77 protein-coding genes, 1 tRNA gene and 2 pseudogenes (1 of these 80 only partly in view) are annotated in these 83459 nt (G+C 46.3%); 43 read left to right on the forward strand and 37 right to left on the reverse strand.

Going from position 1 to position 83459, the window contains the following annotated elements; translation table 11 throughout:
- From RIG27_RS10845 to RIG27_RS10855, 3 genes are all read right to left on the reverse strand, one after another.
- A protein-coding gene (locus RIG27_RS10845) for a glycoside hydrolase family 9 protein (RefSeq protein WP_446345036.1) crosses the window boundary here: on the reverse strand, positions 1-768 show its 5' end (the start). 1122 nt of this gene lie to the left of the window's left edge; the window shows 768 of its 1890 coding nt (coding positions 1-768); its start codon is at positions 766-768; its stop codon lies beyond the left edge, outside the window.
- 240 nt (positions 769-1008) lie between these two features.
- Entirely contained in the window at positions 1009-1143 is a 135-nt protein-coding gene (locus RIG27_RS10850; RefSeq protein WP_446345038.1) for a hypothetical protein, read from the reverse strand.
- 141 nt (positions 1144-1284) lie between these two features.
- A complete protein-coding gene (locus RIG27_RS10855) occupies positions 1285-1551 on the reverse strand; it encodes a hypothetical protein (RefSeq protein ID WP_446345040.1) in 267 nt (88 codons plus the stop codon).
- A 156-nt stretch (positions 1552-1707) separates the two neighbouring features.
- On the opposite strand from RIG27_RS10855, the gene RIG27_RS10860 reads away from it, so the two are divergent.
- Together RIG27_RS10860 and RIG27_RS10865 are read left to right on the forward strand one after the other, a co-directional pair.
- Positions 1708-3831, forward strand: a complete 2124-nt coding sequence (locus tag RIG27_RS10860; protein ID WP_446345145.1) for a flavin-dependent dehydrogenase — start codon at positions 1708-1710, stop codon at positions 3829-3831.
- Between the two features lie 125 nt (positions 3832-3956).
- Positions 3957-4109: a hypothetical protein gene (locus RIG27_RS10865; protein ID WP_446345041.1), complete on the forward strand. Its 153-nt coding sequence runs from the start codon at positions 3957-3959 to the stop codon at positions 4107-4109.
- 165 nt (positions 4110-4274) lie between these two features.
- Here RIG27_RS10865 and ntcA read toward each other — a convergent pair whose 3' ends face one another.
- Entirely contained in the window at positions 4275-4946 is a 672-nt protein-coding gene (gene ntcA, locus RIG27_RS10870; protein WP_044210879.1) for a global nitrogen regulator NtcA, read from the reverse strand.
- Positions 4947-5226: 280 nt separating this feature from the next.
- Here ntcA and fabI point away from each other — a divergent pair, with 280 nt between their 5' ends.
- The 3 genes from fabI to RIG27_RS10885 all read left to right on the forward strand — a co-directional run bounded on the left by fabI (position 5227) and on the right by RIG27_RS10885 (position 7336).
- Positions 5227-6003 carry an enoyl-ACP reductase FabI gene (gene fabI / locus RIG27_RS10875; protein WP_446345043.1) on the forward strand — a complete coding sequence of 259 codons (777 nt, stop codon included), beginning with the start codon at positions 5227-5229 and terminating at the stop codon, positions 6001-6003.
- A 252-nt stretch (positions 6004-6255) separates the two neighbouring features.
- On the forward strand, positions 6256-6735 hold the full coding sequence (locus RIG27_RS10880) for a type II toxin-antitoxin system antitoxin SocA domain-containing protein (protein WP_446345147.1): 480 nt from the start codon (positions 6256-6258) through the stop codon (positions 6733-6735).
- 1 nt (position 6736) lies between these two features.
- The gene (locus RIG27_RS10885) at positions 6737-7336 is read left to right on the forward strand and encodes a type II toxin-antitoxin system PemK/MazF family toxin (RefSeq protein ID WP_446345045.1); all 600 of its coding nucleotides are present in this window, start codon (positions 6737-6739) and stop codon (positions 7334-7336) included.
- A gap of 46 nt (positions 7337-7382) precedes the next feature.
- Here the strand turns inward: RIG27_RS10885 and RIG27_RS10890 are convergent, their stop codons facing one another.
- The 13 genes from RIG27_RS10890 to RIG27_RS10950 all read right to left on the reverse strand — a co-directional run bounded on the left by RIG27_RS10890 (position 7383) and on the right by RIG27_RS10950 (position 24711).
- Entirely contained in the window at positions 7383-8090 is a 708-nt protein-coding gene (locus RIG27_RS10890; protein WP_446345047.1) for a M48 family metallopeptidase, read from the reverse strand.
- Positions 8087-11347, reverse strand: coding sequence for a type I restriction endonuclease subunit R (locus RIG27_RS10895; protein ID WP_446345049.1), 3261 nt, complete (start codon positions 11345-11347; stop codon positions 8087-8089). Before RIG27_RS10895 ends, RIG27_RS10890 begins: the two co-directional genes overlap by 4 nt.
- 32 nt (positions 11348-11379) lie before the next feature.
- A complete protein-coding gene (locus RIG27_RS10900; RefSeq protein WP_446345051.1) occupies positions 11380-11574 on the reverse strand; it encodes a type II toxin-antitoxin system VapB family antitoxin in 195 nt (64 codons plus the stop codon).
- Entirely contained in the window at positions 11558-11809 is a 252-nt protein-coding gene (locus RIG27_RS10905; protein ID WP_446345053.1) for a FitA-like ribbon-helix-helix domain-containing protein, read from the reverse strand. The genes RIG27_RS10900 and RIG27_RS10905 overlap by 17 nt, the downstream gene beginning before the upstream one ends.
- A gap of 66 nt (positions 11810-11875) precedes the next feature.
- On the reverse strand, positions 11876-13153 hold the full coding sequence (locus tag RIG27_RS10910; protein ID WP_446345055.1) for a restriction endonuclease subunit S: 1278 nt from the start codon (positions 13151-13153) through the stop codon (positions 11876-11878).
- Positions 13146-15875: an N-6 DNA methylase gene (locus RIG27_RS10915; RefSeq protein ID WP_446345057.1), complete on the reverse strand. Its 2730-nt coding sequence runs from the start codon at positions 15873-15875 to the stop codon at positions 13146-13148. Before RIG27_RS10915 ends, RIG27_RS10910 begins: the two co-directional genes overlap by 8 nt.
- 447 nt (positions 15876-16322) lie before the next feature.
- Positions 16323-16395 (reverse strand) — tRNA-Arg (locus RIG27_RS10920).
- Between the two features lie 185 nt (positions 16396-16580).
- Positions 16581-18737 carry a TIGR03986 family type III CRISPR-associated RAMP protein gene (locus RIG27_RS10925; RefSeq protein ID WP_446345059.1) on the reverse strand — a complete coding sequence of 719 codons (2157 nt, stop codon included), beginning with the start codon at positions 18735-18737 and terminating at the stop codon, positions 16581-16583.
- Positions 18738-19043: 306 nt separating this feature from the next.
- The gene (csx19, locus tag RIG27_RS10930; protein WP_446345061.1) at positions 19044-19598 is read right to left on the reverse strand and encodes a type III-D CRISPR-associated protein Csx19; all 555 of its coding nucleotides are present in this window, start codon (positions 19596-19598) and stop codon (positions 19044-19046) included.
- Positions 19573-20349 (reverse strand): RAMP superfamily CRISPR-associated protein, encoded by a 777-nt coding sequence (locus RIG27_RS10935; RefSeq protein ID WP_446345063.1) that lies wholly within the window; start codon positions 20347-20349, stop codon positions 19573-19575. Before RIG27_RS10935 ends, csx19 begins: the two co-directional genes overlap by 26 nt.
- Positions 20349-21920, reverse strand: coding sequence for an RAMP superfamily CRISPR-associated protein (locus RIG27_RS10940; RefSeq protein WP_446345065.1), 1572 nt, complete (start codon positions 21918-21920; stop codon positions 20349-20351). The genes RIG27_RS10935 and RIG27_RS10940 overlap by 1 nt, the downstream gene beginning before the upstream one ends.
- The gene (locus tag RIG27_RS10945) at positions 21917-23434 is read right to left on the reverse strand and encodes an RAMP superfamily CRISPR-associated protein (protein ID WP_446345066.1); all 1518 of its coding nucleotides are present in this window, start codon (positions 23432-23434) and stop codon (positions 21917-21919) included. Before RIG27_RS10945 ends, RIG27_RS10940 begins: the two co-directional genes overlap by 4 nt.
- Entirely contained in the window at positions 23431-24711 is a 1281-nt protein-coding gene (locus tag RIG27_RS10950; protein ID WP_446345068.1) for a Card1-like endonuclease domain-containing protein, read from the reverse strand. Before RIG27_RS10950 ends, RIG27_RS10945 begins: the two co-directional genes overlap by 4 nt.
- A 209-nt stretch (positions 24712-24920) precedes the next feature.
- Here RIG27_RS10950 and RIG27_RS10955 point away from each other — a divergent pair, with 209 nt between their 5' ends.
- Positions 24921-26357, forward strand: coding sequence for a TIGR03985 family CRISPR-associated protein (locus RIG27_RS10955; protein ID WP_446345070.1), 1437 nt, complete (start codon positions 24921-24923; stop codon positions 26355-26357).
- Between the two features lie 7 nt (positions 26358-26364).
- Here the strand turns inward: RIG27_RS10955 and RIG27_RS10960 are convergent, their stop codons facing one another.
- The 3 genes from RIG27_RS10960 to infC all read right to left on the reverse strand — a co-directional run bounded on the left by RIG27_RS10960 (position 26365) and on the right by infC (position 30522).
- A complete protein-coding gene (locus tag RIG27_RS10960; protein WP_006098974.1) occupies positions 26365-26847 on the reverse strand; it encodes a Crp/Fnr family transcriptional regulator in 483 nt (160 codons plus the stop codon).
- A 124-nt stretch (positions 26848-26971) separates the two neighbouring features.
- Positions 26972-29986, reverse strand: a complete 3015-nt coding sequence (locus RIG27_RS10965) for a HEAT repeat domain-containing protein (RefSeq protein WP_446345072.1) — start codon at positions 29984-29986, stop codon at positions 26972-26974.
- Positions 29987-29994: 8 nt separating this feature from the next.
- Positions 29995-30522: a translation initiation factor IF-3 gene (gene infC / locus RIG27_RS10970; protein ID WP_446345074.1), complete on the reverse strand. Its 528-nt coding sequence runs from the start codon at positions 30520-30522 to the stop codon at positions 29995-29997.
- 280 nt (positions 30523-30802) lie between these two features.
- On the opposite strand from infC, the gene RIG27_RS10975 reads away from it, so the two are divergent.
- From RIG27_RS10975 to RIG27_RS11000, 6 genes and pseudogenes are all read left to right on the forward strand, one after another.
- Positions 30803-31708: an alpha/beta fold hydrolase gene (locus RIG27_RS10975; RefSeq protein WP_446345149.1), complete on the forward strand. Its 906-nt coding sequence runs from the start codon at positions 30803-30805 to the stop codon at positions 31706-31708.
- 27 nt (positions 31709-31735) lie between these two features.
- On the forward strand, positions 31736-31885 hold the full coding sequence (locus RIG27_RS10980) for a hypothetical protein (protein ID WP_446345076.1): 150 nt from the start codon (positions 31736-31738) through the stop codon (positions 31883-31885).
- A gap of 42 nt (positions 31886-31927) precedes the next feature.
- Positions 31928-32113: a PCP reductase family protein gene (locus RIG27_RS10985; protein ID WP_006099000.1), complete on the forward strand. Its 186-nt coding sequence runs from the start codon at positions 31928-31930 to the stop codon at positions 32111-32113.
- Between the two features lie 48 nt (positions 32114-32161).
- Positions 32162-32338, forward strand: a pseudogene (gene tnpA / locus RIG27_RS10990) (IS200/IS605 family transposase); the annotation flags it as partial.
- Between the two features lie 52 nt (positions 32339-32390).
- The gene (locus RIG27_RS10995) at positions 32391-33092 is read left to right on the forward strand and encodes a response regulator transcription factor (RefSeq protein ID WP_446341456.1); all 702 of its coding nucleotides are present in this window, start codon (positions 32391-32393) and stop codon (positions 33090-33092) included.
- A gap of 221 nt (positions 33093-33313) precedes the next feature.
- Positions 33314-33565, forward strand: coding sequence for a DUF6761 family protein (locus tag RIG27_RS11000; protein ID WP_446341458.1), 252 nt, complete (start codon positions 33314-33316; stop codon positions 33563-33565).
- Positions 33566-33863: 298 nt separating this feature from the next.
- Here RIG27_RS11000 and grxD read toward each other — a convergent pair whose 3' ends face one another.
- The 4 genes from grxD to RIG27_RS11020 form a co-directional block, all read right to left on the reverse strand.
- Complete coding sequence (grxD, locus tag RIG27_RS11005) at positions 33864-34187, reverse strand: Grx4 family monothiol glutaredoxin (protein WP_446345079.1); 324 nt, start codon at positions 34185-34187, stop codon at positions 33864-33866.
- Positions 34188-34240: 53 nt separating this feature from the next.
- Positions 34241-34501 (reverse strand): BolA family protein, encoded by a 261-nt coding sequence (locus RIG27_RS11010; protein ID WP_044205138.1) that lies wholly within the window; start codon positions 34499-34501, stop codon positions 34241-34243.
- Between the two features lie 47 nt (positions 34502-34548).
- Positions 34549-35787, reverse strand: a complete 1239-nt coding sequence (locus RIG27_RS11015) for an RNA-guided endonuclease InsQ/TnpB family protein (protein WP_446345081.1) — start codon at positions 35785-35787, stop codon at positions 34549-34551.
- A 161-nt stretch (positions 35788-35948) separates the two neighbouring features.
- Positions 35949-36575, reverse strand: a complete 627-nt coding sequence (locus RIG27_RS11020) for a hypothetical protein (RefSeq protein WP_446341462.1) — start codon at positions 36573-36575, stop codon at positions 35949-35951.
- A gap of 289 nt (positions 36576-36864) precedes the next feature.
- Between RIG27_RS11020 and RIG27_RS11025 the strand changes: the two genes are divergently transcribed.
- From RIG27_RS11025 to RIG27_RS11120, 20 genes are all read left to right on the forward strand, one after another.
- Positions 36865-38973 carry a S8 family serine peptidase gene (locus tag RIG27_RS11025; protein ID WP_446345083.1) on the forward strand — a complete coding sequence of 703 codons (2109 nt, stop codon included), beginning with the start codon at positions 36865-36867 and terminating at the stop codon, positions 38971-38973.
- Between the two features lie 145 nt (positions 38974-39118).
- Positions 39119-40498 (forward strand): mannosyltransferase family protein, encoded by a 1380-nt coding sequence (locus RIG27_RS11030; RefSeq protein WP_446345085.1) that lies wholly within the window; start codon positions 39119-39121, stop codon positions 40496-40498.
- A 153-nt stretch (positions 40499-40651) separates the two neighbouring features.
- The gene (locus RIG27_RS11035) at positions 40652-40963 is read left to right on the forward strand and encodes an RNA recognition motif domain-containing protein (protein WP_006098827.1); all 312 of its coding nucleotides are present in this window, start codon (positions 40652-40654) and stop codon (positions 40961-40963) included.
- A 464-nt stretch (positions 40964-41427) separates the two neighbouring features.
- Entirely contained in the window at positions 41428-41631 is a 204-nt protein-coding gene (rpsU, locus tag RIG27_RS11040) for a 30S ribosomal protein S21 (protein ID WP_006099092.1), read from the forward strand.
- Positions 41632-42369: 738 nt separating this feature from the next.
- Positions 42370-42753, forward strand: a complete 384-nt coding sequence (locus RIG27_RS11045; protein WP_446345087.1) for a hypothetical protein — start codon at positions 42370-42372, stop codon at positions 42751-42753.
- Positions 42754-42839: 86 nt separating this feature from the next.
- Complete coding sequence (locus tag RIG27_RS11050) at positions 42840-43073, forward strand: hypothetical protein (RefSeq protein WP_446345089.1); 234 nt, start codon at positions 42840-42842, stop codon at positions 43071-43073.
- Positions 43074-43151: 78 nt separating this feature from the next.
- Positions 43152-43670 carry a DUF2518 family protein gene (locus tag RIG27_RS11055; RefSeq protein ID WP_446345091.1) on the forward strand — a complete coding sequence of 173 codons (519 nt, stop codon included), beginning with the start codon at positions 43152-43154 and terminating at the stop codon, positions 43668-43670.
- 92 nt (positions 43671-43762) lie between these two features.
- Positions 43763-43942, forward strand: a complete 180-nt coding sequence (locus tag RIG27_RS11060) for a hypothetical protein (protein ID WP_446345093.1) — start codon at positions 43763-43765, stop codon at positions 43940-43942.
- A gap of 815 nt (positions 43943-44757) precedes the next feature.
- The gene (locus RIG27_RS11065; protein WP_446345095.1) at positions 44758-46758 is read left to right on the forward strand and encodes a S8 family peptidase; all 2001 of its coding nucleotides are present in this window, start codon (positions 44758-44760) and stop codon (positions 46756-46758) included.
- A 128-nt stretch (positions 46759-46886) separates the two neighbouring features.
- Positions 46887-47123, forward strand: coding sequence for a cyanobactin biosynthesis system PatB/AcyB/McaB family protein (locus tag RIG27_RS11070; RefSeq protein ID WP_446345097.1), 237 nt, complete (start codon positions 46887-46889; stop codon positions 47121-47123).
- A 358-nt stretch (positions 47124-47481) separates the two neighbouring features.
- Positions 47482-47589: a cyanobactin biosynthesis PatC/TenC/TruC family protein gene (locus tag RIG27_RS11075; protein ID WP_446345151.1), complete on the forward strand. Its 108-nt coding sequence runs from the start codon at positions 47482-47484 to the stop codon at positions 47587-47589.
- A 224-nt stretch (positions 47590-47813) separates the two neighbouring features.
- Positions 47814-50144: a TOMM precursor leader peptide-binding protein gene (locus tag RIG27_RS11080; protein WP_446345099.1), complete on the forward strand. Its 2331-nt coding sequence runs from the start codon at positions 47814-47816 to the stop codon at positions 50142-50144.
- A 44-nt stretch (positions 50145-50188) separates the two neighbouring features.
- Entirely contained in the window at positions 50189-50671 is a 483-nt protein-coding gene (locus RIG27_RS11085; RefSeq protein WP_446345101.1) for a hypothetical protein, read from the forward strand.
- Positions 50672-50800: 129 nt separating this feature from the next.
- Entirely contained in the window at positions 50801-51007 is a 207-nt protein-coding gene (locus tag RIG27_RS11090) for a DUF5837 family cyanobactin class RiPP (RefSeq protein WP_446345103.1), read from the forward strand.
- Between the two features lie 206 nt (positions 51008-51213).
- Positions 51214-52155, forward strand: coding sequence for a LynF/TruF/PatF family peptide O-prenyltransferase (locus tag RIG27_RS11095; protein WP_446341484.1), 942 nt, complete (start codon positions 51214-51216; stop codon positions 52153-52155).
- Between the two features lie 57 nt (positions 52156-52212).
- Positions 52213-56160, forward strand: a complete 3948-nt coding sequence (locus RIG27_RS11100; RefSeq protein ID WP_446345105.1) for a PatA/PatG family cyanobactin maturation protease — start codon at positions 52213-52215, stop codon at positions 56158-56160.
- Between the two features lie 498 nt (positions 56161-56658).
- The gene (locus tag RIG27_RS11105; protein WP_446345107.1) at positions 56659-57156 is read left to right on the forward strand and encodes a DNA-binding protein; all 498 of its coding nucleotides are present in this window, start codon (positions 56659-56661) and stop codon (positions 57154-57156) included.
- Positions 57157-57210: 54 nt separating this feature from the next.
- Positions 57211-58011 carry a DUF5829 family protein gene (locus RIG27_RS11110; RefSeq protein WP_446345153.1) on the forward strand — a complete coding sequence of 267 codons (801 nt, stop codon included), beginning with the start codon at positions 57211-57213 and terminating at the stop codon, positions 58009-58011.
- A 255-nt stretch (positions 58012-58266) separates the two neighbouring features.
- Entirely contained in the window at positions 58267-58899 is a 633-nt protein-coding gene (locus RIG27_RS11115) for a Uma2 family endonuclease (protein ID WP_446345109.1), read from the forward strand.
- 116 nt (positions 58900-59015) lie between these two features.
- On the forward strand, positions 59016-60173 hold the full coding sequence (locus tag RIG27_RS11120; RefSeq protein ID WP_446345111.1) for an iron-containing alcohol dehydrogenase: 1158 nt from the start codon (positions 59016-59018) through the stop codon (positions 60171-60173).
- A gap of 292 nt (positions 60174-60465) precedes the next feature.
- Here RIG27_RS11120 and RIG27_RS11125 read toward each other — a convergent pair whose 3' ends face one another.
- Entirely contained in the window at positions 60466-60708 is a 243-nt protein-coding gene (locus RIG27_RS11125; protein ID WP_446345113.1) for a hypothetical protein, read from the reverse strand.
- A gap of 64 nt (positions 60709-60772) precedes the next feature.
- On the opposite strand from RIG27_RS11125, the gene RIG27_RS11130 reads away from it, so the two are divergent.
- Complete coding sequence (locus RIG27_RS11130; protein WP_446345115.1) at positions 60773-61981, forward strand: aspartate aminotransferase; 1209 nt, start codon at positions 60773-60775, stop codon at positions 61979-61981.
- 116 nt (positions 61982-62097) lie between these two features.
- Here the strand turns inward: RIG27_RS11130 and RIG27_RS11135 are convergent, their stop codons facing one another.
- The 4 genes from RIG27_RS11135 to RIG27_RS11150 all read right to left on the reverse strand — a co-directional run bounded on the left by RIG27_RS11135 (position 62098) and on the right by RIG27_RS11150 (position 67557).
- Positions 62098-62325 carry a LapA family protein gene (locus RIG27_RS11135; protein WP_446341496.1) on the reverse strand — a complete coding sequence of 76 codons (228 nt, stop codon included), beginning with the start codon at positions 62323-62325 and terminating at the stop codon, positions 62098-62100.
- 184 nt (positions 62326-62509) lie between these two features.
- Positions 62510-63949 carry a phosphoglucomutase/phosphomannomutase family protein gene (locus tag RIG27_RS11140; protein WP_446345117.1) on the reverse strand — a complete coding sequence of 480 codons (1440 nt, stop codon included), beginning with the start codon at positions 63947-63949 and terminating at the stop codon, positions 62510-62512.
- Between the two features lie 309 nt (positions 63950-64258).
- Positions 64259-66742 carry an ATP-dependent Clp protease ATP-binding subunit gene (locus tag RIG27_RS11145; protein ID WP_446345119.1) on the reverse strand — a complete coding sequence of 828 codons (2484 nt, stop codon included), beginning with the start codon at positions 66740-66742 and terminating at the stop codon, positions 64259-64261.
- Between the two features lie 293 nt (positions 66743-67035).
- Positions 67036-67557, reverse strand: coding sequence for a hypothetical protein (locus tag RIG27_RS11150; RefSeq protein ID WP_446341502.1), 522 nt, complete (start codon positions 67555-67557; stop codon positions 67036-67038).
- A 113-nt stretch (positions 67558-67670) separates the two neighbouring features.
- Here RIG27_RS11150 and RIG27_RS11155 point away from each other — a divergent pair, with 113 nt between their 5' ends.
- The 6 genes and pseudogenes from RIG27_RS11155 (at position 67671) to RIG27_RS11180 (ending at position 73164) form a co-directional block, all read left to right on the forward strand.
- Positions 67671-69518, forward strand: a complete 1848-nt coding sequence (locus RIG27_RS11155) for an N-6 DNA methylase (protein ID WP_446345122.1) — start codon at positions 67671-67673, stop codon at positions 69516-69518.
- Positions 69519-69529: 11 nt separating this feature from the next.
- On the forward strand, positions 69530-69733 hold the full coding sequence (locus RIG27_RS11160) for a type II toxin-antitoxin system HicB family antitoxin (protein WP_446341504.1): 204 nt from the start codon (positions 69530-69532) through the stop codon (positions 69731-69733).
- The gene (locus RIG27_RS11165) at positions 69730-69954 is read left to right on the forward strand and encodes a type II toxin-antitoxin system HicA family toxin (protein WP_446341506.1); all 225 of its coding nucleotides are present in this window, start codon (positions 69730-69732) and stop codon (positions 69952-69954) included. Before RIG27_RS11160 ends, RIG27_RS11165 begins: the two co-directional genes overlap by 4 nt.
- A gap of 8 nt (positions 69955-69962) precedes the next feature.
- Positions 69963-71201 (forward strand): type ISP restriction/modification enzyme, encoded by a 1239-nt coding sequence (locus RIG27_RS11170; protein ID WP_446345124.1) that lies wholly within the window; start codon positions 69963-69965, stop codon positions 71199-71201.
- A gap of 549 nt (positions 71202-71750) precedes the next feature.
- Positions 71751-72518 (forward strand): annotated as a pseudogene (locus RIG27_RS11175) (Rpn family recombination-promoting nuclease/putative transposase); the annotation flags it as partial.
- Positions 72519-72582: 64 nt separating this feature from the next.
- Positions 72583-73164 carry a Uma2 family endonuclease gene (locus RIG27_RS11180; RefSeq protein WP_446345126.1) on the forward strand — a complete coding sequence of 194 codons (582 nt, stop codon included), beginning with the start codon at positions 72583-72585 and terminating at the stop codon, positions 73162-73164.
- Between the two features lie 44 nt (positions 73165-73208).
- Here RIG27_RS11180 and RIG27_RS11185 read toward each other — a convergent pair whose 3' ends face one another.
- The 5 genes from RIG27_RS11185 to RIG27_RS11205 form a co-directional block, all read right to left on the reverse strand.
- Complete coding sequence (locus RIG27_RS11185; RefSeq protein WP_446345128.1) at positions 73209-73787, reverse strand: Npun_F5749 family FMN-dependent PPOX-type flavoprotein; 579 nt, start codon at positions 73785-73787, stop codon at positions 73209-73211.
- 227 nt (positions 73788-74014) lie between these two features.
- The gene (locus RIG27_RS11190) at positions 74015-74827 is read right to left on the reverse strand and encodes an alpha/beta fold hydrolase (protein WP_446341512.1); all 813 of its coding nucleotides are present in this window, start codon (positions 74825-74827) and stop codon (positions 74015-74017) included.
- 188 nt (positions 74828-75015) lie between these two features.
- A complete protein-coding gene (locus RIG27_RS11195; protein ID WP_446341514.1) occupies positions 75016-75471 on the reverse strand; it encodes an NUDIX hydrolase in 456 nt (151 codons plus the stop codon).
- A 252-nt stretch (positions 75472-75723) separates the two neighbouring features.
- On the reverse strand, positions 75724-76548 hold the full coding sequence (locus RIG27_RS11200) for a hypothetical protein (protein WP_446341516.1): 825 nt from the start codon (positions 76546-76548) through the stop codon (positions 75724-75726).
- Between the two features lie 335 nt (positions 76549-76883).
- Entirely contained in the window at positions 76884-77129 is a 246-nt protein-coding gene (locus tag RIG27_RS11205; protein ID WP_446345131.1) for a hypothetical protein, read from the reverse strand.
- 63 nt (positions 77130-77192) lie between these two features.
- Between RIG27_RS11205 and RIG27_RS11210 the strand changes: the two genes are divergently transcribed.
- The gene (locus tag RIG27_RS11210) at positions 77193-78074 is read left to right on the forward strand and encodes an OmpA family protein (protein ID WP_446345133.1); all 882 of its coding nucleotides are present in this window, start codon (positions 77193-77195) and stop codon (positions 78072-78074) included.
- 78 nt (positions 78075-78152) lie between these two features.
- Positions 78153-79163, forward strand: a complete 1011-nt coding sequence (gene fmt, locus RIG27_RS11215; RefSeq protein ID WP_446345135.1) for a methionyl-tRNA formyltransferase — start codon at positions 78153-78155, stop codon at positions 79161-79163.
- Between the two features lie 454 nt (positions 79164-79617).
- Here the strand turns inward: fmt and RIG27_RS11220 are convergent, their stop codons facing one another.
- Positions 79618-80079 (reverse strand): pentapeptide repeat-containing protein, encoded by a 462-nt coding sequence (locus tag RIG27_RS11220; RefSeq protein ID WP_044205815.1) that lies wholly within the window; start codon positions 80077-80079, stop codon positions 79618-79620.
- A gap of 291 nt (positions 80080-80370) precedes the next feature.
- On the reverse strand, positions 80371-80826 hold the full coding sequence (locus RIG27_RS11225; RefSeq protein WP_446345137.1) for a hypothetical protein: 456 nt from the start codon (positions 80824-80826) through the stop codon (positions 80371-80373).
- Between the two features lie 135 nt (positions 80827-80961).
- On the opposite strand from RIG27_RS11225, the gene RIG27_RS11230 reads away from it, so the two are divergent.
- Together RIG27_RS11230 and RIG27_RS11235 are read left to right on the forward strand one after the other, a co-directional pair.
- Positions 80962-81900 (forward strand): YihY/virulence factor BrkB family protein, encoded by a 939-nt coding sequence (locus RIG27_RS11230; RefSeq protein ID WP_446345139.1) that lies wholly within the window; start codon positions 80962-80964, stop codon positions 81898-81900.
- Positions 81897-82370 carry a DUF4112 domain-containing protein gene (locus tag RIG27_RS11235; protein WP_446345141.1) on the forward strand — a complete coding sequence of 158 codons (474 nt, stop codon included), beginning with the start codon at positions 81897-81899 and terminating at the stop codon, positions 82368-82370. The genes RIG27_RS11230 and RIG27_RS11235 overlap by 4 nt, the downstream gene beginning before the upstream one ends.
- Here RIG27_RS11235 and RIG27_RS11240 read toward each other — a convergent pair.
- Entirely contained in the window at positions 82367-83170 is an 804-nt protein-coding gene (locus RIG27_RS11240; protein ID WP_446341528.1) for a cobyrinic acid a,c-diamide synthase, read from the reverse strand. The genes RIG27_RS11235 and RIG27_RS11240 overlap by 4 nt on opposite strands.
- Positions 83171-83459: the final 289 nt, after the last annotated feature.

Below are 83459 nucleotides of genomic sequence, written 5' to 3' on the forward strand. Positions count from 1 at the left end.
CTGCTCATAATAGGCTTCAGCTTTTTGTAAATACTCCGGTATTTGTGTAGCTCGATAAAGCCATGCTGCACCCCAAACCAGTTCATCGGTATACCCACTGGATTGATAATACTCCGCCGCCTCGGTAATACAATCGGAATAATTGCCCGGATATTGCTCAGCAAAGTCGTAGAGTTCCTGGGCATGTTTGAGCAGAGTTTGGGCATAATTCGCATCGGCTGCTTGAAAAACCATAGCTGAAGCTGCCATCGCGGCGGCGGTTTCTCCAGCTAAATCTGAACCCGGACAAGTGGCATCAATTTTATAGGAAGGGCGCTCCATTGGCATCACCTCCGCCGCCCCCCACCACCCATGATCTAAACTCCCTTTACCCACCTGACCCCACAACACTGTTGGCGCAGGATGGGCTTTAATAAAATAGTCATTAACCCAGCGTAAATTATCCAGCATGGCGTTATATTGACCACTTTCTTTATAAGCGTCTTCGTATTCAATGACGCCCCAAGCCAGCAGTGTGGTTGAAGCTGCCATGGGAAAGCCAAATTTTAGATGATCCCCGGCATCATACCAGCCTCCAGTTAAGTCAATCCCATTATCCGCGCCATCGGTTAAAGCCGAATCCCCTCGCCATTCCACTCGATTATTGGCAGGCAGTTTTCCGGAGCGCTGCACATCATAAAAATAAACCGCTTTCTGCAATACCTCACCGTAATTGTACTGATTGCCTGCCAGGGAGTTTTGACCCAAAACATTGAAGACATCGAACATCCAATAATGAAGGCAATTAAAGGTTAAAATAAAGACCGTCAGTAAAAAAATAATCAGGAATTTAATCAGAGTACGGGCTTTAAACATAACGTTGGGGTTATCCAGATTAATCTCATCCTAGCTTAGTCAGTTCCTGAAGCCATCAGAGAATTCACTCAATTGCTAATGTTTCATTAAATCTTTAATTAAGATATATTTTACTGGACAAAGAAAAATCCCGTGGCAAAAGCTTTAGCTTACCTAGCGCAGCGCGGCTTCAACTATCCACGTATGGTTATCGGGATCTATTATGGGTAAACGACGGGAATAGTCCGGGTAGATACGGATAGTATTGGCATCAATAGAAAATTTCCAGGGTTGAGGTATGAAAGCCAACAAAGTCTAGGTTAAAGTCCTGACTACGAACCGTGACAAAATAGGCGGCAAATACCCACTAACCAACCGTCAACACTAGAATTACAATAATGACGCGATCGCAACCTGAGGTCAAGCGATGATTGACACCGCTTGACATCCTCAAGACACCGAGATACTCCCCACCGCCTCTATGGATGGCATAATATTCCAGGCTTGGGCGACAATATCACTAAGCCAGCGTCGTTGTGCCTGATCTAAGACACTATCTTCCGCTAGCACTTCGGCGGTAAGCTCGTCTAAGGACTGTCCTTGAGAACGGGCAATCTGAATGACACCGGCAATTGCCGCAGCCACTAATTCTTCGTTCACTGGTTTTTGACGGAGAGCCGCCATTTCTTGGGGACTAACTGGGATGGGATAATTCATGGCGAGTTAACAAAAGCACCCTAATTTACCGAAAATGAGAAGAATGTAAACTTTTTTTACTAATATTAAACCAATCAGTATCAGGAAGTGTAGCGTATTTTGCTTCAAGTCACCTCCGTCATCTTGCCTAATTCCTCAGCGAAACAGATCACTCCGATGAAAGAACTGCTCTACGTAGAAATACCGAACCCCGATACCGACGCTGTTCGCACCTGGTTGCAGCAGGACTGGCACTTTGAGCTGGGGAAGAAAACGATAACCCTGGATGGTATCCTGGTACAAATTGAACATGCGCCTTCAGCCAATTCATCTACACCGATTTGCGTCCCGATTCCGGAAATCTCCATTTTTGTTTGGTCGGTGCAGCGAACCACCTACTTGAAAGCCTTTCGCTCTTGCGATCGCGCGATCGCTCTCGAACGGCAATTACTCCAGAAGCTGACCGGGGACTTACGCCGTCAGTTTCCCTATCGCTATCCTGAACCCCCAGAGGTCGATTTATCCCAACAGTCTATCTTTGAGGCGCTGGCGCCCTATTATCCCCAGACAGTTCATTTCTTCCAAAAAATGCCCAAAGGGGAATATGACCTCAACCGCGTCTATTGGTGGGAAAAACGATGGCGCGAAGGGGTACGGAATCCACAGCAGCCTAAACAAGTGGTGTTTAAGACAACCGAGGAACCGACACAGCTTCGAGGAAGCAGCTACTCCAATTCCACTTATGACCTGATTTACATCGGTGGCGCCCTGGGAGTCATTCACGCCGCTGTGATGGCACAACGGGGGTATCGAGTTCTACTGGTAGAACGATTACCCTTTGGGCGCATGAACCGAGAATGGAATATTTCCCGGTCTGAGTTTCAGAGTCTCATCGATTTGGGGTTATTTAAGCCCGATGAGTTTGAAGCCATGATCGCCAGAGAATATATCGATGGCTTCAACAAATTCTTTGATGGCAACAATCCTCCTCATCTAAAAGCACCTGTATTAAATACACCAACAGTACTCAATGTGGCAATTGATTCAGAGAAATTGTTACAATTATGTGGAGAAAAGTTACAAAAAGCCGGCGGCGACATCTGGGATGAGACGGAGTTTATCCGGGCAGAGATCACGCCAGAGGAAGTTGTCGTCAGTCTACAGCATCTGCCCAGCCAAACCCCCCGACAAGCCAGAGGACGGCTTTTAGTCGATGCCATGGGTACCGCTTCCCCCATCGCTTGGCAACTGAATGGAGGCAGGGCGTTTGATAGCGTCTGCCCCACCGTCGGTGCGGTGATTGCCAGTGGATTCGAGCCAGGGGTGTGGGATTCTAACTATGGAGACGTTCTCAATAGCCACGGCGACATTTCCCGGGGACGGCAGTTGATTTGGGAACTGTTTCCGGGAGCAGGGCAGGAACTGACGATTTATTTGTTCCACTACCATCAGATGCATCCTGAGAATCCTGGCTCTTTATTAGAAATGTATGAAGACTTTTTTACAATTCTGCCAGAGTACCGCCGCTGCGACGTAGAAAAATTGGTGTGGAAGAAACCCACATTCGGCTATATTCCTGGACACTTTAGCATCAGCAGTCGCGATCGCACGGTGGCGTTTGATCGGCTGGTTACCATTGGGGATGCGGCTTCCCTACAATCGCCTCTGGTGTTTACCGGATTTGGTTCCCTGGTGCGTAACCTGTATCGGTTAACCGACTTACTCGATACCGCCCTGCGGCATAATCTCCTAACTGCCAAAGATTTAAACCAAATTCGCGCTCATCAAAGCAATATTGCAGTCACCTGGCTCTTTTCCAAAGGCATGATGGTGCCAACCGGGCGTCATTTGCCTCCCCAACGGGTTAATGCCATGCTAAATACCTTCTTTGGGCTTTTAGCTGATGAACCGCCAGAGGTTGCTGATACCTTTATTAAAGACCGTTTTGATTGGTTAACCTTCAACCGACTAGCATTAAAAGCAGCTAGACGTAATCCTGCCCTGATTTTTTGGATTTGGGACATGGCAGGGACAAAGGATTTCTTACGCTGGCTGGGGAGCTACTTCACGTTTACTGGAAATGCTATAGTGAGTGGATTCCTTAAGGGGTGGTTCCCGAATCTGATTCGCCGCTTACAACCCTGGATTGAAAAGCATTATCCCGCCCTATGGTTGCGACTGTTAGCCCAACATTATGCGATAACAACGGGTATGGGAAGTCCGGAACAGGTGCAGCGTGAAGCATCAAATCAGGATGAATTAGTGACCCATGGGGGTCAAAAGAAAGCCTTTGATTCTTGAGGGTTTAACCCATGCAACTTCACCCTGGTACAGCGCCACTATCCCACTAACCAACCGCCTCAACTCCTGGCAGGACATACTGAGACTATCAATGGGGTTGAGATTTCATCCGACGGAAGCTTAAAGTGTGGAATCTACAAACAGCGGAGCTAGAAGCTACATTAGAGCATGAAAAAATGAGTGATTTGGTGGTTAGTTCAGATGACAAACTCTTAGCTGGAATAACCGAGAGTTCAGAGAATCAAGAGTCCAAAATTCAAGTCTTGCGGCGTCCCTAAACCTGATATCTCCAGTTCTCGGCTTAGTTGGGGAGTTTGTCCTACTGGCAATCGCCCAAACGATTGTCAACGCAATGCAGCTTAAAGTTCATCAATTGAATCAAGGTGAAGCCTCTCGCATTCAAAATTGATGAACCTGAACAATACGTAAATTGTCTACAACGCCTACGTGAACTGCTGACTCAGCACTACAGGGTTGTGAACCGTGATTTTTTTCTTTTGAATAGAAATCATTTGATCCGTTCGCAAATCCCCCAGTAGACGAGTGACGGTTACTCGGGTGGAGCCAATCGCTTCCGCGATCGCTTGATGGGATAGCTTCAAGTCAATGGTAATCCCATCCTTGCCAGGAACCCCAAAGTCACGGCAGAGAATCAATAAAAAACTGACCAAGCGAGATCCCATATCCCGGTGAGCCAATGTCTCGATCATCATTTCCGTCTGTAAAATCCGCGAGGACAGTCCCTGGAGCATCAACATAGATAGCTCTGGGTTGTCCTTGAGCGCTTGCTCTACCTGGTCAATCGGAGCTGAAAGCAGTTCAACCGGGGTAAACGCTACCGCATGGTAAAACCGATCAGAGCGGTGACCGGTAATCAATGACAATACCCCAAATACACTATTTTCCCGCAACAAAGCAACTGTAATTTCTTCCCCCGCCTCATATACCCGGGAAAGCTTCACAGCGCCTTTCATTAGAAAGTAGACCCGTTCAGCGGGATCTCCTGGGAAAAAAATAGTTTTGCCCCGCTCAAAGGTTTCAACAACGGGAGGAAATGAGCTTCCGCCGATTTGACGGAACACAGCTGCTAACGGTCTATCTTGCATTACGACCATACCTATTACCCTTGCGCCAAAGCCTTACTGACTTCTAAGTGATCGCCGATGAAGCTTGAGACTCCAAAATCGGCTCAATGAACGATCTCTATATTGTATTCAAGAATACTTAATCTGAGTCCCAATAGGTTTTTTGTACCAATTGTTACATAATGAGGTGAGATGTCAACGGACACCTGACGAATTGAGTTGATAGCTAACGGTTTGGCGTTATCATACAACGAACATCGCCCAAACACGGTTATTCTTTGTTTTATTGTCTTGAAGAATTAAGATACCTATGCTGAATTTGACTGGAAAGAATGCCCTAGTGACTGGGATTGCCAACAATCGATCAATCGCCTGGGGCATTGCCCAACAGTTGCACCAAGCGGGTGCGGAGTTGGGAGTCACCTATTTACCCGATGAGAAGGGACGCTATGAGAAGAAAGTCAGAGACTTGGTAGAACCGCTACAACCAAGTGTCTTCTTACCCTGTAACGTCCAGGATGATGCTCAAATTGACGCCACTTTTGAGTCGATTGGGAAGCAGTGGGGTAAACTGGATATCCTCATCCATTGCCTTGCCTTTGCCAATAAAGAGGACTTATCGGGAGAATTTAGCCAAACCTCGCGACAAGGGTTTACCACAGCCTTAGAAATTAGTACCTATTCCCTCACCCGACTAGCCGATGCTGCTAAACCCCTAATGAAAGAGGGGGGAAGTATCGTTACCTTGACTTATCTTGGCGGCGTGAAGGTGATCCCCAATTATAATGTCATGGGGATTGCCAAGTCGGGATTGGAGATGAGCGTCCGTTATCTCGCCGCCGAATTGGGACCGAGTAATATTCGGGTCAATGCGATTTCCGCTGGTCCAATCCGCACCCTAGCGTCTTCAGCGGTGGGCGGCATCTTGGATATGATTCATCATGTGGAACAGGTAGCACCCCTACGACGAACCGTTACCCAGCTAGAAGTTGGCAATACCGCCACCTTCTTATCGAGTGATCTCGCCAGTGGGATCACGGGTCAGGTTTTATATGTCGATGCTGGATATGAAATCATGGGTATGTAATTGGATGCCTCGGTCAAGAAACTGGGTTTCTTTGGGTGAAAGCTTGATAAGCTGTCATGCATTTAAATTGGGAATAGGTAGCGAGCAAGATGCAAAGCCTGCGGCATGGCTTCGCTTAACGCACTACAAGGATTTTGCCATTATTGACATTAAGGTTTAAATGCCGAACAGCTTATTTCTGTCATCTTCGCGAGAAACCCGGTTTCTCATAATACTTGACTGACGATCTAGGTATCAGCATTAAAAGGAATGATGTTGAAGCAACTCATCAAATATTTTGTCTATAAGACAAAAGGACATATCACAAAAACACAGCTCATTAATTTTTTATATTTGGCTGATCTTTATACGGTTAAATGGACAGGAAAGCAGCTTACTGAATTAAACTGGTGTTACTACCACCATAGTCCCTGGCATGAAGATATAGACGCAGCTCTCAGTCAAATGGACGAGAAAGAGATTGCCCAGGAAGCTGAAGGCAGGATTACCTTTATTAGACTAGGCATAGAAGCAGATATCACAACTGATATAAATTTACCTTTGGGTCTAAAACTAATGCTTGATAACATTAGAAGAGAGTGGGCTAGTGCCGCAAAATTTGAACAGTTATTAGATTATGTACATAATACGGCTCCAATGCTGGAAATGAGGCAAATTCATCAAGCTGAAGAAACAGTTAAGCTTAATTTAAACGCCGAACGAGAAAAATTGGTGAGTGAGTTAGGTTTGTAAAATGGCTGGACAAAAACCTCGGCAAGGATGGATCTACTTGATTAATCCTGATCGTGTTTCTTTGCGCTGTAAGCAGGGTCATGTTCATATTTATGATTTAAAAGAACCCAGTCAGATCGAGTGTAATCATAAAGATTGTACAGAAAAGCTTAATGCTAGTCGAGTTTTGAGAGGCAGTCATCCTCACCTTGTTTGGACAAGTGAGCAATTTAGAAATAACTCGGATGACATGCAGACATTTGCAATTATCCCATTGAGTTCACGAGAGATATACAAGGGTTTACCAACGGTTTACCCGATTAATCCAACTCAAAGGAATAATCTTGATACTGAATATTATGCTTTAATACATCAAATATACACCGTTGATGGTAACTGTTTTAAAGATTCTAACCATCATTGGTTGAAGCGCATAGGACAGTTAGACAAATCAGACAAAGAGGCGATAGAGAAACGATTACACTATTTTTTGGTAATACAAGATAATCCTGATGGGGACTGGTTTTCAAAAAATGCCTCTCCAGAGTTGACTAAAAAGGTATTTTATCAGTTATCTGAAGATGAGCGAAACAACCTCATCGATGAATTTCTAGGTTTTTGATAAAACAACAGTATTCTCAAATTGTCGATGCGATGGTCTAAGTTGCCTATACGGTCAAACTGGCACCATTTTTTCTAAGCCACTCTTTTCTCTCCCGGTAGTCGGGCATCACCTTATCTACTTCGTTCCAGAAGAGATCGCTATGATTACGGTGGTGGAAATGGCATAGCTCATGAACCACAATGTAATCAATAATTCTGGGTGATGCCATCATGCCTTTCCAATGAAAATTAAGCCAGCCACTTTTGCCACAACTAGCCCAGCGGTAGCCCATGTCTTTGACTTTGACTCCCCCAGGCTGAACGCCGACTTTAGGAGCAAAATATTTGACGCGATCGCGAAAACGTTGCTGACCCTTCTCGATGAAATACGATATAAATGCTTGTTTTGCTGCTGCATTACCGCCTTGCTCAACGACTTGACGATCTAAGCGAAAGTAGCCTTCTTTGAGCTTGAGGGCACGGTCTTGATTTGATACTAATGCCAAACGATAAGTACGACCCAGGTACAGAAAAGTTTCACCGTTGACCCACTCGCGCACTACGGCACTGGCATTGAGGTCTTTCCATTCAGCTAAGTTGCGGTAGATCCATAGACGCTTGCTTTCTACTACTGCATCGGCTTGTTCCGGGGTGTAATCAATCGGTGGGCGCAAGGTTACTCTGCCATCACGCTCAATCACAATATCGGTGGTTTTACGCGGGCTACCAGGTAGTAACTGGTATTCTATATCTCTGACACAGCGGATATTCATGGGTTGTCAGTTGTACCTTTCAATAGTTCGTTGTGTCGGTTTTTGGCGAGTTTCATAATTTCAACGGCGATCCGTTCACGATTTACTTTCAACTCGACAATGCCAGTAAGGGTAAGTGCAGTCTTGATTTCACTGCGGGTTCGCTTTTGCTTATCGCTATTATTCCAGAAATCGATGCTGCCAATACTATCTTGTAAGGTTTCGACAACTGCTTCCATCAGCACCTTGATCTTGGGTTTGGCATCTGGGGGTATCTCTCCATTTTCAAAGACCTGGTTGGCGATGTGTTCGTAGAAGGTTGTTGCTTCTTTACTCATGCCCTCTTCACCCTGCTGACGACCCGCGATCGCCTCTTCGCGGATTTTCTCTAACTCTTTGGCGAGCTTGTCCCAGCGGTCGTGATATTCTTCGATCAGGTACTCGACTTTCTCTGATAGGCTTTGATAAAAGGCTGGGTCTTCATCGTGGTGGACAGTGCAATGCTTGCGGATGGCGTGCTCCATTTCACTAGCCTTGGCTTCGTCGTTGTTGCCTGCGTGCTGGTTAAGTTGCGCCATAAAGTCTGGCGATAGCAGCTCTACGGGAGGCACTTTGGGGTTGATGCCCAGACTAATCAAATGCTCGTTGATTAGATCCCGGACTTTTTTGCCAGCGTCGCCCAGGTTGAGGCTAGTGTCTTTGTAACGCTCTTTGGTGACTTGGAGGATATAGCCCAACCGTTTGGCAGGCACTCGGTATTTTTGAGCAATGGGGTTGGGCAGGATAATATCCAGACTTGCCAGGAATTTTTTCAGATAGACCTCAAAGTCAGCCCGGATTTTCTCGTTTTTGAGTAGCTTAACCGCCTCATGAACCACAGCAGCATCTGCTTGGATGGTCTCTAGGTTCCCTTCGGCATAGTCCCGTACTTTGGCGACCTTATGCTCTGCAAATAGCTGTAGCAGGCGTTGGTATCGCTCCTCTAACACGGGCATCTCAGAGGCAATGCTTTTTAAGCCCTGAGCCAATTCCTGTTGTTCATTAGTGGCTGCATACAGAGTCAGAGCCTCTGTCAAATTTTCGGTGAGACCGATGTAATCGACGATGTAGCCCCGCTGTTTGCCTTTCTTGACTCGGTTGGTGCGGGCGATCGCTTGTAGCAATGTATGCTCTTTCATTTTTTTATCGATATACATCACCTGCTCAATGGGGGCATCAAAGCCCGTGAGTAGCATGTCACACACAACCAAAAAGGCAATGCCAGTATGAGGCTTATCGGGATCGTCAAAGTCGAAGGGACGGCAAAAGTTATCGACGGCATTCCAAGCTCGGACTTGCTGGCGGGCTTCGGTGACGTAGGTAGGCTCATTAGTGCCACTGCCGGAGATTACCACTGCTGCCTTGAGGAAGCGTACTTTGCGGATCAGTTCGAGGTCGGGGTTAGGTTGCGCTTTTAAGCGGGCTACGGTGTCGGCTAAGGCTTGATGGATTGCTTTTTGATAACGCACAGCAGCGAGTTTAGAATGGCACACCACTTGGGCTTTAAAGCCGTTAGGAAAAATATTTTCTAGGTAGTGTTTCACCAGGTCTTGGGCGATCGCGCTAATCCGTTGCTCGGCTTCTAACAAGTCGCCTGTCGCCCCGTATTTCTTCTTGATTGCTAGTAACTCTTCGTCACTGCGATCGCGAAAGAGATTTTCAAAGCGGGTTTCAAAGCCGTGTTTATCGTTGAGGGCATCGTCGGAGGTACGACCTTCGTACAAAATTTGTAGCGTAGTGCCGTCGGGTACGGCATCCATAAGCCGATAGGTGTCGATGTAGCTGCCAAAGCGTTTATGGGTTTTCTTTTCACCGTGTCGCTCGGTAATGAGGGGGGTGCCAGTGAAGGCAAGACGGGCAGCGTTGGGAAAGGCTTCAAAGACGTTATCGCCCAGGTCGGAGCTTTGGGTGCGGTGAGCCTCGTCAATCATCAGCACGATGCGGGAGGAGTGATTGACTACGCCAAAAGTCTGGTTGCTAGGAATAGGGCGATAAGTGCCTAGGGCTTCGGCAACTTTCAGAGGCATGACCCGATCGCGCTGCTGAAACTTATGCACCATCACCATATTGATATCGGAGGCATCCGTTGATAGGTGGTCTCGGAGGGCTTGGGTGCTTTCAATCGGATAAACCCGCCCGCCAATCAGGGTGGCGGTTTTAGACAACTGCTTTTCGAGATCGACGCGATCGTTAATCAGCACGATTTTGTAGTCGCTCAGGTCTGACGATGCTCGCAGCATCCGCGCCACAAATACCATAGTTAGGCTTTTGCCCGATCCTTGGGTGTGCCAGACAACACCACTTTTTTCGGCTGCGGTTTGACCTTGGCGTAGACGTTCGATAATTTTGTTGGCTGCTCGAAACTGTTGGTAACGGCACACCACCTTAATGCGGGGACCGCTATCGCTGTCCATAAAGACGCTAGAAGTCCGCAAGATGCTCAGTAGGTTGGTTTTATTGAGCATACCGTTGATGAGTTGCTGTTGTTGGTTCAGCCCTGCGGCGGTACTCTCTGGTTGAGGATACTGGGTTTTCCAGGGATAGAAATGCTCTGCTTCGGAGGTGATCGTACCATAGTCAGCTTCAACGCCTGTGCTGCGAACAATGAACAGATTGGGATGAAACAGGCGCGGTTCTCCTTCCCGTAAACCATGCCGGGTGGTCTCTTCTCGCTGGTTCATGTAACGCTGGAGCTGCTCAAAGGCTGCGGACATGGGGTTAGCGCAGGTGGCACTGCCTTTTTTACACTCAACCACCACCAGGGGGATGCCGTTCACGAATAGCACAATGTCGGGAATGATGTATTGCTTAACGCAGCCCGGTGTATCGATGCGGAACTGGTTGATGGCGTGAAACTGGTTGTTTTGGGGATTTGCAAAGTCGATCAGTTTTACTACAGGGTCTTCTTCCCCGGTTTGTTCGTTGACATCGACTTGGGACTTGAACAGCAGTTTTTGAATGGCTTCGTTAGCTTCGAGGAGGGTGCGGTTGGGCTGGCGCAGGATTTGGTCTTGCAGGTCTTGGAGTTGTTTGGGAGTGAGCCAGGAAGTGCCGTCGGCGTTAGTGTTGAGGGCTGCGACGGATTGGTTAAAGACCTGGGGTAGTAGCCACTGGCGAAAGTTAGCCCGTAGGCTTTTGGTGGGGTCACTGGGGATTTGTGCGCCCTGGTCGATAATTTGCCAACTGAGGGTTTGTAATTGCTGTAGAAATGGCTGTTCGACTTCGGTGTATTCAGACATAAGCTACCTGATAAGGCTGGAATCGACTAAAATCATGTATCTGTCCTCATCAGGTCGAGGTCGCCCTCCCAGGACAACTTGCCTCGAAAAGCTTTGATTTTTTCTTGGTGCTTGAGCTGTAATAGCGTTTTTAGAGCCAACTCGATTACTTGATCGGTGGTGGTTAGCCCAGTGGTTTGCAGGGCATCGGCAATTAAGGCTTCGTCTATTTCAATATTGGTTTTCATGATTTGGGGGATTTGGGGGGTATGAGACTGTCAAAGATCGTTCAAAGTCGGTATCTTTGCCAACATTGGGAATGAGGCGAAGCACTTCAGCAAAGGATTTTTGGGGCGGATGCAATAGAACTTGCTCCAAGATTTTGCGATGCTCGGCTTCGGCACTGATGCCGTGGCGACTAGCCCGTTGTTTCAGTGCTTTGACAATGGCATCGTCGATGTTACGAACAATTAGATTAGCCATAGCGATGGGGTTTTGAAGAGATTGCTTATGCTGATGATAGCATTGCTATCAGGACAGGCGATAGGGCTAGTTTGAAATATAATCCACTTCATCAGATGCAACTTTGACTGGGACTTTGCCAGTGAGTAAATCGTGCATCAAGCCAGACTTTTGTTTGTGTAGCTTAGTTCGATGTTCTCTCTCTTGCTCAATTTTCTGATTTATGGAGAGCAGAAAGTTTGTAATTCTTTCTTGCTCATCCTGATTTCTAGGAAAAGCAATGCTCATATTTTTCAAGAGTGTTGCACTTAAGTTTTTTTGACTGCCATCATTGCTCATGTCTCTTAAAACGCAATATTTCTGCTCAAACAAAAAATACATGAATTGACTTTGAACTAAATTATTAAACTCAAAGCCAACGCAAGCTTGATTTGAAGCACAATCAATCCCAAGTATTGCAACTCTCCCCCTTGTGTTGCCTTCACCGTATATAGCCATAACAACTGTGCCTTCACGGAAAAGCTTTGCTGATGATGAATTAAGACCTTCCTTTGTTATGTATTCTTCAGAATCTTCTATTCGGTTATATTTGATTTCGCCAGTTTTAATCCACGGGATATTACCTCCCCAAAACTTACTTTTACTTCTATTTGGTGTTCCCCCTGAAGTAATATTGCAAAGCTCTCCTAGTAGCTTGATCTCCCAGTCTTTTGGAATCCAACCGATCGCACTCTCCTGATACAACTCCGGCGCTTCGTCACGGGGAGGGCGCAGCTTGCCATCCGCACCAATGCCACGGGTAAACAAGTCGTGCATCAGCCCTGCCTTAATCTGCTGGTATTTCTCGATCAGGGCTTCTGTATGTGCGATCGCGCGATCGATACTACCAAGTATGTTCCTGATATGTATCTGCCGCTCAAGGCGATAGTTAGGTATAAGTAAATTCCCAACAATATTTTGGTTAACAGAAGGCAAAGCTCCCGGCTGAGTAAATATAGATAAATCTACATTGAGTAGTAAATAATATAGAAAAAAATAATCAATATGGTGTGGTACTACCCCCATCATATTGTTATCTATTATCGTATCTTCAGAGAGAATTCTCCTTTTATTCAAATAAACTGCTGCACCAACTTTCGCAAAAACAATCGTGTTTTCCGGAAAAACGGTTAAGCCCAAAGACTTGACAAGATTGTCATCCACATAGTTGTTAGCTTTAGTAATCGTCTGTCGATTTTCTGGTAAGTTCATGTCACTTACCTTTATAAAGGGATATTTTCCCGCTTTTTTGCCTTGGTATTTTTCAGGAAAGCCACTACCTCCTTTAATCTTACAAACTTCTGAAAGCTTTATTCCTTCACTCATATCCCAACTCCACCAAAAACGCCTGTAACTCCTGCGCTACTGTATCCCGTTGCGCTTCAATCTCCTTCGCTGTCACCGCATACTTCTCCCACAAATTCTCAACCGCCCGCACACAAGCCCGCTGATCCGCCCGTAAATAGGTTTCGTAGATCTCCATCAGCGTCTTCCGCAGACGCTCAATAATCACCGTGCGAGCTTCATCCGTAGAAATCTTTTCACGGGCACTTTGCACCAGTTCATCGCGATTATGCTCAATACTCCTAATATTAGCCCGGAGCGTTCTCACTTCATCTTCTAAAGCCTTGTGACGCTCCAAGCTGGCGGTAATCCTTGCTGCCTGATTATAGGCGTGTTGTCCCCGTTCCATTGCCTCTTTCAAAGGAATAGCATACTCACTGATATGACCCACATCAGCAGCAAGCTCCAGAATACGATTACCGTTAGTAAACAGCACCTCTTTTTGGGTAAATCCTTCAGTGCAATAAAAGCCTTTCTTAGCACCTGGGGGTAACAAATTCGCCCCCTTAATTTCAGTGAAGATATTGCCAGCCAAAGCTTTAACCTGTTTGATCTGCGCCTTCCACTCCGTCGTCCAAGTCTTCAACTCCTCTTTTTGACTTTTCACCTCCTCACTAGGCAATACTCCCGTGTCGTCGGTATCCTCAAAATCTTCCGCATCGGCAGCAGCAAATAGTGCCTGTAACTCCGCCAGCCGAGTCTGCGCTTGCTCCAATTCCTCTAAAACTTCCGGGAACTGGCTCTGCAAAATATCCTCATCGGGAATCAGTTCTGCCCCCCAACCACTGGCTGCAATGGACTTAAAATCTGCCTTCAATATATCCACATAGTTGGCAAATGCCCCCCGCACCTGAAAAGACGTGAGTAACTGCTGGTTGGCTAATTTCTCTTCAATGCTCCTGAGCAAACGATTCCGCATAATATAGACATTCCGGGGGCGAGCTTCCTGATTCGCTGCATCGGGGGCTAGAGCCTCCACAACGGGTAGATTTGCCTCCCACCACTCCTCTAGCCTTTCCATAAACTGTTCATGCCGCGTCGTCACACTTTGGTGAGTCGCCACAAAGTCGGCAATGTCGCGCTTACTCGTCAGCACTGGGGCAAAGTCAAGATAAGTCTGATCACGGGGCACAAAGGCATCCTCTCGCAACTGCCCATAGTTCTGCCAGAAGTGCTTGAGGCTATCGACTTCCACCTTGGGCACACCCCCATGCAGATGGGCACGCACATCATGGGGTTCGGGCGGTGGGGCATTATCCACATAGCGGCGGATATTGCAGTTGTAGTCCTCCTCAGCAATCTCCGCCCTAGGCACTAACCGCGCATAGGCGGGAATGTTTTCCTTAGTGCGATAGGCATAGACAATTTTATCAACATCTTCGGGGCGCAGGAAGTTCTGCGCTTTGCCCTCACGGTATTCGCGATCGGCATTGATAAACAGGACGCGATCGCGAGTCGTCGCCCCCATCTTATTCAGCACGAGAATACACGCCGGAATCCCAGTGCCATAAAACAGGTTACTGGGTAGACCGATAATCGCTTCTAGATAACCGTGATTGATAAAGTATTTGCGGGCTTCATGCTCCTCTCCCCCTCGAAATAGCACACCATGGGGCATTACTGTTGCCGAGCGACCATCATGCTTCAACACCGCCAGCATGTGCTGCACAAACATCAGGTCAGCCTTTTTGCCCTTTTCCGGCATCATCACCGGAAACCGTCCGGTGAATACCAGATCTTTTTTAATATAGTTCTGGCTAAAGGGGGGATTGGCTAAAACGCGATCAAAGCGTTTGAGTTCGTTATTTTCGTCCAAGTGCTGGGGTTCGCGGATGGTATCCGCTTGACGAATATCCGCATGGGAGATGCCATGCAGCAGCATATTCATCTTGCAGATAGACCAGGTTGTCCCCATTTTCTCCTGTCCAAACAGAGCCAGTTCCTCAGCATTTCTCCCCTTTTCCCGCAGATAGTCCCGCATTTGAATCAGCATCCCGCCTGAGCCGACAGTAGGGTCATATACCCGCATCCCCTCCTCTGGGTCACAAATTTCGACGCAAACCCGCACCACCTCCGCTGGGGTATAAAATTCTCCCGCCTTTTTGCCCGCCGAGTCAGCAAAGTATTTGATTAGCCACTCGTAAGCTGCCCCCAACAGATCGGGAAACTCAAAATCGCTGTCTTTTAAAGGAATCTTCTCGAAGTTCTGCAAAAAATCAGACAATGTATCGTCGTCCAGCGTTCGCTGCCCGATTTTGCGGTTGAAGTTAATGCCCTTGAGTACATCTTCCAATACATCCGGGTTAGCATCTTCAATTGCCTCTAGAGCTTTATTAAGAGTCGTACCGACATTATTTTTAACATGCTTGAGAGCCGGATGCTTGACGATTTGACGCTGACCATTATCATCAATCACTTCTTCTTGCCAGCCCTCATTCCAGCGGGCGCGAGGTGGCACATAGAAGTATTTGCTAGAGTAATTATCGGGGTCTTCTAACTCTACCTCGATATCTTCTTCAGCCATGCCTCTAGCTGCTAACTCTGCTTGTAACTCAGCACGGCGTTGGTCAAAGAGATCGCTTGCCCGCTTCAAGAACAACATGCCAAAGACATACTCTTTGTACTCACTAGCATCCATACTACCGCGCAGATCGTCGCAAGCAGTAAGCAACAGATTGTATAAGCGAGAAAGCGTCAGTTTCATCGATAACCTGAGCAAAATCTATTGGATTCTAAGGCAAGAGTTCTTACAATCTGCCTCCGAAACTATACATTATAGAAGATTACAAAATTGACCTGAATCGAGAGACGCGATGCCTACGGCGGGCTGTACCTACACGAAACTCAACATCGCCTTATTATCGGATGGGATGCCAAAAGTCAGCACCAGGATTGTGACATGACTTATTCGGGATCAAGGAAACTGAATAATATCGCAGCATGAGGAAGTTCGTGCCGAAAAAGCAGCAGACATCGCCAAAACTTTAACTAAGATGAACGAAAAAGGCGACCTCAATAACCAACAACAAGCCTTCATCAAACGGAAAACTACTACCCTCGACCGTATCAATAACCCCTACCCTCGTCCTACTGGAGAGCCGATGACACTAATCTGACAACGATGACAAATAATGGTCAATCGAAAGTTTAACGAGCACGGAGGGATTTGAACCCCCGACACCCAGAACCGGAATCTGGTGCTCTATCCACTGAGCTACGCGCCCTTCCTTGTGTGTAGCGGCGTTTCCAAGGAAACACACTGACACAAATCAGATTATAACGTTGATTTGGAAAAAACGGCAATCTGTGCCAAATAAAAAATTCCCCTGCCTATGGCTCAGACTAAATCCGGGTTAACTACCCCCATGTTGCTCTTACTTTTCACCGGATCTGGTGCTACCTTTACTTATCACTGACGCTTTGGTGGTTTCGGAGGTCTAGCAAAAGCTGGATTGCCACCCTCCTTGTTTCGACGAGTGGGCGGCTTAGATTTTTTAAGCACAGGCTTACTTCCCTTTGCTCTGGGCTTAGGTGATGGATTAGGCTTGCTCATCTTCCGGTTATCTTCCCATCCTATTACTTGTAAAGGAGTCGGTAGAACTGGACGCTCTTTGTACTCATTTTTATCAGTTCCAATCCTTGGCTGGTGATCACGCTCAATTTCCATATATCGTGCTTCATTCCTGGAAACACCAGACCAACTGAGCATTGCCAGAAGCATCTTGATACGGGGTAATTCTTCTAAAGTTGTGGCTTTACTTGTGTTCGGCTGATCTGCCTCACTGATATGATTGAGGGCATACTTTTCAAACACTTTCGCACATCTATCCTGTGTATCAGCCCCATCAGATTTTTCTCCGATATGCCAGTTATTATCTTGAAATAGCTTTTTGTATCGTTGTTTGCGATCGCTCAGATGTAGCTGATGCGTAATCTTTACGGCTCCCATTCCCAGTGGTTTACCCATGCCAATTGAGAGGCGGTACTCTTCCTTTTGTGCAATATTCAGTACCCAAAGGATAGCACCAAGCTCCACATCACTAAGATTCTCAAAATCTATAGTAAATGTAAAAGAGACTCCAGCTTTAATCGGCTTAATCTGAGTGGTTTGGCTTTCTGAAGCTTCAGAATCCTTAAGAACAATTGAAGGTGAACATCCTTTGTGCCAGTAGAGCTTATGTCCTCGGATGACTGTTTCCTTTTCTGGCTTATTGGCGTAGTGCTTTAATTCGCACTTTCTAGCTTCTGGGTCAGTTTGAACTAAGTAGTGCTGAAATGTAGTCGGTTTAGGACTAGCTAGAATCTTAGGCGTAATTGGGTCATTTTTTAACCAGATATCATCACCAGCCGTTCTTTCACAGATGGCATCACTGATAAAGACACGTCCAGCACGCGCTTGATTTTTATCCTGTTTTTCATTTCTAACATAGCCAAATATTGCTTCAGCCATATCTAAAATTTCAGCGTTGTGCAAATAATCAGGAACAAAATCAACGGCTGAAGCAGCACGTCCATCACCTGTAAAAGAGAAGGGAATACGAAAATTTGGACTTTGACCAAATAAAGTTAAGATTTTTACTTGCTGTGGCTGACAGTAAAAAATAGCACGACCCTGTGTTAAAACTCCCAAGTTTTCGTTAAATGGGTTTTTCTCATAAGGTGATTTTCCTTTCTGAAAGGTGGTTAAAGCATGGCAATAATTCTCTATGGCATCATCGCTAATCTTGAGGAGTTCGGCATTGGTGTCAGGTTCTCGAATTAGGCAGTAATTTTTGCGCTGGAGGTTATCTGGATTATCACTAGCTTCCAACATATTGCCACTCGTGACTAATACACCCCTATATTTGTAAGCTTCACAGTCACTGCTGACATCTTTAGCAAACCGACGACAATTTTTAGAATACAGATTCCCAAAACTGATATTGTATTTATATTGTGGGCGGTAGTCGGAAGATTTCATGGGGATGAGTTCAGTAATTTTACCCCACAAGTCTTTTTCTTCAACCCAAACGAATGGTTTATCCTCAATAGAAAGTGCCGGACGAATGTACCAACCATCAGTTTCCTTGGTAAGATAACCAGCTTTAACCTTTCTTCCCTTATCTAGATACTTTTCATATTCTTTTTTTAACGGTTCATCTTTGTCAGTAGCAACCGCACGGAAAAAAAATCGTTGTTGCTCAGATACCTGCTCAAGCTTACCAAAGCTAACAATTTCTACCAAAGTCCGCAACAACCCCCTTAAACTACTACCAGGCAGAGTAGGACGCTGATTAGCGGGGTTGGTGAAGAAATCTGCACGTTTACGGCGCTGCTCTGGAGTCAAATCTTCATTATTTTTATCCCCAAAATTGGCGAAGTCAGTTGGAGTTAAAGCACACCGAATATACAGAGGTGATTCAGTGATCAGTGTACATATAATTTGACCCGTATGCCGATTTGGGCAATATCTATCATTGTCAGGTAGAGGTTCTGCTTCTACCACTTTTTCAGGTAATTCGACAAAATTGTACGGTGCGATCGCATTACGATCTTCCGGTACTTTTTTGAGATGTTTGGGAAGCATTGATTGATTCCTTGTTAGTAGTTATGTTGACAAGACGACTTAGAGAGATACGAGCTACTCCATCATCATCATAGGTAATGTAGTGATGTACAATTAGACGCACTGGGTTAATCAGTTGATGGCGATCGCCACTCGGTAACGGTTCAGCTTATTCATGGCGAAATTCTTGCTTGGCTTCCCATTCTAAGTATTCTTCAGCCGTCATTTTTTGATAGTGTTCGCGAGTGGTAATCATAATTTGCTCCTTAATGCAATCTATTCTTATTTTAATGTGAGTTCGATGCTATTGAGACAAATAATCAAAATCTAAGTATTGCTATCAAAATATAAATTAACCAGACGACTCAAATAGATACGAGCTACTCCATCATCATAATGAATATAATGATGTACTTTTAAACGTAAGAATCGAGAATCTTTACCTTTAAAACTCCCACTTAAAGGTACAGCGTGTTTTAAACCTTGAGAGCCATCTGACACTAAAGTAAATCCATTGGATTCCTTCTCGGCTTTAGTTCCCCAAAGGATTTGATTTTCGGAAATATAGTCCTCTTCTGACAGATATTTATCCTCAATGGAACGTGCTTTCCAGTCGTCTTGACCCACTTTCCAGAGCATCACTTCAGTATTTTTGCCAAAGATACGGCATTGTTGAAGGGTGAAGACTCGTAGGGATGGAAAATCTACGTTAAACTCAGGCTGGTGAAATATCTGTTCCGCTGTGGTTAATTTGCCTGAATCAAAGCGACCCCAAATTACACCGTCTTCAGCATGAGCTAGCAGATAATTTAGGTTACAGGTTCTCGCTTGTTCCTCTAACCAAGTTCTAAGCGTTTCATTCGCGTTTGTCTTCCTCTTCATCCAAAGACAGCCCAAGAGCAGTAGCAATTGACGAATACGTTTCGTGTTCTGGTAATAATTCTGTACACCAATGCTCAAATAGTAGCCATTCTAATCTTTTATCATCTTGAGTGAGGTCAAATTGCCAAACTTGCCACGTTTTCACTTTACAGCGACCAAAGCCCCGTCGCTTTTTCATGCCAATGCTAATTTCACCAAGCTCTAAGCCTCGTAAAGCTAATGCTAGTGATTTTACTAGCCTATCTTCATAATTTTGCTGTTCTCTGGGGTCTTGTTTCTGCTCTATCAGTAATTCAAAACATAGAGAAAATTCAGTTCCGGCGGCTAATAGCTCTAAGTCGTATTTCTGACCTTTTTTGGCTGTACCAGTTTTTCCTTCAATTTCTACTCCATCTCTCAATTCCACAGTCGGTATCTTGCTACTGATGGCATCATTCACAATTAATGGACTTTGTTCACCATCATCATCACGACGGGTTCCACCAAATAGGGAAGTAGCGCGATCGCACTCTTGTTCACCTGTCACATACCCATGCTCATACTCACGTAAGTAATTTCTCAAAGCACCTGCAATAGATGAACCTGTTAAAATAGCATGGTCACTAATACTATCTCTGAGTAATGCTAAATCAGTTGGACTATCTGCATCACCACTTCCCAGACAAGTCGGAGTATCTAAAATTAATCTGCCTCGTACAATGATGCGTTTAGCAATAGGGCGTTGGTGGCGGTTCAGGCGTTCAAGACTCATTAGTTTTTCTCCTTAGTTGCCTTCTTCGCCACTGCCATAATTAGGCGTAGCGTGTACTTTTCAGCTAGCTTATCTTGTTGGGCGCGATCGTCATCAAATTTGCGCTCTACATCAGCAATCTTGACTTCTATGCTATTAATCCAATTTGTCGGATTTTCTAACCACTCGTCTAGCTGTTTTCTGAACGATTTGTTTCCTAATTTTATGCGCTCAAACTGATTCTTAGCATTAGAGGGTAAGTTATTTAGCAGCGAGATAACTAAATTACAATCTCCGTTGGGAAGTGCTTGTCGGGCAACAGATTGCAGTCGTGATAATTGGCTGTTACTCATGCCCTCATCCAAGTTTAAATATCCAACTTGTTTTTGAATATATTGTTCTAGCTTTTGTTCCAACAGTCTTTGTGCCATTTGTTCAGCCAAAAGCCGCGAGTCTTCGCTTCTTAACGGCGGTAAGCTGGAGGTACTAGATAACTTGGCTAATTTTACTTGAATATATTCATCGTTTAGCCAATTTACAGCAATCCTCCCAAAACCGTCTTCTCTTCTCTCTCCAATTCCGCAAACTTCAAGTAGCTTAATTTGTTCTGTAGTAATTGCAATATCTTCACTTTCAAAAACAATCACACTCCCTGCTGTTAAGGCTGGAACTTGAGGTAAAGGCAATCCCCATTTCCGGTTAAAGCCACCGATTATAATACTGCTCGTGAAAATACCTCCCGGTTTAGGTTGAGGCAAGGTTATATTTAAAACATCCTCGATCGCTTGTTTAATCAAACTTGGATCGGCTACAGGTTGACCCTGATCGTTTCTTAACAGCGTGTCACTGAGAAGGGTGATACTCAAAACGTCATCATTTTCTCGGTCTTCTGCTGGAATTCCTATTTCACTCCAATTCGTGCTATATGGTTGGGTTGCAATAATTTTAGTATATCCGTATCCCGCACTTTGAGAACCTCCTAACCAGATATTTGGTTCGGCTAATAAATTCTGAATGGTTTCTACATCGTCATCTTCACAAAGGATGATAGATTGAAAGGTTTGTCCTGCATCTAAAGCCTCGTAGCGGAAGAGTTCACCTTGATTATCTGTCGCTCTCCCTTTTTTGCGATCGCGAAAATTATGAATATTAATCCGTCGCTTTTCTTTATATAACTTTACAATCCCTCCTTCCTTTGCCCAGAAGTATTCACCAACAGCTTTTGGAGTTTCTGGGTCTTCTCCTTTTTCAATACTGAAATCATATACAGTTATAGGTAAATTATCAGTAAATTCTGCATCCTTATCCTTGAACCAAGACAAAGGAATAGGAAGAGTTCGTTGATTTTTTTGACTCAAAATATACGCATTTAAGTAGCGAGTACTTTTAGCATCAAAGAAAAGTCGCTTCACTTCATCATTGGTTAAGTCAAGTTCTGACAAGTGATGCTGTCTCATATAACGCCCAATAATTGCACCACGAATCATGCTGCCAGGAATATAAGGATATGACACATCACTATTTGGATCGCCTTGAAATGAAGTAGCAAGAATGGGTTGCTGAGTTTCTAATGTTAAAATAATGGCTTTCATCCAACTTTCTCCTTAATATCTTTGCCAAAATTATTTAGATGTTTATTGGTAATATCATTCCCTTCTGAATCGTGTAACCTACATTGAACGTGACCTCGACCTCGATTACGTCCACTACCCAAGCGTCGGAGTGCCATAGCGCCAACAGCTAAAAGCGATAGCATTTCATCATTTGGAGTTTTCTCAAAAATTAAGTCAGCCGTGAAACAAAGGTCACGTAAAACAACACGGTAGGAACGTAAACTTCCCTCATCTGATGTACCAGATTGTGGGTCTATTGCAGTTTGACGACGGATAGTTGTCAGTGAATCAAGTACCTCTATTTTTGTTAACGTTTCATCCTGAATTTGGAAGGCAACGGCTTGACGCAAGTCATCAGGTAAACAAGCATCTCCCACATGAACTGCTGCCATTGTTCCAAGAGTGCTACCAAGTGTACCGAACAAGTTACAAGCAACCTTCTCCCAATCCCGTTTATAATCAGAAAGTACAGCGATTAAGTTATCGCATTCTTCACTCAATAATCCTTTGAGATCATCACCACCATAAACAAGAGGACGGAAGGGTAAGTAATTATCTTTGATTTCAAACTGCTCCTTTACTTTTATCTTCCTATCTTTATCTATCTCAATAGATTTAACCAGTATATCAACTACGTTTTTGAGTGCTGTAATACCAGCCTGATTAACGCTGTGGGACAGTTGACGCATAGCGATAATGTAGTCCCGATTGCATTTATTGTTACCAAATTTTTGAAAGCGTTTGCCCATGCCATTACCATCAGCATGAATCACAGCAACATAGCTGGAATCTCCTGCTGAACGACCCATATAGTCAGTTCTTAGGGGAAATTCATAAATTTCGGAACTTGTGTTGATTAATCGTTCTCTCAGTTTACGATTTGCCAAACGAACCGCATCCAGTTTTTTCTGGATTTCTCTTGAAATAAGATAAGGTTCATCATCTTCAAATTTCTCGCTCATCCCTACAGCAACTAACTGAGTGGATCTGCAAGTTGCTGTTACGCCTAAACCTAGCAATGGTGCAGAGGGTATTCTGCTTTGCTTTTTAGTATCCAAGTCATTTCTCATCAAATCCTGAACTACCTCATAAAGAGATTGATTATCCCAATCAAACTCTTTATGGACTGCAACAAGATTGATACCCGGTGCTTCTTCTAAGATTCTCTTGCTCAAAATCTGAGTAAATTGCAGAGCATATTGCTTGTCGGAAAAAAGCAATACTGTATTACCGCCACCTGCATAAATTAACTCAGCAGCTAGTTCATCGTCTTCGATGTGAGGTTTGGCATCTGGTTGATTTTTTTCAGGATTGAAGGCATAAACTTCTTGCTTTATCTGGTTTTTCAACTTCTCTAAAGCCTCTCTCGCCCAGCTATCAGTGGCTTGAGAAACTAGGTAAGATGCACCAATGTTTTCACGAAGACGGTTACTGCCGAAAATGTAGGGTTGAATTCCGGTTGTATTCAGCACAGTTACTGTAAATTTTCTCATCTTGCATCCTGATCAGATTGTTTAATCCATTTTTCAAGCTTGTCCGACAAATCCATTAGGTCATCCCGTCCAAAAACGGCAATTTTTTTGTCACCTAGTAATGCCATCTCAGCTTTAAGTGCATCCGGTTCGTTGGTACAACAAATCAAACTAACTCTCGCTTCATCACCACCCATTTGCCGCGCACGTAAGTAAGCTTCAAACAGCTTGCTTTTGCATAATTTTCTATCGCTAGTTGTTGAGACTGAAATGGCGAAAAGCTGATATACTCTAGTAAACGCTACATCAAATTCAAATCCATGTTGAGTTCCTGGGAGAGATACTTTAAAATTAAGTCCGCAATCTTTAATATAGTTTTTATCAGCAATATTTTTGACTTGTTTCAAAACATAATGCTCTAACCACAAGCCGTCCAGGTATTTACAAAAATCCTTGATTTCTTTAAAGACAGGCTCCTGTTTTATGGTCTTTAATTGTTGTACTGCTTGCAACGAGAGTTTGCCAGTTGAATCAATTAAGTTTTCTCCCTTAAACTCAGCCTCAACTTCTGGCGGTAATTTTTCGACTGATATTGATAATGCAGCTAATTTTGTCTTGCTGTTCCAATCACCCCAATTGCCATTTTTATTCTTACGAGCCTCTTTACAGAAAACATTGCAGTACCAATCAAACCACTGTTTTGCTTTATCCTCATTATTAAATACTTTGGTAAGTGCTGCTGCTAATTCAGTTAATTGCACTTCTTGAGTAGGTTTTCCGTTTAACTTCAAACCGTGAAGATTAAAAAACTCTACAAGTTTGACTTCCAACAATTCTGGCTTCACTTTAATGCCGATGCAGGGAGAATCTTCTCGATCAATACATATCTCTAGCTTGCGTGGATCAAGATAGCTAAAAACAGTGTCGGGACGCTCTTTGCTGAAAACGGCTCTGTAAGCGTGTACAGCCATCGCCTTCGTACCACCCGTGTAATTCAATCCAATGTTTCCCACTTTGATAGATTCTAGTCTTAGACGAATCGCATTTTTAATGTGATAAGCATCGGATTCGTAATCATTAAGTGGCACAAGTTGAGCTGTTTTTAAGCCAATTGACTCGTTACTCAATATTGTTTGTAAACGCTCCGCTGGATCTTTTGTACCCTTTGAGTAAACCAGATAGGGCATACCTCCCTTGTTTAACAAGAGTCTGGCAGCTACATAATTAGGCAAAGGATTTTCCCCAATGAGCAAGAACAGATGATCGACTTTGTACTTATCCAACTCAGATGTGTTCATAGTGGCTAACCTGTGTATGACGTTGCTGCTGGAGTGAGATAGGCGATCGCTCTTCCTTAACACTCTAATCCAACTTATCTCCATGGGATTGAGAGGGGGACGAGTCGAGGGCGCGATCGCCTCTGTACCCAAAATTATGCCACCCCTGCGGAAGCACCCCCTTCCGATACTTGATAACCTATAAGCCACACTCAACAAAACCAAAACTGATGTCTGATCTATTCTTTCGCCATCCCCCCCAACCTGAACTCCTGCAACGATTAGCCAAAGGACTTTTGCAACAAAATCACCATCTCACCCGGGCGGTGAGATTATGGGTTTGGCTGCGCTGGCTGTATGGGGATCAGGGATACGCGGCTTTGCCCGACAGATTCACCTACGCGGATTGGCGTCAAGCCTTCTTCAGCCCAACGCACCAGGATGAGAAACAAAACGATATTCTCCAGCACCACGAACCTAACTGTGCCTGCACGAAAACCACCAGAACATGGCTCAAAGAAGTGAATATAGCCATTAATGAATGGCAAGAATCCCTACAACAACACCTGTCAATTTCTGATTCTGACCTGAAAAAATTGCTCCACGAACGGCTATTTGCTCAAGTTCGTAAATCCCTTCAGAGTGACTTAGACTTACTGGTTGATCTCAACTGGCTGCAACGAGTTCCTCACTCAACCGGGAGAAGCAAGAACTACCGTCGCGTCCAAGTCTTGCCCATTTCTCAACAACCAGAAAACCGAATCTCTAACAGCAATCTGACGCCTCAAGAGCAGGTTTATTTGGCAGAAACCTTGGAAATGGTAAGTTTTCTCGACCCCAATATCCCATTCTTAACTGAGCAAATCTCTCCCCATCCCCAAGACGATACTCATCGTGTCTTTTTATACATTGATTACTTAGTCCCCGAATCCACCCAAAAACAAGATCAGGTGGATCAACTTCAGGGACAATTGCAGGACATTTGGGACTCTGGACAAATGTCTCCCCTACTCATGACTTATCACAGCGCTCATTTGGGTTTAATCAAAGAATGCGTTGTCTATCCAGTTTGCATCTATTATATGGAACGGGCAAAATACTTATGTGCCTATGGCAGCACTCCCAAAAGCGAAATCAACTGGCACAATTATCGCCTCGACCGAATTTGCTCTGAGCGGTTGATGCCATTAAACTGGACAGATACTCGCGTCCCCCAGTTGTTGCAGGAGCAATATGAGAAGAACCAATTGCCCACACCCACAACGGTTCACACGAAGCTAAAACAAGCCTGGGGATTTGATTTCTATAAACCATCGGCGTTGATGATACTCCGGTTCAATCAAAAGTTTCATGATCATTATATCCGAGGCACGTTTCTGCATCACACCTTTGCCCCGATTAACTATCAGCAAGCCACCCATTTCATCAAACAACATACGCCCAATCCCGAACACAGAAACGCTCTGCTAGACATTCTTCAACATCGCTCTCCCGATGATGGCTACTACCAAGCTCAATACCGGGTTAACGATTATCACGTAATCCGGCGCTTACGGGCTTTGGGTGCAGAGGTAGAAGTCTTGCTACCTTGGGAATTGCGAGAACGAATCGCTCTAGATCTCCAAGAAACTGGGAATCACTATAGGCACAAAGCTCTAAAGCTGTAATCCTTAACTACCTCGTAAAATTACTGCTGGTTTTACTGAAATCAGACGCCGGATGTTTCACCTCGTAAGCATTCAACTTATTATTCAGTTCTCGAATGCGGCGGGAGAGTAAGCGGATAATATTAATCGCAATTCCTGGCGTCTCATCAATAGCGTCATACAATTGCAGTTGAGTCAGCATCAGACATTCGCAGGTTTCCAATGTTGTCACCGAAGCCGAACGCGGTTCAGCATCAAAAAGTGACATCTCGCCAAAACAAGCACCTTGCTTCAGATATGCCAAGTCGCGATCGCCAATGTGAACCCGCACGGAACCGGACACCACAATGTATAGCGATCGCCCTTCTTCCCCTTGGGTAACAATCGTATGATCACTCGGAAATGATAGCTCATCCATAACCGAAGCAACGCGCACCAGAAAATCGTCCCGCAATTCCTGAAAAATGGGGACGCCCCTGACAAAAAGTAAACGCTCGACGCTGGTTAACATGGGGTTAGCGGGTAGCTGCTAGAGATTGGTGCTAAATATAGCTGAACAAAGGTCTAGTTTACTCTATCCCACTTTGACGCAAAATAAGTAGGTGGACATATCTCGGCTTCGGTCGGTAACAAGGTTAACTCACCAGACCAAATTCGTTACTCATCTGTTGAGCTACCGCCGCCACCAACCGATCGGAATCATGTTTAAGCATCGGTAGTAATTCGATACAAGCACGGGGCGATGCAGCTTTCAAATAGGTTAAAACCGCTTCTCGGACAAAACCCGTGGGATGACGCAGACAGACTAACGTTGCTGCCGGTGTCAAACTCATATAAGCCCCCCGCGCTAAATGGAAACAACAAGCCAGCGTCCAATCCGAGAGAAAATGACGAAACTCAATTAATTGTCGCACGCGATCGCTGGGATTCATCGGTTGATAAGACACCAGTTCTTGCAAACATTCCAGCTTTTCGCCAAAGGAACGGCGATCAAACAGAGTTAAAAAGGCTTGCTTTTGGGGAATATCTATGGTATTGTCCAATATTTCCAATCCCATCGCAATATTGGAGCGGGACTCAGATTCCAGATTAAAGGATGCCGCTTGAATTGCACCAACCGGATAAAGAAACTTCATCAGCAAAAAACAATTCTCCAGCAAATCCTTTTGCTGATCATTTAACGCCCGTCGCAGCAAATCTGCCTCCTGTCCACTGATCAGTTCTGGCTTCAAATCCACCAGAGCGGAATAAATCTGACCCAAAAACAGCAGTTCTTGCTCAATTAACGTCTCAATCCCACTCCGTCCCAACTGATCTAGCACCACATCGATTCCTTCCTCATTAGGAATTTTCAATAAGCTGCGGAGAATATTACGACGGCTGATCCCCCAACTCGTCATTAGCTGTTGCACCAGATAGTTCAGGGTTTCGGGTGTGCCAATCTCCGCCAACGCCGTCCAAGCTTGTACCCGAACTAAATCCGGTTTATGGATATCTTCTGCCAACTCCAGCAGCAACGGAATTGCTTCATTTCCCAGACGCACCAACGCCATGCGAGCCGCTTCACGAGTCGATTTGTAATAAAGTCCTCGTACTAGCGATGGGTAGAACTCATCCAAATGGGTTGACGCAATCACCTCTAATAAAGCGCAACGAACACGCAACGATTCATCTTTTAACAGATGAGGAATATGAACTCTCAAGGCTTGCAAATACTCTGCCTCTCCTAAGGCTCGCGTCCCCATAACTCGTTCTCGTTCTCGTTTTGAGATCACCATTCGCCGCAGGATCTCTGTTGCTTCCGCCTTCTCTTGCGAGGTTCCCCGACGCAAGATAATCGCAGCGGCTGTGGCTCGCACCATCGGATCAACTGTCCCATGGAGATAAGGTTTAATCGTGTCAATATCCAATTCCGGTTGAGTCAGCCAAACATAACGCAGCGCCAACGCCAGCACTTCTGGTGGCGGTTTCTGCTCAATCAAGACTTGCACATCCCGACAATAGGCGGGGTGGGGATACTCCAACATCGCCTCTAGACTCTGACACTGAAGCGCAATAGAAAGGCGAGGCAAAAGGGGAGCCAGTACCTCACCCACATTCGTGGGGTCAATCTGCGATAACAGTTGAATACAAGAGCGTTTATCAGCTTCCGTACCCGGTTGTTCTAAGGTTTCTATCACCGTTCGCTTGAACGCCTTTAAGTCAACATCAGAAAACCCTAAGCGTCCTTGTTCAGCGCTATCAACCAGCAAGGTAACGTAAGTAGAGCGCATCGACCAAGCACTCAGCAACCAGATTAGGGAGAAAAACACAATGGCAAGAATAAACATACCACTCTGCCATTGTTGAATTTGGGTGTCTGGCTGTCCCGGAAATACGTGATGCAACAGCCAGATCCCAGCCAGCATACTTATGCCTGTAACACCCGTGGTTATGGGTTCTGCAATTCCCTGGACTCGGGTTTGCAGGGCATTACGAATTCCTTCGGGTATCGGTTGGAACAAGAACGGTTCAATCCCAGCAATTAAGGTATAGCGCAGGAGTTCGTCAATAAACCGCAGGAAAATTAGACCGACAAATAATCCGGTCACGAATCCGGGGATGGTAATGACTGCACCCAATAGCTTAATCACCACATCCAGTAAACCACTCAATGTGATTAAGCCCATAATCGCTAAGGACGCAGGTAGCATCATCGCCGCGACAAAGACGCCCAGACGTTCCACGGCGCGACTGGATAGGAACCACTGAGAGGTGAGTTCAAATATGCCGACAATCCCACTGAATAACCCCAAAAACCCAGCAATATCTGAGGCTTCTAAATTTGCCTCTAATTGACCCAGATACTGGAACTCTACCAGCAGATACAGGGCTTCACCGAGAATAAAAAAGGCAAATAACGGCACAATATAGCGTTGTAGATGTCCGGTAGTGCGGCGAACCACAAATTCCTGGTCATCGTCTTCCCAGTCCCTTGTGGGTAAATTAGGAAAGGCTTGCTGGTAGCGTTGGGTTAAATAAAACAAGGTGCCAGCGCCAACCATCATCATCAACGCCGCCACCACGAGAACGTTTTGAATTGTGCCGACAACCAACAGCAGCAGGGGTAAAGAAAAGCCGGAGATAACATCAGCCACTAAGAGTCCTGATGACACAATCGGATAAGTGCGCTTAATTTCCCGAATATTGAATAATTGATTCGCGGCAACTTGAGAGTTGAGATCATTGAGAACTTCGACCGCATCCATCCACAATCGCAACAGAAAAACGGTACCCAAGGCGATTAAACCGTTTAAATAGCTAAAGCCTAAGGTCAACCGTAAGATCAACAAGGGTACGCCCGTTAGGAAAGCGACTGTGACCAAGACACGCCTCATCGGTACCCGTTCTTGTAGCCAAGAGTATAAGACCCCTAGTCCAGACACCATCAGGGAGCTGGCGATATAAATGGCGGGTAACCACCTCGCACCGTATTCGTCCAAGAACAGTGCTGTCGCACTATACTCAAACCAAAGCAGCCCAACTGAGGTAGCGGTGTAGAAGGCGAACATCAAAAAGGTGCGCTCGCCTTCTTCTGGGCGAAGATTGACCCATTCTAGGATTCGCCGTACCCATTCATTTTGAATGCGAGTACGAGTTTGTAGTTTCATCCCAAGTCTTATTTTTTGGAAGAGAGTAGCATCATCATATTACGACCTTCCCGTTTGGGGGCTTGCTGCACTTCGGCAACGTCATGTAAATCCGTTGCCATGCGCTTGAGCAAGTCTTCGGCTAAGTTAGCGTGCTGAATTTCTCGCCCCCGAAAGGTAATCGTGGCTTTAACTTTATCTCCTGATTTCAGAAAGCGCCTAGCGGCGTTGACACGCACCTGGTAGTCATGATCATCAATCTTATAGCGCATCTTGACTTCTTTAACGTCAGCCGTGTGTTGCTTCTTTCGGGCTTCGCGGGCTTTCTTCTCCTGTTCAAATTTGTATTTGCCGTAGTCCATGATGCGGCACACGGGCGGATCTGCCTTATCGCTAACCAAGACAAGATCCAACTCTTTTTCCTCAGCGATGCGTAAAGCCTCTTGAGGGGCAATGATTCCTAGCTGTGTGCCATCGGTATCAATCGCACGAATCTTAGGATAGCGGATTCTTTCGTTGATTTGGGGTAGATCTCGTTGGCGTCTTCTATCACTCACGGGTGTCTGCTTGAATTTCTCGTTGTTAAGGGTTGGATAAAAGTAAGCGGATTTTACTTGCCATTTTACTGACTCTGATCCAGTTTCTGTCCATCTTTTTAACCTAACTTCCAAATTGCCGGAGGATGGCAGAGAACCCTCGCGACAGAGGGAATATTTAAAGCGTTTGTTCGTCCTGATTTTTCCTGGGTTATGGGGCATCTGCTGTAGAAATTAACCTGAAGAAACCACTACAATAATCGGTAAGGAGTTGTAAACGTTTTTGAAGTTGAGGCATGGTGTGAATCCATCGGTATCGTGGCAGCAACGAGTCGGCAATCAACGAGACTGGGTTTGGCAAGGTTGGCAGACTCGTTATACTTATATTCGTCCACCGCAGTCTCACTCAACATTGACTCCTCCCGTTCTGCTGCTGCATGGATTTGGTACTTCCATCGGACATTGGCGTCATAACCTACCTGTACTGGGTCAGAACTACCCGGTTTATGCGCTAGATCTGTTGGGGTTTGGCAGTTCGCGCAAAGCTGTGACAACGTATACCATTGAGTTGTGGGTCAATCAAGTTTATGAATTCTGGCGAACCTTGATTCAACACCCCGTAGTGTTAGTGGGTAACTCAATCGGTTCACTGGTGGCTCTGAGCGCAGCCGCAACTCACCCGGAGATGGTTAAGGGACTCGCTTTGGTTAATTTGCCAGATTTTTCCCTCCGAGAAGAGGCACTTCCGACTTGGCTGAGACCTGTGGTATCAACAGTTGAGGGTCTAGTCGCGTCTCCTGTGGTGCTCCAAAGTCTTTTTTATCTGCTGCGACGCCCATCAATTGTCCAGAAATGGGCAGGACTTGCTTATGCCAACCCTAGGGCTATTGATGCAGAATTAGTGGACATTCTCACCCACCCTGCTCGCGATCGCGGGGCGGCGGCTACATTTAGTGCGCTGTTTAAAGCGATGACTTCATCTAAATTTGGTCCTCCGGTCAAATCAGTTTTGCCGACTTTGGATAGTCCTATACTGTTAATTTGGGGGCGTCAAGACCGGATGATTCCTTCCCAGTTAGCCCAGCAGTTTGCCGCTCTCAACCCGAATATCAAGTTGATCGAGTTGGATAATGCGGGTCATTGTCCTCATGATGAATGCCCAGAACAGTTTAATCAGATGTTACTCGATTGGTTAGCTGGGATTTAGTTAAGTAGATAGGCACAATAAAAGTTAATGGCTCTGATCGTCATTTGTCATTTGTCATTTGTCATTCGTCATTTGTTGATTGTTCATGGTTCATCGGTAATCCTCTTCCCCAGCTCTCCCAGCTTCCCCAGCTCCCCCAGCTTCCCCAGCTCCCCGCCTCCTGCCCCTCTGGGTTAAGATCAAAGCGGAATGAGAAAAGTCTCCCGCTTGCATTGAACTATGAACAGCGCTAATTATACAGATACCTTAGACTGGACACCCGAAGCTAAGGCGAAACTCAAAAAAATACCTTATTTTGTGCGTACTCAAGCTCGACAACGGATTGAGCATTTAGCTCGTGAAGCGGATTTGGATGTCGTTACCGTAGATATTGTTGAGCAAGCTAGGATTGAGTTTGGTCAATAGGAACTAACTTTTACAAGCGGACGCAAGGAGAGCCGGTCATTCCTACAAGTTCATGTTCTCGTTGAGATAGATCCGCAGTACGGCATCACTAAGCTGGTGAGAATTATGAAAGGGCGTTCTTCTCGATACCTCAGGCAAGAATTCTCGTGGCTCAAAAGTCGAATTCCGACACTGTGGACAAACTCCTATTTCGTTGCCACTGTGGGGGGCGCACCGATGCTCTAGAAAATCCCTAGATGTCTCCACTATTATATAGGCTTGTATTGCAGTTATTCTCATGCCATTGATAATCCTGGTTGTAGATGACAACCTAGGTACTCGTCTTTCTGTGAGCGATTACCTGGAAATGTCAGGCTATTCAGTTGTAACGGCAGAAGATGGTCAAGAGGCTCTGTCTCTGATTGACAAGTATCATCCTCACCTAATCGTCACCGATATCAATATGCCGAAATTGAATGGCTATGAACTTGTGCAACAAGTTCGGAAACGACCAGCTTTCCGCTTGTTACCTGTGGTTTTTTTAACGGAGCGCAGTAGTACTGATGAGCGGATTAAGGGCTACCAGTTAGGATGTGACTTGTATTTGCCCAAACCCTTTGAAATGAAGGAATTGAGTGCTGTAATTCGGAATCTGCTGGAACGGTCTCAGATGATGCAAGCCGAATTGCGATTCTCTTCCACTGATACAGGACAATCACCCCCATCGCCGGAGACTCCGGATACTCTGCCAAAATCCGAATCAACTCCCCGTGCGATCGCCTCCCCCACCTCCCCATCCAATGTACTGCGTCTAACTCAGCGGGAACAACAGGTTTTAGAGTTACTGACCACAGGGTTATCCAATAGCGAAATTGGGAACAAGCTACACCTGAGTCCTCGAACGATTGAAAAATACGTCAGCAGTCTTCTGAGAAAAACAGAAACCAGCAACCGAGCCGAAATTGTGCGTTTTGCCCTGGAAAATCATTTAGTGGATTGACTAAATCGCTTTGTTATGATATAAAATTTCGTTGGCTGATTCATTATGGAAATCGCAGTATGAGCGGAGTCGTTCATTTCTGTCAATCAGGTGACCACATTGTCAACTGATCTAAGGCACAATAGTAGTAAGGGCTAGCTAGAGTTGCTAGGGGTCAACTTGAAAAAATTGACAATTAGTAACTCTAACGCTAAAATACCGAATTCACACTGCTTTAGACCATGCTTCAAGACACTCGAACCATACGCTACTATCAGCAACTTACAGATGCTCTAGTTTTTATGTGGAACCGGGGATATCGCTTTGACGAACTGCGGTTATACATTGATGGCTATCTTGATGCTCTTCGACATAGTAATGCTATAGAAGTTTATTTGATTCATCGCTTGGAGGAAGATGCTGTTCGTTATCTACGCGATCCCTCCAACTTTGAAGCCGTACCTTTACCAGAACCCGAAACTGACTACTATTAAACCTGGATGAGGGACTTCGGTGTGGGCGATCTCCCTTCACCTGTGTCAACTTAAGCCACAATCCTTGCCAATCTCCGGTAGCTCCCAGACGCGCCATGGCACGTCTCTACATTGTTCTTAGGTTAAGCATAGACAGGACTTACGCAGACACACCACTGATAGCGGCTTGCGGTGCGTTACGCTACGCTAACACACCCTACAAATAGAGCCTTTGCGTAAGTCCTAATAGATTGAAAAAGCCTGCTTAAGCAGGCTTTTTGGTTAATTTTACGCTTTTTAGCTTAGAACGGGGAATATATCAAGATGCCAATGCTACTTCAACCATCTGCTGTAATTCGCCGTTCTGATAAAGCTCGATCATCACATCTGAGCCACCAATGAACTCGCCATTCACGTAAACTTGGGGAATCGTGGGCCAATTGGAATATTCCTTAATGCCTTGACGCAGTTCCGGATCATCGAGAACATTCACGGTTGCGTAGGAAACACCCAAGGTATTCAGGATTTGGACAACATTGTTGGAAAAACCACATTGGGGCATCAGTTTGGTGCCTTTCATAAACACCACAATTTTGTCCTGGTTGATGAGCTGGTCAATCCGTTCTTTAACTGCTGGCGTCATAGCTTTGCTGCAATGTCTTGTGTAGTTTTGTATGGGTCTAGTGTAGCGAGAGTTTATACAGCCTGACGGGTAGCTTGCCACGATGCAGGGGTATAGGTTTTCAGCGCTAGGGCGTGAATGGCTTCGCTTGCCATTGCTTGCTGGAGAGCGCCGTAGACAAGCTGGTGCTGTTTTACCAAGCTTTTGCCTTCAAACTGGGAGGATACCACAATCGCTTGCAGATGATCACCACCGCCGGTTAAATCTTGTACCTGTACCTGAGCATCGGGAAGTTCTGCTTTGATCATTGTCTCAACTTGCTCTGGACTAATCATACCCACTCCATTTTTCTTCAACGTTCTACATAGTGAACTACTCAGGCTTACTTCGTAGAAGCCTGAGCTTCTGATTTCACAGGGGATTGCGTCAACTTAGACTTACGTCCAAGCTTCGGTCTCACATCCCCTCCATCAGCAGCAGTCCCAGTCCCTGAGACCGATAGATGTTGCTGAGCCTGTCGAAGCATTCTGATGCCTTCTGCTCTAATGTTTGCTGAGGCGTTGCCGTCTCTATCATGATGTATACCACAGCTAGGGCAAGTCCATTCCCTAACCTCTAGCGGCATTTCAGCTACCTGATAATGGCAGTTTGAGCAGAGTTTAGAACTAGGAAACCAGCGATCAATCTCTACCAATACCTTGCCTTCTTTTTCGAGCTTGTATGATAGGAAATTGACAAACATTCCCCAGCCTACATCAGAAATTGCTTTGGCTAGTTTGTGGTTACGAACCATGCCCTTAGTATTTAGACTTTCGACTACGATAACTTGGTTTTCGTCAACCAGCTTTCTGGATAGCTTATGCAAGTAGTCTTGGCGGACATTACTAACTCGTTCGTGAACCCTAGCTACCAGTTTTCTGGCTTTATTTCTTGAGTTACTTCCTTTCTCCTTTCTGGCTAATCTCCGTTGTTTGTTGGCTAAGTTGCGTTCATGTTTGGCTAAATGATTAGGGTTAGCAAACTTAGAGGTCTTGACCCCATCGTTAACGATAGCGAAATCCTTTAACCCCAAATCAATTCCCGCTACCTTGCCATCGGTGTTAGTCGGTGGATTATCTCCTTCTAGTTCCATCAACACAGAAGCAAAATATTTACCCGATGGGGTCATGCTGACTGTTACCGTCTTGATAGTTCCTTCAATTGATCGATGTATTTTAGCTTTAACTACGCCAACACGACCGGGAAACTTAAGGCAACCATCAGCAATCTTAACCGATTGGGGATACTGAATAGATTGCCTATTCCTTTTAGCCTTAAACCTTGGGTATCTAGCTCTACCTTCAAAGAAATTTTTATAGGCAGTTACTAGATTTAGTGTGGTAGATTGCAAGACTTGAGAATAACATTCAGATAACCACTCGGTTTCCTCCTGTTTCTTGAGCTTAGGCAAGAGTGCATTCAATGCGGAACGAGTCAAACCTTTATTCGTTGCCTGGTAAGTTTCAATACACAAATTAAGTGCATAATTCCACCACCAACGGCTACAACCAAAGTGTTGGGCTAATATTACTTGCTGTTCAGTTGTCGGGTATAGCCTCACTTTGACGGCTTGATGTCGCATTGTTTTCACATCCTCTTACCAGTATATACTATTTAGGGTAAGTTCTTCCGGAAGATGGGAAATTTCGTTCCTCAATTTAACCCTGAGCGGAGTCGAAGGGTTCCCGCTGTCCATCCTCACCCTACTTCGTTGAGGGTGAGGACTTTCGCGGCTACGTTAATTTAACGTTCTGGAGTCACGGATGAAGTCGGTTCGCTATTGCCAGAGGGGGGGAAGGGAGAACCAACGAATCCCAATTCAAAAAGCTGCTGGTAAGCTTTTTTGCCCAAATCACGGGTGGGATTCTGAGAACGAATGATCTGAATCAGCAAGGGAACCGCTAATTCCGGTTGATCTTGGGCGCGATGCACCAACGCTAACTGATAAGTGGCTTCGTCCCGCATTTCTGCTGTCTTGAGTGCGTTTTGCCGATGTTCATTGAAAATCCGGTTATCAATTCCCGAAAAACTTTCAGCCAACTGCTGATAGAAATTAGACAATTGGTTGAAAACTTGACGCGCTTGTTGAAGTTTTTGAGAGGCTAACGTATAGTCTTGAGCTTCAATGGCTTGATTTGCCTCTACCATTAACCGCTCTCCCCCCTGTAAACTCAGCAGGCTATCTTCCTGAGTTAAGGGGCGTAGCTCAGTAGAATCATCTGGCTCAGGCTGCATTTGGCTGACCTCTTCTGGAAGCGCAGCCACTTGAGTTTGAGCGTGGGCGGGGGATAAGAGCGCCACACTCGTCGTGAAGGGAAAGGCAACAAGGCAGGTAAAGCCAAGGCTATGAATCGTTCCAGAAGAGACCATGTAAAAAATAGGGATAATATTTTAACAAACACAGAAACCTTCGGGTATCTTACCATCGCCAGATGCGGCAAGGGGAGTCAGATGACGATCGCTAAACTTGAGGGCAGGGAATTTGCCGTCCATCACTAACCATCAGCGATGACCCGATTCCAAGGCAGTTCTGCTGTCTAAACCAGGTAGACTGAAACAATACCCGGAAGGTTTCTTAGAAATCCGGAGTAAGTAGGATAAAGAAAAATATTCATCATTTAATGATCCTGTACGATTGACGAATAGTCTATTCTAAACCATGATCCCGCATCCTGATTCTGTGCCAGATGATTCTCCTCAAACCACGCCGATTCCCGAAGAAAGCATGGGTCTGCTCTTGCAACGGGGCGGTGAAGAACTAGGATTACTCAAGGTGCGCGATCGCTTCACTATGCGCTCCCCTGAAATCCCCGTCGAGCAACTCGAACAAACTTTAAGGGTTCAACACCAGCGCCAAATTGCCCGCACCCAGCTCGTTGAATTTACGGTTGACGCCGAACAACGGGATGAGGTGATGCAAGCGGCACGCGATCGCGAAGAGGTTGTCTTTGCTAGTCATGTTTACCAACTCAAGGACAATCCAGCCACCTTAATTTACCTGGGCGATCAACTGACGATTCAATTTCACCCAGACACCGATGACGCCACAATCTCCGCCATTGAGACCGAATTTGGCTTAAAATCCGTGCGATCGCTCATTGGTATTCCCAACACCTTTGTCTTTCAACTCACCCCGAATTCCCCAGAGAATCCGCTCAAAATAGCCAATCGACTGATCACACGTCCCCAAGTCTTAACCGCAGAACCCCAGATCATTGTCCCCAAACAGCCGAGCTACCATCCCCAAGACTCCTTATACCCTCAACAGTGGTATCTAAATCACAGTGGTGGTTCAAATTTAGCCCCACGTTCTCATATTGACGTAGAAAAAGCCTGGGATATTACCCGGGGAAATCGCTCCATTGTCGTTGCTATAGCAGATGATGCCATTGATGTCAACCACCCCGATTTTCAAGGCACCGGAAAAATTGTTGCGCCCAAAGACTTTAAAGACAAAGACTTTATTCCTCTACCCAGTGGTTCTGGTGAAAGTCATGGCACCGCTTGTGCGGGGATTGCGGTAGCTGAAGAAAATGGTCAGGGTATTGTCGGTGTCGCCCCCGGATGTGCGCTGATGCCCATTCGCACCAGTGGGTTTCTGGATGACACGAGTATTGAAGAATTATTTGACTGGGCAATTGAAAATGACGCCAGCGTCGTTTCTTGTAGCTGGGGTGCGGCAACAGTTTACTTCCCCCTCTCCCTACGGCAACGGGCTGCCCTAACCCGTGCGGCGACTGAGGGACGAGGGGGGAAAGGCTGTGTGATCGTCTTTGCCGCCGGAAATGCCAATCGCCCAATCCATGGCACCATCTTTGAGCGTGGTTGGACAAATGAGTTACTGCACGGACCCACCAACTGGCTCAGTGGTTTCGCCGTACATCCAGATTTGATTGCGGTTTCGGCTTGCACCAGCCTGAGGAAAAAAGCGGCATACAGTAATTGGGGGACGAATGTCGCCGTTTGCGCCCCCAGCAACAATGCGCCGCCAGGAATATGGTTTGAGAAAACAGGCTTTATTGGTACGGCTCCCCAATTGAATGCCCCCACACCAGGTCATGGTATCTTTACCACAGATTTACTGGGAGCGGCGGGATATGAAGTTGGGGATTTTGTGCAGAGTTTTGGTGGCACATCAAGTGCCTGTCCCGTTGTTGCAGGTGTTGCTGCACTGGTTCTCTCCGCTAATCCAGATCTGACGGCGGCACAAGTGAAACGCATCTTGCAAGATACCGCTGATAAAATTGTAGACCGTGATGCTGACCCCCAACTGGGGATGCGATTGGGAACCTATGATACGAATGGGTATTCCCAATGGTTTGGTTATGGTAAGGTCAATGCATTTAAGGCTGTACAAGCTGCCCAAAAACAACGAGTGCAAACGGCTAAAGTCACCCAAGTCATTAAACGACGAAATGATAACACTTTAGCGATTCCCGATGATAATCCCCGTGGTGTGACTAGCACGATTCAAATTACAGAATCTGGTTTAGTGCAAGATATTCAGGTGACGGTGGATATTGAACATGAGTTTTTGGGAGATTTGGACGTGGAGTTAACATCACCCAATGGTCAGGCGGCGTTGTTACAAAGCCGGACATTGGGTGTCAATACTCAACTCCAATACACTTATTCCGTAGACAATACCCCTGCGCTCAAGTCATTGCTGAATCAGGATAGTTTTGGGAGTTGGCAGTTGAGGGTTATCGATTCTGTGCCGACGGATACCGGGAAACTTAAAAGCTGGGAATTAGTTATCGGAATTTGAATTTGTCATTTGTCATTTGTCATTTGTCATTTGTCATTCGTCATTTATTAATCAGTAATCAGTTATCCAATGAAAGATGATGTAGCTTGCGCTACCGCATTTCCGGCAGTTGATGACATAAGATTTAATAGCTGAATCGATATATTTGGCATCAGGGAAAGGCATCTACGTGAATGGGGTTATTTTTGCTACGGTGATGTGGCTAATCAGCCGAATGGTTATCGCGATCGCAATGCTGGGGATTGCGCCCTTATTGCCTGCGCCACCTGGAGGGATTCAACCGACGGTAAGTTGGGATGTCTTTTCCGCTTGGGATAGTTATTTTTATCAGGCGATAACGCTCTCAGGGTATGACTATGTTAATGATGGTCAGGGACATAATGTGGCATTCTTTCCCTTGTTTCCGTTATTCGTTCGGGCGGTAATGAGTGGGGGATTGCCCTTTAACGTAGCGGGGACGGTTGTCAATAATCTGGCATTTTGGGGGGCGCTAATTCTTCTCTATGCTTGGGTACAAGAGAGTCATGGACAAAAAGTTGCTCGCTGGACAACAGCAGTTTTAGCCTGGTGTCCTTTTTCTCTATTTGGCACGGTAATCTATACGGAGGGGTTATTTCTGTTGTTGAGTACAGCCGCTTTGCGAGCTTATGACCGGAAACACTACGGTTGGTCAGCGTTATGGGGAGGATTAGCCAGTGCGACACGATTACCAGGAATCGCTCTATCGGGAGCATTTTGGCTGGTGGCTTGGCGAGAGAAAAGACCTGCGATCGCATACTTTCCTAGTTTAGCGACTGCCGGGGGATTAGGACTCTATAGCCTTTACTGCGGAATTCGTTTTGGGGATATGCTAGCCTTTTTACGGGTGCAACAGGCATGGCAACCTGAACAAGCGTTTTACGGACAGGGCTGGTTGAAGATGGTGGTGCAAATTTCAGCCGGGACAGCCAACTGGAATCGGGGTTGGCTTCATAATCCGTGGCATCCATTGATTTTTGTCACGATTTGTGCATTAGGTTATTTATTATGGCGATCGCGTAGTCCTGGGGAGAATTCACAGAGTCGTGCCGAAGACTGTATTCCGCACTACACCCCACACCCGACACCCCCCATCCGACACCCTGTCTTACACACTCTTCAACCCTCCTCGCGATCGCACCTGAAACGGCTGTGTGTGGATAAAGGGTATGGCTTTTACCTTCTGGGAATTCTCCTGTGGCTTTTAGCCGGAGATCCGCTAATTAATATGATCATGGTTTGGGGGGGTGGTTATTTACTCGTGCAACAGCGAACAAAGCTCAGACCTGTTGCCGTCACCTACGGCTTGTGCAGCTTAGCCGTGATTTTAAGCCCAGGTCGCACCATTTCGGCTGAACGCCATGCGTATGGTATTGTATCCATTGCGATCGCCTTAGGTCTGTTGCTGGCTCGTTATCCCCGATGGGGATGGGCAACACTCCTATTTTTCACTCTAGTATTGCTCAGCTTCGCCGTTCGATTTTCCCAGCACCTTTGGGTGGCTTAGATTTTAGATTGGAAGAATGTCAGCCGGGTCGTGTATAAATGGTGTTATTATAATCAGCGAGGTTTATATTCGGCTGTATCGTTTGTTTTTATTTACGGACAGGCATGTCTCCGAATCATAAGTCTCTACATTCATTGATTTTGGAGATACTCTATGTCGATTTACATTGGTAACCTGTCCTATGATGCTACGGAAGAAGACATCACCAGTATTTTTGCTGAATACGGGACAGTGAAGCGGGTTCAGTTACCCACGGATCGGGAAACAGGTCGGATGCGCGGCTTCGGTTTTGTGGAAATGGACTCAGAAGCTGAAGAATCTGCCGCTATTGATGCTCTAGACGGTGCTGAATGGATGGGTCGGGATTTGAAAGTGAATAAAGCTAAACCTCGTGAGCCTCGGGGTCAAGGAGGCGGTGGTCGTCGCGGCGGCGGCAACCGGGATGGATTCTCTCGACGTTACTAAACCAGAATAATGCGGGTGCAATCAGCTAATTCATGGTGGTGTTTCTCAATGTCTCCTAGATGCTGGACTATCGAGTCAACAACCCGTCGCTAAGTCTAAGGGTTGTAGCGAGGGCTTAGAAAAGTCTGTGTTGACCCGGCTAGGTTTTGCTAGCAGCCTTTATCGAGAAGTAGAGACGCGCCACGGCGCGTCTGTACGTACCTGGGAATGCGCTGGAATTGACCAGTTAAGAGGTAGTTCCAATCGGCGGAAACTGAACAGTTAAACTCGGTTTTGTCTTGCGTTCCTCTTCTACATTCATATTTTAAATTCTACGTTCATAGTCAATGACTGCCGCTTACGAGAGTTGAAGCGGCAGCTTGGAAGAATAAGATTCAAACTTGAAGATTGGAGTAGGAGTTTAGGCATTTCTGCTAGATGTTGTCAGGTATTGAGCAATTCACTCAAGCTAAGGAGGAAATAAAATGGCACAGGTGACTGTCGGTGAACATGAAGGGATCGAGTCAGCCCTCCGCCGATTTAAACAAGCTGTCTCCAAGGCGGGAATTTTTCCCGATATGAAGAAACATCGCCACTTTGAAACGCCGATTCAAAAACGTAAACGTAAAGCCATTGCTAGGCATAAGCAACTGCGGCGGCTTTCTCGTTATCGCAAAAAACGGTTTTAAATAAATTCGCGGAAATCCCCATCCGTCTATACGGTGGGTATGGATAGCGAGTAAAAATACGGGTTCGATACCCTCTATTTTGACATTTGTTATTAGTAGACACCTGTATTTTCTAGGTGTTACACTAATAGCAACTCTCCTAGGTCTACATGGTAAGGCATGGGAGTCAAGATGGTTGAGCCAGGTGTTATAGAGATGTAGTCCTTGCGCGTGAACTTTCCTCGACCACCGTTTGCTTTTATAGCATTCTCCAAAAGAATAGCGCAAGATGTCTAACGACATTATTCGGTTAGAACTCTAACCATAAACCGCGAAAACCAAGCGGACTAACAAAATACTACTGCCTGTGGAAGACGGGCAGCTGCCTGTTGACGCTGAGTAAGACCATTACCAGATTGACCCTTCGACTACGCTCAGGGTCAACACCGAGCGTAGTCGAGGTGTTGAGTTCTGGACTTTCTACTTTTAGAAATTAGAAAGTACCCAACGTGGCATCAGCGGATGAAGCGGGAAATCCCAAAGACGAATAAGACCGTCCTTGTTTGCTAGTTGGAAGCCCCAAATAAGAGCGAAGCAAGTTGGGGTACTTCACGTGTTCACTCTTATGCAGTAATCATGACTCCAGAAGCTATACGCACAGTTTCTCAGCTAAGGCAAGAGTTCTACGATCGATTTGCCGCAAAGATGAACGTGCCAGTGAAGATTACAACCCGCAATTCATCAACGGGTAATTTGCCAATGGCATCTTGGATCGATGATCGGCAACGCATGAATTATTTGTGTATTTATGTTCACACAGCCCCTGATGAATTACTCCCGGAACGACCCTTTATTTTGCGTGTGTCTATTAATAAAGGAGCAGGTATCATTCAATCGAGGCTGTGGGGACGAGATTGTCGGGGAATTAATCAAAGCTGGTACTTTGATCTAACGCTATTACCTGAGGAAATTTTAGACTTTTGTAGTTGGATCGTTAGGTTAATTAAATTTCATCGGCAAGGTGGTGTTCTGGATGTCCCTGAACCTCCTCATCCATTTGATTTTAAAATGTCTACTAGCAATTTGCTAGTTAATGAGGCTTGGACTCAGAAAGCGCGGCAGGAAATTAGAGTGGGTCATTAAAGGGAACGGGAAACAGGCAACAGGGAACAGTGCAAGTAGGGCTTTGGGTTTTAATTTGTGGATAAAAATAAGTTAAAAATAAAGTGATGCAGGAGAGGATAAGTTGGACAAGGAGCATCTATCTGCTGAAGCCAGGGCGATACGCGATCGCTTGTTTGGATGGGATAGTCCCACAAAGAGCGCAACTCGAAGAAATTGCCACTGTTGAATACCTGTGGGGACGGCTGCTAGATACTATATGGGAAAGTTGTCCAGATAATCGGGAACGTGATCAGGCAATTGTCCACCTAGAGAGTGTGCGGGAATGGATGCGAAAGTAAATTATTCGGGGAGAGGAGGAGTAGGATAAGTGAAACTCCTCTGGGTTTATCTTATATAGTCACCAATTATCAAATTCTATGCCAACAACGACTGACTTTCTCACCTATACCCAATGGATAGGCATTCTCACCCTAGTTTGCGGAGTTCTTAGCCTCTTAGGTTTTATCTTTAAATGGGGCATCCGATTTCGGCTGGTGGGAATTACGGGCTTTATGGGGGTGCTGACGGGCGGCTTATTTGCCCTGAGTATCGTCCCATTTAGCCATACAGTAATTCCTGGTGCTGTTCGCTTTACCTTAGTCTACGACAACGGAGGCAACCAAGCTGTTATCGCTTTACCCACAACGATCAACGAATCTCAACTGGAAGCCAGTCTGCGCCAAGCCGCCAGCGACTTCTTTTCTTATGGGCGTTTGGGTGGAGAAAATAACCAACTGACAATTCGCGCCCGCACTGTGATCCACCCAGAACCAGGTGTATCTAAACCCCTAGTTGTAGGTAAAATCAGCCGCTCGCTGGCTAAGCGTGATGATGAACAGATGACGATCGATATCTACACAGAACGCTTGGCTCAATTACCAGACACCTCCACCTGACTTTTCAGGGGAAGTCTTGAAACCAAGTGGGTAGGGGAGATAGGGGAGATGAGGTAAGATAAAAATTCAATTAGCTGAATCCTCTGCTAAACATGACTAACCCTGCTCCTCCCTCATTGCTGTCGCTCACAGTTGCCCCAGCGCGGGTGTTGCGCGGTATCCAGGCATTAGCACAATCTGGAGATGCGATCGCGCCAAATCCATTCGCTCAAATCGGGTTGCTCTTTCCGCCAATTTCTTGCTCAAAACGACATGACATCCTGTCTGTCTGATGGGAACAAATTTGATATTACGGGCGGATAGTTGATGCTCCCCAAGTCTGCCCAAGAGATTGTAAAGTTTTATTACAAAATGAACGGTTGTATTTGTCCAGTGAACCGACCTGTGAAATAATTCATACATATCACCAACAAGCAGAACAAGCCCAAACCCGTAAACAGTGTTTCTAACTCAAAAGAATAAACAATAAAACAGGCATTAAACATGGGGATTTGTGCAGCCCACACTCATTACTAGGGCTTTGAATTAAGACCATAAATGCCTAACAGCTTATCCTCAGCTCACGGTTCTTGCCGTTGGCTTAGTTTGTGGACAATAAATTCCCTATTCCTATATCCACAACTGATATAGATTTTTAGGGGCTGTCCACCTGAGTTGTACAATTCAGATGCTTTTTATCACGATCCTTTATCACCAAATAGTTTTAAATGAATTCAATAGGTTTTGTCTAAATCATTTGTACAACTCACGGCTGGTTTTTGTTGATGCGGGAAGAGAACAAAAGCTTTATTGGCTATGAATTACAGCTTATCTTATTGGTTGTTTGACATTGACTTTATTTGTACAAATCAAATAGAATTTAAAAAATTCAACCAAATACTTGTCAAAAACAAAGTGAGGGTGCTATACATTACAAAGAGATTCAAGAATGATTATCGATGAAACATGAATTCTGATATGTATAGTGGAACTAACAGGTCAAAACCTGCTCTATAGGTATACCTTGTACCCCCTATAGCATTGTCACTTTATATCCAATTAATTCGAGTAGTTTAGCTATTTTTAGGGCGACAGGACGAACTGATTTATGTCTGCTGTTTTGGCGATACCTGCATTGCCGGAGTTGATGGCGATGACCCAGGGTGACAATAATATTTGCATTGCCGTGTTGGATGGACCCGTTGACCAAACCCATCCCTGCTTTGTCGGCAAAACCCTGACGCGCTTGCCGTCTCTGGTGAATGAGGAGGCTCGCCCGGATGGTAATATGTCGGTTCACGGCACCCATGTTTCCAGCATTATTTTGGGTCAACCGGGGAGTCCGGTGACGGGGATTGCACCGCAATGCCAAGGGGTGATTGTTCCCATCTTTTCCGATAATCGCCGCCGTGTATCCCAGTTAGACTTGGCGCGGGGCATTGAGCGGGCAGTGAACGCGGGGGCGCACGTTATCAACATCAGTGGCGGTCAACTCACGGATTTTGGGGAAGCCGACGGCTGGCTGGAGAATGCAGTGCGCTTATGTGAGCAGCAGAATGTTTTGCTGATTGCGGCGGCGGGTAACAATGGTTGCGAATGTCTCCATGTCCCCGCTGCCCTGCCCGCCGCCCTGGCTGTTGGCGCCATGGATGCCAACGGTAAGCCCTTGGACTTTAGTAACTGGGGTGACACCTATAAGACTCAAGGCATTCTTGCCCTCGGGAAGGATGTCTTGGGGGCAAAACCCGGTGGGGGAACTCAGACGCTGAGTGGTACAAGCTTTGCCACGCCGATTGTGTCGGGGGTGGCGGCGCTGCTGCTGAGTCTGCAACGGGAACGGGGGGAAACCCCTGACCCCCAAAGAGTGCGTCAAGTGTTGTTGCAGAGTGCATTGCCCTGTGACTTTGACCTGCCCGCTGATGCTAAGCGGTGTTTGGCGGGCAAACTCAACATATCTGGAGCTGTAACGTTACTAACAGGAGGAACTATGTCAGAGGAACTTGCATCATCAGTCGTTGATGCAGCCACCGTTGATGCAGCAGGCGTGGAAGGCGCAGGTTGCGGTTGTGGAGGGGGATTGAACAGTGGGACGGAAGCCCAAACGGGTCAGCCAGCCCCGTCTTCACCCCCAGGGGCAATGCCCACCAACAGTCCCAACCTGCAAGACCTAATGAATTCTGTACCCCAACCCCCTGCGATGCCCACTATGCCCAATCTTACTGCTCATTCCGTCACCGCCAGCGAAGCCCCCAGCGAGATCCCCTCTATGGGTGAAGTCGTCTATGTTTTGGGAACTCTGGGCTATGACTTCGGCACAGAAGCCCGTCGGGACTCGTTTAAGCAACTGATGCCGCCCTTTGATTTTCAGGGGACGATGGTGCCGGCAAACCCCTATGATGCTCGCCAGATGGTGGACTATCTGGGAGACAATATGTCAGAAGCGCGATCGCTGATTTGGACACTTAATATTGAACTGACTCCAGTTTATGCGATCGCGCCCACGGGTCCCTTTGCTGTGGATGCCTACCGCGCCCTCCACGAACTCCTCGGGGGTCAAATCCAACCCGAGAATGAAGCTGAATATGTTGAGCGGGTCAGCATTCCGGGGATCTTAACCAACCGCACGGTTAAGCTCTTCTCCGGTCAAGTTATCCCGGTGATTGAACCCCTGGGAACCCGGGGCATCTACGGCTGGAAGGTGAACGACTTGGTGAGTGCGGCAATGGCAGCCGTACAAGCTGAGGCAGCAACGGCGGATGAAGGTCGTATCCGTCAGACGTTGGATGGCTTCCTCAACCGCATCTACTACGACCTCCGCAACTTGGGAACCACGTCCCAAGACCGCGCCCTCAACTTCGCGGTTACCAACGCCTTCCAAGCGGCGCAAACCTTCAGCCAAGCGGTTGCTGTGGGGATGGAACTCGATAGTGTCACCGTTGAGAAAAGTCCCTTCTGTCGGATGGATAGTGACTGTTGGGATGTGAAGCTGAAATTCTTCGACCCAGAAAATAATCGTCGTGCCAAGAAGATTTTCCGGTTTACGATTGATGTGAGTGACCTGGTTCCAGTTTCCTTGGGCGAAGTCCGTTCTTGGTCTTCCCCTTACTAAGGGACAGCCAAATTTTGGTCAGGGTTGGGATAGTTGTACAGGCACGGCAGTGCCGTGCCCCTACGATGAACGCCGAACCCTACACCGCTGTTCACTCTATACGACGTTAATGCGGAGAATTCTAAACTATGCGACTTCCTATTCTGTCTCCCCCTGTCAAACGTCCCCATTTTGTCCAGCCAGCACAGTGCGTGGATGTGGAAAATGGTCGGCTCGAAGATTTAGTCCATATTCGCATGGATTTGCTCCATGGCGCTAACTATAATGATCCGTCCGCCTATGCCAACCGCAGTTTTAACCAAGTGATGCACTCAAGTGCTAGCCAGGGTTGGGGTGGCTTTGGCGGCATGGGAAGCTTCTTTTAATCAGTTAATGGTTTGAAAGTTTAGCACGTCCAAAAGCAAGCACCGTGGCGGCTGAAACCTAGGGATAGTTCTGACTTTTCACCCAATCTGGCGCAATGTGAGTGTTCCATTGCGTAGGGGCGGGTTTCACGACTATCTTTTCGGTGACACCCGGATGTAACTAAACCCGCCCCGACTCAGGTTTGACGACTTCCCGTGAAAAGACAGAATCCTCTGTGGTAGCCAAACCTCTATTTATAAGGAGATTAACATGAGCAAGAAATCGAACAGCCAACAATCTGAAGATCAGGCGCCAGAAGCCCCTCCAGCCAAGGAGACGCCTCAGCCTGAACCCCAGAAGTCCTACGTGGCGACCGGTATGACCGGGTTGCAAGACTACTCCTATTGGTGGGACTACGCTAGGAAGGAGGAAAAAAAATCCGGGAGCAAATCCAAGTCCTTCCGTCGGGGGCGTATCTGGGCTTAACCGTGACTTAAGTCTAAAAACCTGAGTCGGGGCGGGTTTAGTAACATCTGGTTGCAACCGAAAAGATAGTGGTGAAACCCGCCCCTACACAATGGAACACTCACCTTACGGCACATACGGTGAAAAGTCAGCCCTACCTTCTGCCCTCTGCCTTCTGCCTGGTTGGTGAGCCTGTCGAACCACTGCCTTCTTGTACTCACACTTGATTACTGACTGTTCGCGCTATGGAATCCACGACACTGCCCCAAATTAAGCCCCACTTCCATGTGGAGATCATCGAGCCGAAGCAGGTATATCTCCTGGGAGAACAGGGCAACCACGCCCTCACCGGACAACTTTACTGCCAGATTCTGCCCCTGTTAAATGGGCAATACACGATCGAGCAGATTGTGGAAAAGCTGGATGGGGAAGTCCCCCCAGACTACATCGACTATGTGCTAAATCGCTTGGCAGAGAAGGGCTACCTCACCGAGGCGGCACCGGAGTTATCTTCAGAGGTGGCGGCATTTTGGAGTGAGTTAGGGATTGCCCCACCTGTGGCAGCACAGGGGTTACAGCAGTCGGTGACGCTGACAAGGGTGGGTCAGGGGATTAGTGAGGTGACGGTGGCTGCCCTGAAAGCTGCGCTGGGGGACGTGGGCATTTCTGTGACACCTCCAGACGCGGATTCGCCAAGGTTGCTGAATGTTGTCTTAACTGATGACTATTTGCAACCGGAACTGGCGACGATTAACCAGCAAGCTTTAGAGCGTCAGCAACCCTGGTTGCTAGTGAAGCCGGTGGGTAGTGTGCTGTGGCTGGGTCCGGTGTTTGTGCCAGGGAAGACAGGGTGTTGGCACTGTCTTGCCCATCCCCTCCGGGGGAACCGGGAAGTGGAGTCGTCGGTGTTGCGGCAAAAACAGGCACAGCAGCAGCGTAATGGTCAGAATGGGCAGGGGATGCTGGGCTGCTTCCCTACAGCACGGGCGATGCTGCCCTCAACTCGGCAAACCGGGTTACAGTTGGCGGCGACGGAGATTGCTAAGTGGGTGGTTAAGCACTATATCACTACCACGACATCGGAAACGGCATACTTTCCCACCCTAGAGGGGACGATTCTCACGTTTAACCAGACGATTCTGGAGTTGAAACGCCATATCCTGATTAAGCGTCCTCAATGTCCCACCTGTGGTGAGCCGCAACTCTTGCAACGGCGGGGGTTTGAGCCGCTAAAACTAGAGTCGCGTCCTAAGCAGTTCACCAGCGATGGCGGTCATCGCGCCACTACCCCTGAACAGACGGTGCAGAGATACCAGCATCTAATTAGTCCGGTGACGGGAGTGGTAACGGAACTGGTGCGGATTTCTGACCCAGCGAATCCCTTGGTGCATACCTACAAGGCAGGGCATAGTTTTGGTAGTGCTACCTCCCTGCGGGGGCTACGGAATAACCTGAAACACAAGAGTTCTGGTAAGGGGAAAACCGATAGCCAATCCCGGGCAAGTGGGTTGTGTGAGGCAGTAGAGCGGTATTCCGGTATCTTTCAGGGAGACGAACCCCGGAAACGGGCTACCCTGGCGGAACTGGGAGACTTGGCATTTCATCCGGAGTCACTGTTGTGCTTTAGTGAGGCGCAATATGCCAATCGGGATAAGTTAAATGCCCAGGGTTCAGCCGCCGCCTATCGCTGGATTCCTAATCGGTTTGATGCCAGTAAAGCGATTGACTGGACACCAGTTTGGTCGTTGACACAGCAGCAGCACAAATATCTCCCCACTGCCTTTTGCTACTACCACTACCCCATGCCAGACGCCGAGCGCTTCTGTAAGGCGGATTCCAATGGGAATGCCACAGGAAATACCCTGGAAGAGGCAATTTTGCAAGGGTTTCTGGAATTGGTGGAGCGCGACAGTGTAGCGCTGTGGTGGTACAACCAATTGAGCCGCCCCGGGGTGGATTTGAGCAGCTTTGATGAGCCGTATTTTATCCAGTTGCAGCAGTTCTACCAGAAACAGAACCGGGAAATCTGGGTGCTGGATTTGACAGCGGATTTAGGGATTCCAGCATTTGCGGGTTTGTCCTATCGCACAGTGGGAACCGAGCGAATCGCCATTGGGTTTGGTGCCCACCTCGACCCAAAGATTGCCATTCTTCGCGCCCTGACTGAGGTGAATCAAATTGGGCTGGAACTGGATAAAATTCCTGACGATAAGCTTCAGGGTGAGTCGAAAGATTGGCTGCTAGAAGTGACTCGAGAAACTCATCCCTGTTTAGTCCCCGATGCATCCCAGCCCCTGAAGACTGCCCAGGATTACCCCAAACGCTGGAGTGATGACATCTATACCGATGTGATGACTTGTGTGGAGATTGCCCAAGGGGTAGGGCTAGAAACCCTGGTGCTAGACCAGACGCGACCGGATATCGGTTTGAATGTGGTCAAGGTGATTATACCGGGAATGCGAGGTTTATGGTTGCGGTTGGGTCCAGGGCGACTCTATGACGTGCCAGTGAAACTGGGGTGGCGAACGGTACCCCTGGCTGAGGCAGAGATGAACCCGATGAATATACCGTTTTAAGACTTGTGTTTACACTGTAAGTTTTGATACCGATCAATATCATCATGGAACTCACCATCGACCTGCCTGACTCTGCCTTTGAACGCCTATCTCGACTGGCAGAACTGACCAACCAACCGTTGTCCTATCTGGTGATTCAAAGCATCACTGGTAATTTACCCCCGGCGATTGAAACGGCTCCGGTTGAAGCTCGGAGTGAACTGTTAACTCTGCCAACTCTGAGCGTTGAAGCTCTGCGGCAAATTGCCCAAAGCCAGATTCCTCTGGAGCAACAGGAACGCCATATCACCCTGCTAGAACGCAATCAGGAGGGCTTACTCTCAGAAGCAGAGGAACAGGAATTGCAGGAACTCTCCCAAGCAGCGGATCGATTCATGCTCAAAAAAGCTCATGCCTGTGCCATCTTACGGTGGCGAGGGCAGCCCATCCGCGATTTGAGCGTTCGTAGTGGGCGCTTTAGCGCCTCCAATCTTGCCGCATCACGCCAAATTTGGGTGGCTGAAAATTGGCATCCACCAAATATTTAAGAATTTTGAGTGGCAACTGATCATTCTCTTCAAACCAGGTGCCAACTAACAAGCTTCGCCGCAAGGTGGAAGGGGACTGACCCACCCCAACGGGTCAACAAAGTAAACAACAAAATGAGGATTACTCCAATGGATAAGAAAAACATTCTGCCCCAACAAGGCAAGCCCGTGTTCCGTACCACCACGGGTAAACTCCCCAGCCACTTGGCTGAACTCTCTGAGGAATCTCTCGGCGGTAATGGTGTAGATGCATCCACCTTCGCTTGCTTTTGCTCCTACGATGGTGTAGATGCATCCACCTTCGCTTGCTTTTGCTCCTACGATGGCGATGAGTAATCTAACCAGCCTCAAAAGCATGGCATTTAATTGTCTTTGCTTGAAGAGCATACTGAGTTAGATCGGTAGATAGAGATGAGATTCAAGATGGATAGACAGCCATCAGGCTCTTTTCTAGAGCTTGCGTTTTGAGATCTTTCTCATCTCTATCTTGCTCATTTTTATTGCAATCTAACGGACTTCATCTATTATTTAAGAGAACGATTATGACGCTAAATAATTTATTTAAAAAAATCAATTTGCAAGAGCGTCGTCTCCAGTTTATCCGAAGTCATCAACAGGCTTTCGATGTAGAGCCTACTTTCCCTCTTCCTCTTTTTGAAGAGACAATTGTTGAGATCGAAAGTTCTTTATCTATTATACTGTCTTGCAAAGTTGAAGGGGGACGGCTGCTAGGAGGACGTTTTGATATGATGCCCTGGCAGGAAGAAAATTGGCCCGAATTTATAACTCCTACATTTAAGTTCTTAGATAAAATTGAGGCTCAGTTAGGTGTCTATCTCGATCGAACCTTGTTTGAGCAGTTTGTAGCCGAAAATATTGATTCTGAAAAAATTAGGGATAGCACAATTGGCATCCATTTGGGTTCAAAGCTGGAAGATTCTAGTGTGACGGTTGTCATCCATTTCAACGTCGATCAAGATTGTGAAGCATCCGCTAGGACAGTGATTGCCCTTGACGGTGGTCATTACCCCGACGAATTAATACAAGTTCTGCTCAAAGATATGACGACAATCACCTTTGAGCTTTTTTTTGATGGTCACAGCTATATGGATTTTGGGGTGGGGGCTCCAGCACAGCCAGGAGCGCTAGGAATTAGAGGAAACTATCTGACACCCTATATCCAAAACCACTTTTCACAAAAGGTTAATCATATTTTTAGAGGCTCTTTTTGGCTTAAAATATGCTTTTCTAAAGTCTATAAAACGCCACTTTTATGGTTTTACTTTAAAAATAAAAATGATATACTAAAATATTTTAGATTTAATGATTTAGGCGATAGAATTTTTAACTTTTACCAAAGCCAAAGTTGTACTGTGTTGGCAGCTATTGTTTTAACAGAACAAGAATTAGAAAAGAGTCGATTAGAAAACTTTTGTTTTTACTATGGTAAACATGACGGATGCCAACTCCACCCGCGACTTTAATTTTTTTGAACACGAGTCTTATTCTCTTGGCTGATCGGTAGAAACAAGATTAAAAATATGAATCATTCTCCTTTCAATATCTGCCTCAGTACCGATATTCAAGTCCAAAATACTGAGAAGGGTTACCTGCTTCGCCCCTCTGTTGCCAGTTCTCTAAGTCCGATCGCTTTAGCAAAAACCCCTGGGACGGAAACCGCTTTTGCCCATCTTCAAGCAGGTAATACGACGACCGCTTCGCTCCTGCAAGCGTTAACCGATCTGGATGGTCAAGCGGCAGCAGAACAGTTTTCCCTAGCCCTACAACAGTTCGAGGAGCAAGGCTGGCTTCACTATACCGTGTTACCTTTAGCAGTGGCTGTACCGATGGTGCAGTCGGCTGAGTTGACGATGACTGAATCCTATGGGGCACAGACCGAGGTAATGCTTTCGCGCTTTGCCTATCAGCATCCCTACGAAGGTTCCATGGTGCTGGAGTCGCCCCTCTCAAAGTTTCGGGTGAAGTTGCTCGACTGGCGAGCCAGCGCCCTCCTGGCTCAACTCGCTCAACCCCAAACCCTCAGGAGTGTTACCCCACCTCCACATTTGGGACCGGAAACCGCATATCAGTTTCTTAGCCTATTGTGGGCAACGGGATTTCTAACCGTTATGCCTGAACCGCCTTCACTTCAGCTTTGGGACTTCCATAATCTACTGTTTCACAGTCGCAGTCGTTTGGGTCGCCATGACTACCCAATCGTCGATTATGACCTTGACCATTGGTCAGATTTTCCAGTCGTCAAGCCACCCATGAGCGATCGGATTATCCCACTACCGCGTCCCAACATGGGGGCATTAACGTCTAACGATGGGACGCTTACCGAAGCGATCGAAACGCGGCAATCGGTGCGAGAATATGACGATAATCATCCGATTGGGATCGAGCAGCTCGGAGAATTTCTGTATCGCACTGCCCGCATCAAAGAATTGCTTTCTGTAGAGGAGTGGTTTGGTGAATTTTCGCGAGAAATATTACGTGAGTTCGGAGCAGATATTGACTATGGCGAGTTAAGTCGTCGCCCTTATCCAGGGGGAGGGGCAATGTATGAACTTGAAGTGTATCCGGTCGTACGACACTGTCAAGGTTTGAACCCAGGGATATATCATTACGATCCGCTCAATCACCAGATAGAGCAGATTATTGATTCAGCTAAATCAAAAGATGATGTCTTCGCTACATCGGGTTATTACGAGGTCTTAAATCTGAAGCTCAAGATCGATCCCCAAGTTTTACTCGTCATTACAGCACGGTTCGGTCGGCTATTTCGTAAATATCGTGCGATCGGCTATGGATTACTGCTAAAGCATATTGGGGTATTACAGCAAAATTTTTACTTGGTCGCCACAAACATGGCCCTTGCTCCCTCTGCGTTGGGAGCTGGGGATAGCGATACTTTTGGTCGGGCAGTCGGTCTAGACTATGTAGAAGAATCGGTTGTCGGAGAATTTATAGTCGGATCTCTACCCAATCGAGACGTTGAAGCAAGTGGGTTGGAGTCAAGTGAGGTAGAGATCTCGGACTCTACAGAAGTCGCGGACCTTGTCAGTGAGGTTGATTTGGATAGCACTGAGGCAGAACCGGAGTCAGCGGATGTTGGGTTTCGTGCCTCAACTCAATCGACACAGACTGAACCTGGTGAAACAGAAGTATTCGGAAATCAGCTTGAGTCAGTTGGGTTAGTGGCAGAAATTACCTCAGCTGAGGTTGGGGAAAATCCTGAAAATACCTCGGTGCAAGTAGAAGATACTGGGGCTAAGTCTGCTGATTTGACGACTGCAGATCCGATATCTGAGACTCCAGATTCATTGAGTGTCGCTGAAGGAGAAAGTGAGTCGGCGGCGGTTTCAGCCAGTGACGTTGAGAGTTCTGCCACCCCAATACCCTTGGCACTCCACCCCCATGACCTTGATAATCGCATCCCCGGACTGGCTGAACTCCACAACCAAACCCTGGGCGATCCGCGCATCACTATTGTAGTCATTGATGGCGAACCAGACTATACCTTGTCTTGTTTGCAAGGGGCAGAAGTGTCCAAAGCCTTCCCTTATTGGCACGAACCCGCCGAAGCCATTCCCCAAGAAGACTACACCACCTTCCGAGAAATCCGAGACCAAGGGCTGAAAGGCAAGGCGAAACAAGAAGCCCTCGAAGCTGCCATCCCAGAAACTCGAAATCGCGTGGAACTCAACGACCATGCTTGCCATGTTACTAGCGTTATCGTCGGTCAAGAACATAGCCCTGTTTTTGGCTTGGCTCCTCGTTGCCGAATTATTAATATGCCTCACGATGCGGTACTCAAACCAGACAATGGCATTGAATTGAGTGGCTATAGCGAAATGCTATCACCCCTGAATATGACGCGGGCTTTAGAGTTTGCCTTGGAGTTAGGGGCAAATATTATTCACTGCGGTTTTTGTCGCCCCACCCAAACTGGAGAAGGGGAAGAGCTGCTCGTGCAAGCCGTTAAAAAGTGCCAGGATAACAATGTCTTGATTGTCTCGCCGACGGGAAATAACTTAGGCGAATGTTGGTGTATGCCTGCCGTACTACCAGGAACCCTAGCCGTGGGAGCTGCAAAAGTCGATGGTACGCCCTGCCACTTTAGCAACTGGGGCGGCAACAACGCAGAAGAAGGCATCCTCGCCCCCGGAGAAGATATTCTAGGAGCGCAACCCTACACAGATAAGCCCGTGCGCTTGACGGGAACCAGTATGTCAGCTCCGGTGATGACTGGCATTTCCGCCCTGCTGATGAGTTTGCAACTGCAAGAAGGCAAACCCGTCGATGCGGAAGCCGTCCGCATGGCACTCCTCAACACCGCCATTCCCTGTAACCCCGATGTTGTCGAAGAACCAGATCGCTGTTTACGCGGCTTTGTGAATATCCCTGGTGCGATGAAGGTGCTATTTGGTCAACCCTCGGTCACGATTTCCTTTGCTGGCGACCAAGTAACCCGCACCCAACGCCCCGGCTATGCCATGCCCACCCCCGCCAGCATTACTGCCACCAGCCCCGCCGTACAACCCGCTACACCCACAGAAGCCTCGGTTATCGCGGCGGCTGACTCCGATGCTGCACCAGCCAACCCCGCCACCGTTGAAGCCAGCACCGCCTTTTCCGGTAACGTTTACGCCCTTGGCACCCTCGGCTACGACTTTGGCGATGATGCCCGCCGCGATACATTCAAGCAACTGATGGCGCCTGCCGAAGTTGACGGCATCATGGTACCGCCAGATCCCTACGATCCGCGCCAAATGCTGGAACACCTAGATCGCTACCCCGACGAACGGCGCTCCCTAATCTGGACACTCAACCTGGATCAAAACACCATCTATGTTTTAGAACCCAAAGGACCCTTTGCTGACGATATTTATGAAATGTTCCTGCAAATGTTAGCAGGGCAACTGGAGCCAGAAACCAGCGATGGCTTTGTGGAGCGGATCAGTCTACCCGCTCGCCGCACCACCCGCACTGTGGAACTCTTTTCTGGGGAAGTCATCCCTGTTGTCACCGTAAATAACGTGCGTGGGATGTATGGTTGGACGGTCAACGCCCTAGTAAACGCTGCCCTAGCCGCCATTAGTAACCGATTTGACCCCGACCAAGAACCCCTAATCCAGGAAGCCCTAAGCGCCTTCCTGAATCGCGTCTACCACGACTTGCGGAACCTGGGACAAACCTCACGCGATCGCGCCCTGAATTTCGCCGCCACCAACATCTTCCAATCCGCCTCTGTCTTTGCCGAAGCGATCGCCTCTTTTCGTCAACTGGACACGATTGAGGTGAAGAAAAGCCCCTACTGCCGGATTAACAGCGATTGCTGGGATGTATTACTGATCTTCTTTGACCCCGAAAACGGTCGGCGATCGCGCCGGGTGTTCCGGTTTACCCTAGATGTGGTGCTGAATATGCCCGTTACCATTGGTCGGATCAAGCGCTGGTCAATTCCTGGCAAGTCTCACAGTTAATTCATTGGTCATTGGTCATTGGTCATTGGTCATTTGTCATTTGTCATAATCGGACTGCTTTGCTGACTATTGCCAGAAACAGATAGCGTTTTTATTTGGGTCGCGAACACAGGAACCTGGTAAAAAGGCAATGGGCAATGGGCAATAGTCAATAGGGGAAAGGAATACAGGGTTTTTAAGTAATCTAAGAAAAGACCTCCTAATGTGTCAAACAATACTTCAATAGTCTGGAAAAAATCATAGCCTAGACACTCTTGCATCTTAGGATTTTCGCCGACAACAGCGCCGAATTTTACCTCAACAGAGGCTTGAAACCATTCCCTATTCCCGCTTCACGTAGCGCTATACATTTTTCTTGACTCAACTTTTGCTATTGCGATCGCAATCCCACCGGGAAAGTTTATTTAGCTGGGGTTGAGTTATAATAGGGACACATTGACCGTCACTTTGTTATAGTGTGCATAGTGTAAAAACTATTACGGTATCATTATAAATAACATGATTGTTGGTACAACTCAAGCGGCTCAACTTTTAAATATCTCTACAGCTCGACTGAGAGTCCTGCTGATTGCTGGTCGAGTCGAAGGGGCTTACAAGACCGGGAAGATGTGGTTAATGCCTCTATTTAACGGCAAACCGATGATTAAGCCCGGTCAAAGAGGTCCGCAGCCTCGTTGGCGCAATCCCCGAAAGCCGGCGAAAACGATTATTCACGTTAATACCCAGAGAATTCGCTCCAATAAAAAGAACGACTTACGCCAGCCGGTGATTACGGTAAAGAAGTGGCGCGGAACACCGGGGACTGGGGCAAAAGACCAGGGAGACAAAACCGGCAATAGGAATGTCTATGGTCATGAGGTGGAAATACCGGGAGGATGCCGTGTAGTTTATCGTCCGGATAATCCCATCTGTGGTGCTAAGGTTTGGATCGAAACCCTTTACGACGTCAGGGTGATTTCTTGGCAAAAAGACGGCTCACCTAATTCGGTGGATTAACCTTACACCCAGAAAACTTATAAAATTAGGGGCTAAGGTTCCCCTACTATGAACATGGGAATAGAATTTAACCATTTATATGTGACGCTCGACAGAGATACCCTAGAATCAATCGCCCAATCCGAGTTCATTAACCAATCATTTTGTACAGTATCCAGAGATACCGTAGAAACAGAAACAGAAACTTGGTCAGGAATTTATCTTAGGGGAAACTATGCCTATCTTGAACTTTTTCCTCCAGGGGGAGCTGAAGGATTGAAGGAAGGGTTTTCGGGTATGGGGTTCAATACTCAACAAGCCGGACAAATTGATAGTGTAGCGGAAAAACTAAAAGCCTTAGGTGCCAAAGAAACGTTTTCTGATTTGCAAGTTCGTCAAACCGAATCTGGCAAAGTTCCCTGGTTTCATTACTTGACACTCAACCCATCAGAGAGAGAAGCCTTCGCTGCGTGGTTAATGGAATTTGATCAGGATTATTTAGAGTATAAAAACATCAAACTTACCCCTGGGGGTTGCTTTGATCGTGCGGCGTATCTGAAAACCTTAGATACGTCCGAAACGTCTTTATTTGAGGACATATCAGACGTTCATCTTGAATTGACTGTATCGGAACATGAGGAACTCGCATTACTGCTTCGATCTTTTGGCTATCACTCATCTGGTGTAGGCGATATTACCATCTATCGTTCTGATGGTTTTACTGTACAAGTATCCCATAACGTTGCGCCAAGGTATCGAATTCGCCAAGTTGTTTGCACGATGAAGGATCAACCGCATCCGCAAAAAACGTTCACATTTGGTGACAATGCCAAGTTAAAAGTAGGTAGAGAATTGGCAATTTGGCAATTTGGATAACTAGCAATTTGTCCCGTTTACCCGGCGTAGTGCTATAGCTTGTAGTAGGGAACCTTAGCCTTAGACTGAAGTTCCCCCAGCCAAAAAATCTTGCACTACCTCACCGTGAGGCTTTGGGCGATTTTGGCTAAGGGATAGTTGTAGTAACAAAAGGCGGTGGGCAGGTAGCTATTGGCTGGGTGAGGGGTTTTGCCATTGCTCTGGGAGGAGGGGAAGTAGAATGATTAGTTAAGGAAAGGATATGGGGATGAAGATATGATTACTGTCGTTTCGCCCGAAAAACTTTATCTTTCAGCCGGAACTGTAGTGCGATCGCCTGCTACCTGGCAGGAGTATCAAACGTTGTGTGAGCAGCGGGGAGATGATTCCATTCCTCGACTCAAATATCGTTCATCAGAAGTGTTGCTTATGTCGCCCTTGCCTAAACACGGCAGAGATGTCAGTCTGATTGCGGACATTATTAAGGTGCTCCTTGATTCGACAGGGTGCGAGTATGATTCGTTTACGCCAGTAACGATGCAACTGCCAGAAGAAAGTGGGATTGAGCCGGATTATTGTTTTTACATTGATCATTGGCAAGCAGTTTCGGGTAAGGAACGAATTGATTGGCGCAACGATCCACCGCCGGATTTGGTGTTAGAAATTGACATCACCAGTTATTCAGATGTAAACGATTATCTCCCCTATCAAGTGCCAGAAGTCTGGTTATTTCGGAACCAACAACTGTTGATTTACCAACTTCAGGGCGATGAATATGGCATGGCATCGCCAAGTCAATATTTCCCGGATGTGAACCTATCAGAGATAGTAGCGCGATGTTTAGAAATTGCCTATCAACGCAATACCAGCGCAGCAATTCGCGACTTGAGGCAGCAGTTGGGACAGTAAAAAGAAAGACAGATTTATTATGGAGCTTTCACGGGAAGTCTTGAAACCAAGTGGGTAGGGGAGATAGGGGAGATGAGGTAAGATAAAAATTCAATTAGCTGAATCCTCTGCTAAAAATGACTAACCCTGCTCCTCCCTCATTGCTGTCGCTCACAGTTGCCCCAGCGCGGGTGTTGCGCGGTATCCAGGCATTAGCACAATCTGGAGATGCGATCGCGTCTTTGGGTCATCGTCCGCTGATTGTTGGCGGTAATCATACCTTGGCGACGTTATCACCGCAGCTACAGCCGATTTTAAAACAGCCGTCGTTAAACTGTGCTACGGCGTCTTATCGTCCGGATTGCAGTGAAGTCTCCCTGGCATCCCTCAAAGAAGCAGCAACCTGCCATCAAGCCGACTTAATTATTGGTGTGGGAGGTGGCAAAGCCTTAGACACCGCTAAACTCTTAGCCCATCACTGTCACCTTCGAGTTGTAACCATTCCCACCTCTGCCGCTACTTGTGCCGCTTGGACAGCACTTTCTAATATTTACTCAAATGAAGGGGCTTTCCTGTACGATGTAAGTCTGAATCGTTGTCCAGATTTGCTGATTCTGGATTATAGCTTGATTGAAACTGCCCCCCAACGTACCTTAGTCGCCGGAATTGGAGACGCCTTAGCAAAATGGTATGAGGCATCCGTGAGTAGTGGGGATTCGGCTCAAACCTTAATTATTGCGGCGGTGCAACAGGCGAGGGTGTTACGGGATATCCTGTTTCAAAAGTCAGCAGACGCTCTAAAAACGCCAGGGAGCGAGGTTTGGCGAGAGGTGGTTGATGCTTCAGTTTTGCTGGCGGGTGTGATTGGTGGTTTAGGTGGGGCGCAATGTCGTACTGTAGCGGCTCATGCGGTGCATAATGGTTTAACCCATCTTCCTGGTTCTCACAGCGCTTTACATGGGGAGAAAGTCGCTTATGGGATTCTGGTGCAATTGCGCTTAGAAGAAATGGTACAGGGGAATCAACTTGCCGCATCTGCACGACAACAGTTATTAAAGTTTTATCGCGAAATCGGTTTACCCCAAACTCTTGATGATTTGGGGTTAGGGAACATCACGTTGGCACAGTTGCGCCAGGGGGCAGATATTGCTTGTCAGCCGCAATCGGATATCCACAGATTACCGTTTGATGTGACACCTGAACAACTTATGGCAGCGATGGTTTCGACAACAACATTGGTGGAAAAAAATTGCAGTCCCGTTTTATCCACAGCGATAAACGATACAGAAGATTAAAAATATATTAAGTTTTTCCAGAAATGATCAGCTCCGGGTTGCACAACGTACATTGTGAAACAGTATCGGGCTAAGTCTGTCGATGCTCTGACAGCGATAAAGCCAAGACGTATTGTATAGCAATAGACACATCGATTAGGACGTTCGGCACCATTGTAGAGACCGTCCATGTTTGGTCTCTACATAAATGATGTGTCCTAACAGCCATGGCGGTTGCTATATAAGAAACATGGCTGACTATAATCTATCAACAAAACCAGTCCGGATGGTAGGGGCGGGTTTAGGGATTTAATTAGGATACCCACCAATAATCTATCAACAAAACCCGCCCTGATCCAATGCGATAATTTTTGGACAAATGACGAATGACAAATGACGAATGACGAATGACAAATGACGAATGACGAATGACGAATGACGAATGACGAATGACGAATGACGAATGACGAATGACGAATGACGAATGACAAATGACAAATGACAAATGACGAATGACAAATAATGCTCCCCACTGCCCGACTTTAATTTTTCCCACCGACTTCAGCGATTTTCCGGCAATACCGATATAATTTTCTAGTTTAGGAACGCTGCATTTTTAAATGAACTTAGATTGGATTACCCCAGCCAAGCGCTTAAGTGCCTTGCCCCCCTATGTGTTTGCTCGTTTGGATGAACTCAAAGCCCGTGCCCGTGAGCAAGGGTTGGATTTAATTGATTTAGGCATGGGGAATCCTGACGGTTCAGCACCTGCACCAGTGATTGAAGCAGCCATCAACGCCCTGAATTATCCGATTAATCACGGCTATCCCCCGTTTGAAGGAACGGCAAATTTTCGCCATGGGATTACCAGTTGGTATCACCGCCGCTATCAAGTTACTCTCGATCCCGATAGCGAAGCCCTACCCCTGTTGGGTTCTAAAGAAGGATTGACTCACCTTGCTCTAGCTTATGTCAATCCTGGGGATTTAGTCTTAGTTCCGAGTCCGGCGTATCCGGCTCATTTCCGAGGTCCCTTGATTGCTGGGGCTGAAATTCATAGCATGATCCTTAAGCCGGAAAATGATTGGCTGATTGATTTAGCCGCTATTCCTGAGGATGTGGCGCAACGGGCAAAGATTCTCTATTTTAACTATCCGAATAATCCAACAACAGCGACGGCTCCCCGTGAGTTTTTTGAAGAAATTGTGGCTTTTGCCCGTCGTTACTCAATTCTGTTGGTGCATGATTTATGTTACGCCGAACTAGCATTTGATGGCTATAAACCCACGAGTTTATTAGAAATTCCGGGTGCGAAGGAGATTGGCGTAGAATTTCATACCTTATCAAAAACCTATAATATGGCAGGGTGGCGGGTTGGATTTGTTGTCGGAAATCGCCATATTATTCAAGGATTACGAACCTTAAAAACGAATTTAGATTACGGGATTTTTGCCGTATTACAAACCGCCGCAGAAACGGCATTAGACTTACCCGATAGTTATGTGTATCAGGTGCAAGAACGTTACTGTCGCCGCCGAGATTTTTTGATTCAAGGGTTAGCTGAATTGGGGTGGCGGATTCCCAAGTCAAAGGCGACGATGTATTTGTGGGTTCCTTGTCCACCGGGTCAAAATTCAACGGATTTCGCTCTGGATGTTCTCCAGCAAACGGGTGTGGTGGTAACGCCAGGAAATGCCTTTGGTGTCGGCGGTGAAGGCTATGTGCGGGTAAGTTTGATTGCGGAGTGCGATCGCTTGGCTGAGGTGTTGCGACGTCTGAAGCAAGCCGGGATTCGCTATCAAGCCGAACCTGTAGCGTCTGGATCATAGAAAGATGGATGACCGGAAATAATGGGTCTCAAGCCTAACCCTTCGAGGATACTGCTGGCTTTCTCAGGGGTCAAACCCCTCACCCCGCTCCTCTATTCCTTCACATCCCTAATCCACTATTGCTGCCTTCTGCTTTCTATCTGCCATACCCACGGAATAATTGCCCCAACAATCAATCCTATTCCCACACTCAACGCCAAAACAATTCCCACAGGGAGTTTAATAGATTCAACGTTGAGAAATCTTAGGGAGACGAGTGTGGCATTTTGTACCGATAGGATAGCAATTGCAGCAATCCACGCGGCGACAATTAGAGATGTGAGTAGATTAGTTAAGGCTTTCATGCTCAATTCTTCGGGGCAGTGGATGCAGTATAGTGTATTTAGGCTCTGTTTGACCGCTTCTAACGGGGAATTCCCCTGAATCCCTATCAGGGATTAAAACTCGCGCATTGAATATCTTTCTACCGCCCACTGTGTAGAGACGTTGCATGCAACGTCTCTACAAACGTTATCCAGCAGCCCCTAGTTATACCGTTGTCGGTTCCATCTGCTGAATCATCTGCTTCATCGCCTCAGCAATTTGACTTTGCTTTTCAGGAGAATCCGCTTCCATATACACCCGCATCAAAGGTTCTGTACCGGAGGGACGTAGTAGCACCCAACTTCCTTCTGATAAATAGAGTTTAATCCCGTCTTTGCGCCCGACTTCTTTAACCTTAATCCCAGCCACTTCTTTAGGGGGATTTTTGGTGCAAGTGTCTAAAACGGCGGCTTTGTGAGCCTCGTTTAAATGCAAGTCCAGGCGCTGGTTGTAAACTGGACCATCGGCTTCTTTGATCGCTTCTTCGACTAACTGACTTAGGGGTTTACCTTCGTAGGCAATGGCTTCAGCCACCAGCATATTGGCTAAAATACCATCTTTTTCGGGAATATGCCCAATAATGCTCAATCCCCCAGATTCTTCACCCCCAATCAGCACCTCGGTTTCCCGCATTTTCTGACCGATGTATTTAAACCCGACGGCTGTCTCGTAAGTTTCTAGACCATTTTTCAGGGCAAAGTTGTCCAATAGGTGAGTTGTGGCAACAGTACGGACGATCGCACCTTTTTTACCTTTGTTCTTAATCAGGTGACGTGCCAGTAACAATAGCACCGTATTGGGCGTTAACACAGTCCCCTGCTCATCTACGATACCAAAGCGATCGCTATCCCCATCGGTGGCTAGACCTAAATCCGCATTATCTCGCGTCACGGCTTCTCTTAACCCCACCAGATACTCGCCTTTCGGTTCAGGCATTCCGCCACCAAATAAGACATCACGGGTGGTGTTGAATGCCTCAGTCTGACAGCCACAGTATTCTAGGACATCATCTAAATAACCGCGAGAGGTGGAATAGAGGGCATCGTATTTTACGTTAAGTTGCGCCCGCCGAATCCGTTCTACATCTAGTAGCGTGTAAATAAACTGTAAATAATCCGGTTTTGGATCAAAGGTAGAAATTTTATCACCCGACTTACCACTGGGCATGGCATCATCTGCCCCAGCAATATTGGCAACGATGGTATCCGTAATTTCCGGGGTAGCAGGACCGGCATAATCCGGAATATATTTAATCCCGCAATAGGCAGCGGGGTTATGGGAGGCTGTAAACATCAGCGCCCCGGCTGAGTTGAGTTGACGCGCTTGATAGGCAATCACTGGCGTCGGACAATCCCGGTTGACAATTTTCACCGTCCAGCCCAAGTCTGCCAAAACCTCAGCTGCAGTGCGGGCAAACTCATCAGCCAGGAAGCGAGTATCATAAGCGACTAATACCGGGCGGTCTTTGCCGTAGGCTGTATCCAGATAACGTGCGATCGCACGAGTTACCTTACAGACATTGGCAAATGTAAAATCATCAGCGATGATTCCCCGCCAGCCATCTGTGCCGAATTTTATTTTTTTAGCGCTATTTGTTGCACTCATTTTGGCTACGTTGCTCTTGATTTTACTCAATTATAGGGGGATGAGTAGTATCATTTGTCATTCGTCTTATGTCTTATGAGAGCGAAGCTATCGCCAGGAACGAGCGTCAGAATCAGTCCAGATGCTTCGCTACAGTGCCTTTCGCTCAGCATGACAGATTACCTCTTTGACTGCAAGTTGGTATCAACAGTCGCCTTTGTTGCGGCTTTGGTGATGTGGCTAATTCGGTGGTTTTGGTCGTAAAAAAAAGACGTAGCATGCTACGTCTAGAACAAATTACATGCTACATCTGAAAGAGGTTGCTAAATTCTAACCAACCGGTTGTAGCAATCGCGCTGGCGATTCACCGGGTATCACCGTCACTTCACCCTTCTCATTCACATCAACCACAGCGGTTTCTCCTTCAAGGATCTGACTCGCTAACATCGCTTCGGCTAAACTATCTTCTAATAGCCGCATAATCGTCCGACGTAACGGTCGCGCCCCGTAACTGGGATCATACCCTTCTTCGACTAAACGCTCTTTGAACCGTTCGGTCACTTCTAGGATAATTCCTTGTTCCATTAAGCGCGTTGACACTTCCACCAACAGGAGATCCGTAATTTGCTTAATCTCATCTCGGTTTAACTGACGGAAGACGATAATATCGTCAAGGCGATTGAGGAACTCTGGACGGAAATAGTTCTTGAGTTCATCGTTCACTCGGCTGCGAATCCGGTTGTATTGGGACTCAGCCAGATTGTCTGAATCTTCAAATCCGAAACCACCGCCACCTTTTTCAATTACCCGCGAACCGATGTTCGAGGTCATGATAATCAGAGTGTTCTTGAAGTCTACGGTACGACCCTTAGCATCCGTCAACCGACCATCATCCAACAGTTGTAAGAGGCTATTGAAGACATCGGGGTGGGCTTTTTCGATTTCGTCAAATAGGAGTACCGTGTAAGGTTGACGCCGGACGGCTTCTGTGAGTTGACCGCCTTCGTCGTAGCCAACAAATCCGGGAGGCGAACCGATTAGCTTAGAGACGGTGTGTGGGTCCATGTATTCGGACATATCCAAGCGAATCATCGCCTCTTCTGACCCGAAGAAATAAGCCGCTAATGCTTTCGCCAGTTCCGTCTTACCCACTCCCGTGGGTCCAGAGAAGATAAAGCTAGCAATGGGTCGATTCGGGTCTTTTAACCCCACCCGCGCCCGCCGAATCGCTTTGGAGACGGCTGTAACGGCTTCTTCTTGACCAATTAAGCGTTGGTGCAAGGTATCTTCTATATGTAGCAGCAGGGCTGATTCGGATTCGGTTAGCTTGTTGACGGGTACACCTGTCCAAGAGGAGACAATGTGGGCAATATCTTCCTCATTCACCAGAGGTGTCTGCATTGGGCTATCTTCATCGGTTTCCTCTTGCAGAATCGCCTGAAGCTGAGTTTCCAGTTCATGTTCGCGATCGCGCAATTGGGCGGCTTTCTCAAAGTCCTGGAGACGAACGGCTTCTTCTTTTTCTTTGGTCACCTGACGCATTTGACGCTTGATGTCTCGCGTGGCTGGAGAGGGCTGACAATGAATCAGATGCACCCGACTTCCGGCTTCGTCTATTAGGTCAATGGCTTTATCCGGTAAGAAGCGATCGCTGATATAACGATCTGACAGTTTCGCCGCTGCATCTAACGCATGATCAGAGATTTCTACCCGGTGATGCTGCTCATAAGCATCCCGCAACCCCTGCAAAATTTCAATGGTTTCCTCAACCGAGGGTTCACCCACCATAATTGGTTGGAAACGGCGTTCTAAGGCGGCGTCACGCTCAATATGCTTGCGATATTCATCCAACGTCGTCGCCCCGACACACTGGAGTTCGCCTCGCGATAAAGCCGGTTTGAGGATATTCGCCGCATCTAATCCGCCTTCTATCGCCCCAGCACCGACTAAGGTATGAAGTTCGTCAATCACCAGGATAATATTCCCCGATTCACGCACTTCCTGCATAATCTGCTTGATGCGTTCCTCGAAATCACCCCGGAAACGAGTCCCGGAAATCAGTGAGCCGATATCCAGGCTGATCACCTGCTTATTTTCCAACAGTTCTGGCACCTGACTATCGGAAATCCGTTGCGCCAATCCTTCTGCGATCGCGGTTTTGCCAACGCCCGGTTCTCCCAATAATACGGGATTATTCTTGGTTCGGCGTCCTAAAATCTGAATAATCCGTTCGATTTCCTTGACACGACCCACCACAGGGTCTAACTTACCCTCTGCGGCTAACTGGGTGAGATTCCTGCCAAATTCTTCCAGAGTCGCAGACTTTGATGTGCGACCCATCATTGAAGTACCGGGTCCTCTAGCGGTTGCAGCCGCCGCCACTTCACCAATGGCTTGAATCAGCTTAGTGCGGGCGGTGAAGGGGTTGACACCTAAACTTTGCAACACTTTACCCGCAACGCTGTCGCTGTCTTGCAGAATGGCGAGTAACAAATGCTCTGGACCAATATAATTATGCCCCAGTTGTCGAGCTTCTTTAAAGGATTGCTCAAACAGGCGTTTGGCTTTGGGAGTGAAGGGAATTTCCGCTGGAACGAAGCCTGAACCGCGACCAATAATTTTTTCAACCACCTTCCGGGTTGATTCTAGGGTGACATCCATATCTTTCAGGACAATCGCCGCCACACTGGTTCCTTCTCGCAGCAACCCCAAGAGAATTTGTTCAGTTCCCACAAGGTTATGTCCCAAGCGACGGGCTTCCTCCTGGGCGAGCATAATGGATTTGATAGCTCTGTCTGTAAAATGTTCAAACATGGTTGGTTTCCTTTGCCGAGCGGTTTATGATTAGCTGAAGGGGTAAACGATTTACCCTTATTTGTAAATTTTTATGTACTTTCTACTCACACTTTACCTCTGTATGATGAACTTTATCAGTGGGCAGAACCGTAATTATTGGGTGTAGTTGCCGTCTACAGGGGATTTCAGGGCATTGAGATTAAGTTTTGAACGAAAGTTGAGCGCAGTCCCTATCTAGAATCTTTGATTTAGATGGGGTTAGCGAAACAAAATAGCTTGTTAAGTACCCAATAATACTATCCTCATCTCTCTCAATCCGACTGTTTAACCACTTGCTTTAATCCTTTCTTCCAGTCGGCGGCTCTCTGGGGGTTGGGATAGGTGCCAATCAGTTCTCTTAATTCGGTTTGCTGTTTCTGTTTCAGTTCTGATTTAGTGCGATTTCCCAGGAGACAGATGGCGCGTTGTAGACTGTCTTTATCGCCGGGAACTTTTGGCGGTAAGTCTACCGGAAAGGTGGGATGTGGTTTTTGGGACGATGATTTGATGCTGGTTATGGCGGGGAGATTGGCGGGGAGAGGAGAGAGATCAACGGGATTAATGTAACCATACCCGCCTTTTTTGTCGGTGAAACAAAGTCGGGGAATTCCTTTGCGTTGGGTTCCATCGAGTCTGCCAATTCTACCTCTGTATTTGTGTTTGTTTGAATGGGCAGGATCAACAATACACATATCACCGGGATACAAGATATGGTTCTCGGTGGTGGTTCTGCCGTTATCCGAGCTTCCGGTACAGTGTTTTCCGTGGTTGAGATAAACTGTAACTTGCTTCATGTCACTGATGATAGACTTAGCCTGCTGCGTCTCTACATAATCTACGATGTATGAAAGACTTACCCTAGCGCATCTATACAAAATTTTACCCATCATACTAACATTAAAGTACCATGCCCTCTGTCTCCTTTGAGTCTTATCTGAAATCCATCCAAAAAAATCGACAAAAAGGAAGTGAACGCAGCCATTACCCCGCCTTAAAAGCCTTACTGGATGATCCGGCTAATGGAATTGATGCCGTTATCGAAGAAAAAGGCAACAAAGCCGGGATTCCCGATTTTACGGTAAAGCGGCGAGACTTGCTGGTGGGTTATGTGGAAGCTAAAGATGTTGGATTAGATCTCAATTCCATTGAAAAAACAGAGCAATTGCAGCGCTATCTCGAATCGTTCCCCAATTTGGTGTTAACCAACTATCTAGAGTTTCGCTGGTATGTCAATGGGAAGCGCCGACTGAAGCAGGTATTAGCCGATATTAACGACAATTGTAGAGACGCGCCATGGCGCGTCTCTACGGAAAAGATTGCCGCCCTGTTGGAGCAGTTTCTCAACTATACCGGGGAGATTATCAGCAATCCTGAAAACTTAGCCCAACAAATGGCAAGGTTAACTAAGGCAATTCGGTTGGCAACTCTAACGGCTTTGAGCCAGGAGGAAAATCAGGGAGAATTACATCAATTAAAGCAGGGATTTAGTGAAGTATTACTCCCCCAATTAACCGATCCTGACTTTGCCGATATGTATGCTCAGACGATATCTTATGGGTTATTTGCGGCACGAGTGGGTCATGCCCAAAATCCAGGGTGTGAGGGGTTTACCCGTCGCACGGCTGGCACCTATATTCCGGCAACGAATCCATTTTTAAAGCGGTTATTTAATACGATTGTGGAAACTGATGCCGTCAGTCAGATTGATTGGGCAATTGATGATCTGGTGCAATTGCTGGCTCAAGTGGATATGGGTAGTATTCTGGAAAAATTTGGGCAGCGCACTCGCCAAGATGATCCGGTTGTGCATTTTTACGAGACATTTCTGGCAGCGTATAATAAAGCCTTGCGAAATAGTCGGGGGGTGTATTATACACCGGAACCTGTGGTGTCGTTTATTGTCCGTTCCGTTGATGCGATTCTCAAAGAGCGGTTTAATTTGCCGTTAGGTTTAGCCGATAATACCAAAGATCCGAAAACCCAGAAGCCGAGAGTACAAATTCTTGATCCGGCAACGGGTACGGGTACGTTTTTGTATGAGGTAATTAAGCATATTTATCGCAATCTGGAAGACATTGGCATGGCGAACCAGTGGGATAGCTATGTGGAAGATAACTTGTTGAATCGCTTGTTTGGCTTTGAGTTATTGATGGCACCTTATGCAATTGCTCACCTTAAGCTAGGGCTAGCACTGCAAGAATTGGGGTATCAATTTAAGGGGAAACAGCGATTAGGGATTTATTTAACCAATACACTGGATGAGGCACTGAAAAAGTCAGAGATTTTATTTGGTCAATTTGTGGCGCAGGAAGCCAATGAAGCCGCGACGGTGAAGCGAGACGTGCCTGTAATGGTGGTGTTAGGAAATCCACCCTATTCTGGACATTCCGCTAATAAAAGTGAGTGGATTGCTGGATTGGTTCACGATTATTACTATGTGGATGGTTTGCCATTAGGTGAAAATAATCCTAAGTATTTGCAAGATGATTATGTAAAATTTATTCGGTTTGGGCAATGGCGAATTGATCGCACAGGTTCCGGGATTCTGGCATTGATTACGAATCATGGCTATTTAGATAATCCCACGTTTCGGGGAATGCGCCAGAGTTTAGAGAAGACATTTGACGAGATTTACTTTATAGATTTACATGGTAATAGTAAGAAAAAAGAAGTGGCTCCCGATGGTTCACCCGATAAAAATGTGTTTGATATCCAACAAGGAGTAGCAGTAGCTATTATGGTGAAATATCCCTAGGAGAAACCCTGATGAAATGGCGTGTTGTGCTTGAAATCGATGCAGAAACGGGAGATTGGGCAGTTTGGTGTCCAGAATTACCTGGTTGTGTTTCGGCGGGAGAAACCGAAGCCGAAGCCTTAGAGAGTATTCGTGACGCGATCGCACTCTATCTTGAACCTGATCCCATAGAGTTAAAATCAGGAGCCATTTTGCGGGAGGTTTCGGTTGGATGACTCGCAACCGTCGCCTGAATGCAGATGAAGTTGAGCGCATTCTGAAGCGTTATGGATTTGAATTGATTTCTCAAAAGGGTAGTCATCGCAAATGGAGAAATCTTGATCGCCAGCTTCAAGTGATTGTACCTTATCACAAGGGGCGTGATTTGCCACTCGGCACACTACGCAATATTATGATTGGTGCCGACATTCCCGAAAGTGAATGGAAAACGGAGTGAAGTTATCTATGACTAAGATTTATCATGCTGATCTCTGGGGTTCACGGGAAGATAAATATCGTTATCTTCAGGAGCATGATGTCACCACGGTTGAATGGACAGAAATCTTTCCTCAATCGCCGTTTTACTTATTCTGCCCTCAAAACACTGATTTACTCACTGAATATAATTCAGGCTGGAAAATTACAAAAATAATGCCAGTTCACGTTTATGGATTCAAAAGCCATCGTGATCACTATGCAATTGATTTTGATGCAAATGCTTTAAAGCATAGAATTGATGAGCTAGTTAAGATTTCAATTCTTGATGACCCAATTTACTCAAGTAAACATCATCTTGGTTCATGGGATTACAAATCTGCATCCCAGGAACTTTCAAAACAAAAAGATTACTTAGAAGATTTAGATTTATGTGCATATCGCCCTTTTGATAATAGACCCATGTTCTACTCTAGCTTAATCATGGATCGAATTCGTCCAGCTCTAAAGCGGCATCTTTTTAAGAAGAATAATTTTTGTTTGGTCTGTTCTCGTCAAATATCAAATTTAGAGTATAATCATTTTTTTGTGTCAGATTTAGTTCCTAATGATTGCTTAATATCCAATATCACGAAAGAATCTAACCATAATTTTCCTCTCTACCTCTATCCTGATACTACTAATCAACAAGGTAATTTATTTGTTGAAAAATCCCCTAATCTATCTTCAGACTTCATTGCCGCCATTAGAGAAAAACTTGGCTACATCCCCACTCCAGAAGCCATCTTTTACTACATCTACGCCATCTTCCACAGCCCCACTTATCGCCAACGCTATGCCGAATTCCTCAAAATCGACTTTCCCCGTGTCCCCTTAACCAGCAACGATAAACTCTTCAAAGACTTAGGGGCAAAAGGTCAAGAATTAGTCGATCTGCACCTGATGAAATCTAATAAACTCAACAACCTAATTACCAAAATAGGCGGCGATGGTGACAATGCTGTTACCGAAGTCACCTACAAACCCAAAGAACAGCGAGTTTACATCAACAAAACCCGCTATTTTGAAGGCATCGCTCCCGATGTGTGGGAATTTAAGATTGGTGGTTATCAAGTCTTAAGCAAATGGCTGAAAGACCGCAAGAAAGCCAAACGTACCTTATCCTTTGATGAACTGTTGCACTATCAAAAAGTCGTGGTTGCTATCAAGGAAACCATGGAACTCATGGAAGAGATTGATCAATTAATTCCCAGTTTTCCAATTGAGTAGAATTATTGTTGGATGGCTTAAATTTGTGCTAAAATATACTCACTCATTAATCAACATCTCCTCGTGTTTTAAAGTGAACCAATGCCGTTGAACCAAAACGCGATCGCGGTTTTTACTCCCTCTGTGCTAACTGTTACTAATCTCTAGACTTATCTACCTGTTTCTAGCATCCGGCTACGTCTAGCCTAATGCCCCAATCAGACTTGAGTCAATTGAAGGACTTGGGTTAATTGTGCTGACTTTTCACGGGAAACCTAGACACTTGCATCGGGGCGGGTTTAGTGAAAGAAAGGGTGCAACCGACAAGATAGTAGTGAAACCCGCCCCTACACCATCTCCCACTCTTCCACACAAAACATACTTTATTTGTGCCACATACCGTGAAAACGAAGGTTAATTATGATATAACCAAAAGGTCAGTTAGTAGATGCGCGATCGCACAACAGCAGCCAACTCCCTGATCCATAACCATTTTTGAGCAAACGACACGTCTATACAATTTTTTTCGCACAGCTATGCTAGCTTACCCAAGATTTGGTGTAACCTCAAAGGGAACAAGATTCATTCTTTCTGATTCACGTCGAAAACCAGGCGCATCCTCAAACCAATTTTAGTCAGCGGATGTTCCGCTATTTCGCTCGTCTATACGAGAAACATGGATTACCTGTCTATCCCGTCGCTATTTTTTCCTACGATACCCCTCGCACTCCCCAACCCAACTTTCATCGCGTCGAGTTTCCCGACAAAGTGGTTCTGAATTTCAACTACGCTGTCATTCAGCTTAATCCTCTCAACTGGCGAGATTTTCTCGAACAACAAAATCCCGTCGCCAGTGCGCTCATGGCTAAGATGAATATAGCCCCAGAAGACCGTCCCAGGGTAAAATCAGAATGCTTGCGCCTATTAGCAACCTTAAGACTTGACCCCGCACGGATGCAGTTAATTTCTGGGTTTGTTGATACATATCTGCGCCTGAATCCCCAAGAACAAGAGATTTTTCAAACAGAGATTGCTAGATTCGAGTTACAAGAGCGTGAGGTGGTTATGCAAATTGTCACAAGTTGGATGGAGGAAGGGCTACAACAAGGACTGCAACAAGGTAGACAGGAAGGCAGAAAGGAAGGAGAATTGATGCTAATTCAGCGTCTGCTGCGTCGGCGAATTGGTGTCGTTGAACCTTTATTACAGGCGCAAATTCAACAGTTATCCATCCCCCAGTTAGAGGATTTAGCAGAGGCGTTGCTGGATTTCTCAAATCGGGACGATTTAATCACCTGGTTAGAGCGTAGTGCGGAGGAATCGACTGAGGAGGAATGAGCTTTTGAGTATTGGGAATTAAGCGAATTTAAACCAAAATAAGGTTGTATTCACAATTATATCTATGCAAGCCCAGGAAAAACGCTACTATTCGCCCGAAGAATATCTAGAGTTAGAAGTAGCTTCCGAGTATCGCCACGACTATATAGATGGAGAAATTATTCCCGTGACAGGTGGAACACCCAATCACAATCGTATAGCGGGTAATCTTTATGCCGCGTTGAACTTTGCTTTAAAAGGCAAAACATACGATGTTTTCGTCGCTGATCAGCGGCTATGGATTCCTCAAAAGCGAATTCATACGTATCCAGATGTCATGGTTGTTTCAGGTGAGTTGTTGTTTGAAGTGGGACGCAGAGATACTATCACAAATCCGCTTATGATTGCTGAAGTTTTATCGGAATCTACCCGCAGCTATGATTGTGATCAAAAATTTTCGGCTTATCGCACGATACCAAGTTTTCGAGAATATCTACTCATCGACCAATACAAGGTTCATCTCCAACACTATGCTAAAGCTGATGAAAATAAATGGATATTTTCAGAATACTATGATCAAAGCAGTATTTTTTCTTTAGCTTCGATTCATTTTGACATATCTATCCAGGATGTCTATGATAAAGTCACGTTTGAGGCTAAGGAATAATCAGATTGAATCCAGAACCTCAGATGATTAGCCTCAAGGAAAATTCAGGGATTTATTGCTTGTTTGATCCATTGGCGATCGCACTCTTGAGTATAACGCGATCGGTTTTGCGGATCACCGCGCAATTCCAGGTGATCCACCTGTATCGGTTCGAGCAATAGGAGGCAGAAATTGGGCAATGGTTGCTCCGGATCAGGTGGCGGTTGGGAAAACGCCGGATCACTTTCTACTCTAGGTTCACCCGGATTCGACCAAGCAAATTGCACACGCGCTGCATCAGAAAGCCTTTGCCAGGTTGTTTGACGCTCATTTTTTAAGGTCAATTCGGGATAATCTTCTCCCACTAGAATAAGCTGACCCCTTAACCGAAATTGTTCGCGAGTCTTAGGAAAATACCAGCAAATTTCTGCCTCAGGATTAGGATTAATTTGATTAACTTTCTGGCTGCGCGAATCGGTGATAATTTTTAAGTAGTTATCGAAAAAGCCCCTAAACACAACGGTGCGATTAGCCGGATACCCATCTGGACAAACAGTTGCTAGTTGAAAGTAGCGAGCATAGGGTAAGCTGCGGTTGCGATGAAGGGCGCGAGATAGGGGAACTCGCCAGGGAGCAATTGACATTGTATGAAATGATGAATGATACCAAATCCGCTTGAAAAACCTTTTTTGTCATGGCGATTGAAATCGCTGCTATACAAACTTGCGTCCGCCTGCGCGGACTGGGTTATAGCGGGGGTAGCTAACCCGGATTTGGTATGATGAATGATACCATGTCCGGCTGGGCAAGTGCGTCTATCATACCCATAGTTAGGGGGAAGGGAGCATTAACTTCCTACTCTCCTACCCTTCTACTGATATTTAACAAAATAATCAATATGCTGAGCGACAATTCCCGGTACGGTTTCCGCTATGTCGTTTCCGGCTTGGTCAATCATCTGTAATTTAGTATTAGGGCTATGGTTGGCATACGCTTGAGCGTGATCAATCACTTCAAGTGAGTCTTGTTTTCCTTGAAGAATCAGCGTAGGGATGTCTAACTTGGGTAGATGTTCGTGTAATAATTCCCCTTGAATTTCCACCCGCCGTCGTCGGAACAACAATTGACAAGCTGTTGGGGATTGCAGCAATTGTTGTCGCTGTTTTAACGCTCTCTCAATATCTTTGTGACGCCCAAAAAGCCGCGCTAGAGGTAAGAGCGATCGCAGGATAGTATAGGCAAGGGGAGGACGCCCGACTAACCACTTCCGCCACTGCCAAGTTTTCCAGTCTCCATCGTCTCGAATGCCTTCAGGCGCTAATAACACTAATCCCTGAACCTGTTCCGGGTGATGCAACGTATAACTAGCAGCAATCCAAGCGCCTAAGGAATGACCAACCAGGTAAACTTCGGGAAGGTGTAACGCCTCGATAAAGTGGAACAAACACTCAACCTCAACCTGAATTGAGTAGTGCAGTTGCGGCGTTTGGGAGTCACCAAATCCTAATAAGTCAAGGGCAAAGCAATGATAATCTTGATGGAGGTACTCAATTAGGGGTAGCCACTGACTACTATCGCTCCAAGACCCGTGTAAAAATATAAGAGTGGGTCCTTGTCCCACTTCGCGCCAAAAAACTTGTCCCAAAGGTAGCTTAATTCGGGAATTCCGTAAGGTTAAATTCATCCTAGTTGCCGGGTGTTTCAAAACTCAATATTTAAAGTAGCAGTCTACATCTTTTCACTCGAAATTCAATAAGATTCGCTGCGAGTCCTCAGCTTCAACCTTAGCGAAGCGAGTCGCCGCGTCCTAAGCTGGGGAGGGATAGCGGGATACCTGAAGAATAGAAGCGTCCAATAATTTTTCATGAACATTTAGGCAACAGTGGTTTTACCGTCAAAATAGTCCTGCAACTGTCGCCCATGATCGTGACTCAGGTTGCCCATCGGGATCGCTGAACGTTCAAAGGCTTGAACTGCCGTAATTTCCCACACATCGTTTATCTGCATTGTTCCCTGAACCTCCGCTTCGACGACAACACAAACCGAATGAACTCTGGGATCGCGATCGGCGGCTGAGTAGATTCCCACCAATCGGCGAATTGCCAGCAACTCTAGTCCCGTTTCTTCTGCCAACTCCCGCCGCACGGTTGTGGGAATGTCTTGACCCCAATCCACCATCCCTCCAGGTAATCCCCATTTTCCGTTATCACGACGCCGAATCAGTACAATTTGTCCATCCGGTAAAACAGGGATAATACTTGTACCGAGGACTGGATGGCGGAAAATAATCCCCAATACCGTTTGGACAAAATACCAAATACGACCCATGGATTCAGATGGTTATGGAACAGTTGACATCCTCACCGCCCTACAAGGACGGTGATTCCTAAAAGCGTCGAACAGTGTTAACTGCACGTACTCTCGGTGGGTTGACGGCTCACCGCGCACTGCCCCAGATGAGGTCTTACACGCGCTCCCCGTCCGTTTATGTGGGTCTGCTAGGGCCCCGACTTCTTGAAAAACTTGAAGCCCAGCCTGTTCTATGTTGACTGAGGCATTATCATCAACGTTCTTTTCTCTTTACCAACGTGCTTGAGGTCCCGTCCAAACCTGGTTAACCACTTGACCGTACACAATCGGTTCATCGTCAAAGGCGAGGGTGGTTTCACCTTGGAAATTCACTGACAACACGGGCCAACGATCATCACCAAGTTCACCGACACGAAACAGAACCTGATCGGGATAGGTTTGACTCCACCCCAATAACACAGCATGGGTATAGTCAATTGGCTCAGGGGCGACGGTATACGTGCGATTTTTCTGGCGATCCCAAATCACTGCATAATCTGAAGCAAAGGATGTACTGAACAGACCTTCAAACTGTCGTGCTAAAAGGCGATCGCTAGACGGAGACCAAGACACGGGGATCAAAATAGCGAATGTTCCTGGCATATCAGCATCTTCATTACTGACTAAAGGATTATCAGATAAGGGAGATGACGCCGTAAGCGTTTGCAAATCTCCGGTCTGCAAATCTTCTAGGAACATCACACTGGTAACCCGGCTGCGATAGAATTCAGGTTGCCCTTGCATGGAAATGCGGCTATAGGCGGCGTATTGACCGTCTGGAGAAATCAATGATTGGCTGCGGTAGTAGCGTAAACCAAAGGTGTCACTCGCCGCTAGTTCCGCTTGGGTCGTCAACACCCAATTCCAAGGGATGGGATGAGGACTATCGAGAGGATCAATCTGCTCTACGGTCTCAATCATATCGGGAGCAGTTTCTTCAGTCACGTCGAGATTCGCTGGAGCAGAAGACACCGATGGGGGGTCGGTTTCTATAGGGAAATGGGCGGGTTCAGGGGTATGAACCTGTTGAGCTTGGGCAGATACGTTATAGGTCATCAGTAGCCAAGGAGCGAACAGTAAGAGGTATGGTTGTGAATAAAACCATCTGAATAAGCGGACTATTATTTTGAACATCGATATAGGTGAGGTTGCTAAACGGTGCGTCTTGTGTGAGGAGCAACGTTTTGGGAACTATGGCAGTGTTCTTTAGTCTATGTATATCAAGCTAAGGAACCGTGTAGACTGAACTTATAGAAACTTATGGGTTCAGTCTTTCAAACTGGATTGACCCGTATTGGCTGCACGGCACAGCTCACTACTACCAAGGGCGGTAAACGCCTCTGGAAGATACTTGCGGATAATTTGGATACTTCCGTTGATGTCCGCATTAATTACACGTCCATTACTTGACTTAAATAATCCTCTCTTGACACGTCTCCCAGCATATTTTGACTGCTTGCAAGTCCCTCATCTCCCTCATCTCCCTCATCTCCCTCATCTCCCTCATCTCCCTCATCTCCCTCATCTCCCTCATCTCCCTCATCTCCCTCATCTCCCTCATCTCCCTCATCTCCCTCATCTCCCTCATCTCCCCGTTGTCTAGTTAGAGGTGGTGATAAACTTCTGGCAAGTGGCATGATCGAATTAATGGGTGTATTGGTGTTATTCTTCTAGGGTCTGAATAAAATTCAGGAAAATCGGTGATTCAATCCGCTCATTCAGCAGATAAAACGACTTCTGCCTCTTTGAGGTCTCAACGCCCTTGGTTTCTCGTTTTTATATTCCGAGTGCTATTATTGGGCGTCAGTGGCGGCGTAGCCCTAATTTTGGGCATTGTCCTTGCCACGTTCTATCCCAGAACCAACCCAGAAAAACCCTTTTTCCTCAAAATGGTAAGCCATTTTGAAGGGCAGATGCCAGTCGTTTCTCCCCATACTACCCCAACATCGATACCAGAACCGACAGGTTCGCCACCTCAACTTACTCCTGTACAGAGACAACAGGTGCAAGCCCAGCTTACCCAACTGCAAGGTCAACTGCGATCATTGAGTGAGGGACTTGCCACCTTAGAAGCCCAACTGGGCAGTAGTCGCCCCAATGAATCCTTAGAAGCCCGATTGCAAGCGATCGCGCTGCAACTAGAAGGCGTTCAACCTCCCCCTGAAGAGGCAACATCCAATGGGAATAATCCGAATGCTACTGTAATAGCAGCTTCATCGGACTCATTCGGTTCTAGCCAAACCTTGAAGGTGACGTTACCAAGTGATGTTTTATTTGAGGGCAACAACAGCCTACTGCGTCCAGAAGCCGGCTTGATTTTAGACAAAATTATTGCAGATTTACGTAACTATCCGTCAAGTACCATCCGCATCGCCGCTCATACAGATAGCCAGGGTGAACCTGAGGATAATCGCGAATTGTCATTTCGTCGTGCCAAAGCTGTGGAGCAGTATTTCGCTCGCGCTTTTGGGGATGACTACCGCTGGTTAGTTGTCGGTTATGGTGAAACTCGTCCCCTTGTGGCAAATGATACCGATGCGAATCAGCAACGCAATCGCCGAATTGAAATTGCTGTCGAGTAAAATTGTTATTCGTCATTGGTCATTCGTCATTTGTCATTCGTCATTTGTCATTCATCAGTTTTTGACTGAAAGTATAAGATGAACGTTATTTTCTTCGGTACGCCTCAATTCGCCGTACCTACTTTAGAACGCTTAATCAACCATTCAGAATTTAATGTTCTGGGTGTGGTAACTCAACCCGATAAACGTCGAGGGCGGGGAAATAAACTATCTCCTTCACCCATAAAAACCTTGGCGCTAACTCATCAACTGCAAGTCTGGCAACCCAAACGGGTGAAAAAGCATGCAGAAACCCTGAGCCAACTCAAACAAGCTGAGGCAGATGTATTTGTCGTTGTTGCTTATGGACAGATTCTGTCTCAAGAAATTCTCGATATGCCCAGACTCGGCTGTGTGAATGTCCATGGTTCACTGTTGCCGAAATACCGGGGAGCCGCGCCAATCCAGTGGTGTTTGTATCAGGGTGAACCTGAAACTGGCATCACTACCATGCTGATGGATGCTGGGATGGACACGGGACCCATGTTACTGAAGGCTCACACACCCATTGGGCTATTAGACGATGCCCATCAGTTAGCTGTAAGACTGTCGGATTTGGGGGCGGATTTGTTAATCGAAACGCTGCTGAAGTTAAACAAAGGGGATGTGCAACCCATCGCCCAGAATAATTCCCAAGCGACGTATGCGCCCCTGATTCAAAAATCAGATTATGCTGTCGATTGGTCACGATCTGCCATAGAAATACACAATCAGATCAAAGGATTTATACCGAATTGTGTCGCCTCATTTCGGGATCAATCCCTGAAAATCCTGGCAACTGCTCCTCTGGGAGAGGCTTACTTTCCCCAGTTACCTACAGATTTAAAGATTCCGGAGCAACAATGGTTGTCTGTACGAGAAGCCTCTGGGCGTCCCGGAGAAGTGGTGAGTATTATTAAGGGACTTGGACTGATTATTCAAACAGGTGAAGGATTGTTGCTACTGCGCGAAGTTAAGCTAGCTGGTAAACGCGCTCAGTCGGCTTGGGACTTTGCTAATGGTATGCGGGTAGCTGGGGGAGAGATTTTAGTTTCACGTCACGGCGATTAAAATCGCTGCTACACAAACAAAGTCCGCCTACGCGGACTAAAGAGAAAATTAATAAAGGAAAAAATTAAAGTAAAGGTAACCTCCTCTTGTTTGATTACCTTTGCTTACCCTGCTATTTCAGAGCAGGAAAGGAGTCAGTTGAGTGACGTCCTCCTACACCGACCCTACGACGGTTGTAGGCTTCCTTTGTCGCCGTTGCAAGAACGACGCTTCCAGCATTTTATAGTGGGGAATACGCCCAGCCCCACTTCTTGCTTATCGCAAGAGAAACTTTAGTTATGGAGTTGAGTTTTTGCTGTCAAGTTACCAGCTTTTACAGCTTTGTAGATGAAACACAAAAACAATTTATCCATCCGTTAATAGCAGCTGGTGAAAAGCAAGTTGTCAATAATAGACTGGCGAAGAATCCCACGCTCAATCGAAGATTAGAGCGTGGGGCTTCTCGCCGGATAAGCTAATACCAATCTGGAACGACGTCTTCTGCTCCTTCACCCCCTACACCGATGCCTGTGTAGAATATGTCAGCATTACTGATGGTCATATCCTGCATTGATGCGCCATAGACGTTGGCATCGTAAATCGTGGCTTCTGTAAAATCAACCCGGTTTAAATTCGCTTCTTTCATATCCGCGTTGGTGACAAACGCGCCTGTCAAATTCGCCCCTGCCAAATTTGCCTCGCGTAGATCAGCACCTTCAAGGTTCGCGTGGCTTAGGTTTGCACCTTGCAGATTTGCCTCTCTCAAGTCAGCGCCAATCAGATGGGCACCTTTGAGATTAGCTCCCGATAGATCGCAGTTTGCACAGGCTCCAGTGGATAATAACTGTTGCACATGAAGTGGATTTTCAGCTTTGACGGAGCTAGCGAACACTAGGGGAGTGAGTAAGGTTATCATTGCTAGAATCTTATGTTGCATAAGTTCCCCCTTTATTTTCAAGTTTTTTTCCGTTCTTTACCTCACGATTCTATTATCTCATTAAATGAGCCGAAATGTAAATTATACCAAGGAGCTATACTATACATTCAAGGTTTCTTCACAGAAGCAAGTTCTGGTGAAAAATACTCCTTAAGGATGAGAGGGATGCTCTCGATATTTTTCGCTATTCTATCCAGAGACCTGATCATGCCTCTATCTGGAGGGGGGGATCTGATTACAAAATTGTTACCTTTTTCATAAATCAGCCGAGAATTCTGAATGATGAATCCCTCATTTTTCTGCCGTGCCACGTTGCTTGGTCAACTGGTCAATTGTATCGCCAATGACAGCGGTTAAGCTGTTGCGGGTTTGGGCGTGATTGGCTTGCTCAATTTTTAAGGCATTGATGAGGCGATCGCGCTCCATCATCACCTCGATCAGTTTTTGTTGCAACTGTTCTATGGTTTGCAGTTTTGCCACCTCCTGTTCAATAGCAGAGGTGGCGTCGGGATCTTGAGCTTTTAATTGAGCCTTCTCCTGTTGCAGTTGCTGAACTTCAAGTGTGAGGGCGTCGAGCTGTTGTTGGGCGAGTCGGGCTTCAGTGCGGCGTTGCTGGGCTTCAGTATTGTAGAGGCGACGCCAGTTAGCCGCAGATTCATTGGCAGCATCGCGATCGCGAATACTATCGGCGAGTTGCTGTTTCAGTTCCTTGATTTCGGCTAACCATTGTCTGACATCGTTGCTCATCGCAGACTGCTCCTGTAGGGGTTTCTGGACAAATAGGGAGTTGTGTAGATCCCTAGACTGACTCCTGTTTATATTTAAGGGTCTAAAAATTTGGCACAGTAAGGGTGAACGATACTGCTAGCCCACCCATTCTTTATGCTACGTCCCCGTCTACTCCGTTTCTTACATTTTTTTCGGTATCTGAATCTGGCAACCCTGAGAATCACCGTCAGTCGTGCCTTAAAACATAGGCTCTTGAGTTTGTCTTCTCAGATGGCATATAACGCCATGTTAGCCCTGTTTCCCGCAATTTTGGTGATTTTCACCGTGATTGAGTTATTCAAACAATTTTTCCCTTGGACGAATCCAGCCGATCAACTCGGTGAAGTAGCGCCAGAGCAGGCGATGGAACTGATGCGTAATTTTGCCGAGGGAATTAACCTCACAGACAATCGGGGTTTATTTTCCTTAAGCTTCATTATGGCAATTTGGGTGTCATCTGGGGCGCTGAATGCGGCGATGAATGCCCTTGACCAAATTAATCAAATTTCCTCAGAAAAAACTCGACCTTTTTGGAAAGCTAAGTTAATTGCTATGGGTTTGACTCTAGGCAGTGTTTTACTCCTATTCATCGCCTCATTTATCTTGTTTATTAGTAACTGGGCGGTCAACTTGGTGGAATATAAAAGTATTGTTGTCATCTTGTTGACCCTCTTACGGCTTTTAAGTTGGCTCATTGCCTTAAGCTTAGTTTCCATCGTCTTTGCAATTATCTACCGCTTTGGCATCAGCCACTGGCGTCAGGGAAACCCGATTATACCTGGAGCCGTTTTAGCTGCCGTATTATGGGCGATTGTATCTGGTGTGTTTCGGAATTACGTGGCGTCGAATTTCAGCAATTATCACAAAATTTATGGCGCTTTGGGGGCAGTGATTGTTTTACAGCTTTGGTTATACATGACATCTCTGGTACTTTTATTAGGAGATCAACTTAATCTTACAGTAGGAGAGGCAATGCAAGCGGCTAAAGAGCGATCAATTGAGAAACCTGAGTTAAAAGCAATATCTGAGATATCCGAATCCAAAATCCAATGACCCATAATTCCAAAACGTCTACTCTCCAGCGTCTGCGTCGGTTGAGCCATTTGCTCGACAATGCCATTCCCATTCCGGGAACACCATGGCGTTTCGGTCTAGATCCTGTGTTAGGTTTGTTACCGGGGGCAGGTGATTTTTTAGGAACAGCGTTCTCTACCTATATCGTACTCGAAGCAGCACGGATCGGTATCCCGCGATCGCTATTAGGACAAATGGTTATTAATATTCTTTTGGATACAGTCATTGGTTCTGTACCCATCGTGGGCGATATTGCTGATGCAACCTGGAAAGCAAATGCTAAAAATATCGAACTGCTGGAAACGTATTGGGATAGTCCTCAACCTGAAAAACAGACGGATTGGTTTTTTCTGGTCTTGCTTTTGCTAGGGTTACTTATAGCCGTAATCATTATCGCTACTCTTAGCTTGCTGGTCATCAAAGGATTTTTGGCAGTCATAAACCGTTAAACAGTGGCATAAAATATACACTCAGGTTCCTCATTACTATAGATATAGTCATAGTCAAACGTCAAAAAATCTAGATTACAGCTTATTGAAAATCCTAAATTTAGGATTATTTGATGGGTAAAAGTAGATGAAACTAATTCAATAAGTTTCTTTTCATAAATATTGGGCTGCTTGATATAGTAATCGCGCTTAGCAAAAAATACCTTTTCATTTTTTGGTACAACAATTCCATTAATTCGATGAGAATATTGGATAGGCTTAATATAACTCCGGATAAAACTTTCTTGATTTTTCTGAAGCTGATACAATCGCTCGTGTTGTAGCCAGCTCATCTGAAATATCATTTTGATCACTTCACAGCCCAAAATATAATTGAAAAGATTATGACGTTCTTCTGGACTGTGAATCAGTCGCAGCACAAACTCTAAATAGAGTTCGGGTTCTTTTTGTAACGTTTGTGCTGAATGAATACAAAATTGTTCGATATAGCTGTTTAACACCAAAGGATTGAGTTCTTTTTCAATACAGAATTTTCGCAAATACTTGGTGACTAGCTGAAGGCGGATTCGATCTTGCAAAATCTCCTCCACCAAACTATCAGCTACATAATCATCTAAAAAACCCGTCAATTCAGCTTGTATTTCTGGTGAAGTCGCACACATTAAATAACAAAGGGACATAATATGCTTTCGCTGATCTGAGGGAAGGGTATTTGCCCATTTTTTCACAGCTAATGTAATCTTCTCTAGGACGCCAATCCCTTGAGTTTCTTCTAGACTGTTCGAGTTCTTGGTTAGCATCGTTAAAACTATCATAAACAACGGTTTTAGCGGTCACGGTCGGGGAAATAATAAATTTAACAGCATCTTTGCGGATCTGCCAACTGATCGCTTACAGGGGTAACGGCTGTATTAACACACCCTGCTACCGTTAAAGTCCCCCTACCCCCCCTCACAAGGGTAGGTTTTTTACATTGACGGTATAATGGAGGTAAGACTTGGAAGACCTGGAGGGAAAGTGGACAAGGAAGAAGACCAAAAAACCATCAAAACTCATGAAGATCTAATTCCATGTTACGGAATAAACATT

Origin of the sequence: Coleofasciculus sp. F4-SAH-05 (assembly GCF_040222985.1) — a bacterium.
GTDB lineage: Bacteria > Cyanobacteriota > Cyanobacteriia > Cyanobacteriales > Coleofasciculaceae > Coleofasciculus > Coleofasciculus chthonoplastes.

Excerpts from the sequence above, each read along its gene's own strand:
- RIG27_RS10855 (WP_446345040.1), bottom strand. The coding sequence starts at position 1,551 with ATGAATTATCCCATCCCAGTTAGTCCCCAAGAAATGGCGGCTCTCCGT.
- RIG27_RS10860 (WP_446345145.1), top strand. The coding sequence starts at position 1,708 with ATGAAAGAACTGCTCTACGTAGAAATACCGAACCCCGATACCGACGCT.
- ntcA (WP_044210879.1), bottom strand. The coding sequence starts at position 4,946 with ATGGTCGTAATGCAAGATAGACCGTTAGCAGCTGTGTTCCGTCAAATC.
- fabI (WP_446345043.1), top strand. The coding sequence starts at position 5,227 with ATGCTGAATTTGACTGGAAAGAATGCCCTAGTGACTGGGATTGCCAAC.
- RIG27_RS10880 (WP_446345147.1), top strand. The coding sequence starts at position 6,256 with ATGTTGAAGCAACTCATCAAATATTTTGTCTATAAGACAAAAGGACAT.
- RIG27_RS10885 (WP_446345045.1), top strand. The coding sequence starts at position 6,737 with ATGGCTGGACAAAAACCTCGGCAAGGATGGATCTACTTGATTAATCCT.
- RIG27_RS10890 (WP_446345047.1), bottom strand. The coding sequence starts at position 8,090 with ATGAATATCCGCTGTGTCAGAGATATAGAATACCAGTTACTACCTGGT.
- RIG27_RS10895 (WP_446345049.1), bottom strand. The coding sequence starts at position 11,347 with ATGTCTGAATACACCGAAGTCGAACAGCCATTTCTACAGCAATTACAA.
- RIG27_RS10900 (WP_446345051.1), bottom strand. The coding sequence starts at position 11,574 with ATGAAAACCAATATTGAAATAGACGAAGCCTTAATTGCCGATGCCCTG.
- RIG27_RS10905 (WP_446345053.1), bottom strand. The coding sequence starts at position 11,809 with ATGGCTAATCTAATTGTTCGTAACATCGACGATGCCATTGTCAAAGCA.
- RIG27_RS10910 (WP_446345055.1), bottom strand. The coding sequence starts at position 13,153 with ATGAGTGAAGGAATAAAGCTTTCAGAAGTTTGTAAGATTAAAGGAGGT.
- RIG27_RS10915 (WP_446345057.1), bottom strand. The coding sequence starts at position 15,875 with ATGAAACTGACGCTTTCTCGCTTATACAATCTGTTGCTTACTGCTTGC.
- RIG27_RS10925 (WP_446345059.1), bottom strand. The coding sequence starts at position 18,737 with ATGCTTCCCAAACATCTCAAAAAAGTACCGGAAGATCGTAATGCGATC.
- csx19 (WP_446345061.1), bottom strand. The coding sequence starts at position 19,598 with ATGAAGAGGAAGACAAACGCGAATGAAACGCTTAGAACTTGGTTAGAG.
- RIG27_RS10935 (WP_446345063.1), bottom strand. The coding sequence starts at position 20,349 with ATGAGTCTTGAACGCCTGAACCGCCACCAACGCCCTATTGCTAAACGC.
- RIG27_RS10940 (WP_446345065.1), bottom strand. The coding sequence starts at position 21,920 with ATGAAAGCCATTATTTTAACATTAGAAACTCAGCAACCCATTCTTGCT.
- RIG27_RS10945 (WP_446345066.1), bottom strand. The coding sequence starts at position 23,434 with ATGAGAAAATTTACAGTAACTGTGCTGAATACAACCGGAATTCAACCC.
- RIG27_RS10950 (WP_446345068.1), bottom strand. The coding sequence starts at position 24,711 with ATGAACACATCTGAGTTGGATAAGTACAAAGTCGATCATCTGTTCTTG.
- RIG27_RS10955 (WP_446345070.1), top strand. The coding sequence starts at position 24,921 with ATGTCTGATCTATTCTTTCGCCATCCCCCCCAACCTGAACTCCTGCAA.
- RIG27_RS10960 (WP_006098974.1), bottom strand. The coding sequence starts at position 26,847 with ATGTTAACCAGCGTCGAGCGTTTACTTTTTGTCAGGGGCGTCCCCATT.
- RIG27_RS10965 (WP_446345072.1), bottom strand. The coding sequence starts at position 29,986 with ATGAAACTACAAACTCGTACTCGCATTCAAAATGAATGGGTACGGCGA.
- RIG27_RS10980 (WP_446345076.1), top strand. The coding sequence starts at position 31,736 with ATGGCTCTGATCGTCATTTGTCATTTGTCATTTGTCATTCGTCATTTG.
- RIG27_RS10985 (WP_006099000.1), top strand. The coding sequence starts at position 31,928 with ATGAACAGCGCTAATTATACAGATACCTTAGACTGGACACCCGAAGCT.
- RIG27_RS10995 (WP_446341456.1), top strand. The coding sequence starts at position 32,391 with ATGCCATTGATAATCCTGGTTGTAGATGACAACCTAGGTACTCGTCTT.
- RIG27_RS11000 (WP_446341458.1), top strand. The coding sequence starts at position 33,314 with ATGCTTCAAGACACTCGAACCATACGCTACTATCAGCAACTTACAGAT.
- grxD (WP_446345079.1), bottom strand. The coding sequence starts at position 34,187 with ATGACGCCAGCAGTTAAAGAACGGATTGACCAGCTCATCAACCAGGAC.
- RIG27_RS11010 (WP_044205138.1), bottom strand. The coding sequence starts at position 34,501 with ATGATTAGTCCAGAGCAAGTTGAGACAATGATCAAAGCAGAACTTCCC.
- RIG27_RS11015 (WP_446345081.1), bottom strand. The coding sequence starts at position 35,787 with ATGCGACATCAAGCCGTCAAAGTGAGGCTATACCCGACAACTGAACAG.
- RIG27_RS11020 (WP_446341462.1), bottom strand. The coding sequence starts at position 36,575 with ATGGTCTCTTCTGGAACGATTCATAGCCTTGGCTTTACCTGCCTTGTT.
- RIG27_RS11025 (WP_446345083.1), top strand. The coding sequence starts at position 36,865 with ATGATCCCGCATCCTGATTCTGTGCCAGATGATTCTCCTCAAACCACG.
- RIG27_RS11035 (WP_006098827.1), top strand. The coding sequence starts at position 40,652 with ATGTCGATTTACATTGGTAACCTGTCCTATGATGCTACGGAAGAAGAC.
- rpsU (WP_006099092.1), top strand. The coding sequence starts at position 41,428 with ATGGCACAGGTGACTGTCGGTGAACATGAAGGGATCGAGTCAGCCCTC.
- RIG27_RS11045 (WP_446345087.1), top strand. The coding sequence starts at position 42,370 with ATGGCATCTTGGATCGATGATCGGCAACGCATGAATTATTTGTGTATT.
- RIG27_RS11050 (WP_446345089.1), top strand. The coding sequence starts at position 42,840 with ATGCAGGAGAGGATAAGTTGGACAAGGAGCATCTATCTGCTGAAGCCA.
- RIG27_RS11055 (WP_446345091.1), top strand. The coding sequence starts at position 43,152 with ATGCCAACAACGACTGACTTTCTCACCTATACCCAATGGATAGGCATT.
- RIG27_RS11060 (WP_446345093.1), top strand. The coding sequence starts at position 43,763 with ATGACTAACCCTGCTCCTCCCTCATTGCTGTCGCTCACAGTTGCCCCA.
- RIG27_RS11065 (WP_446345095.1), top strand. The coding sequence starts at position 44,758 with ATGTCTGCTGTTTTGGCGATACCTGCATTGCCGGAGTTGATGGCGATG.
- RIG27_RS11070 (WP_446345097.1), top strand. The coding sequence starts at position 46,887 with ATGCGACTTCCTATTCTGTCTCCCCCTGTCAAACGTCCCCATTTTGTC.
- RIG27_RS11075 (WP_446345151.1), top strand. The coding sequence starts at position 47,482 with ATGACCGGGTTGCAAGACTACTCCTATTGGTGGGACTACGCTAGGAAG.
- RIG27_RS11080 (WP_446345099.1), top strand. The coding sequence starts at position 47,814 with ATGGAATCCACGACACTGCCCCAAATTAAGCCCCACTTCCATGTGGAG.
- RIG27_RS11085 (WP_446345101.1), top strand. The coding sequence starts at position 50,189 with ATGGAACTCACCATCGACCTGCCTGACTCTGCCTTTGAACGCCTATCT.
- RIG27_RS11090 (WP_446345103.1), top strand. The coding sequence starts at position 50,801 with ATGGATAAGAAAAACATTCTGCCCCAACAAGGCAAGCCCGTGTTCCGT.
- RIG27_RS11095 (WP_446341484.1), top strand. The coding sequence starts at position 51,214 with ATGACGCTAAATAATTTATTTAAAAAAATCAATTTGCAAGAGCGTCGT.
- RIG27_RS11100 (WP_446345105.1), top strand. The coding sequence starts at position 52,213 with ATGAATCATTCTCCTTTCAATATCTGCCTCAGTACCGATATTCAAGTC.
- RIG27_RS11105 (WP_446345107.1), top strand. The coding sequence starts at position 56,659 with ATGATTGTTGGTACAACTCAAGCGGCTCAACTTTTAAATATCTCTACA.
- RIG27_RS11110 (WP_446345153.1), top strand. The coding sequence starts at position 57,211 with ATGGGAATAGAATTTAACCATTTATATGTGACGCTCGACAGAGATACC.
- RIG27_RS11115 (WP_446345109.1), top strand. The coding sequence starts at position 58,267 with ATGATTACTGTCGTTTCGCCCGAAAAACTTTATCTTTCAGCCGGAACT.
- RIG27_RS11120 (WP_446345111.1), top strand. The coding sequence starts at position 59,016 with ATGACTAACCCTGCTCCTCCCTCATTGCTGTCGCTCACAGTTGCCCCA.
- RIG27_RS11130 (WP_446345115.1), top strand. The coding sequence starts at position 60,773 with ATGAACTTAGATTGGATTACCCCAGCCAAGCGCTTAAGTGCCTTGCCC.
- RIG27_RS11135 (WP_446341496.1), bottom strand. The coding sequence starts at position 62,325 with ATGAAAGCCTTAACTAATCTACTCACATCTCTAATTGTCGCCGCGTGG.
- RIG27_RS11140 (WP_446345117.1), bottom strand. The coding sequence starts at position 63,949 with ATGAGTGCAACAAATAGCGCTAAAAAAATAAAATTCGGCACAGATGGC.
- RIG27_RS11145 (WP_446345119.1), bottom strand. The coding sequence starts at position 66,742 with ATGTTTGAACATTTTACAGACAGAGCTATCAAATCCATTATGCTCGCC.
- RIG27_RS11150 (WP_446341502.1), bottom strand. The coding sequence starts at position 67,557 with ATGAAGCAAGTTACAGTTTATCTCAACCACGGAAAACACTGTACCGGA.
- RIG27_RS11155 (WP_446345122.1), top strand. The coding sequence starts at position 67,671 with ATGCCCTCTGTCTCCTTTGAGTCTTATCTGAAATCCATCCAAAAAAAT.
- RIG27_RS11160 (WP_446341504.1), top strand. The coding sequence starts at position 69,530 with ATGAAATGGCGTGTTGTGCTTGAAATCGATGCAGAAACGGGAGATTGG.
- RIG27_RS11165 (WP_446341506.1), top strand. The coding sequence starts at position 69,730 with ATGACTCGCAACCGTCGCCTGAATGCAGATGAAGTTGAGCGCATTCTG.
- RIG27_RS11170 (WP_446345124.1), top strand. The coding sequence starts at position 69,963 with ATGACTAAGATTTATCATGCTGATCTCTGGGGTTCACGGGAAGATAAA.
- RIG27_RS11180 (WP_446345126.1), top strand. The coding sequence starts at position 72,583 with ATGCAAGCCCAGGAAAAACGCTACTATTCGCCCGAAGAATATCTAGAG.
- RIG27_RS11185 (WP_446345128.1), bottom strand. The coding sequence starts at position 73,787 with ATGTCAATTGCTCCCTGGCGAGTTCCCCTATCTCGCGCCCTTCATCGC.
- RIG27_RS11190 (WP_446341512.1), bottom strand. The coding sequence starts at position 74,827 with ATGAATTTAACCTTACGGAATTCCCGAATTAAGCTACCTTTGGGACAA.
- RIG27_RS11195 (WP_446341514.1), bottom strand. The coding sequence starts at position 75,471 with ATGGGTCGTATTTGGTATTTTGTCCAAACGGTATTGGGGATTATTTTC.
- RIG27_RS11200 (WP_446341516.1), bottom strand. The coding sequence starts at position 76,548 with ATGACCTATAACGTATCTGCCCAAGCTCAACAGGTTCATACCCCTGAA.
- RIG27_RS11205 (WP_446345131.1), bottom strand. The coding sequence starts at position 77,129 with ATGCCACTTGCCAGAAGTTTATCACCACCTCTAACTAGACAACGGGGA.
- fmt (WP_446345135.1), top strand. The coding sequence starts at position 78,153 with ATGAACGTTATTTTCTTCGGTACGCCTCAATTCGCCGTACCTACTTTA.
- RIG27_RS11220 (WP_044205815.1), bottom strand. The coding sequence starts at position 80,079 with ATGCAACATAAGATTCTAGCAATGATAACCTTACTCACTCCCCTAGTG.
- RIG27_RS11225 (WP_446345137.1), bottom strand. The coding sequence starts at position 80,826 with ATGAGCAACGATGTCAGACAATGGTTAGCCGAAATCAAGGAACTGAAA.
- RIG27_RS11230 (WP_446345139.1), top strand. The coding sequence starts at position 80,962 with ATGCTACGTCCCCGTCTACTCCGTTTCTTACATTTTTTTCGGTATCTG.
- RIG27_RS11235 (WP_446345141.1), top strand. The coding sequence starts at position 81,897 with ATGACCCATAATTCCAAAACGTCTACTCTCCAGCGTCTGCGTCGGTTG.
- RIG27_RS11240 (WP_446341528.1), bottom strand. The coding sequence starts at position 83,170 with ATGCTAACCAAGAACTCGAACAGTCTAGAAGAAACTCAAGGGATTGGC.